The sequence below is a fragment of the Allomuricauda sp. d1 genome, assembly GCF_039592695.1.
Lineage (GTDB): Bacteria > Bacteroidota > Bacteroidia > Flavobacteriales > Flavobacteriaceae > Flagellimonas_A.
This window is the reverse complement of record NZ_JBBUTK010000001.1, coordinates 113,929-229,271: the sequence shown is the minus strand read 5'-3', so window position 1 is coordinate 229,271 and position 115,343 is coordinate 113,929. Positions and strand designations below refer to the sequence as shown.

Here is a 115,343-nt window from a genome sequence, read left to right as displayed (position 1 = left end):
GGTACGGCCGGCGCCTACTATTGCGATAGGCTTTCGCAAAAGGGTTGACAGGGCTTCTTCAAGAACTTGTTGCACTGTAATGGCATTGGGTTGGTTTTGCCAGCCGTGATAGGCCTTGCCCAAGTATGAAAAGCGGATGAAATATCTCAACGAAACGGTTATTTTTGGCCCATCAAAGATACCCTTATTCGGCCTCATCGCAGAAGCCCAATTGTTCATTTAGGATATTTTTAGCTTTACGACACCATGACCAAAATCTTGTTGCTTTCTGATACACACGGCCATCTAGATGATGCCATATTGAAATATGCCCGTCAAGCGGATGAAATTTGGCATGCCGGAGACATTGGCAATCTAGAGGTTGCTGACAAACTGAAGGCCATCAAACCTGTTCGCGGTGTTTATGGAAACATTGATGATCATACCGTTCAGCAAGAATTCCCCGAGCACAATCGTTTTTTTTGTGAAAAAGTCGATGTTTGGATGACCCATATCGGAGGGTATCCGGGAAACTACAATATCAGGGTACGGGAAGAAATTAGAAAGAATCCACCGAAACTCTTTATCTGTGGGCACTCCCACATTCTCAAAGTGATGAATGACAAAAAATTAGACCTGCTACACATGAATCCCGGTGCCTGCGGGCGGCATGGTTTTCACAAAGTGCGCACGATGTTGCGATTTGCCATAAATGAAGGCAAAATAACTGATCTTGAGGTCATTGAGCTTGGCAAAAGATAATACTTTTCCGAGAAGTAAGCTTTGTATTGTTTTCCGTCTAAACACCCGAACATCTAAAACAACACCATGAAATCACAAAGCTTAAAAACAGTACTTTTTCTTTCTTTTATACTGCTACTATCATGCGGGCAACAAAAGAAGTCTGAAACTAAATCTGAAGAGGTGGCTGCTGAAATGCCCGAAGCCAAAGCACCAGTTTACGATACCAATGACCCACAGACCATTCTGGCCGCCATCGAATATGCCCATGGTGGTTGGGGCGACCTTTGGAAAAAAGGTGATGTACAATACACGTACCATTACCATAATCCCACAGCTGAAAAAACCGATTTATCGGTAGAACGCTACATTTTTGACAATGAGGCATCATTTGGCCACTACACCCAGCATGAGATCAATGTAATGCCCAATGTAGAAGGCACGGTCACCCAATGTTTTGATGGTGAAAAAACCGTGGTCATGGTCAACGGAGAAAAAAACGATGACCAACAGGGCAATGCCGTGGGTGACTTTTTGAGAAGGGCCAACTATTTTTGGTTCGTCATGCCCTACAAACTGAATGATAAAGGCACCATCGCGACCTACGAAGGCCAAGAAGAATTTGAAGGTGCCGCTTATGACAAGGTCAGAGTGACCTATGATTCTGAAATCACCGGCAAAGAACAAAATGACACGTACATTTTGTATGTGAATCCGGAAACCAAAATGATCGATCGGTTTTATTTTTCACTACCGTTTTTGGGTGTCAATGAACCGGTCTTGATCGCCGATTACGATTACGAGAATGTTGATGGGCAGAAAATAGCTACCAAAAGAACCTATTACCTGCCCAATGAAAAAGGTGAATATGGTGAGGAGCCAAGTTTGGTGCAGACCTTATCTGATATTTCGTTCAACAATGGATTTACGGTCGACAACCTTATGGCAATGAATTAAGTCTGGCTTTTCATTGGATTTTAAAACAAAACCCCGGCCATCTGGCCGGGGTTTTTCGCACTAATACTACTAAGATGTTAGGTTCAACGCAAACGATCCACAGATTTTACAAGATCTTCATCCTTTTTGATGGCTCTGTTGGCCAGAACCAGAAAAACGATAGAAAATACAGGAATCAGCATCCCAATACCCTTCTCAGAGACCGCCGTCTCTCCGGATAACGTTAGGGACCGGTAAACGAAAAATCCTAGTAAAAAAAGATTCAATATGATGTTCAGTCGGTTCAACACAAACTGATTTTGTCGTTTCTTATATAAAAATATGGCGATGCCCGCCAAAAGTGCTACAACGTAAAAAGCGATACTCACCATCATTTCGTTTTTGGCAAAAATAGCATTGCCATCAACATCGACCCAAAGATTCAAGAAGAAGGGCAAAACCCCCGCGAGAATCATTACAATCACCAAATACAACGTCTGAATTCTCTGAATCATTGTACATTTCAATAATGAAGGGCAAAAATAATCCTCTTTTCGCTAAAGAGCACCAAATGTTGAAAAATTATTTGTATACTTGTACAGTTATTTGAGAGCAAACTTACCTCGGGATACTTTCCCACTGTAATACCCAATAACAACTTACTTCAAAACATCTTATACAAAATAACTTATTCCATTTTTTAATGTTTGAGATTTCAGACCTAAAGGCGAAAAAACTTCCTGAGTTGCAGGAAATTGCAAAAGAATTAAACGTACCCAAGTTCAAGACCATGAAAAAATTGGATTTGGTCTACCAGATTTTGGATGTGCAGGCTTCCAATCCAAAGGTTGCAAAAGAAGCAGTACCAGTAAAAGACAACAAACAACAAGAAAAACCAAAGCGGTCTCGTGTAAGCCGCTCCAAGAGCAATGATGCTCCTGCAAAGGATGCTCCGAAGAAAGAGGAAACTGCCCAAGACGAACATCAAGACAAGCGGCAAAAACGTGACAACCATCACCAAAACGGGCAGCACAAAAACCAAAACAACAATCGCCGCAACCAAAACAATCAGCGCAATACCAACCACGATAAAAAAAGCAGCAACTACGATAAAGATTTGAAGAATCGCTATAAAGAGCCCGAATTTGAGTTTGACAGCATCATTGAAAGTGAGGGTGTTCTAGACATCATGCAAGATGGCTACGGCTTTTTGCGCTCTTCGGACTACAACTACTTGTCTTCACCAGATGACATCTATGTCTCGCAGTCGCAGATTCGTTTGTTCGGACTCAAAACCGGCGATACCGTTCTCGGTAACGTGCGACCCCCAAAAGAAGGTGAAAAGTATTTTCCGCTCATCAAAGTGAACAAAATCAACGGTCTTGACCCTCAAGTAGTTCGTGACCGGGTCTCTTTTGAGCATTTGACCCCTTTATTTCCAAAAGAAAAATTCAATCTTGCCGAAAAGCAAAGCACCATTTCAACCCGTATTATGGACCTTTTTGCACCAATCGGCAAAGGCCAACGGGGCATGATCGTTTCACAGCCCAAAACGGGTAAGACGATGCTGTTGAAAGATATTGCCAATGCCATTGCGGCCAACCATCCAGAGGTGTATCAGATTGTTCTGTTGATCGATGAACGCCCTGAAGAGGTGACCGATATGCAACGCAATGTACGTGGTGAGGTGGTCGCTTCTACCTTTGACAAAGAGGCCAGTGAGCATGTTCGCGTGGCGAACATTGTCATTGACAAAGCAAAGCGCCTCGTGGAATGTGGTCATGATGTCGTGATTTTGCTGGATTCCATCACACGTTTGGCCAGGGCCTACAACACAGTACAACCTGCATCTGGTAAAGTGCTTTCGGGTGGTGTTGATGCCAATGCCCTACACAAACCAAAACGCTTTTTTGGTGCCGCACGAAATATTGAAAACGGAGGTTCACTATCAATCATCGCCACGGCGTTGACCGAAACCGGCTCAAAAATGGATGAGGTCATCTTTGAAGAATTTAAGGGAACAGGCAACATGGAACTACAACTCGACCGTAGGATTTCAAACCGAAGGATATTTCCTGCCATTGACTTGGTCACTTCCTCAACCCGTCGAGATGATCTGTTGTTGGATGACCAAACAATTCAACGTATGTGGATCATGCGCAAGTACCTTGCCGATATGAACCCTGTTGAAGCCATGGAGTTTATGGAACAACGCATCAAGCAGACCAAAAACAATGATGAGTTCTTGATGACCATGAACGAATAATTTCTGACAGTTTATACAGTTTTAAGCCCCGACCATACTTTGGTCGGGGTTTTTTCTTTAATGCATATTCAGAAAAAACATATCTTTAAAAGGAATTTTTACGAACCCCTTAAAACCATCCTAATGAGAACATTCAAGAAAATGACCTATTTGGCCTACGGCCTTTCTTTGCTGTTTTTAGTGTCTTGTGTCGAAAAAGAAAAGAAACAAGACGGTGCCCAAGAAGACCCTCCAAAAATGGAAGAAGAAGAGGTCAAAACCCCTGACGACATTATTTCGCTGAAGGAAGCAAAAGTACTCTGTGAAAATTACGAAGAGCGTAGGGTGGAAGCTATCACAGAATACGAAATGCAACAGAATGGGTCAGAAGAATTTGTGCCCACACAATTCATCGACTTTGATTTTAAGACCATTCGAAAATATGTAAGGTATATAGAAAGAGAGGCCCGAAAAGCAGGTGTCAAGCCTGATAGCCTACGTATTTATTTGGGCAATTATGGGCCTGACGGCCAAGACCCCAATAGAAATACCGTATTTTTATTACCTACTGCAAAAATCAATGGTGAACGGGGTGGCTTTTATATTGATGGTGATGGCAAAGCCCAGCTGATTCGAGGCTACTGGCCCGAAGACCAAAAAGGCAGCCAAGAGGATGAGCCAAAATCCAAGGCAAGTTTTTTACCGAGTCTAAATGTCAGCCTATATCAAGAGAAAAGCTTGATTTTGAATCATGGAAACGGAGGCCCACCGCCGACAGGAGACTTCTAAATTTACTATATCACCAAAGTTTGATTGATTTTTTAAAGCAGGAATATTTTCTCATCATTTATGGGCTGACTTTGATTATTTCATTGGCTACCTACCGCAAATATTTTGATACTGCTTTAAAGTATTTCCCATTGCTCATAGCGTATACCTTTTTTAATGAGCTCTTGGGTTATTTTATAAAGTATGACGACAATTTTGCTTTTTTTTCTGACGAAGAGTACATAATTTCCAACGACGTAATCTACACTATCTATGAATTAGTTTTTTTCTCATTTTTTTATGTCCTGTATTGGAGATTGGTCGCTTCCAAAAAATTCAAAAAATGGATTTATTGGTCTTCCCTACTGGTCGCTTTATCATATATAATAAGCAGCTTTTTTCAAAACCCATTGTTTGTAAGTCTTTATTACTCAACAGCTTTGGCTTCTTGGGTATTGTTGTTTCATATTATTCTTTATCTATATGATTTGAAAGAAAAATTGAGGTGGAAAATGCAAAAGCATAATTTGATGTTTTGGATAACCGTCGGCTTGGGCACTTTTTATTTTTTCTTTCCGATAATTTACTTGATAGGTTTTCGTCATTTTGAATTATATCAACAACTTGAATTGAGAATTATTCTAAGAATATTGATAGTGCTGATGTATACGCTTTTTATTATAGGCTTTATTATCTGTAGAAGAAGGGCCTTTCGTTAAAACCAATAGCTATTGTTTCCGTATTATTTTATTTTCTACTTGATTGCGCTGATGGCATCATTGTTTACCTACAGAAAATTTTATGACACCCCGCTTCGGTTTTTTCCCCTTTTTATCGCCTATACTTTTTTCAATGAATTGTTGGGCTATTTCATACTTGAATTTGAAGAGTTCAGTTTTTTTGAAGATGAAGCCTATCATTGGCACAACATCATTATCTATAACATCTACCAAATCATCTTTTTCTTTTACCTTTTTTGGGTATACAACAAATTATTGCCAAAACATGTTCATCAGCATATTATCAAGATAAGTGCTCTGGTCTATACATTGTCTGTTGTCATATCATTGTGCTTTCAAGATCCCTTTCACTCCAGTTTATTCTACGCCGACAGTCTGGGTTGTTTGGCCATATTGTTGATTATTGGTCTCCACACCGACAAAGTCACAAATGGTTTCAGTACGGCAGCTAATCGGTATAATCTGATGGTTTGGTTCAACTTGGGCATGGTGTTGTTTCATCTTTACTTCCCATTATATATTTTAATGGGATATCTGAATGTGGGTTTCTACCTAAACTATCATTTAAGACCGATTCTTTGGGTCGTCATATCAATAATGTACCTGTTGTTCACTATTGGATTTATCATTTGCAGAAGAAGGGCTTTCAGATAAGGGCACAAAAAAACCTTCTGAAATCAGAAGGTTTTTAATTCTTTGGCCTAGCAAATACTACATCGCTGCGACTTGGCTCATCAACTTGCTTTTCAAATTGGCAGCTTTGTTGGAATGGATGATATTGCGTTTGGCCAATTTATCAATCATACCGACAACAACAGGAAGCTGCTTTTGTGCTTCCTTTTTATTCTCTTCATTGCGCAGCTTTTTGATGGCATTCCGCACTGTTTTGTGCTGGTACCTGTTGCGAAGACGTACTGCTTCGTTTCTTCTGATTCTCTTTAATGCCGACTTGTGATTTGCCATTTCTTTAATTTACGATTTTAGATTTACGAAGTACGAATGAAATAAAAGTAAAATTCTACACTCGTAATTCTAAATTCTACATTCAATTTGTAGCCCGTAGGGGAATCGAACCCCTGTTACCAGGATGAAAACCTGGCGTCCTAACCCCTAGACGAACGGGCCTTTTGTCAGTTATGAGTTATGAGTGAGAAGTTTTGAGTTGAGTCTTTTAAATTGCTTAACTCTGAACTCTACACTCTGAACTCAAAAAGTAGCCCGTAGGGGAATCGAACCCCTGTTACCAGGATGAAAACCTGGCGTCCTAACCCCTAGACGAACGGGCCATTTCAAATAAGAACGTAGGTTGCATTATTTGCGGATGCAAAAATACAACTATTTTTAAGTATTGCAACCCTGATTTTTATTTTTTGGGCACTAGTAGGCCTTTGCAAACAGTACCCGATATGGCGATGGATTGTCGGTGACCATACACTTGCCCTCTTCATTTTCAACATTTAAGGGTATGCAGCGAATGGTGGCCTTGGTCTCTTCTTGAATCTTGCTTTCTGTGGCTGCGGTACCATCCCAGTGTGCTGCAATGAACCCACCTTTTTCTTCCAAAACTTTTTTGAAATCATCATACGAGTCGACCTTGGTAATGTGGGTTTCCCTATGGTTGAGCGCTTTGGCATAGATGTTTTTCTGCATCTCCTCTAACAAAAGCTTGATTTTGTCTAAAACAGCACCTGCCTTGACAGTCTCTTTTTCCAGGGTATCCCTACGTGCAACCTCAAAAGTACCATTGTCCAGATCACGCTGCCCAATGGCCAAACGCACAGGAACACCCTTCAACTCGTATTCGTTGAACTTGAACCCTGGCTTATGGGTATCCCTATCATCATATTTTACTGAAATGCCCTCGGCCTGTAATTCTTTTACAAGTGGATTTACCTTTTCTGAAATGGCATCCAACTGTTCCAAACCTTTGTAGATGGGTACAATAACCACTTGAATGGGTGCTAATTTAGGGGGTAGCACCAATCCGTTATCATCGCTATGGGTCATGATCAGTGCACCCATCAATCGCGTGGAAACACCCCATGATGTGGCCCAGACATAATCTTGTTTTCCTTCTTTGGTTGCAAATTTCACATCAAAAGCCTTGGCAAAATTCTGGCCCAAAAAGTGTGATGTGCCTGCCTGCAATGCTTTACCATCTTGCATCAAAGCTTCAATGCAAAACGTTTCCAAAGCTCCTGCAAAGCGTTCGCTCTCGGTTTTGGTGCCCTTGATGACTGGTACCGCCATGTGGTTTTCAGCAAACTCTGCATAAATGTGCATCATCTGTTCGGCTTCCTGCATGGCTTCTTCCTCTGTGGCATGTGCCGTATGGCCTTCTTGCCAGAGAAACTCTGCGGTACGCAAAAAAAGACGCGTACGCATTTCCCAACGCACCACATTGGCCCATTGGTTGATCAAAAGTGGTAAATCGCGATAGGATTGAATCCATCGTCGAAACGTATCCCAAATAATCGTCTCAGAGGTAGGCCTGACAATCAGTTCTTCTTCCAATCTGGCATCATCATCCACCACAATACCTGTACCATCCTCGTTGCTTTTCAAGCGATAATGGGTCACCACGGCACATTCTTTGGCAAAACCTTCAACATGGCTTGCCTCTTTGCTCAAATATGACTTGGGAATGAATATGGGAAAATAAGCGTTTTGGTGCCCTGTATCCTTGAACATTTTATCCAAAGCGGCCTGCATTTTTTCCCAAATGGCGTAACCATAGGGTTTGATGACCATACAGCCCCTGACCCCTGAATTTTCCGCTAAGTCCGCTTTGATTACAAGTTCATTGTACCATTTGGAATAATCCTCGGCACGGCTCGTCAAATTTTTACCCATCAATAGTAGTTTGGCACAAAACTTGTGACTAGATTAACAAAATAGAACGATAAAACTAACTATTTTTAAAATGAACTCCATTAAACATTTTGAATTGAAGCGAAAATTAGCGGTTTTGTGCCCAGATGAAGACTTTTTTAAGCCACATAGCAGTGCTACGGGGCGAAAAAAAGGCAAAATATTGGTACAAAAGGGCAATTTTTTAGCCAATTTGTAAGAGTTTATGTGAGTTCAAAACATTAACAATAAAATTTGAAAAGGATGCAACGTACTTTACCCCGCCAAAAATTTATAACCATGGCCTTCGGTTTGATGGCCACTTTCCTTGTTGTTTCCTGTGGTTCGTACCAACAGGCCTCCTATTATGAAGATGATGGAATATATGCCAGTGGCAATCGTGTGGCCAGGGTCGAGAAAAAGTCTGCAGCAGCAGTGCAAACCGAACAGACCGAACAGGATTTGTACGGAGAGTATTTCGGACAGAAAGCACAGCAATACGGTGAAATATTGGATAGTGAGGTGTTCACTGATGTCGATGATTACTTTAGTGAAAATGAAATAGACAGTACGGCGATAGGGGCGCAGACCCAATATGATTCTTTTGACAATAACTATGAAGGTTTTGGTGGCTGGGGTGACAATCCTTCAAACCTGACCATCAATGTATATGACAATAGCTGGGGTTGGGGTTCTCCTTGGTTATGGAATGGCGGCTTCGGTTGGGGCTGGAACGACCCTTGGCTCTGGGGCGGTGGCTTCGGTTGGGGCTGGAACAGACCCTGGGGCTGGAATCGTTGGGGTTGGAACGCAGGCTGGGGCTGGGGTGGCGGCTTTGGCTGGGGTTGGAACGCTGGTTTCGGCTGGGGCGGTGGCTTCGGTTGGGGCTGGAACAGACCTTTCTATGGCGGGTATTATAACAATTATGCATACAATAGAGGTCGTCGTGGCTATTCAAGAAACACATTTGGAAACACCCTTGCCAGCAACTCATTGAGGGGCAGGTCAAATGCAAATTATTCGCGTTCGTCAAGAGCGGGCACAGTTTCAAGATCAAATAGCGGTCGTTCGAGCGTGGGCAGAAGCACGGCATCAAGAAGTTCGAGGAGTTATCGGAGCAATTCAGGCGTGAGACGCTCAGTAAGTGCCGATGCCATTGCCCGCAACCGACAATACAGAAGCAGTAGAAGCACAAGGTCTGCACCTAGATATAGTTCAAGTACGCGGTCAAATCAGACCTATAGGAGCACAGCACCGAGAAGCAGTACCTACAATAGAAGGTATTCATCTGGAAACAGCAGCTCTCGCAGCTATCGTTCATCCGGAAATCGAACCTCAGGATATCGTTCATCCGGAAGAAGTACAAGAAGTTACCAATCATCGGGCCGATCAGCACCTAGAAGTAGTGGCTATCGCAGTTCGAGAAGCAGTAGCCCACGAAGCAGTGGATACCGAAGCTCAGGCCGCAGCTCTAGAAGCAGTGGTGGCAGCTACAGAAGTTCAGGAGGAGGCTCAAGAAGCAGTGGCAGCTTTAGGTCTTCTGGCGGTGGTGGCCGATCATCAGGTGGTGGTCGCAGTGGCGGTAGAAGAAGTAGATAAACATATCCCGTTCAGTTTAAACAAAAAATTATCAGCTATGAAAAAATTCACGGTTTTCATCATGGGCTTATTGTGCGCAACCGTTACTGCCCAGAACATTAATGATGTGTTGCGTTTGAGCACTGAAAATATTCAAGGTACGGCAAGATTTCAAGGCATGTCAGGGGCCTTTGGCGCCTTGGGCGGTGATTTGTCGTCGTTGAATGTGAATCCGGCTGGGTCAGCTGTCTTTAATTTTAGCCAGTTCACCATTTCTGGTTCGAACTACAACAGAAATAATGACGCTTTTTTCGGAAACAGCAGAGTGAATACTGAATTGAATGCTGTGGAACTGAACCAAGCTGGTGGGGTGTTTGTCTTTAAATCTCCAGACAGCCCATGGAAAAAATTGTCCCTTGCCTTCAATTATGATTTGGCACAGAACTTTGATAACGAATTTCTGGCATCGGGAAGCACAACCCAAGGTATTGACAACTACTTTTTAAATTTCGCCCAAGGCGTGCCGTTCGGCGATATTCTTCTTGTGGGAAATGAAACCGTTGCAGATGCCTATCTCAATATCGGTGCTGAACAGGGTTTTGGTGACCAGCAAGCTTTTTTGGGCTATTTTGGTGGCATTATCGACCCAACGGATGAGAGCAATCTTGATGGCACTTCGTATGTGCGCAATGCCCAATATACCAATGTAAATCAAGAAGTGATACAAACCACTTCAGGCTATAACAGCAAATTTATGGCCAATTTTGCCGGGCAGTACCAAGAAAATCTATATATCGGAGCGTCGCTGAATTTTCATTCGGTTCTTATCGATAGGCTGACCCTTTTTGAAGAAAGGGGCTATGATGCCGATTCAGAGATACAGACCACTATTTTTGACAACTTTTTACGTACCCAAGGTGATGGTTTTTCATTCAGTTTTGGCGCCATTGCCAAATTGAACGACAACATTAGAATTGGAGGAAGCTATCAGTCCCCAACTTGGTACAGATTGACCGATGATCTATCGCAGCGTATCAGTTCTGATTTGGCTGATGACAGTATTGGGTTGATAGATTTCAATTTGGTCAACCTTTTCCCAGAGTATCGCATCAATACCCCGTCAAAAATAACAGCAAGTGCTGCGGTGGTCTTTGGAAAAGACGGACTCATAAGCTTTGATTACAGCTACCAAGACATGTCTGAGGCGAAGTTACGTCCAACCTCAGACCCAGATTTTGCCAGTGAAAATAGCTTGATTGCCCAATTGGGCGTGGTCAATACGTACAGAATTGGCGGTGAATATAGAATTGAACGGGTAAGTCTGCGAGGGGGGTATCGTTTTGAGGAAAGTCCTTTTAATGACTCTGACGGTATTGGGGATTTGACAGGATACTCTGGTGGTATCGGTTATGATTTCGGTGGCAGCCGATTGGATTTAGCAGTGAACCGAACCGAACAGGATACCAACGAACTTTTCTTTGATTCGGGCATCGATAATTCAGCATTGGTCAACCGCATCAACACCAATGTAACTCTAAGCTATACCCTTAAATTTTAAGTGAGAAACTTTTAAAAAAAATGATGCCGGAAGCTTTTTGCTTCCGGTTTTTTTATCGCATCAAAGAAAAATGCCTTCTTACGCTTCTTGCCACAATGACGCCCTCCCTATCCCTGTCGTAATCCAATCTAAACCAATAGTCAGATGCAGGCAACGGTCTGCCATTAAACGTACCATCCCAACCCAAAGTAGCGGCATCCAATTGTTTTAAGAGTTTGCCAAAACGGTCAAAGATAAAAACCGCCGGATTATCCAGGGTTTCGATGCCCAAGACATTCCAGTTGTCGTGAATGCCGTCACCGTTCGGGGAAAAGAATTTTGGATAACCGACCACCAAAAATTCAATGGGTTCAGTAGTGCCACATCCGTTTTTATCGTTGATAATGACTGTATTGAGCCCGGGAGGCACATCTAAAAAGACCGAATCATCTTGAAATTCGCCGCCGTTAATGGCATATTCATAATCGCCATCGCCATCAACATTGAATTCCACATTATAGGGGTCGGTCTGATCGCTATTGACCAAATCGTCAGTTACTACGATTCCGTCCGGTTGAGGCAATAATTGGGGAATACCAAAGAACGTTATCAAGATGCCGCCATTGTCAACAACAGTGGGCGGCGTACCGGAAGCGGTAGTTATGGTTACAAAATAACGACCTGAATTTGGGCTTGTGACCACCAGTTCAGCACCAAAAAGCCCAGTACCGGGAAGGGTCGCATCAATGGTACCATCATCATCGTAATCAACCGTCCATTCCACATTGGCAATATCAGAACCCGCTGGGGAGTTCAAGGCGCTCAAAACAATATCAGGGTCACCCTCGCAGGCGATAATATCCAATCCCAAGAACTCATCACGCAGTGTACAATCTAAAGCGGTATCTTGATTGGCACTGACCGAGCTTCCTGTAAACGTGAGTGAGAAAGGTTCAGGGTCACCATCAAAATTTGTATTGAAATTATTGATGAACAAGTAATAGATTTCGCCGGCCTGAACATCCAACCATTCATCATAAGTGTTTTGGCTTCCCCTTACAAAAGGGGCTCCTACCTGTCCGTTTTCAGGGTTCACACCAATGCCAGTAAATGATGTTGTATTCACTTCGTAGTTGCAACGAATCGGCTCCGATGTACCATCACCTATAATTCCACAAAAGTTTTGACCAGAGGTTTGGTCATAAGGGCCGTAGAGTGCAAAATCCCACTCGGCGGTGTCAGACAATGCTTCAATGTCAAAACCGATTTGGCCATCGGTACCTGCCCTAAAAACATACCAAGAGGTGTTATTTTCTATATTTGCCGAACTCACGCTACCCTTTTCAAGGCAACCAGTCTGCCTAACAATGTCAGGGTCAAAATCGTTGATATCACCTCCCCCATCAATCAGTGGCATTATCGGAGTGCCGTCGGCACATACAGGAATCGCTGTTCGGCAGTCTCCTGAACTGTTATTTTGCGCGTTTATATGTAATAGGAAGAAAAAGAAGCAACAAGCGATAAATAGTGTTCGCATGATATGGGGCTAAGATGTTTTATTTTCTTATAACAACTATAACTGCCCAAACCCTAATTTTAGTATTCGTTTATCGTAAAAATTGTGCCGTTAATCGATGAAATGCACGCCATAAATTGCAAAAGTAGGGTTATCGCCTTAACGAAAAGTGGTTCTGCAGGTACTTGGCATAGGTGCGAACCCCTTCTTGATTGACGTACGAAAGCTTGAACCAATAGTCTGTTGAGGGCAATGGCAGCCCATTGAAGTTGCCATCCCACCCCACTGAACTTTCGTTTAATTGCGCCAATAACTTGCCATAGCGGTCATAAATGGTGACAACTGCCGAATTCAGGTTTGAGAGTCCATCGACATGCCAATTTTCGTTGATACCATCGCCATTGGGCGAGAAATGGTTCATGAATCCGACCACGACAATTTGTTCGGTCACGACACCACATCCAAACAGGTCACGCATGGTAATTGTGTGTGCCCCGGGAAACACCTCTTCAAAAACATTGCTTGTTTGAAACCCGCCATCGTCGAGACTGTATTCAAAATCACCCTCAACATCGGTGATTACGGTCACGGTATTGCTCAATTGGGGTTCGTCTATCTCAATATCTGTAATTCTTGGTGATGCCGAAGTAGTGACCCTAACCGTCCTCACAGTATTACAGGTGATACCGGAAGCCGTATTGGTCGCGGTCAAGGTATAGTTACCCGGCTGGCCAACGGTAATGGCGGGAGTGGTTTCACCCGTATCCCACATGTAGGTATAGTTTGGGTCGGGCATGGTCTCGCCAATGACTTCCATTGGGGCGTTATCACACATCGGTACGTCCGTTTCAATGTTCAGAACAGGATTTTGTATCGCATTCAATTCAAAAGATTGCGAGGCATCAAAACATCTCGAGTTTTCCATGGAAGTCACGCGGATGAATATGGTCTCACTTCCCACCGGTTTTTGATACTGTTTGTTCAAGGGATTCATTCCATTAATCGCATCGGCTTGGGAAGCATGGTAACTCACATTGAAAAGATTGGGGTCTTGGGCGCCCAATGCTTCCATATCCTTTAATAACAAATCATACGCTGTTCCCCCATCATGGCAATAGACATCATCTGCAACGGGTTGGGTCATTGGTGCTGTTGTGAAGGCTATTTGAACATCACTAATGATGTTCGGCCCAGATTGCAACACCTCAACACGGTATATCGCATCGTTCGCAACGGTATAGGTCGGACCGTTTTCTCCTGTCACTATTTGAAAGCCACTGCCATAGTTTGCATACCAATTATAGCCTACAGCGCCACTGGTTGTGGCATCCAAAGTGATGGTCTCTCCGTCACAGGCGGCAATAGGCGGACCCAAAAGGTTATCTATGATAGAACAATCCAGCGCATCATAAGGATTCGTCACAAAAATCTCCCCAGAGAACTGGATGGAAAATCCTGAATTGGTACTGCTGAAATTATTGATGAACAGATAATAGTCTTCCCCAGCATTGACCTGTAGCCAATCTTCATACAAAACTGAACCCGAATCCCCAGAGGGGTCCTCTCCTACCCCTACATACGATTTTTGGTCACTGTTGTCGAAAAAGTTGCAACGGATAGGGTCTCCCAAACTATTACAGTCAGTAGCGCGGTAGAGGGCAAAATCCCAGTCTTCGCTACTGTCATGACCAATATTGAAGCCCAATTGCCCAGAAGCATTGGTTCGAAAACGGTACCAAGCTGAATTTGATTCGATTGAACCGCTTTGGGTTCTTTCTAAACATCCGCTTTGCGATGCCCCATTGAAATCATCGACCCCATAACCATTGGTGCCCCCATTTACAGGGGTATTGTCACAAATGGGTATTGCGTTGGCACAATCAGCAGCAACCTGTGCGTTCAAGATCATACCACAAAACAGAAAGCCATATAAAAAACCGAAGTGCTTTACCATAAGTGGCTGTCAATTTGGGATTTACAAAAATATATCCCTGTCTCGGTTAACAATAATTTATGTTGTCAAACCCTGTAAATTCGATGTCATTAGGCCATTAATGTCTATCTTTGCCACTTTGTTCCAGCACTATGAAACTAGAGGAAACCTTGGATGAACAATTGGATAACAGAGGAGACGACCATGTCGGTTCTTCACCCGAAACTCCATTGCGCAACGATGCTTTTGTCTTAGAGGATGATGAAAAAATCGAGCGCATCGAAAAAAGTGTACGTGAAATCATGCTGACCTTAGGGCTTGACCTTGATGACGACAGCTTGAACGGTACGCCGAAAAGGGTTGCAAAAATGTATGTGACCGAGATTTTTGCAGGCTTGCATCCAAAGCGTAGGCCAAAATCCTCGACCTTTAAAAACAAGTACAAGTACGGTGAGATGCTGGTCGAAAAGAACATCACGGTATACTCCACCTGCGAGCACCACTTGTTGCCCATCGTCGGCAAGGCCCATATCGCCTACATTTCAAACGGCACGGTCGTCGGTCTTTCAAAAATGAACCGTATCGTCGACTATTACGCCAAACGGCCCCAAGTTCAAGAGCGCATGAACATTCAGATTGTCAAAGAACTTCAAGAGGTCTTGGGAACCAAAGACGTGGCCTGTGTCATCGATGCGAAGCACCTCTGTGTCAACTCAAGGGGCATTCGTGATGTGGATAGCAGCACGGTGACCGCGGAATACGGGGGCAAGTTCAAGGAAGAATCTGTTCGCAGGGAATTTTTGGATTACATCAATCTAGATACTGAATTTTGATGCCTTTGTTTAAAGACCAGACTTTAAAAGTTACCAACTCACTTACCGGAAAAAAGGAAGTTTTCAAACCTATCAAAGAAGGGCACGTGGGCATGTATGTGTGCGGCCCGACCGTATACAGCAACGTGCACTTGGGCAACTGCCGTACCTTTATATCATTTGACATGATGTTTCGGTATTTAAAGCATTTGGGCTTCAAAGTGCGTTATGTGCGCAATATTACTGATGCAGGCCATCTGGAGAACGACGCCGATGAAGGGGAGGATAAAATCGCTAAAAAGGCGAAATTGGAGCAGATTGAGCCCATGGAGGTCGTTCAGCGCTACACCGTTGACTTTCATGAGACCTTGCAAAAATTCAACTTACTGCCACCGAGCATAGAACCAACGGCCACGGGGCACATCATAGAGCAGATTGAAATCATCAAGGAAATTCTTGAAAAGGGTTATGCCTATGAAATCAATTGTTCGGTGTATTTTGATGTTATCAAGTTCAACGAATCGAACGAGTACGGAAAATTGAGCGGTCGCAAACTCGAGGATATGATTGCCAATACCCGAGAACTAACCGCGCAGGACGAGAAGAAAAATCCGCAGGATTTTGCCCTTTGGAAAAAAGCGGAACCCCAGCACATCATGCGGTGGCCCTCACCTTGGGGTGACGGTTTCCCAGGTTGGCATCTGGAATGTACGGCCATGAGCACCAAATACCTGGGAGAGAATTTTGACATCCACGGGGGTGGAATGGATTTGAAATTTCCACATCACGAATGTGAAATTGCGCAAGCGGAAGCCTGTTCTGGCATCTCTCCGGTAAACTATTGGTTACATGCCAACATGCTGACCCTGAACAGTAAAAAAATGTCAAAATCCACTGGAAATAATATCTATCCCTCAGAAATCTTCAGTGGTGACAACGAAATTCTGAGCAAACCCTACAGCCCTTCCGTGGTGCGTTTCTTTATGATGCAGGCACATTACAGCAGTATTTTAGATTTGAGCGATGATGCGCTGTTGGCCTCTGAAAAAGGCTTCAATAAATTGATGGAGGCCATTAAAACGTTGCAAAGTTTAGAGGTAGGCCCAAGCACCAATTTTGATATTGCGTCATGGAAAAAGCAGTGCTATGAAGCCATGAACGATGATTTCAATACGCCGATACTTATCGCCCACCTTTTCGAGGCCGTAAAACAAATTAATTTGATCAAGGAAGGAAAGGCATCAATTGCTGAAGTGGACAAAAAAGAACTTGAAAGCTCCATCAATGCCTTTGTTTTTGATATACTGGGATTACAACCGCAAGAAACTTCAAATTCGCATTCTGAAAAACTGGAAGGCGTTGTGAACCTTTTGATTTCTCTGCGTGAACAAGCGCGGCAAAACCGGGATTTTGAAACCTCTGACAAAATAAGGGATGAACTCGCTGTTCTGGGGGTACAATTGAAAGATGGAAAAGAAGGCACCACATTCAGCATCAACTAGATTGAAAAAAATTCTGGTCGCACCATTTATTTTTTTGGTGAGGGTTTATCAATATGGCATCTCACCCTATACCCCTGCTACTTGCCGTTACCAGCCCACTTGTTCTGCCTACACTGTTGAAGCACTACAAAAACACGGTCTTTTTAAAGGCGGGTGGTTGGCAATCAAGAGAATCTTTAGTTGTCATCCTTGGGGAGGCTCGGGATACGACCCTGTTCCGTAGCAAGTTCAAACTCAAAATTCAAACACAAACTCAAGCGCAATTTGTGGTCATTCGTGAAATTCGTGTCTTTTGAAGTACGAAATACGAATGTAAAATGACGAATTGATTGTGTGGTTTCTCCGTGAAATTTTGCGTATCTCTGCGAAACTCTGCGGAACAGCCCGTAAAGCTCAAGCGCAAGAGTCAAGTTCAAAAGATTCGTGATTATTCGTGAAATTCGTGTCTTTTGAAGTACGAAATACGAATGTAGAATGACGAATGCTTTTACGATTTCTCCGTAAAACTTTTCGCATCTCTGCGAAACTCTGTGTAATAATTTTCAAAGCTCAAGTGCATGGGTCAAATTCAAAAGATTCGTGATTATTCGTGAAATTCGTGTCCTTTAGTTATGATTTTAGAGTTACGAATGACGAATGCAAATTACAACTTTCAATACCCTGTCAACAAAAGAAACCAGAAACTTGAAACCAGAAATACAAACATCGAGTACCCCGCATTTAAACCCCAAAAGTCTAGCATCTAAAATCTAACCTCTAACATCTATTTACCTATCTTAGCCCGAAAATTGAACGCATGTACTTTTTAGGTTTTACGTGGAATCCCGATGATATTCTCTTCAACATTGGGTTCATCCAGATAAAATACTACAACCTATTATGGATTTTGGCCTTTGTTGTCGGTTGGTTCATCATGAAGCGCATTTTCAAGAATGAGAACAAATCGATGGAAAAGCTTGATTCACTCTTTGTGTATGCCGTTGTTTCCATCATGTTGGGGGCGCGACTGGGGCATGTGTTCTTCTACGATTGGGATTATTACAAAAACCATCTTTTAGAGATTTTACTCCCCATTCGAGAAAGTGCCGAAGGTTCACTTTTTGGCATCATCAATGGCTATGAGTTTACCGGTTTTACAGGTTTGGCCAGCCATGGTGCAGCCATTGGTGGCGTCATCGGTCTCTATATGCTGTCGAGAAAATACAAAGATTTGGGCGTGTTATGGTTGCTGGATCGCGTCGTGATGACCTGTTCGATTGGTGGGGCCTTTGTGCGATTGGGCAATTTCTTCAATTCTGAAATCAATGGTAAGGTAGTGGATGAATCATTTGCTTTTGCTACACGCTTTGTAAGAGATTCTGATGACATGCCGGCCTATAAAGCGATGGGGCTGACCAATGAAAAAACAGCCAGTGCCGCCTATAAGGCCATTGAAAACAATCCGCAGTATGCAAACATTCTTGAGGGCATTCCTTTTCGTCACCCCGTTCAATTGTACGAGGCTTTCGGGTATCTCATCGTGTTTCTAATCATGTACTATTGGCTGTATTGGAAAACGGACAAAAAAGACAAACCCGGTTTCCTCTTTGGGTTTTGGTTGGTCATTATGTGGGGGCCAATCCGTTTTGTCATGGAATATTTCAAGAAGAGCCAAGGAGGCTTTGAGGAAGCTTTGGGCACATTTTCCACTGGGCAATGGTTGAGCATTCCGTTTGTACTTCTCGGACTATATTTGATGTTCAGGCCCGATCCTAAAAAACAGAACGCATGAAACTCTTCAAAAGGTCATTTATAGTAGTCGGACTTTTTCTTGCCCTAGTATCTGCCTGTAAAGAAAATGCAAAAAAAGAGGTGAAAACCGAAAACATCAGTTTCACCAAAGAAGGGGAACTTTCAATTTTCAGAGGTGATTCGCTTATCCATTCTCTGGATATTGAAATGGCCGAATCAGATTACGAGACCCAAACCGGATTGATGTACCGAGAATCAATGGAAGAAACCCAAGGGATGCTGTTTTTGTTCGCCAATCCAAGATTGCACTCTTTTTATATGAAGAACACGGAATTTCCGTTGGATATTCTCTACATTGACCAAAACAAGAAATTGGTCACCATCAAAGAAAATGCCCAACCTTTTGATGAAAGCGGTATTTCATCGGAAGTACCCGTACAATATGTGTTGGAAATCAATGCGGGGCTTACCCAGAAATGGGGTTTGCAACTCGGCGATAGTATTGCCTATTCTAGAAATTAATCATTGGATTACTCCGCTATTTGTGCAATCTCATTACTTCTTTAAAAAATATAGTTGTTCAAAAAAACGTTGGTTTACCGGAACCATTAAATATTAACTGTTTTTGAATACGTGTACGGGCGGTCTAAGATCACAATCCTCAGTTCAGATCATTGATTGAAATATCCCTATTTTTAGATGTAGTATTTTCCTCGCCGTTACACCCATGCATCGTCTCACTGGTTCAATTCAAATGTTCCTTTATCCATTCTGCTGCAATTTTCGTCCATTCCCCAGGTAGTTTATGACCACTTTCGAAAAATTTAATATCTTTTTTATCACTTCCAATTAATTGAAAAAGCTGTTCAGCTTCAATTGTACTATAATTTCTATCATCATTTTCACCATTCAACATTAAAAAGGATGTTGAAGTAATATAGGGTGCAAAATTATATACTGCCAAAGCGGAGTGATTTTCTTTTAAGATTGGTGTTACACTTGCTACTGCTGCTCTTATTCTAGTATCTGTTGAACAAAGATGAAATACCATCATTCCGCCCATACTATAGCCTACTGCCCCAAATCGTGATGCATCAATATCTTTGCGAGTTGCTAGATAATCCAGAGCCCTGCGATATTCAGTAACGGTTTGTACAATCATGTCCCTAGCTTGCAACACCCAACCTTTCTGAAAAATAAAAACATCTGCGGACTCGTAATCATTGTTCAGCATTCTTTCACCATGATATTCAGCATCCAAGCTTAAAACTGCAAATCCGGAATCTATCAATTGTTTGGTTAATAGTCCACCGGAATTAAAACTGTTTTCTTTCCACCAACTTTCTTTAGAATCGCCAACCCCATGTAATAATAGAACACACTGATAAGGGGCGTTGCCCTTTTTTGGAATGGCTAAATAACCTGGGACACGGCTATTGCCCACTCCTTGAAAGACTATTTTTTCGCGGATATAACTTGTTTCCTCTATCTTATCAACGGTCTTAACCTCTAACGGAATAGTTTTATCATAATCGAAGAACTGGCTCATGACTTTAAATGCTTCCGATTTAATCGGATTCATAAGAACGGAATCGCTCTCCTGGGCTGCTATTTGGTGAGGAAAGAAAGATAAGGCACTATAAAAAAGGAAAATGACGGTATAGAATGTTTCAGACTTCATAATGTCTTAAATTTTATCTTCTCTGAAAGTCGGGCTGCGATTTACATGCGCTGTTCGCCTCACGCTCAATGTTCTTATCTCCTGCCAATTCTGAGGGCTATCGGAATATGGATAATGCGTTTAAAGTTAGTTGAAAAGCAGTAATGTATTGTGGCCATTTTGCTGCCGATTATTTTTACATTCCCTTTCCCAGAATTACATCACATAGTTCTATCCACCACGACCATTTTCCCATTGGTGCTATGGCGAGCGAGTAAAATGTCACACCCAATAATGTAAATATGTACGATTTATATATTTTTTTCTCTTCCTTATAATCCAAGTATATCATATATGACAATGGAATTATTGTCGTCACAATAAGACATATATAAATAGCATCCAAATAGGACAGAGGTGGATTTCCCTCGTATGACATCAACAACGGAAAATATATTAATCTAGCGGTAGCGGGCAATAAAATCCAAAATACCGTTGAAATAAGCCATCGGGCATGCTTTCCTGTATCTCTGACATTCCAAATCCCAAAGATGACACACAGGCTAAAACCTGTAAGTGCACAGAAATCACCAAAAGAAAAACCGTATTTCAATACATCTGACAGAAATTCATTGACCACCTGATAGGGCATCACTTGAAGTGCTGAACCCACAACACCGCCTGCCAAGAAAATACCGATTATGCCCAGTTTTCTATGAAATTTTGCGGGTTTGTTATGAATGAGCCAGGGCTGAACGATTACAAGGATATACCAGGCTGTAGCCGTCAGACCGTGCACGTGCTGGCGAAACGGGGCTTCATTGAACTTGTTCCAATAGGTAAGATAGAAGCCGGCCCATGTTAAAATGAAAGGTATCAATAACCATAAGTGTGCTTTGGGGAACAGTTTGGTTTTACTTTGTTCAACCATGACTGTTTTATTTGATTGGCCAAAACGTAGGAATATGATTTTTGGTTATATGCCTATGAAAGGAAAATACTAATATAGCCATTTTCAAATTGGATAGTAGGCCTGTAAAGCGGCCGTTTAGCGTAACCGACGAGTCATACTCAAAGAATATTCGATTTCAGTTCCATTTTCGGTTTGTGCTAGACTTGTTTCAGTATTCTTTTTAATAGTTTCGTTATAAGACCTTTTACGAAACTGAAAAGCGAAATCAATACAGAAGTTAACAAATCATCAACCGCATTGCTTGCCTTAAATTCTAATGACCAATTATTTACTTGAAGACGAGAGCACCGAACGCCTTTTGTTCAGAAAATTCACTCCAGAGGATTTTGATTTGTGGCTCCCCTTTTATGATGACCCCCGTTCGACCGAATTTTGGGATGGTCTTCCAGAAAATCCCATCGAAGCTTGCCAACAACAGTTCGACCGTATTTTTGAGCGGTATGAAAAGGGCTTGGGCGGCATGAATGCCCTGATATTAAAAGAAACTGAGGCATTGGTCGGTATGTGCGGACTGCTGGTGCAAACCGTCGATGAAAAAGAAGAACTTGAAATAGGCTATTCCGTTTTACCAAAATATTGGAAAAAAGGTTTTGCCATTGAAGCTGCATCGAAATGCAAACAGTTTGCCTTTGAGAACCATTTTGCCGACTCATTGATTTCCATCATCCATATTGATAATGTTCCATCCCAAAAAGTGGCCCTGAAAAATGGTATGGTGCTCGACAAGATCACGACTTACAAAGACAATCCCGTACATATTTTCAGGGTTCACAAAAAGTGATCGAATGCGTATTTTTGATGCATGCAGCACTGGGGCATTCGCATCGACAACCAATCCGAAACAAGAAACTTTATAGCTGCTCTTTTTCAGAATCCACCAAAGGGATTTGAGGGATTATCAGATAAAAAAGGTGCCTTATTTTCCGATAGTGAAATCGGCCGATATTTAGACGAAGAAGAGCGACACGATTTAAAGTTATTGACGGCCAATACACAACAATCGCTCAAGACGATGAGCAGTGGCGAGCGAAAAAAAGCCTTGCTTGCCTATTTATTGAAACAGCATCCTGATTTTTTGGTATTGGTTAATCCGTATGACAACTTGGATGCTAAATCACAAGAATCCTTCAAGTCGCAGTTGCGAAAACTTTCAAAATCCATTGTCCTCATTCAATTGGTAGGGCGAATGAACGATCTCTTGTTCGAGATCACCACAGATTTTGGGATGCTGAAGCGCGGAGAAATCCAATTTTACAATAATAGAGCAGCCTTTCTGGAAAATTTTAAAAACGAAAAAAGCCCATTTACAACTGCGATTCCCCCGCCACTACATCCCATAAAGACAGACTACAAAGAATTGGTTGTCTTTGATAGTGTTTCCGTGAGTTTTGAGGGTCGTCAGGTGCTCCAAAGCATTCACTGGACCATCAAAAAAAGGGAATTCTGGAACCTCATCGGCCCCAATGGTAGTGGAAAAAGCACACTCCTCAACATGATTACGGGTGACAGCCACAAAGGCTATGGCCAAAATTTAACGCTCTTCGGCCAGAAAAAAGGCAGCGGTGAAAGCGTGTGGGACATCAAACAGCACATTGGCTACTTTACCCCGGCGATGACCGACAAGTTTCGTGGCTATCACACGATTGAAAATATGTTGATTTCAGGTTTGCACGATTCCATCGGTTTGTATGTGACCCCTTCCGATGCTGAAAAACGGTTGGCAGACCACTGGTTGAGGCTACTCAAACTGAATCAAAAAAAAGACCGTTATTTTCATGAGCTACCTGTTGGTGAAAAACGGTTATTGATGACAGCACGGGCGATGGTCAAGCATCCTCCTCTCTTGATTTTGGACGAGCCCACAGCTGGACTGGATGATGACAACGCCCACTTTTTTGTATCACTGGTCAACAAGATTGCTGAAGAAAGTCAGACCACCATCATTTTTGTATCCCATAGAATGGAACCCCGCCTAGAACCCAATAAACTATTTGAGCTACTGCCTACAAAAGAAGGTTCACGGGGCATGATCAAATCCATCTGATATCGTGCTGGTTACCATGTTTTTCGTAACTTAACAAAGAACCAAAAACCCACCCTTACATGCAAAAAATACAGGTGAAGCCAGGTGCTAAAATTGGAGATTACAAAGCGTACGGCGCGCTCTATTCTTCCGTACTCGATTTTTTGGAACAATCAAAACCATTGATCGGTGCTCTAAATGGGAAAACCATCTGGATGATCAATTCTACTGCCATCGGCGGAGGAGTTGCAGAAATGTTGCCCAGCCAAATGCGCATACTACGCGAGCTTGGTGTTTCCATTGAATGGTTGGTGATAGAGGCCAATGAAGATGCCTTTTTTGATTTGACCAAGCGCATCCATAACGCCATTCATGGCAGTGGTGACGGTAAATTCACAGAAGAGGACAGAACAATTTATGAAAGGGTAAACTGTCAAAACCTACCGAAAGCCTTAGAACTGATAAATGAAGGCGATATCGTGGTGGTGCACGACCCACAACCCATGCCCTTGGCCGCCATGATCAAGAAAGAAAAAAACGTTCCCATCATTTGGCGCTGCCACATTGGGCTGGAAGATGATACCGATGTAACGGACGCCGTCTGGAAATTTCTCTCAAAGTATACGGATGATTATGACCATTTCATTTTTAGTCTGCCTTCCTATGTTCCTAAAACTCTTAAGAACAGAACCTCCATCATTCCCCCGGCCATAGACCCCTTGAGCCATAAAAATAGGGCGTTGCAGCTTCATAAATCCATTGGCATCTTATATCAATCGGGCATAACCGATGACCACGAGGCAATTCTGTATCATCGGTACAACCATTTGGTACGAAGAATCATGCCCGATGGCTCTTTTGGTTCGCCGAACCAAACAAGCAAACTGAACCTCATCTATCGCCCTTTTGTTACGGAAATCTCTAGATGGGATAGATTAAAGGGATTTAAAGAATTGATGGAGGCTTTCATCAAGATGAAAAAAGAGAATTTGGAACATGGGGATCCAGAAAGTTTGGAGTACAAACGCATTAAAATGACCCTGTTGGTCATGGGCGGCCCTGACCCTGCCTTTGTCTCAGATGATCCAGAGGGCAAAGCAGTGCTGAAGGAACTTACGGAAGCGTACCAAGAATTGGATGGTGATATGCAAAAAGACATTGCCATTTTACTGCTCCCGTTGGACAATCCCAAGGAAAATGCCCTGATTGTCAATGCACTGCAAAGAGCCTCAAGTATTATCGTTCAGAATTCCATACAAGAAGGTTTTGGATTGACCGCCACCGAAGGTATGTGGAAAAGAAAGCCACTATTGGTTTCCGCAGCGGCAGGATTGAAATTTCAGGTAGCGCATAACAAAACGGGTCTCATTAATGATGATCCCACGAACATTGAAAGCCTTTCCAAGGCACTTACCTATATGCTCAACCATCCTAAAGAGCGTGATAAATGGGGGTTCAACGGGCAGACAAGGGTAATACAAAACTTCACCCTGTTCAGTCAGTTGATTTCTTGGCTGGAGGTTTTTGCAAAACAAACATAGGGCATATCGGGTTGCACAGACAATGATGGGTTAAATCCACAATAGAGCCATCACGGGTTTTATCAGAATTTACGGCTGAAAAAATCCTTACTTTTATTTTGAAGATGAATAACATAGCATCAATGCGTCCATAGAACCAAACGATGTTGTAATCAGCAAACTAAAGATTGAACATGCCAAACGATTCATTGGATTTTTCTGAAGAACAATTCAAAAAACTACTTGACAAGAGCACCGAACTGGTGTTCGAAAAGTTCAAAAAATTAGAAGACCTAAAGGGCTATCACTACTTTTCCCAAAAAGAAGTTGCATCATGGTTTGAGGAAGAACTCCCCAATCTAGGAATGAATACCACCGATCTGTTGGAAGAGGTCGAGAAAAAGGTGATGCAGACCGCTACCGGAAATCTGGGTCCGCACATGTACGCCTATGTCATGTCTGGGGGCAATCAAATTGCCATTGTTGCCGAAAAACTGGCGGCTACCATCAACCAAAACCAGACCAAATGGCATTTGGGGGCCGCCATGAACGAGATTGAGAAAAGGGTCATTGCATGGACAGCAAAATTGCTGGATTTTCCAGAAGCATCAGGCGGAGTATTGGTCAGTGGTGGCTCGGCCGCAAACTTGACAGGTCTTACCGTGGGTAGAAATATCATGTTTGAAAAAGCCGACATTCGAAAAAAGGGGTTGTTCAATCAGCAGCCCTTTGTAGTCTATGCTTCTGAAGAAGTGCACAGCTGCATGGATAAAAGTGTGGAACTTTTGGGCATTGGCACCGATTATCTCCACAAGATTGAAACGGATGATGGCTTCAAAATCAAAACCGATACACTGATTGAGCAGATTGAAGCCGATTTAGCAAATGGTCTACAACCGTTCTGCGTGGTTGGCAATGCAGGTACGGTAAATACCGGGGCAATCGATGATTTGAATGTATTGGCCGACATTGCCAAAAAGTATGGGTTATGGTACCATATTGATGGTGCCTACGGAGCTTTGGCCGGAATTCTAGATAGCTTAAAAGAAGAATACAAAGGAATGGAAAAGGCCGATTCCATAGCACTTGATTTTCACAAATGGCTTTATGTGCCTTTTGAGGGAGGATGTACCCTGGTACGTAGTTGGAATCATCTCAAACGTACCTACTACAAAAAAGCAGCCTATTTGGATACCGAACTGGCGAATGACGGCAACCGATTGGAATTCAATGAGCATTATTTTCAATTGTCACGCAATGCCAAAGCCTTCAAGGTTTGGATGACCATCAAAGCTTACGGCATGGACCGTATCAAAGCGATGATCCAAAAAGATATTGATTTGACCCAGTACCTCAATGAACAGGTAGCAGCGTCACAAGATTTTGAATTGGTTGCCGATTCAAAGTTGGCAGTTTCGTGTTTTCGATATGTTGGTGACATAGAATCCAAAAAAGATGTAGAGGAATTCAACCGAAGACTGATGCCCGAACTGGAAAAAGACGGCAGGGTCTTTATCATGGGCACAACGCTAAAAGGCGAATATGCCATTCGTGCCTGTCTCATCAATCATCGAAAGACCAAGAATTCCATTGATTATCTTTTGGAGGTCATTCGCGACGTAGCCCAGAAGCTTGAAAAAACCACATTAAAAATGGAACAGCATGAACCGTGATGAACTTTTAGAAATTTATGATGCCGTGGTGGTGGCGAATCCAAATTTTCAAAGAAAGGGAAAGACCATGCCCTATACTTCGGCCAATGGTTATATGTTTTCTCTGGTGAACAAGGCGAACGAACTGGGCATACGCCTTTCAAAAGAAGACCAAAAAGAATTTGATGCGTCTTATGGTGCAAAGCCCTTTATTTCTTACGGTGCCACGATGAGAGATTATGTGCTGATTCCTGAACCACTACTTTCTGACCATGAAGTTTTGGGTAAATATCTACAAAAGGGATTTGAGTACGTGATGAGTTTACCACCCAAATAGGTAAGAAAAGTATTTGTAAATTCATATTTTAGTCAGCCCTACAATCTCTTCCTTTGGTCTTGAAACTACGATACGTTATCGTTCTTTATTAACGAAACCCAATTTCTTAAAATGAAGATTTCAGAAATTCTTGACATTGTAAACACTTTTGAAAAAAACAATTTTCTTCGAATTATTGAGCAAATAATAAGCTCTGAACCTAGAAATCTAAAAAAGATTGATAAAATACTAAACAATACTGATGGTCAAATAAAGAATGCAGATAATTTAAGTGTTGAAGAGATTTTTTATTTGGTAGAAAACGAGTTTGAACAACATATTTTGAGAGAATTTTCAAGTGCAACTTCTCAACTCGACATTTTAGTTGACATTTTAATTAGGGATGGAAATTCATTGATGAGTAGAGAATGGTTATTAAAACTCTACGAAAAAGAAATCAGGAAAATAAAATCCAAAAGTAAACAGCTTAAAACTGTTCTAGACTCTGAAGACGAAGAACAACGGGTAAAAGATTATCGTCTTTACTGTGATTGTCTAAAGACTGCATACACAAATGATATAGCCTTAAATCGAGATTGCAAAGTCACCATAGAAGAGCAGTCTATCTTGAATACCATCTCCAATGGATTAGACCTTTCCCATGAAGAAATCAAACTAATAAATTATTCAGTAGTCCCTTTAAATAAACGTGAAGTCGATGATGTGATTAATTATCTGGTTAAGATTGGAATAATTATGTATTCCAAAAAACACCATCAAATTTTTGTTCCTGACGGGATAGTAAAAGTTTTAAGAAAAATACGAGGCAAACAAGTTTCAAACAAAATTTTCCTTCGAGTACTAAAACAGCTCAGAGATGGTCAAATCAATTTAATTTCAAGGAAACACAATATCGACAGAGCACTAAGTAGAGAAGAAAAAATTAAAGAAATTATTAATGAGGGAGTTCCATTTTCCAAAGTCCTACTTTCTTCCGCTCACAAAGATGGTACCACAAAAACTGATAAAAAGAAGTTTTTAACTGACCTTGTCGAGAAAAAACTTGAGATTGACAGCCATATAAAAGGGCTTTCTCTTGAGGATAAATTCCAAAACTTAGTTGATTATCTAAATGAAAAAGAAAGTAGTGATAATATCAGCGTATCGCTCCACGGCTATGATAAGCTGTTATATGATTTGAAAAAGTGTTTGCGCAGTTTTGAAAGAAATATTAGGGTAGAATTTGAATTACAAGATACAACCGAATTAAAAGCAAAATCCCTTTTGAATCATAATCTGAAACCAATAGATATACTCTATGCCTTACCAAACGATGATATTATAGCCTTTTGTGAAAAATCCAACATATCTAAGAGAGGAAATGAAATTTTAAATATTCTCGATGAATATAGAGATACACAAAATCTCTATTTAGAGAATTATATCAATATCTCAAATAGGGATATTAATGAGTTAAAAGCCAACAATATTGAAATAAAAGAATCGGAATTAGGTATACAATATGAAAATCTAACTAAGCTCATTTTTCAAAACATGGGGCTAGATATAGATGAAAAACTTCGAAAAAGAATTAATACTGTCAAAGATAAAATAGACATTATCATAAAATTGGATGATGAAGAAATTATCATAGTTGAGTGCAAAACCAAAAAAGATACCAAGTTCAATAAATATAGTTCTGCTTCAAGACAAATAAAATCTTATAAAGATTTGGCGCTGAAAGCTGGGTTAAAAGTTTCAAAGACTTTTATAATAGCTCCATCTTTTACAGATGAATTCATTAATGAGTGTGGTTTAGACTATGATTTGAATTTATCTCTCATCACTTCTGAAGCTTTAATTGACATCTATCAAGCTTTCGAAGAATCAGGTTTAGATGAGTTCCCATATAAGATTCTTCTGAGGGATGTCCTAATCGATAGCCAAAGAGTCATACGGTCTTTAAAAAAATAAAAGCCACCCGTTTGAGACAGATGGCTTTAGCATTTGAGTTAGTCTGGAATTTTATTCCTCTCCAGAAAGGATTTTCTTTTTCAAGGTATCGAACATCACAGGGGTTGCGATGAACAATGATGAGTACGTACCTACCAAAATACCCACGATCATGGCGAACATAAATCCGCGAAGGCTCTCGCCACCAAAAACAAAAATCGCCAAAAGCACGATCAATGTGGTCAAAGAGGTGTTCAGGGTACGGCTCAAGGTACTGTTCAGGGCTTGGTTGACGTGCTTACCGTTTTTCCAGCCTTTTAGGTTGACCACCTCACGAATACGGTCGAATACGACCACGGTATCGTTCAGCGAGTAACCGATCACTGTCAAAATAGCCGCGATGAATGCTTGATCAATTTCCATATTGAAGGGCATAATGGCACTGGTCAATGAAAAGATGCCCAGTACGATCATGACATCGTGAAATACCGCAGCCACAGCACCCAAAGAGAACTGCCATTTTCTAAATCGCAGCAAAATGTACAAGAATACGACCGCCAAAGAGCCGATAACGGCCCAAACCGCATTCTTTTTGATATCGTCGGCAATGGTCGGCCCCACTTTGACCGATTGTAAGATTCCGATAGATTTTTCAGAAGCACCAACGGTAAAGTCTTCAAAAGAGGTACCGTCAGGCAAATATTTTTGCAATGAGGTATAGAGCTTGTTTTGTATCTCATTATCCACCTCAATACCCTCAACATCCACTTTGTAAGGGGTGGTGACCTTGATTTGATTTGCCTCACCAAAGGTTTTCACATTGGTGCCGCTACCAAATACATCATTCAGTTCAGAGGCAATCTCAGAAGGATTTACCGCTTTTTCAAAACGAATTTGATACGAGCGCCCCCCCACAAAATCAACCCCTTGTTGCAAACCTTTGGTGAACAGTGAAAAAGCACCGACACCAACCAAAATGGCTGAAATCACATAGGCAATTTTGCGCTTGCCCAAGAAATTGATGTTCATGTTCGTGAACAGGTTCTTGGTCATTGCGGTCGAGAAATCGAGGCTTCTACCTTTTTTTGAAATATACCAATCCACCAACAGTCGCGTAATGAAAATTGCCGTGAACAACGAGGTGACGATACCGATCAAAAGTGTCGTCGCAAACCCTTTGATCGGACCCGAACCAAACACAAAAAGAATGATGGCGGTCAAGCCCGTGGTAATGTTGGCATCCAAAATGGAAGAAAGTGCATTGCTGAATCCGTCGGCGACGGCCTGTGCCTTGCCCTTGCCACGTGCCAATTCTTCTTTGATACGCTCAAAGATGAGCACGTTGGCATCCACCGACATACCAATGGTCAACACGATACCCGCAATACCAGGCAATGTCAATACGGCTCCTAAACTGGTCAAAACCCCGAAAATCAGCAGGATATTCAAAATCAAGGCGATATCGGCAAAAATTCCAGCTTTTCCATAATAGAAAATCATCCAAAGCAAGACAAAGGCCATGGCAATCATAAACGACATAAAACCACTGTCAATGGCTTCTTGCCCCAATGACGGACCGACTACTTCTGATTGAATGATTTCTGCGGATGCTGGCAATTTACCCGCTCGCAGCACATTGGCGATATCTTTGGTCTCGTTTACCGTGAATTGGCCCGTGATTTCAGAGCGTCCACCAGAAATAGGCCCTGTGGAAACCCCAGGCGCGGTGTACACTTTGTTGTCAAGAACAATGGCAATACCCGTCTGGTTGTTGAACGCATCGCCTGTCAGACGCTCCCATTCTTTTGCGCCCCGTGTGTTCATGGTCATACTGACCGCTGGCTTGTTGAACTGGTCAAAAGTGGCCTGTGCATCAGAAACCACATCACCACTGATTCGTGGCACGCCATCCCGATTTGATTTCAATGCATATAGTTCCGCGGTTTCCAAGTCTTGTGGCGGACGTTCCCATGCAAATTTTGTAAACTGAATGTCAGCTGGCAGTAGTCTTCTGATCTCTGGCATCCTCAAATAAGAGCCTACTTCCGCAGTATCAGAAATGGCCACCCGCGCGATGGCATGACTGCCCGGACTCGCAGGAATCAACTTGCCCAACAACGGATTCGCCTCTGCGGTCAAATCCAAAGAATCTTGGGCGACATCCGAAAGCAGTGAATCAATTTCAGATTCGGGCTTGGTCAAGGTATCCTGCTCTTGTTCTTGGGGTTCTAAAATGTCTCGAAGACGCTCGTTGGCGTTCACAAAGAAAAGCCCCAAACTTTGGTTGCTTTGCTGGTAGGTTTCCCAAAATTCAAGCTGTGCCGTACTCGACAACAGTTCTTGGGCGCGGGCAATGTCACGTGCTCCCGGCAATTCGACCAAAATACGGCCCGAATTGCCCTCACGCTGAATATTCGGTTGTGTCACCCCAAAACCGTCAATACGCTCTCGGAGCACTTCAAAAGCTGAAACAATGGATTCGTCAATCTTTCTTCGGATAATCGGCTTGACCTCATCATCGGTCATCTGAAAGTTGATTTCATCACTCAAGCCTTTATTGGCAAAAATATCGGGGGAAGCCAATTTGGTATCGCCCTTGATATTGTCAAAAGCATCAAAAAAGAGCTCTAAATACGTTTCATCACTGTTTTTGGAAGCCTCATCGGCATCGGCCAATGCCTTGTTGAAGATGGGGTTCTTAGTGTTGTTGGCAAGGCCTTTCAGAATATCCTTGACGGAAATTTGAAGCGTCACATTGATACCACCTTTAAGGTCAAGGCCCTTGTTCAGTTCCTTTTTCTTGGCATCCTCATAACTGGTGTAGCCCAAAATCGGATTGCTTCCGATAGAATCCAGATATTGTGATTCGAGAGCCTCACGCTTTGCCACATAATTGTCTTCAGCCTCTGAAATCTGGTTGGCCGCATAGACTTCTGCATCATTTTCAACTTTACTGGCAATAAACGTAAAGGATAGCTGGTAAATGCTCACCAACCCGAAGAGTAGCGCGAAAAGCCGTATTAGTCCCTTATTTTGCATTGATTTTTAATTTTTAGAAACAGCGTGCAAATATAGCATTCCGCTAAAGATTTGCCAATGAAATGCCGCGAATTGTGAAGGAGCGTTGGTTTTGTCCAAAAGGGATAACAGCTCCTTTACCTGAACAGGGAAAGGTGGCATTCGCCAAAGGCGGATGACGGAAAGGGTGGAAACATAACGCTATAAATTCAATCCTTTCCGTCCCGCATCGGGATGTGGGACACTTATGCATTCCTCTTGCTTCGCTCGTCGGATGCAATATCCAAGGGAAGGAGCGCCATTATTATGAAGCTTTGTTGGCTAAACGTCGAGCAGCTCATTGGTCTTGCGAACGCCCTCAGCACTCTCTTGCATTTTGTTTTTTTCTGCATCGCCCAACTCAATGGCAACAATTTTTTCGATACCATTTCGCCCCAATATCACGGGCACACCGATACAAATGTCGTTCAATCCATATTCACCCTCTAAAAAGGTAGAACACGGAAACATCTTTTTCTGGTCACAGGCAATGGCCTGCACAAGTCCTGAAACTGCCGCCCCAGGGGCATACCAAGCACTGGTGCCCAGCAATTTTGTCAATGTGGCACCGCCCACTTTGGTTTCTTGCACGACATAATCCATTTGGTCTTCAGATAGAAACTCAGAAACTTTTACACTGTTTCGCGTAGCATGGCTTATAAGTGGCACCATACCCGTATCACTGTGGCCGCCGATGACCATTCCATCCACATCAGAAATGGGCGCCCCAAGGGCCTCTGCCAATCGGTACTTGAATCGGGCACTGTCTAATGCCCCACCCATACCGATGATGCGGTTTTTAGGCAAATCTGTGGTTTTGTGCACCAAATAGGTCATCGTGTCCATCGGATTGCTCACCACAATCATAATGGCATTGGGCGAATGCTTAATCAAACTCGCAGAAACCGACTTTACAATACCTGCGTTGATGCCTATCAATTCTTCACGCGTCATGCCCGGTTTTCTGGGGATGCCTGAGGTAATGACCACAATATTGCTATCCGCAGTTTTCGAGTAATCGCTGGTGCTTCCCGTAATTTTGGTGTCAAAGCCGTTTAAAGATGCCGTTTGCATCAAATCCATGGCCTTGCCTTCGGCATAGCCTTCCTTGATATCCAACAACACGACTTCTGAGGCAAAATTTTTGATGGCGATATATTCGGCACAGCTTGCTCCCACAGCTCCCGCACCTACTACAGTGATTTTCATACGTTGTTCTTTTTGAGATTTATCTTCGGCGCAAAAGTAGCGATTTTTTAAGGGATTTTTTATGACATTTCTCAAGTTCGAAAAGCCTCTTTTTGACCTGAAATATTCACTTTTTTGTTAAAGAAAAGAGCACTTCATCGGTAAGAAAGTGTTAAAAGACGCAGTACATCGAAAAATATATACTACTTGTGCCCTTTTGGCCGTTCTCTTAGTCCCAATCTTAATGATAAACCTGCTTATATGAAAAAGTTCTTTTCATTGCTGTGCATTATATCCCTAATTGCCATTAGCAACTGTTCGCGTGTACCCGAAAACAATGACCCAATTTTGGGCATTTGGGCACGGACAGATATTTCTACTGCGGAAGGAAAGCAGACCACCCAACGTGAAGAGTGGATTTTTAACGATGCCTACTTAGGAAGGTACCACAGCTTCAACGACGAAAAACTTGAATTTTACACTGACTTCAGTTGGACCATCGAAGACGATGTCTATACCATTGAGTACCGAGGAACAGACATTCCCGAAGCTAAGGTAAAACTCATGAATGTAGATTTTCCGGAAACCTTACAATTACAAAGTGGTGGCCACTTTGCCACCCGTGAATAACGAATTTTCAATGCACTCTATGAAAAAAGCCCCTTTCCATTTTTTGGATTGGGGCTTTCAAATTGATTGGTCAGTTGGTAATTCTTATCTAAATCCGAAATTGATTCCTAACGTAGCGGTGCTGAATTCAGCGATGTTGTATTCACCATTGAGCCTAAAGAACCCAAGTTTTAACTTAAAACCAAGGTTGGCACGTGCTCCACTTACAGTATTGGTTATGCTAAAAGGGTCTTCGTAGGTTGCCTGAAAAGGACCTGATTGCACTCTATAGGTTCCTAAAATGTCCGTTTCTGACTTACCAGTGATATAACCCAAGCCCCCATAGAAATTTATTACAGGGAGTTTGGTGGATACCACAGCGTTGAATGCCCATGTATTGATTGAGGCATCAATGCGTTGATTTTCACCCTCAATCACTTCGGTATCCGTAAAATCATATTCACCATTTAGACTCGTATATCCGATAACGGCCGAAATGGCAATAGGAAGCACTTTATCAGCAGGCAACAATTTTGTGAACTCATATTGCAGCCCAGCACCAAAAAGACCGATTTCGGCACTATCTTCAAACTTTAGTTTTGGCAAGAACCTCGCCTTTACTTCAAGGCCTTTGACCAGCCCCACACTTGCCTGCACATAGCCTGAAGGTATAAAATTGAAATCTTCGGAAGCCAGACCCGCAGGCAATTCAAATTCTTCCCTAAAAAGGCCATTTTCATCTTCAACAAAAACGCTTATACCCTCAATATCACCTAAACCCGACGAAACCAATACTTCATCAGTTCTTGCGTCAGAGCCGCCTACAATCTGCAGGTTTTCATAATCGCTTTCCCTGAACACAAATGCCTTTTTGTCGTCTTTGTTCTTGAAGGGAGATATATTTCCCACAATAGAAATTTCAAATCCGCCCAACGGTTTGGCATCCGCTGTGTTATACCAACCATTTGAGATGTTATAGACCGCACCCTCGGTAACCGGGGCGAGATAGGCGTTCGTAAATCGTTCAGCGTCAGATAAACCCGAAGCCAACAGGTCACCTATATTATTTTGTGCAGAAACGGTATAAAAACCAAGCAGTGCGCAAATTGGAAGTATTTTCTTCATGATGTAAAATTTTTCGTCTGTATAAAATTTATAAATCCTTGAGATTTAATGTCATAAAACTAAAAAACCCTGACGCTTTGGTCAGGGTTTTTGTTGTGAAACTATCGTTATTTATACGTCAATGTTCGCATAAACGGCATTTTTCTCTATGAATTCACGTCTTGGCGGTACTTCATCACCCATTAACATGGAGAAAATACGATCGGATTCGGTCGCATTTTCAATGCTCACCTGACGCAATGTCCTGAACTGTGGATTCATGGTAGTGTCCCATAATTGCTCCGCATTCATTTCTCCAAGACCCTTATAGCGTTGAATACTGGCACCACCCTTCATGGATTCAACGATTTCATCACGTTCCTTATCATTCCATGCATAGCGTTTTTTAGAGCCTTTTTTCACCAAATATAGCGGTGGTGTGGCAATGTACACATGCCCGTTCTCTATCAATTCGCGCATATAACGGAAGAAAAACGTTAAAATCAAGGTCTCGATATGGCTACCATCAACATCGGCATCACACATGATGATTACTTTGTGGTATCGCAACTTTTCAAGGTTCAGTGCCTTGCTATCCTCTTCGGTGCCAATGGTGACGCCCAAAGCGGTGTACATGTTACGGATTTCCTCATTTTCGAAAACCTTGTGCTGCATGGCCTTTTCAACATTCAAGATTTTTCCACGAAGTGGAAGGATGGCTTGAAAGTTTCGGTCACGGCCCATTTTTGCCGTACCGCCCGCAGAATCACCCTCAACCAAGAACAATTCACAATTTTCTGGATCTTGGTCAGAACAGTCGGAAAGCTTTCCAGGAAGCCCCCCACCCGTCATCGGATTCTTGCGCTGAACCATCTCTCTGGCCTTTTGTGCCGCGTGACGCGCTTGGGCCGCCAGAATCACCTTTTGCACCACACTTTTGGCATCATCAGGGTGTTCTTCCAAGTAATTGGTCAACATCTCAGAAACTGCTTGGCTCACGGCACTTGAAACTTCTCGGTTACCCAGTTTTGTCTTGGTCTGGCCTTCGAATTGCGGTTCTGCCACCTTGACGGAGACAATGGCGGTCAGTCCCTCACGAAAATCATCCCCCGAAACCTCAAACTTGAGCTTATCGAGCATCCCGGAGCCATCCGCATATTTTTTCAAGGTGGTGGTCAGTCCTCTTCTAAAACCTGAAAGATGCGTACCCCCCTCATGGGTATTGATATTGTTGACATACGAATGCAGGTTTTCAGTGAATCCTGTATTGTAGACCATGGCAACCTCAACGGGAATGCCATTTTTCTCGCCTTCCATAGCGATGACATTCTGAATCAACGATTCACGGTTGCCATCGAGAAAACGTATGAATTCCTTTAGGCCTTCTTCGGAATGGAAGGTTTCAGAGACAAATTCACCCTTTTCATCTTTATTTCGTTTATCGGTAAGCGAAATGGTCACTCCCTTGTTCAGGTAGGCCAACTCGCGCATCCTATTTGAGAGTGTCTCGTAGTTGTACTCTGTTGTCTGGTGGAAAATTTCTTTATCAGGCGAGAAGGTGACCAAAGTGCCCGTGTCATTGCTTTCACCTATACTTTTTACGGGATATAAGGTTTTGCCCCTTTCGTATTCTTGCTCCCAAATTTTTCCTTCACGGTGCACCGTGGCCTTCAGATGCCCAGAAAGCGCGTTTACAACGGAAACCCCAACACCATGCAGACCGCCGGAAACCTTGTAGGAATCTTTATCAAACTTGCCCCCGGCCCCAATCTTGGTCATGACCACCTCAAGTGCTGAAACGCCTTCTTTTTTGTGCAAGCCCACGGGAATGCCCCTACCGTTGTCTTGAACGGTTATTGAATTGTCTTCATTTATGGTTACGTCAATGGTATCACAATGGCCACCCATCGCTTCATCAATGGAATTGTCGACCACTTCATAGACCAAATGATGCAGTCCTCTGACACCGATGTCACCGATGTACATCGAGGGTCGCATGCGAACGTGCTCCATGCCCTCAAGGGCCTGAATACTATCTGCCGAATACTGCTTCTTTGCTGCTTCTTCGCTCATATATTTTTGACTAGGTTACTTTGTAATTTTCAAATCCTACAAATATAAGCAATACCTAGTAAAATTAAGGGTTTGCGGCATCTTAAAGTCTTAAGTTATCAACAAAGAATGTGGAAAATTCAAAGCTGTTGAGAGACCTAATTTTTAGGGTGGGGTCCATGAAATGAGAAAAGCATCAAATGATGCTTTTCCTTTGACTGATCCAGTAAAAAATGATTACAAAATGGGCTGGCAACCCACCCCGTCTATCCGCAAAATCGGGTAGCTACCCCTCCCTACCCTTCGACTGTGCTCAGGGTGACCGATAGGGGAGCTGATTCTGAATCATTTTTCATAGGCATCGGCATGCACTTGTGCCACGGCCCTACCTGATGGGTCATTCATGTTTTTAAAGGCCTCATCCCACTCCAATGCAATTTTGGTACTACAGGCCACTGAGGGCTCTTGTGGCACGCTCAAAGCGGCTGCATCTGAAGGAAAATGCCCTTCAAATATCGAACGGTAATAATATTCTTCCTTCGTGGTCGGGGTCTGCAGTGGATACCTAAAATGGGCATTCTGCATCTGTTCATCTGAAACCTCACGCTCTACCAGCTCTTTCAACGTGTCTATCCAGCTATAGCCTACCCCATCTGAAAACTGCTCTTTTTGGCGCCATGCCACACTTTCGGGTAGATAGGATTCAAAGGCTTTGCGTACCACCCATTTTTCCATACGTTCGCCATTAATCATCTTGTCTTTTGGATTGATGCGCATGGCGACATCCATAAACTCCTTGTCCAAAAATGGTACGCGCCCCTCAATGCCCCATGCCGCCAATGATTTATTGGCCCGAAGGCAGTCGTACATGTGCAGTTTGCTCAATTTTCTGACCGTTTCTTCATGAAAATCTTTTGGGCTGGGGGCTTTGTGGAAATATAAATATCCGCCGAACAACTCATCTGCACCTTCACCAGACAACACCATTTTAATCCCCATGGACTTTATGACCCTGGCCATCAAATACATGGGTGTCGAAGCCCTTATTGTTGTGATGTCATACGTTTCCAAATTGTAAATGACATCACGAATGGCATCCAGGCCTTCTTGAATGGTGAATTTGATTTCGTGGTGAACCGTACCGATATGGTCAGCTACCAATTGCGCGGCGGCCAGATCAGGTGAACCTTCCAAACCTACCGAAAATGAGTGCAACTGCGGCCACCACGCTTCTTTGGTATCATCTGACTCTATTCTTTTTTGGGAATATTTTTTTGCTATGGCGGAGGTGACCGACGAATCCAATCCGCCCGAAAGCAAGACACCATAGGGCACATCAGACATCAATTGCCTGTGCACGGCAGCTTCTAAAGCCTCCCTGATTTCGCGGATGCTGGTCTCATTCTCTTTCACGGCTTCATACTCCATCCAATCCCGTTTGTACCATTGCTTGAACTCGCCATCAGCGCTGTGCAGATAATGCCCTGGGGGGAAAAGCTCGATTTTGGTGCAAACACCTTCCAATGCCTTTAGTTCTGAGGCTACATAAAACGTTCCGTTCTTATCCCACCCGATATACAACGGAATAATGCCCATGTGGTCACGGGCCACAAAATACTCGTTTTTTTCGTTGTCATAAATGGCAAAACCAAAGATGCCATTCATCTCATCAATGAAATCCACTCCCTTATCCTGATACAGTGCCAAAATGACCTCACAATCTGATTGGGTATTGAACTCGTACTTACCCTCAAATTGTTTGCGCAGCTCACGATGGTTGTATATTTCTCCATTGGCTGCCAAAATCAATCTGCCATCGGCACTGAGCAACGGTTGCTTGCCCGATGCCGGATCAACAATGGCCAATCGTTCATGGGCCAAAATGGCCTTATCATTTGCATAGATACCACTCCAATCCGGACCTCGATGCCTTACTTTTTTTGACATTTGCAACAACTGCGGACGCAACACTTCGTTACTTTCCTTCAAATCAAACGCACATACAATTCCACACATAAAATTCTTTCTAACAATTGAACAACAAAGATGATATTAATAACACTATTTATAAATAAAAATGAAGTAATTAACTTCAAATCATAACAATAATCAGAAGTATTTTATCTATTTGAAATTATAATATGGGATATTGAAACAAAAACCGTCAAAATGAAAGCCTAAATTTTAACTGTATTTTAAAGTTTGCCTCAGTATAACTCCATAGCTTTAGTTTTTCAAAAAAACAATAGACATGAAAAAATTATTTTTATTGACATTCTTTAGTGCCACACTACTTCTCACGGGGGAATTGACTGCCCAAAAGTTCAGTGGTTTGGACAAAAGTCCTGCTGACATAGCATCGTACCCCACCAGCTACAAAGAGTCTGATAAAGCTGTACGGGTGATTTACAGCCGCCCACAATTAAAAGGGCGCGCGCTTTCTGAATTGGCCCCTTCGGGCAAGGTTTGGAGAACTGGCGCCAACGAGGCCACTGAAATTACCTTTTACAAAGATGCCAATGTAGGTGGACAAGATGTACAAGCCGGAACGTATTCAATGTTCACCATACCTGGTGAGGAAGAATGGACCATCATCTTGAACGGCAACCTCAACCAATGGGGGGCCTATTCGTACGACAACGCTGCAGACATTACCCGTATCAAGGCAAAGACCAGTACCGATTCTGAAAATCTGGAAGCCTTTTCCGTTGCCTTCAAAGAAGCTGATAATGGAGCTGATATGGTCATGGGGTGGGGCACTACACGGGTTGAAGTACCCATGAGTTTCAGTATGGAGCAATAAAATAATATCCGTTTTTTGGATTTAAAAACCGAGGCGATTGTCTCGGTTTTTTTGTTTTCACCCATCCCGATTCCCTTGCTTTCAGTAGGGAATTTTTCCCTCTTGATCACAAGAGGGGAGACTAATTACATTTTATTTCATCTTTTCCCCACCCAAAAACACCTGTTCGGCTTTTAGGTCTGGAATCTCTTTTTCAGGTATGGTCATCAAATCATCACTGAGAATTACAAAATCGGCCATCTTCCCCACTTCGATGCTTCCTTTTTCATCTTCTTCAAAATTCGAATAGGCAGCCCAGATGGTCATCCCTTTTAGTGCTTCCTCACGGGAGAGGGCATCTTTCATCTGAAATCCTCCTTCAGGATAATTTTCCAAATCTTTTCTAGCCACTGCGGCATAAAATGTCAAAAAAGGATTCACCTGTTCCACAGGAAAATCAGTGCCCAAAGCCACCAATCCCGCTTTATTCAACAATGTTTTGAAGGCATAAGCACCTTTGACCCGTTCTTCACCCAAACGGTCTTCGGCCCAATACATATCGCTGGTCGCATGGGTGGGCTGTACCGAGGGAATGATGTCTTTGCTGAAATAATCAAAATCAGGGGGCGAAACCACTTGGGCATGTTCTACTTTCCAGCGGCGGTCATTTTTGTTCTGAAGTGCTTTTTCATAAGCTTTTAAAACGACCACATTGGCAGAATCACCAATGGCATGGGTGTTCATTTGATAGTCTGAAGCTGCGATGCGTTTCGCCAAGGCTTCCATTTTATCCATGGGGGTGATCATGGCGCCAAAATGCCCTGGCTTGTCAGCGTAGTGCTCTTTCAAGGCCGCACCCCGGGAGCCCAGAGCGCCGTCACCATACACTTTTACCGAGCGAACATTGATTCTATCGGTCTTGATGATTCCCTGGCCCAAAAAATGGTCAAGATTTTCTGCGGTATTGCTGACCATGGCATACACCCGCATCTTTAATAGTTTAGCCCGTTGCAGACTGTCAATCAGCTCAATGGTCGAACGGCTGAGCCCTGCATCGTTCACAGTGGTCAGCCCGTAATCAAAACAGATTTTTTCTGCCTCAAGCAATGCTTTGATTTGTTCATCACGACTCGGTTTTGGCAATACGGCATCGACCATCGCCATTGGAGCATCAACGAGTACCCCTGTGGCATGGCCACTTTCTTCGCGAACAATTTCACCCCCTTCAACTTGGGTGTCACGTGTGATTCCGGCCATCTGTAATGCTTTTTGGTTCACCAAATAGGCATGGCCATCGACCCGCTCCAATACCACAGGAATATTGGCATACAGTTTATCCAACTGCAGACTGGTAGGGAACTCCTTGACCTCCCAATCGTTCTGGTCCCATCCGCGACCGCGAATGACCGATAAATCATTCTCTTTTTGAAAATCAATGACCCGTTGCAGCACCTCATCATAACTTTTGGTACCCACCAAATCGACTACCTGCTGGTTCAATCCCAAACCGTAGAAATGGCAATGGGCATCAATAAGGCCTGGCACCACCGTTTTTCCATCTGCATCAATTTTATTTTCAGCGTCAAAATTCTCTAACACTGATTTATCTCGGGCAATGGCGATAAATTTTCCATCCTTGACCGCAAAAGAGGTTGCTTTTGAAAAGGCAGTGTCAACCGTCACAACATTTGCATTGTGGACAATCAAATCAACTTTTTCCTTTTTTTTACAGCCCAATAGGCATAGACAGCTGATGACAGCGATTATCGGTGTTCTCATTTGATATGGAATTTGGGTGAAGATAGCCGTTATTGGCTAAAAATCACAGTTGCTCGTCCTAAATTGCAGCGTAAAGACGCTTCGCCCAATTTTGGATTTTTGCTGTGGAAAGTGGTTTTTCTTGCAGCACGATATGGTCTTGGTATTTTTCGAACATTTTAATGTCGTCTTCACAAAACTGGATGCTCAACATCACCACCATGGTGTTCTTTCGTGTTTCTTCACCAATCTTCAAGTATTCTTCCAAGAACTGCCACCCAGATATACACGGCATATTGATATCAACCATGATCAATTCGGGAAATGATGTGGCGTTTTGAATGGAATCCTCTAAAAAAGACAACGCATCGGAGGCATTTTCAAAAGCGACCACATGGTCAAAAACTGATGCTTTCTTAAAGAACAAGGTATTCAAATAGTTCGTGACCTCATCATCATCAATTAAGACAGCCAACTTAAAGTTATTGATATTTTGCAAGATGCTCAGTTTTTAAATTGGCGATTGGGAATGTTCTTATTCATCATCGAACTCGGTCATCACAAATTCGACCCGACGGTTTTGTTCACGTGCAGCATCAGAATCTGCCCTTACTTTGGGTTTTGTGTCACCATGGCCTTCCCATGCCAGACGTGTTTTGTTCAGCCCCAGCTTTTCTAAATACTTGGCGACCGACCACGCCCTTCTTGAAGAAAGGTACTTATTGTAAGATACCGCACCCAAATTATCGGTATGGCCATTGATGATCAACTTTAATTTTGGATTCTTCTTTAAATGAGAATACACTTTCCTGATATCTTTTTTGGCTTCTTCACTAAGTTCGAAATCATTGAATTTAAATGACAACTGATCCAAAACGAAAGGTTTGTTCAGCTCGTACTCGGTATCTCGAAGATATGATACCTGAACATCGTCAATATAATAATATGATTTCCGCTGGGTCTCATTTTCTTCAGTCTCCAAACTGATCTTTCTGGTGTTCTTGTTGTTTTTGAAATTACCAAGAAGCATATATTTTTCAAAGCCTTTGGCCACAAACTCCATCTGTACTTTTACCCATTGGTCATTGTCGTAGAGGGGGCCTTGCGGACTCAGTTTCACAAACGTATATTTTTTGACATCGAAGCGTTCAAGCCTCGGTGGAGAAAGGTTTTTATTGACATCGGCATGAACCGGGATGTCTGTAAAAAGAACGTACATTTCTTGCATCGCCACCTCAGAAGACTCTGCCATACTCATGTTCAGGGTCACCTGATATACCCTGCCCCCCTTTAGTGACTGCTTCAATTCCATTTGTACATATTCGCGATAATCATTGGGGGCGTACATGTGCAGACCTGCATAAGCTTCACCCTCAAGTGCTTTTTGTTCGCCCTTGAAGTTTTTCGGTATTGCCACATCTCCAATTCCACAAGTATTGAAATAATCCGTAGTACCTGTCGTCGGAGCTGTCAAATGTTCGCTATCGTCAGCTAGATTGCTCAATGTTTCGGGGCAGGATTTGTACTCCTCAAAACCCCCGTTAATGACCAAATTTTGTGAATGTAGCTGGCCTAAAATGAGCAAAAACAAAATAATAGTAGTAATCTTCCGAACCATCCCGTTTAGTTTAGCAACCAAACACCCGTGTTCTAGAAGTGTAGGTCAGTTATACTGCCCAAACTCAATTTTTATAAGAAAAAGTGTGATTGTAAGTTTTTACTTACTAGAATTTGTTGTAAAAGTTTAAGTAGCTGTGGTTTACTTATTCTGAGCTTTAACAAATTCGAACTCAGCTCTGCGGTTTTTTTGCCTCCCTTCAGGACTATCGTTCGTAGCAATGGGACTTTTGCTGCCGTGCCCCACTGTGGAAACCAATGCCGCAGGAACTCCGGCATCAACTAGAAAATCGGCAATGGCCTTTGCCCTTTGTAATGACAGTTTTTTGTTGTAATCCGCCGTGCCTTGATTGTCAGTATGGCCGTGAATCGTAATCAATACGTTTTGTGCTTTGATGTATTCGACAACCATCGCGATCTTTTCTTCAGCTTGGTCTTGAATTGTAAAGTCATCAAATTCAAAAAGCACATGTTCAAAAACATAGCGCCTTTCAAGCTCAAAATTCTCTGTGTGGTCATCATCTGCTCCGATGCGGGCCAAAGAGACCATATCGATATAGTAATATGCCCCACGCTTTGATTCGCGTCTTTTGGTTTGAATCTTTCTGGTGGCGGCATTGTCACGCAGATTGCCCAATACCAAATATTTTTCAAAGCCCTTGGCTTCGATAACGGTGCTCACCTTTAACCAGTCACTTTTATCCTCATGAAACTCGGGATGATTGATTTCAAGCGAATAATGTTTATTGCCCCTGTTTTTATAGAGCTGCCCTTTTGAAAGGTTCTTTTTTGTTTGAATTTCTATGGATTGGTATGAAAAAAGCACCCCAAAATCCTTGACCGCAAAATCAGAACCCTCGGCCAAACTGATATAAAAAATCAATTCGTATTTGGTTCCCTTCCGCAACATACGTTTCAATTCAATCTGAATGTATTCGCGATAATCCGCAGGCGCATAAAAGTATAGGCCTGCATAAGCTTCCCCAAATTTGGGATGTTGCACCCCATTGAAGTTCTCAGGTGCACCCATGACTTCACTACACGTATTAAAATAATCGGTGGTGCCATCAGTCGGGGTCGACCAATTATCAACATGAAAGTTGAATGTACCCAAAGCGTTGGGGCATTTTGAGTACGACTCAAAACTGGGGTTTTTGACCAAGTTCTGTGAAGAAACCAGACTTGTGCCGATAAGAAAAAATATCACCAATATTCGCACCATCCTGAGTATTGAAATTCTAATTTAGGTAATTTGCCATGAGGATGGGCTTCAGGGGAATTTTATCGATGGTTTATGAATTTCACGGAGCATAAACCCATAACCTATCAAGCCGTTATACTTAGTTGGACACAAATTGGCACGAACTATCGTGTTCGACCTTGATTTTTAAACTTGAGTTTTATGCTGTTTCACAGAGTTGCGCGGAGCCCCAAGAGGTTCACAGAGTTCCCTTTTTAAACTGGAGCCTTTGGAATTTGGTACTTGGAGTTTGGAATTTTTATCTGACACTAATTTTCACGAATTTCCTTTGTACTTGATGCTTGAGTTTGAACTTGGGCTTTGAAGATTTTTTCGCAGAGTTGCTCAGAGATGCGCAAAGTTTCACAGAGAAGGCGTTCAATCATTCGTCATTCTACATTCGTATCTAATACTTCTAGCTTCAAAAGACACGAATTGCACAAATTATCACGGATTGAATTTGAGTTTGTGTTTGATACTTGAGTTTGTATTTGATACTTGAGTATGTGTTTGACTAGAAATCAAATTTGTAAGTAGCCCCTGCCAAAACCTGGAAGCTTTGCACCCTGAAATTGGCCCATCGCTGGTAATTGTTGTTCGCAATGTTGGAAGCCCTTGCAAAAATTGACAACTGTTCATTGAAACGATACCCCACATGAGCATTGGCATCAAAAAAACCATCTAAAGTGACAATCGTTGACGGAAACAGGTTTGGTGGTGTATTGGCCTGTGCGGTAGCATCCAAATCATCACGCTCTCCCACGTAAAACAGATTGGCGCCCATAAACCACTGGTCTCCAATTTGATAATCCATAAAGAGCGAGCCTTTGATACTGGGCAGGTTCCAAGCAGGATTGTCTGTCTCCGTGTCGTAATCATAAAATTCCGCATTGATGCCCAAAGAAAAGTTGCGGTTCACATCAATGTTCAGTTCACCAAAAACACCCAAGGTCTTAAGGTCATCGTAGAAGACTTGAAATGAATTTCCGAAAATGTAGCCTTTCTCATCATTGCGGGTCTCATTCTGTGGATTCAACAAAAACAGTGGTCTTCTATTTTCAGCCGTATAAGATCCTTTGACGTTGTAGCCCACATTTGAAAATAATTGTCCTTTCAGACCTAAATAACCTTCGTATTGCTGATCCGTGGGCTGAATGGTCAATGTCGGTGAAACATAGGGATTCTCATCAACAAAACCGTGATAAGAATTCTGCCGCAACTCACCCTCAACACCTCCGTAGGCAATCACGGTCTCATCAACCAGTCGATAGGAACCAGTCACCGCAGGATAGATAAAAAAGTTGCTGTCGCTATCTTCTATATCTTGACCATAGACCAAATTGGCGCCCAAGTTCAGGGTCAGGTCGTCACGCAATATCAAAAGACTTGGGTTCACCCCTACTTGAAAGTGGCCATAGTCAATTCCTGCGGTATTTTCAGTGTTGTTCAAATCTGCGTTGGAAAAGCTTCCGCCCACGTAATCAAATTTGGCCTTGATGGTGACGAGTTCTTGGGTAACGGGCAGCTCGAATGTGGGTTGCAAAATGGCGCGGTTCTCTCCAGACTCCACAGCATCCCAAAAACGGCGAACCTTAAGTTGCCCTTCCTTAAAAAAGGAATCTTCAAGATTGATATGCGCATTGGCCTCCGCAGTGAAATAATTCTGTGTTTCATCGATTGCGGTTACCACTGCATCGGCAAACTCACCATTTTCGATACCGTACCAATTGTACAGTTGGTGTTGCAGGCCAATGCCAGCGCCCCATTCCATATCGCGTTCTTTCTTGGCATAAGACACATCCAATTTTGAATTGTAAAAATCGGCATCGAGCGGTGTGCTCTCAATATCGCCCCGTGATGAATGGTGGCTCAAACCGATATCCAACAAATTCTCACCGCGCCCAAACTCACGACTCGTATAAAAATCGACCAAGGCGTTATTGAAATTTCCGAGCCCGATAGAGGCCGAAGAATTGTACAGCGTAGGCGGGGGCGTACGTTCTACCCGCTCTGCCTTTGCCTTGGCAGGCGTATAGGTTGAAGCCACAGGGGCCGAAAAGATGCTGTACTCAATTTTTTTCTTCTGCAGTACAATGGAATCGTTCAGGTTTGGTGACCTTTTGACCTTGAAGGCATCTGAAACCGTAGGGGAATACGGTTTCACGACCGTTACCGTTTCAGTGCCAATATCATCGGTCTCTTGGGCCTGTGCCCACCCCAAAAAAAGGCTCAAAATCAAAAATATAGTGATGTGCTTACACATGGTGTTCTCGTTAATTTCCGTTGGTATCGATTGATGAATTACGTTCCGCTTCGCGGGATTTTATGATGGAAAGCTCTCCCCTAGCCTCTGCCACGATTTCAGGATGGTCTGAAAAATTCTCGATGACACTTTCCAAAATATACGTGGCTTGAAAGGCATCGTCCAACATATAAAAGTTCTTGGCCATGATAATGAGTCCTTTACCACCCCATTCTTTATAAGCAGCGTAATCTTTCGCCAGCTTTTGAACTGAGGTGTTCGAAGCCTCAAAATCACCATTTTTGTGCTTGAAGTATGCATCATAATACCATGCTTCGGCAGCAGTAGCACCCGTTGCAATTTTCTTGACTTCGGCAAAAGCGGTCTCTGCCAATTGTTCATTGCCTGTTTCAATGGCAGACCGGGCAATCATGATTTGGGCATCACTTCTGATGCGGTTATCAATCTTTGGTGCCGAAAGCACCTTTTCGGCATAGATAATGGTGTTTTGATAGTCTTTCTGCTCGTAATAGCCCTTCATCAGGTTTGACTGTGCAAAAGTTCGGTTTTGGTCAATATCAGCTATACTTTCCAATCGCTTCAAATAAGGTAAAGCCGTTTGATATTCCTTTTTGCCCACATATATTTCGCAGACCCGTGTTAAAGCCTGCTCTGTATACTCACCAGCACCGCTTTCAGCAACCACTTTGAAATTGGTTAGGGCTTTTTCTTTTGCTCCTTTTGCAAAGTACAGTTGTGCCAAATTGAAATTGGCTTCCAGCGCTTCCAATCCGTTCGGGAATTCCCGTAGGTATTCCTCATAGCCACGAATGGCAGCATCGGTGTTGCCCTCAGCATATTTTTTGTTCGCCGCCTCGTAGGTGGCTTGGTCTAATTCGGTGTCGGTCACCTCAACAAAATCAAGCCCTTTGACCCAATTGGCATATTCGCCGACACGCCCCAAGTCAACATACACCAATTTGGCCGTGGCCACAGCTTGTTTGGCCTCTGGGGTTTTGGGATACTTATCAACCACTTCCTTTAGTTTGCCCAAAGCACGTTCGTTGCGACTGGCATTGTAATGCACCAGCCCTTGCCTCAACATGGCGCGGGGTGCGAATTTGCTTCGACTGTATTCGTTGATCAATTGGTCATAGGTCTGTAGGCCTTGGGTCTCGTTGTCAGCTTTCACATAGGTATTGCCCAATTCAAAGTAGGCATCATCGCGCAAAGTTGATTTTGGATAACGCTGTAGAAATTCGTTCAGTCCGTCAATTTTGGCCGAAGTATTGCCCAAAAAGCCTTGGCTCAATGCCTTTTGAAAAGCTGCATAATCACGTTCTGGACCGTTCATCTTTGATGCCTCGTCATAAGCAGCAATGGCCGGGCTGTATTGACTGGTCACAAAATAACTGTCTGCCAATCGCATATAGCTATCAGTGCGTATGTCATCATCAGAGGTAGCAGCCATACCTTTAAAATAGCCAATGGCATCACCGTAATCCTTCAACTTAAAATGACTGTAACCCAAATTGTAATCTACATCGGCATATTCTTCGGTGTTTTTGGCCGCACTGTTCCGCTTGAATTTTTCAAATCCGGAAAGGGCATCTTGAAAGCGGTTCAGTCTGTAATCTGATTCAGCCTTCCAATACAGGGCCCTGGCTTCAAAATTTAAATTGGAAGCTTTTTTCAGGGATTTAGAAAATCGGTCAGCTGCTTCTTCGTAGTCGCCATCCATAAACAACTCCACCCCACGGTAAAAAGCCACTTTTTGATAGGTTTCTGGGCTGGCATAGCTTTCATTCTTTTCCAAAAGTGCCATGGCGCCCTCAAAGTTCTTTGAGGTGATGTACGAATCGACCAATAATTCTTGAATTTCCGTTTGATGTTCATCCTTGGGATATTTTTCCAAGTATGTGGTCATCACCTGCGGAACAGGCTCATAGGCGTTTCCGATTTCATAGCTCAATCGGGCGTAGTTCAGCAGTGCGTCTTTCTCGATTTCTTCATTGAACTCCATTTGGGAAGCATTCCGGAAGGCGTTCAAAGCTTCCTGCTTTTTATCCAACTTCAAATAGCATTCCGCCAAGTGGTAATAGGCATTTTGGGCCACACTGTTCGTGCCGCCGATGATTTTGTTGAACTGCCCAATGGCACTTTCAAAATCGCCCTGTTTGTAATAGCTGTATCCCAACAGATAATAGTCGGTGTTGCTCCATTTACCACGTTTTCCTTTGTACTTTTTTAGGTACGGAATTGCTTTATCGTACTGCTCCAGTTCAAAATAGCTCTCGCCGATGATCTTGTTCAATTCCGACACTTCGCGCCTATCAGATTTTGGCAACTGCCTTTCAGCCATAGCAATGGCCTTTTCAAAATTGCCCGACTTAAAATTGAGGTCTGCTTCGTAGTAGGACAGTTTCTCGTTACGGACCTTGGCATCAGAAATCTGGTCAAAACGGGCGCTGGCCTCATCGTAATCATCTTGTTCATAAGCAATGTAACCCAAGTAATACTTTGCCTGCGAGCCATATTTTTCAGAGTTGCTCACCCGGCTCAGGTAACGCTCTGCTTCTTTTGGATTGTTGGAGGCATAATAAGAATAACCCGTGTTGAAATCAAAACGCTGTTTGTCTTTTCGCGACATGGAGGTTTGGTCCACCTTTTTATACCATTTCAGCGCATAGGGATATTTACCCGTCTCAAAATAGTAATCGGCCACATCCATAAAGGCAGAATTTCTTTTGGTGGATGTTGGGTAACGCTCCACAAAATTTTCCATTGCCTTATCGGCACCGCGCTGGTTCAAGCGAATGGCGGCATTGGCGGCATAATAGGCGCTATTGGCCTCAGTCTCCCCATCTTTGGTGGTAGATTTGACCTTCTCAAAAAGTGCTTGTGCTGCTTGATATTGCCCATTGTTGTACAATGCCAAGGCGTCTTGAAATACTACGTTATCGTGCGAATAAATCTGGGTTTCTTGTGAAAATGCTGAAGAAATAAGTCCAGAAAAGAGAAGAGAAAATAATACGGTGATTCGATTCATAGTGTTCTACGCTGTTCTCGATTGATATATCGATAACGTCAAAATTCAAGCCAAAGTATATTTCTTTTGGTTTCTGGTTGAAAAAATTAGTAGTGTGCGATTCTATCTGAACTTAGTATTTTTGGTGAGGATTTCATTCATGATAACTTGAAATCCGAAACAAAAAACAAGAAACCTTTTCATGTCTGAAACGATTCTGAAATTGCAAGATGTCGCTGTTTTTCAACGTGAGAACCTTATTCTGAACGATATCACCTTTGAAGTGAAAAAGGGCGAGTTTGTGTATATCATCGGGAAAACGGGTAGCGGAAAAAGCAGTTTTATGAAGACCCTTTATGGGGATTTGCCCCTCAAACAGGGTTATGGCCATGTGGTCGACTTTAACCTCAAAACCCTAAAGGAGAAAGACATTCCCTTTCTGCGGCGAAAATTGGGCATTGTTTTTCAAGACTTTAAACTGCTCTCTGACCGCAATGTGCACAACAATCTCAAATTTGTGCTCAAGGCCACGGGATGGAAAGACGCTTCAAAAATGGATACCAAAATTGAGGAAGTTTTGGGCAAGGTCGGTATGCAGACCAAGGGATTCAAGTTTCCACATGAGCTTTCTGGGGGTGAACAGCAGCGTATCGCCATTGCGCGGTCACTTTTGAACGACCCCGAACTCATTTTGGCCGACGAACCCACAGGAAATCTTGATCCTCAGACCAGTGTTGAAGTGATGAAAGTACTTCAGGAAATCAATGAAAGTGGCCGTACCATCATTATGGCAACACATGACTATGCGCTCATATTGAAGTATCCGCATAAGACCATCAAATGCGATGGCAGCCGCATGTTTGAAGTGATACAGAAAGCCGTCTGATAATCTTAATAGCAATACTTTGCTTTATCAAAACTTTTCGTTTCTTTGAAAACCACTAACCAAAAAATCCAGCTATGGAACTTTTAGGCATCGATGTTGGCGGCTCTGGAATAAAGGGTGCGCTTGTGAGTGCTGAAACAGGTGATATGTTGACCGAACGGTTTCGAATTCCTACCCCTTCAAGTAGAAAACCAGACGAAATGGCCCAGGTCATCAAGCAAATCGTAGAACACTTTGATTATAAAGGCCCTGTTGGCTGTGGTTTTCCGACCATCGTCAAAAACGGTATCTGCAAAGCACAAGGAAACCTTCATAAAAGCTGGATAGGCGTAAATGTCGATGAACTTTTGACCTCTGCCACCAATCATGAATTCACGGTACTCAATGACGCTGACGCCGCAGGTTATGCCTCTATGAACTATGGTGTTGGCAAGGGTAAAGATGGTTTGGTCATTATGATTACCGTAGGTACAGGTCTCGGAAGCGGTGCTTTTTTTAATGGAGAACTACTGCCAAATTTTGAATTGGGCCAAATTCCCTATAAAAAGTATAAGAAGATCGAACTCTGGGCAGCTTCTTCTGCCAAAGAGCGAGAAGGGTTGACCTATGAAAAATGGGTCAAACGGTTCAACAAATTCTTGAAATATGTAGAACTCATCGTATCTCCTGATTTGATTATCGTTGGGGGTGGTATCTCAAAAAAATGGAGTGAATATGGCCATCTCATCAATATTGAGACTGATGTTGTCAAGGCAGAGTTGATGAACCACGCGGGTATCATCGGGGCTGCCATTGCCTGTCTCAAAGAGCAACATCACGGACATTTGAGCTAGTTTTTCTACTACTACTGCCCCCTCCTCCCCGATAGCTATCGGTATTAAGGGAGGGGTGTTTACAACCCTGCCTGCTCGTTATACTCGCTGTCCCCTTCAAGGGCACAATTTTACTTGTTTCGCTTACGGTCGACCTCTTTCAAATGAATCTTGCGCAACCTCAAGTGATTGGGCGTCACCTCGACCAACTCGTCTTTCTGGATGTATTCCAAAGCCTCTTCCAAAGAAAACTTGATAGCGGGCACAATCTTGGCCTTGTCATCGGCACCTGCAGAACGCACATTGGAAAGTTTTTTGGTCTTGGTCACGTTTATCGTCATGTCATCTTGACGTGAGTTCTCACCGATAACCTGACCTTCGTAAATATCCTCACCTGGGTCAATGAAAAATTTACCCCGCTCTTGCAATTTATCAATGGAATACGGAATTGCGGTACCGTTTTCCATAGAAACCAAAGAACCATTGATACGACCTGTAATGTCTCCTTTCAAAGGCTGGTATTCCAAAAATCGGTGCGCCATGATGGCTTCGCCCGCCGTGGCGGTCAACAATTGGTTGCGCAATCCGATAATACCGCGCGAGGGAATGATAAACTCACAAACCATTCGTGAACCTTTGGCCTCCATACTGGTCATTTCACCTTTACGGATAGAAACCATCTCTACAGCCTTGCCCGAAACCTCTTCAGGCAAATCAATGGTCAACTGTTCCACAGGCTCACATTTGACACCGTCAATTTCTTTGATGATGACCTGGGGTTGGCCAATCTGAAGTTCATAGCCTTCACGACGCATGGTCTCAATCAGTACGGAAAGGTGCAATACCCCCCGGCCAAAGACCATAAATTTATCAGCACTGTCAGTTTCTTCTACACGAAGTGCCAAGTTTTTTTCCAATTCTTTTTCAAGACGTTCCTTGATGTGGCGTGAGGTCACGAACTTGCCATCTTTTCCAAAGAACGGACTGTCGTTGATCGTGAACAACATGCTCATCGTCGGCTCGTCAATAGCGATTGTCTTCAATGCCTCGGGATTCTCAAAATCGGCAACGGTATCGCCAATCTCAAAATTTTCCATGCCCACGATGGCACAGATGTCGCCTGTTTGAACCTCATCTACTTTTTTTCGGCCCAAGCCATCAAAAACATAGAGTTCTTTGATACGTGATTTTACTGGCTTGCCATCCCTTTTTACCAAGGTCACCTGTTGCCCATCTTTCAAGCTGCCACGCTGCAACCTACCGATGGCAATCCGCCCGGTGAACGATGAAAAATCCAATGAAGTGATCAACATCTGCGTAGAGCCTTCCTCAGGTTTGAATTCAGGCACGTGCTCCAAAACCATATCTAACAAGGGAGAAATATCTTGAGTAGGCTGTTTCCAATCTTCGCTCATCCAACCTTGTTTGGCAGAACCGTACACGGTGGGGAAATCCAACTGCCATTCCTCAGCACCGAGTTCGAACATCAAATCAAAAACCTTTTCATGTACGCTTTCAGGGTCACAGTTTTCTTTATCGACCTTATTAATCACTACGCATGGCTTAATGCCTAAATCAATGGCCTTTTGCAATACGAACCGTGTCTGCGGCATTGGTCCCTCAAAGGCATCTACAAGTAACAGTACCCCATCGACCATGTTCAAAACACGTTCGACCTCACCACCAAAATCGGCGTGTCCGGGCGTGTCAACGATATTAATCTTGGTGTCTTTGTAAACAACCGAAACATTTTTAGAGACAATCGTAATGCCCCGTTCGCGTTCGAGGTCATTGTTATCCAAAATCAAATCACCCTTGTTCTCATTCTCGCGGAACAATTGGCAGTGGTACATGATTTTATCGACCAAGGTAGTCTTGCCGTGGTCAACGTGGGCAATGATGGCAATGTTCTTTATTTTCTGCATGGCCTGAATTTAAGGTCGCAAAGGTACTCTGTTTTTGTTCAATAAAATCATAAGTGCTGAAAAAGTATCTTTGCAAAAATTTCTTTATGAATCTCGCTCAAATTCCTCAAATAAAACACTCTAATAGCAACAATTTCTTTTTGCTCTCAGGCCCATGTGCCATTGAGGGGGAAGAAATGGCCCTGCGAATCGCAGAGCATATCGTCAAAGTGACCGATAAGCTCAAAATTCCGTATGTGTTCAAGGGGAGTTTTAAAAAAGCGAACCGCAGCCGTGTGGACTCTTTCACCGGAATCGGGGACGAAAAAGCGTTGAAAATCCTTAGAAAAGTATCGGAAACGTTTCAAGTGCCCACCATCACCGACATTCACAAAGAATCAGATGCCGCTATGGCCGCCGAGTATGTGGATGTGTTGCAGATACCCGCTTTTTTGGTACGCCAGACCGATTTGGTGGTTGCTGCTGCTGAAACCGGTAAAGTGGTCAATCTGAAAAAAGGGCAGTTTATGAGTCCTGAAAGCATGAAGCATGCAGTAACCAAAGTGACCGACAGCAACAATCAGCAGGTGATGATCACCGAACGCGGTACGATGTTCGGCTATCAAGATATGGTAGTCGATTTTAGGGGAATCCCTACCATGAAACAATATGCGCCCGTTGTTTTGGATGTCACCCACTCATTGCAACAGCCCAACCAAGCCTCGGGGGTCACGGGTGGCCGACCTGCCTTGATCGGTACCATGGCAAAAGCTGGAATCGCCGCCGGAGTCGACGGACTTTTTATGGAAACCCATTTTGACCCTGCCAACGCCAAAAGCGATGGGGCAAATATGTTGGATTTAAATCTGTTGGAAAAATTATTGACCGATTTGGTGGCATTGCGTAGAGTAGCCATAAGCTTATAGCCTAAAGCTTTAAGCTATCGTTTGTAAAACCCTTTGTCTTTTCGTTCGTGCGATTCTTGAAGTACATCTATCAAGATTTCATCATTGATTTCTTCCAATGATCTGTATCTAAGTGATTTGACAACTTTTCTATCTTCGGTAACCATCAATTCGATGTGTTTGGTCAAATGGGCAGAATTCCAAAAAGCGATATCAACATAGCCTTTCTTCGGAACTGAGTTTACGTAGCAAATGGGTTGTTTGCCCGCATAAAAGCACGGTATGTTCCATTTGTATTTCATATCCACATTTGGAATTACAGATTCAATTATGGCCTTAAGGTGCAATAGGATACTACGATACGGTTCTTTTTGACTAAGCATGTATTCTTCGGCGGGGTTCATATTTCAAAAATCGGAAATCCTAAGCAAATTGTTGTTTCTTAACAATTTAAAAAGATACGATTTTCGATAAAATGGAAACATTCCGATATTTTTGGGCAATCAACCTTTCTTCAATGAAAAAGCTACTGTTCGTATATATCCTGATTTCTTGCTCAAGTCTATCTGCCCAGAGCCACTCTCATAAAAGCTCAAGGGCCCTGTCATTTCCAAACATTCCAGGATTTGTCACCTTAAAAACCGATTTGCATCAACATACCGTATTCTCAGATGGCAATGTATGGCCGACCATTAGGGTACAGGAAGCGCTACGCGACAATCTTGATGTGATCTCACTGACCGAACACATAGAATACCAACCCCATTCAGAAGATATTCCCCATCCCGATAGAAACCGTTCATATCAAATTGCTTTAGAAGAAGCCGAAGACCATGAATTGATCATCGTTCATGGAACAGAGATTACAAGACAGGCACCCGCTGGCCATAGCAACGCCATTTTCATATCAGATGTGAACACGCTCATGCAAACTGATTCTGTGGCACAATTTGAGGCAGCCAAAAAGCAGGGCGCCTTTATCTTCTGGAATCACCCCAATTGGTCGGCGCAGTCACCGACGGGCAACCCTATTTTTAGTGATTTCCAAAATGATAGGGTCAAAAGAGGGGAGCTCAATGGTATTGAGGTCATCAATTCTGGATTTTATGACGAGGAATCCTTGGCATTGGCACTCAAGCATAACCTGACCGTCTTGGGCACCAGCGATATTCATGGCTTGATTGATTGGGATTATATTGAAAAAGGACACACAAGGCCCACTACCTTGGTATTTGCTAAAGAGCGTACCAAAGAAAGTTTGAAGGAAGCGTTGTTTTTAGGAAGAACAACTGCTGTTTTCAACGAACTCTTTGTGGGCAAACCTGAATATTTGGTGCCGCTTCTCAAAGCCTGTCTTTCGGTTGAAAGCACTCGGTATTTGGAAAAAACCGAGATTTTAGAATTGACTTTAAAAAACAACTCAAGCAATACCCTTCTTTTTGAAAATGCTATGGACTATACATTCTATGGACATTCCCCAATAGTGGAAATCAAGGGTGGAGAAACCAAGACACTCAATGTGAAAACCTTGGTGAAGCTTAATGCCCTCACATTAAAGTTAAAAGCCATAGGAAGCTATACGGCACCAAAAGAGCACCCTACCGTTGAATGGGAAATCAAGGTTCAGCCATGATCACCGTCCACATAATCCTGTAGATATGCGAAATCTTCAGTTAATTTTCCATTCTTGGTCATAAGGGCCCGTTTGAGAATGCCATCTCTGTCTCCATTGAAAAAAGCGGGAATCACGTGTTTTGAGAACGCCTCACCAAAACCGTTACTGGCATCGCGTGGTAATTCGGCGGGCAGGTTATCAACAGCCATGACCGCAACCGCTTCAGAGTTTTTGAAATCCACTTCCTTTTCTTTCTTTGGATGGTAGCCATAGATTGGGTCGGCGATGGTTGAGGCTCGTATTGTTGTCGCCACCGGCCCGTCAATATCACAACTGATGTCTGCCACAACCTTGATATTAAAATCAGGATGTTTTACATCTTCCCGCGTGTAGAGATACGGAGCACCATCGCCATAAAAATGACCCGCGATGTAGAAGTCGGTCACTTTGGCAAAACGAAAGAAATCCGACACGTATTCTGTTGGATTGTCAAAAAAATCTTGCTGTGATCGCTTTTGGCCATCTTTTCGCATATTGTAATCCAACACATCTATTTGGCAATAGACGGGTTCATCGAAACTTTTGGTCAGATATTGTGTCACAGAAACTTCGCGTAACTCCATGCCGTCCAACATTTCTTTGGCGCCGTTGCCTACCCTTCCTTTTCCGGTCAGTACTATTTTTATATTGGGCAGCCTGATTTTCTGTAATTCAGCAATTAAGGCAGCTTGGTCTTTGAGGGTCAATGCTTTGGGAAGATCAAACTTTTGAGATTTGAGACCGTAAGCACGAATTCCGTTGTACGCCCCGACGATACCCGCATAACGCCCGAAAGCCACTAAACGTTGTCCCTTTCGGTTGGTTATCACCTCATGGTCATATAGTTCGATGTTCTTATCCAAAATGGCCTGCAGCAAATCACGGTTGTACGGCTGTTTTTTGATGGTATGTGAAAAGAAAAAATACTTTTTGTTGGGGATGAGTGCCTCAATGGGCACTTCTTTGACCCCGAGCAAAACATCGCAAGATTGCATATTGGATATGACTTCAACCCCAAGTTCTTGATATTCGGCATCATTAAAAACCCGAATGGGCGAGGATTCGACCTGAATCTCAGCTTCAGGAAACTCTTGCATGACTTCATGGCAGAGCTTGGGGGTCAAAACGACCCTTCTATCAGGTGGGTTCTTGCGTTCTCTAATGATTCCGAACTTCATATTGGTCTGGTATACTTTTTGCCGAATTTAAGAGGATTGGCAGGGATGCACAAACTTTTTATGCATTGCGGCATAATCGGTATCTTTGCCGCCTCTCGCAATAAGCGGGACAGGCTGCGTTAGGGATAGAGGCAAATACCGTGTATGGCCGAAAGCCCGACCGCTGACGATGGCAAGGCCATGTCAGGGGAACGCCCACACTTCGACAGAGTCTATGCTGAGCGTAGCCGAAGTGCTGAGTGTGACATTTGTTCTTTGAAAAGAAAATGAGAACACGGGTTATGAGGTTCTGAAACAAGTTCAGGACATAATTCGACAACGTGTCTGCCTTTGGCAGATGCTGTCTCATTATGGGGCCGACTGGTTTTGACAGCAAGACCAATGGCGATGTAAGCATGCCGAGCTATGGGAATGATGCTCGTAAATGCAATGTCTCACACTTTTAAATGGCGAGTCTAACTACGCTCTTGCCGCGTAATCTGAATTATAGTAGGATTATGCCTCGTCCCGACTAGGTCGGGAAGCGAGATGTTCCTGAATAGCCCTTGTTGACGGCGATTCGTTTAGGAGCACCATAAAGGTCAACATAAGGCTGTTGCTCGCTTTGGCAACAGCACAAAAATGTTAAGAAGCTAAGCTTGTGATAGGCAGTTTTGGGTCGGTCACAGGTCGAAAAACAAACCAAGACTAAGTATGTAGAAAGCATGGTTATTGCTTGTTTGGACGAGGGTTCGAATCCCTCCGGCTCCACAACCCAAAATAATCCCTAATTTTGAGATTATTACTCAAGGTTAGGGATTATTTGTACACCATCATCGACATAGAGACAACGGGCAATGGCATCAGAGGCAACAAAATCACCGAGATTGCCATTTTCAAATTCGATGGTGAAAAGGTAATTGATGAGTTTACCTCGCTGGTGAATCCACAATGCGCAATACCCTATTTTATTACGGGCCTGACGGGAATTGACAATCAAATGGTGGCCCAAGCGCCAACCTTTAGTGAAATCGCACCCAAAATCTTGGAGACAACCCAAGACTGCGTCTTTGTGGCCCATTCGGTCAACTTTGACTATGGCGTCATCAAAGAAGAGTTTCGACAGATCGGAGTTGATTTTGTACGCAAAAAATTGTGCACGGTTCGGCTTTCACGACGATTGATTCCAGGGTTGCGGTCATACAGCTTGGGTAAGCTTTGCTCATCAGTAGGCATTACGATTACAGACCGGCACAGGGCACGGGGCGATGCGCATGCCACCACCACACTATTTAAAGGCCTATTACAAAAACCTGAAGCTGAAAAAATCATTGAGCTATTTTTAAATGGACGAAGCCAAGAAGCCACTTTGCCGCCATTGCTATCGAAAAATAGCATCGCTTCCCTACCCCAAAAACCGGGTGTTTATTATTTCAAAAATGCAGCTGGGCATATCATTTATGTGGGCAAGGCCATCAACATCAAAAAAAGGGTGTTGGGCCACTTTTATGATAAAAGTTCAAAGGAAATTCGCATGTGTCGTGAAATTGCCGGTATTGATTTTGAGCTTTCTGGTAGTGAATTGTTGGCTTTATTGATGGAATCTGAGGCCATTAAAAAACATTTTCCAGAATACAACAGAGCCCAAAAAAGGGTTTCAAAAAGCTATGCCATTTTTAACTATGAGGATAGAAATGGATATATGCATCTGGCCTACGGGCTGACGAACAAAAGTCCGCAGGCCATCAAAATATTCTACAATCAAACAGATTGCCGCACTTTTTTGAAACAGTTGTGTGATGCGTTCGAATTGTGCGAGAAGTATTGCCATCTCAGACAGGTGGCATGTGAACCCCACCTCACAAAATGTTCCGGGGCTTGCCTTAGGCAAGAAACACCATCGGTCTACAATAAAAAAGTTTCTGTTGCGATTCAAGAATCCTCTAAATATAATGCCTCTTTTTACATCAAAGAACACGGCAGAAATGTTGATGAAGATGCGATTGTTTCCATAGTTGATGGTATTTATCAAGGCTATGCCTTTATCCCAAAAGAAATAGAAATCAGCTCCGCTGAGGACATGGAAACACATATAATCCGCCAAAAAAATACCGTTGAAACAGAGAGTATCATTTCAGGTTATTTACTTCGCAATACTTCGGTACAGATTTCTGAAATGGGTCAGACAGTTGAAATTGTAAAATGACGGTAAGTTTGGCGGTCAATCTTTCTTCTTTATTTTTCCGTACATTTTGATAATAAAGAACACCCACACCATAAAGATTACGGCTACCACAATGGAATAAAGCAAGATGAAATCCATTACTTTTTTTGCTTGAAGTAAATCATAAAACCCAGTATGGTCGGTGCCCAGAACGCCACAAAAATGGCATCCATCTTGTTTCCTTTCAGGAAAAGTGCTTCTGAGACGATGATGATGGATATGACCACCAAGAGCATGATACAGTTCATGACCCCAATTCGCTCAATAAAATTTCGGAGCATTTAGTACAAACCTTGTTCAGTACCTCTAAGGTAAGAATAATAACGTTAATATTTATTAAAAAATTGTGATTTCGTTAACAATTTTTAAGATTGAGGTGAAACTGTCAACCTCACCCTGAAAATTTTGGGTTCATCTGAAAGAAATTCGAAGCCTTCGTGTAATTTGTTCTGGGGAACGGCGTAGGGGTAAAAGGAAATAGGCTCGATACAGACCATGTTTCGCACCTCTGTCCAGCACATAAAATGACCAAAACCTTTGGTCTTTATTGTAATGGATTCTTCATCTGTCAATGTGATTTCTTCACAATTGGCAACCTGAAGCGCACGATTGCCCACGGCAAGCACTTCATCCAAAGAAATTTCTCTCTGGCCTGCTTTTATGATGGGATGCTTGGTATATAGTTTAAAAGCCGGATGGTACCCTATCATAAAAGGCATATCCCTTTCCCCAGAAACAGTAAAATTGATTTCAAGCCCTTCTTCATCCAAAGAATACTGCTTTTCAAATTGAAATGTGTACGGCCATATCAACCATTGCCGATCTGACTTTTCGGGATATTTTGAGTTTTTAATGGGTGTTCCTGCCGCATATTCCTTTTTGAACAAAGCCTCTGAAACGGTTGAAGAAACCAATTTGTAATCAAATTGACGGAGATGCCCATGTTGGTCTTGTATCGCATTGCCTTTTGGCACTTGCACTTGAAACCCAGCCTCATTGACCGGACCAATAATCGGAAACATTTCGGTATCGGCACTACTCCACCCCGGGTCACCCTTTTGATGGATAAACTCATGACCATCCACTTGATAACTCACCAATTCACCAGCGTCAATACGAGCTTTTTGGCTATTAAGTTGAAGCGTCACCATGTTATCGCTGATTGATCAATCTATAAATTAGTACCGCGGTTCTTTTGGTTAGGGCTTCAAAAGTCTTCAGATTCACGGTTTCTTCAGGGGTATGTGCCCCCGAACCCATGGTGCCCAAGCCATCAAGACAATCGACATACTCGGCCACAAAAGAAACGTCGGCAGCACCTCTTTTGCCTGGATCGTAAGGCAGCACATCGCCTTGGCCCAAATCGTTGCTGACCTGGTTCAAAGTGTTCAAAAGAGCCATATTGCCATCAGTGGGTTGCATGGCAGGGTAACTGTCGGTAAATGAAATCGCAGCTGTTGTCTTGGGCAGATTATCGGTCACTATCTCACGCATCTTTTCTCGTGCACGTTCTTTTTGTTCTTCAGATATGAACCGAAGTCCACCTCTTGCCATTGCCTTCTGTGCCACGACATTGCCCTTGCCAAAAACCTCACCCTTGCTGGTCTTGGGGTCAAAATCAACAAAAGTGCCGCCCAATAAAACACCTGGATTGAAGGTCAAGAGTTCCTCGCCTTTAACATCGGTATAAAATTGGTGCAGAATGCGTGATAGCTCAAAAATGGCACCGGCACCCACTCTTTCACTGAAAACCCCTGACGAATGTGCACGTTTGCCTTCGACCTCAACGGCCCAGCCCGAAGCACCACGTCTGGCCACAGTGGCATAATTGAATCCTGTTGAGGTTTCAAAACCCAAGGCAACATCACTTCGCTGTGCGGCTTCGATTAAATCTTTTCGACTGATATCCAATGGTTTTCCCGTACTTTCTTCATCACCTGTAAAGGCTACGGTGATTTGGGCATCATTGAGCAAACCGTTTTCGTGTAGGGCCTTGAGTGCATATAAAACCACTACATTGCCCCCTTTCATATCGTTGCCCCCTGGGGCGTGGGCAATGCTATCGTTGATTCTTTCAAACTTTTGAAAGGGACTGTCTTCTTCAAAAACGGTATCCAAATGACCGATAAGCAACAATTTTTTGCCTTTGTTTCCCGAGGTTTCGGCAAATAAGTGGCCTGCACGGTTCATTTCTTCAGGCATTTCTATCCATCGGGCATCAAACCCAACATCCTCAAAAGCATCTGAAAAAACTTGGCCAACTTCTCGCACACCCTTTGCGTTTAGGGTGCCACTATTAATATTGACCACTTGTTCCAAAAAAGCCAGCGCATCTTGGTTGTTCTGTTCGACCGATGCGATGATTTTCTTTTCTGTTCGAGAAAGTTTTTGGGAAAAAAGCTGTGTTGAGATTAAAAAAGCCAGAAAAAAAGTGAAAATAGTTGCTCTCATGGGTAATTGAATTAGTCGAAGAAAGATACCAAAATCTATTCGATAAACCCTTGGGCCCGCATCCAGTCATCATTGAAAATCTTGCCGACATAGCGGCTGCCATGGTCGTGAAAAAGTACCACCACCACATCATCTTTGGTAAAATGCTCGCCAAGCTGCAAAACCCCTTTGATAGCGGCCCCGGCAGAGTTGCCCAAAAACATACCCTCTTCTTTTGCCAATCGCTGCGTGTAAACGGCAGCATCCTTATCGGTCACTTTTGTGAATCCATCAATGATATCAAAATCCACATTTTTTGGAAGGATATCCTCCCCAATACCCTCGGTGACATACGGATAGATTTCATTCTCATCAAAAATGCCAGTTTCATGATATTTTTTGAAGACCGAACCATAAGTGTCAACACCCCAAACTTTGACATTTGGATTTTGCTCCTTCAGATATTTTCCAACGCCTGAAACCGTGCCCCCGGTACCTACCCCGACCACAAAATGGGTGACCTTGCCATGGGTCTGTTGCCAAATTTCAGGACCGGTGCTTTCATAATGCGCTTTCGTATTGGAGGGATTGTCGTATTGGTTCACATACCAGGCATTGGGTATTTCCTCGCCCAACCTTTTTGCTGTTGAATAATAGCTTTGCGGGTCATCTGGGGCAACATCAGTGGGGCATACATGAACCTCACTGCCCACTGCCTTAAGAATATCTATTTTTTCTTTGGATTGTTTGTCGGTGGTCACACAGATCATTTTGTACCCTTTCACAATGGCGGCCAAAGCCAACCCCATGCCCGTATTGCCCGAAGTGCCTTCAACAATGGTACCACCAGGTTTCAACCGTCCATCTGCCTCGGCATCCTCAATCATTTTGAGTGCCATCCTGTCTTTGACCGAGTTACCGGGGTTAAAGGTCTCGTACTTTGCCAGTACCAAACAGGGTAGATTTTCCGTAAGCTTGCTTATTTTCACCAAAGGTGTATTGCCAATGGTCTCGAGAATGTTTTTTGCGTATTCCATAATCGCCGCAAAGGTAATGGTTTGTTCGATGCTAGAAGTCCGATGCTTGATGAAGAAACTAAAATTAAGTTCGATTTTTAACATCGAGCACCAATCACCCGACTTCAAACATCATTCAAACTTGATTGCCTTGACGGGAGTGATTTTACTAATGGCGTACGAAGGAAGCAGCAACATCAACAGGCACAATACCACAACGCCCACATTTAAGAGAATGATTACGGGTAGATTGATTTCTACGGGAATGTATTCAATGTAATACTCCTCAGGATTTGGAAACTTCAAAAAACGAAATTTTTGTTGCAAATAAATCAGGGCGAGCCCGATACCATTGCCCCAGAGCAGGCCAATACCGATAAGGTAGGTGGCATTATAGAGAAACACTTTTCTGATGCTCCAATTTTCAGAACCCAAAGCCTTTAGAATGCCTATCATTTGGGTGCGTTCTAAAATCAATACCAACAGTGCAGTGACCATGTTGATTCCGCCCACGAGAATCATGATACCGATAATCAGGGCGGCATTGAAATCAAATAGGCCTATCCATTCAAAAATCTTGTAGTATTTTCTTTTTATGCTTTGGGTATCGAGTTCTGATAGGGTTTTTCCATAGATTTCGGCAGCTTTTTCATCTATCGCATCAAAATCATCCAAGAACACTTCAAAATGTCCAATTTGGTTTTCTGTCCATTTGTTCATGCGTTGCACATGGCGGATATCCACAAAAACATATTGTGCATCAAATTCCTCAAAACCACTATCATAGATACCAACAACTTCAAAGCGGCGATTGTTCGGCACCTTTGACGGGTCATTATCCTTTAAAAAAATAGCATTGAACACATCGCCCACATTCAATTGCAAGCGGTTTGCCATAATTCGTGAGAGCAGCACCCCATCATTCAAATCTCCTGAAAAATCGGGCAATCTGCCCTCAACCAAAAATTCATCAAAGGCATTCCAGTTATAATCTTGGCCCACACCTTTGGCAAGCATTCCCTCAAAAGTTTCTTCTGTGCGGATGATGCCCGGTTTTGTCGCCACGGCCTGAATGTGCGATACACCGTCTACGCTCTTGAATTCTGGGTAAAATTCTTGGTCTTTAGAAACCGGTACGGTCGAAACCCCCGAATTGTTAGTATCAAAATTGGTGATTTCAATATGCCCGTTAAAAGCCGCTATTTTTTCCCGAATCTTTTGTTTCAGACCAATCGTGGTGGCAATGGCAATCAACATGGCGACCATACCTATGGCAATGGCTGCGATGGCAATTTTAATTATCGGTGCCGAAATGCTAATTTTATGCGATGCCCCTTTGATGAGGCGTTTGGTAATGAACAGTTCTAAATTCAAGGAATGCCGGTTTTTTCCATTTTCAAAAGTACAGTTTTATGCTTAAGTCTTATGCTTTCTGCTTGTGGACAGCAGAAAAAAACAACCCCTAAATCCGTCACACTGAGCGCAGTCGAAGTGCCAAATTCCAATACTGGAAATGAGCAAATTGTAATTGCAGCGAACCGCACCACAGCATATCTTCCACTGTTAAAAAACAAAAATGTAGGGGTGATTGCCAACCAAACCTCGGTTATATTTAAAAATCGGAAATCGATAAGGAATCAACCTGAAACCTTGAACCAAAAACCAGAACCCTACGTTCATTTGGTCGATTCTTTGTTGACTCTGGATGTCGACATCAAAAAAGTATTTGCCCCAGAACATGGGTTTCGGGGAAAAGCAGATGCAGGCGAACACGTAACAGATGGTGTGGATACCCAAACGGGATTGCCCATTATTTCGCTCTACGGAAAAAACCAGAAACCCTCACCAGAACAATTGAAAGGCTTGGATGTGGTGCTTTTCGATGTTCAGGATGTCGGCGTGCGTTTTTACACCTACATCGCCACCTTGCAATTGGTGATGGAGGTATGCGCAGAAGCTGGAATTCCTGTTGTGGTTTTGGATCGACCCAACCCCAATGCGCATTATGTGGATGGCCCTACTATGGAAACGAAGCATACATCATTTCTGGGAATGAACGAAATTCCCTTGGTATATGGAATGACCATTGGCGAATATGCCCAAATGGTCAATGAAGAAGGATGGTTGGAAAACGGTCTTAAAGTCGATTTGACCGTTGTTGAGCTTGAAAACTATGACCATCAAACAGAGTACAGCCTACCAATTCGCCCTTCACCCAATCTGCCCAACGATCAATCCATCAACTTGTACCCCAGTTTGGGATTGTTTGAGGGTACGAACATCAATGCGGGTCGTGGCACCAAATTTCAATTTCAACGTTACGGTGCTTCTTTTTTAGATAGTACTGCTTACGCTTTTAGTTATGTGCCCAAACCTAATTTTGGGTCAAAATACCCAAAGGAAAAAGGTAAAATCTGCTATGGAAAAGATTTGTCCGATTATCCTAAAATAAACTCGGTTTCATTGCAATGGCTTATGGATGCATATCAGAACTGTACCGATAAATCCAAATTTTTCAACACTTCGGGATTTACCAAACACGCAGGCACCGAGAAATTGCAACAACAGATCGAGGCGGGGCTATCAGAAGCCGAAATAAAAGCAACTTGGCAGGCGGATTTGGAACGGTTTAAAAAGATTCGGGAGAAGTATTTGATGTATGATTGATTCGTTATTAGGCTTTGGCAATTATAAAACAATTGTCCCCTTGGAGGGGACAGTCCCGATTTTTTCGGGACAGGGGTGTCTCCAAAAACATCCCCCCTACTCCCCCTTCAAAGGGGGAATTCCATTAGTAGGCTTCCGGTATTTGTGAAACGGTTGTTTGAGCAACCCCCAAATGCTACCGTTCTCCTTTTCATCAGGGAAGGTGTCGACCCCATATACAATCATATCGACATCCAACTTCATATAGGTGCCAAAAAGTCGGTCCCAAATTGAAAAGATGTTCCCGTAGTTTGAGTCAGTGTAGGGCAGCACATAATGGTGGTGCACTTTGTGCATATCTGGCGAGACAATGACCCAGCTCAAAACGTCATCGACTTTTTTTGGCAGCCGAATATTGGCATGGTTGAACTGTGACAAGACCACCGAAAGGCTTTGATACAGCATAATGATGCCTATGGGCGCCCCCACGATAAAAACACCCAACAGTGTAAAAAAATAGCGAATCAAACTCTCTAGGGGGTGATGCCTGTTCGCAGTGGTCGTATCGACATTATGGTCGGTATGGTGCACCAGATGAATCATCCAAAAGGGTTTGACCTTGTGCTCAACGAGATGGGCGGTGTACGCTCCGATCAAGTCCAACAGCAAGACACCCAACAACACATAGAGCCATAGCGGCATTTCGGGCAACCAATTGATGATACCAAAATCATTGGCAACCGACCAATCTGCCATTTTCAACAGTAAAAATGCCAATGGAAAATTTACGATGATGGTGGTCAGTGTAAAAAAGAAATTCGGGAGTGCATGCCGCCATTTTTTGTAGTGCACATTAAAAAGCGGGACTATTCCTTCCAATACCCAAAAAAACGTGATTCCCCCCACCAAAATCAGACTGCGGTGCAATGGGGGGATGTTTTCGAAATACATTATGAGTTGCTCCATCCAATAAAATTACAAATTCCAAAACCCAAATTCCAAATTCAATCCACCTAGATATAGTCAACTGGTTACTGATTACTGATTACTGATTACTGATTACTGATTACTGATTACTGATTACTGATTACTAAAAATCAATCCTTTTTTTCATATTCTCCACAATATTGAACGCAGCGGGGCACATCGCCACATTTTTCAGGGTCAAATCTGTAATCTGGTAGAATTTCTTTCGGTCGGTATGCGGAAACTCGCGACAGGCCTTCGGCCGTACATTGTAGATGGAGCAATAATTATCAGCTCCTAAAAAAGTACAGGGTACGGATTTCAGCACGTGGTCACCATCTTCATCAACTCTGAGATACGACGATATAAATTGGTTTGGTTTTATTTTGAAATGCTTTGCGATACGTTGAATATCATTCTGGGTGAACAAAGGCCCAGTTGTCTTACAGCAGTTTGCGCACTGAAGGCAATCGGTCTGCGCAAACTCGGCGTCGTGAAGCTCTTGCATCAGATAATCCAGTTGCTTTGGGGGTTTCTTTTTAAGCTTGGTAAAAAACTTCTTGTTCTCCGAATGTTTTTCAGCAGCTTTTTGGGGCAAGTTTTTTAACGTTTCTTCCATACTCTACAAACTTAAAAATACTTGGGCAAGACCGTCCTCATAAAATAAAATCACACATTTGCAGAAGACATCACAACCATGCAGGATATTTTCGGGCAAGCCGTGCTCGATTTTTACAACGGTCATCATACTGAAGACATCAAAACCTTTTCTTCGTTCAATGAGGAAGATGCACTGCCCCTGGCCCATCTTTTTCGTGAATACGACGACATGCCCATTCTTGAACAAAAAGCTCTTCAACGGTGTAAAGGCAGCATATTGGATATCGGTTGCGGTGCTGGGCCACATTCGCATTATCTGCAACATCATGGGTTTGATGTCACTGCACTTGATTCATCAAAAACGGCTATAGAGGTATGCAGGGCAAGGGGCATCGAAAAAACAATCCATTCATCGATTTTAGAGTATCGTGGAACAACATTTGATACACTGTTATTGTTGATGAACGGAATCGGAATTGTTGGAAAGCTGAACCAATTGGAGGCTTATTTGAATCATTTCAAATTGTTGTTGAATGCTGGTGGTCAGATTCTGTTAGATTCAACAGACATCATTTATATGTATGAGCAAGATGATGATGGCGGTTACTGGATTGCAGGTGACAGGGAATATTACGGTGAAATGCAATTTCAGATGCAGTACAAAGGCAAAAAGGGTTCGGTTTTTGATTGGTTGTACTTAGATTTTGAAACACTTTCTAATACAGCAAAAAACTGTGGTTTTGATTGCCACCTTGTAAGTCAAGGCCCACATTACGACTATTTGGCAAGATTGGTGCCAAAACCATAATACCGTGAGCATTTCCACGTTTTACCTAAGAAAAGAAGAAGCTATGAAAAAGAATGTGTTTGTATTGTTGTCAAGTTTGGTGCTATGTTTTGCAATTTCTTGTTCCAGCAGCGACGATGGTGGCAATACTGATGATGACGGCGGCACAGTTACCATTGATAAATCTGCAAATCTGTTGGCTACAGGTGCATCAGCGAATGACATACTGGCGAACACCAATTTTGACCGATTGTTGATTGAGGCTGCTTACGTACAGGGGTTTCGCCCTACAGATGCCGCAATGGACAACTTTGAGCAGTTTCTTAGGGATAGGACATTTAAAACCACAATCGAAATCACGTACCGTGAGCTTTCTTCACCCAATGAAGAGGATTTGACACTTCAGGAAATTGCTGATCTCGAAGAAGAAAATCGTACCGCTTATAACGATGGGAGCACCTTGGCCATCTATATTTATTTTGCCGATGCGCCTTCTGAAGATGATGATTTAGACGAAGGCTTAGTCACCTTGGGGGCAGTGTACCGCAATACTTCGATGATCATTTATGAGAGCACCATACGTGATTTGGCCAGTAGAAGTGCCCTGATTTCCAATGCGGATGTTGAAACCGCCACCCTCAACCATGAATTCGGACATTTATTCGGGTTGGTTGATTTAGGAACAATTCCCGTCAATGACCATGAAGATCCTGACGCTGAAAACCACTGCAACGTAGAGGGTTGTCTCATGCGTGCTGAATTACAGTTCAGCCCAGTCTCAACCGCAGTGCCAGCGAAAGGCAATGTAGATGAACTTCAATCGGCATGTTCACTAACTGGTAAAACGGTTTTGAAAATGCTTGAATCCCAATCTGCAAGAGGACTGGCAGCAGTGCCCAATTTAGATGCCGAGTGCATTCTTGACCTGCAGAACAACGGCGGCAGATAGGCTATCAAGGTATATTCAAATATTTATGGGTCTGCAATGACACCCGCCATTTAGGGTTTTGCATTACATAGTCGACAATCAATGGCATTACCTTATCACGAACACTCCATTCCGGTTGTAGGTACAGTACACAATCTTCACTGACTTTCTTGGCCTGTTCTTCAGCAAATTGAAAATCATGTTTGTTGTAAACGATGACTTTCAATTCATGTGCTTTTTGGTGGATGTCTCCCACAGGCAGTTTGATTTTTTTTGGGGAAAGGCAAATCCAGTCCCAAGTTCCGGTAAGGGGATACGCTCCTGAGGTTTCAATATGAATTTTTAGGCTTTTTTTCTTAAGGGATGTTGTCAGTGGGCCCATATCCCAGGTCAATGGTTCTCCTCCAGTGATGACGATGGTGTCAGAATACTTGGAAGCATTTTTTACAATACTTTCAATGGCCGTTGGCGGATGGATCTCAGCGTTCCAACTCTCTTTGACATCGCACCAGTGACAACCCACATCGCAACCTCCAATACGGATAAAATAAGCGGCCGTGCCTTTATGGTAGCCCTCGCCTTGAATGGTATAAAACTCCTCCATCAACGGAAGCATCAGTCCCTTATCCACCAAATCCATTACCTCTTCTGCAATCATGATGCAAAGATAAGTTTAATGTACTAGTGGGCAGTCTCCAGTAAACAGATTGGAGATTAAAAACTAATACTGTTTACTATTAACTGGCTACTCCTTCACTGCTATCACATCAATCTCAATCTTGGCACCTGCGGCCAAGCCCGCCGCTGCGTAGGTAGTACGAGCTGGTTTTTTTGTAAAATATTTTACGTAGACCTCATTGAATGCCCTGAAATCGTTGATATCACTTAAAATGACGGTGCACTTGACCACGTTGTCAAGGGTCAGCCCGTGGTGTTTCAAGACTCCTTCAATATTTTTGATGGCCTGTTCGGTCTCGCCCTGAACACCGCCTTTGGCCAATTGACCGACCATTCTGTCCATTCCAATCTGGCCTGCCAAAAAGAAAAGGTTGCCCGCCTGCACTGCTTCGCTAAAAGGGGCTGATGCCCTATCGGGATTTTCAGGTTTGTGAAAAATAATTTCTGTATTCGCTTCCTGCGAAAAACAGTTAATAGCGATTGCAAATGTCAATACTATTGAGACGACTGCATATTTATAGACCATTTTCATAATCTTCGGTTTTTGTTGAATACTAATTTCACAAATTATCACAAATACTCCTAATTTTAGCTTTGGCTGTGCGCTGTGCGCTTTACGTCTCGTCAAAACTCATAACCCATAACTGTTAGCACTTCGTACACCATTCTACATTCGTCATTCTAAATTGGTACTTCCAACTTCATATTTCGTATTTCGAAAAATCATTTTCCCTATTTTTATCGCAAAGTCAGTGTAATGAGCGACAAAGAAAAATTCTTTGAACAAATTGAAAAGGGCTATACCACCAAAGGTGACTACATCACTATGGGTGCAGGCATGGTCAATGGCGAAACCATAAAAGAAGCTTTTATCAAAGTTCCTTTAAAAACCCTGAACAGACACGGATTGATTGCTGGGGCCACTGGAACGGGAAAAACCAAAACGCTTCAGGTCATGGCCGAAAACCTTTCTGAAAAAGGCATTCCGGTTTTGTTGATGGACTTAAAAGGAGATTTGAGCGGCATTGCACAGCCCAGCCCAGGACATCCAAAAATTGATGAGCGTCACGAGGCCATCGGCCTGCCTTTTGAACCCACGGGGTTTCCTGTCGAAATTATGTCCTTGTCCGAACAAGATGGGGTTCGCCTGCGGGCCACGGTCTCTGAATTTGGCCCTGTGCTCTTGTCCAGGATATTGGATTTGACCGTCACCCAAGAAGGCATCGTAGCCGTGGTGTTCAAATATTGTGATGACAACAAATTGCCATTGCTTGACTTAAAGGATTTCAAAAAAGTGTTGCAGTACGCCACCGGTACGGGCAAAAAAGAATTCCAATCCACTTATGGGCGTATTTCGACAAGTTCTACGGGCACCATCCTTAGAAAAATCATTGAGCTTGAGCAGCAGGGAGCGGAACTCTTTTTTGGGGAAAAATCGTTCGACGTCGACGATTTGACCCGTATTGATGAAAACGGCCGTGGCTACATCAACATTGTACGCCTCACCGATATTCAAGACCGGCCAAAGCTCTTTTCAACATTTATGTTGAGCCTATTGGCAGAAATCTATGCCACATTCCCAGAGCAGGGCGACAGTGACCGCCCTGAACTGATATTTTTTATTGATGAAGCACACCTCATTTTTAAAGAAGCTTCAAAAGCATTGCTCGACCAGATTGAGAGCATTGTCAAACTGATTCGCTCAAAGGGTATCGGCTTGTATTTTGTGACGCAAAATCCGACCGATGTTCCCGATGATGTGTTGGCACAGTTGGGACTCAAGGTGCAGCATGCACTTCGTGCTTTCACGGCCAAAGACCGAAAGGCCATACGGTTGACGGCACAGAACTACCCGGATTCTGAGTTTTACGATACCGAGGAGGTGTTGACCTCATTGGGCATCGGTGAGGCCTTAATTTCCGCTTTGGATGAAAAAGGTCGTCCTACCCCTTTGGCAGCCACCATGCTACGGGCACCGATGAGCCGTATGGATGTGCTGACGGATAAAGAACTAAAAGAAGCCATAGGCCAATCAAAGCTTGTCAAAAAGTACAACGAGGAAATCGACCGTGAAAGTGCCTATGAGGTATTGAACGAAAAAATCGAGAAGGCCGAAAAGGAAGCGGAAAAAGAAAAAGAGCGTAAAACGACCTCTCGAAGAAGCACATCCAGAAGACGAAGCACCCGTATGAATCCTGTGGTCAAGGTACTGACCAGTGCCACTTTTATCCGTGGAGTGTTGGGTGTGATGAAAAAAGTGATACGTTGATGTTAGATGTTAGATGTTAGATGTTAGATGTTAGATGTTAGATGTTAGATGTTAGATGTTAGATGTTAGATGTTAGATGTTAGATGTTAGATGTTAGAAATGAAAAGATTTTTTTTGGTATTTGGTATTTGGGTTTTGTTACTTTTTACTGCTTGTGGTGAAAAAGACACCACCTTTTTGATTACCAACGAAAGTGTGGGCAAATTGGATAAAATCAGTTTGGTGCGGGATCTCGAATTGATTTATGCCGATGACTCCATTGTAAAAGACACATTTTTTTCGAGAATCGGCTCAAAAACCAAAAAAATAAAGGTCTTTGAAAAGGGTGGCAAACATCTGTTGACGCTCTCCCCCAGTGATGACAGTATTCCTACCGTAGAAAACATTCAAGTGATGGATGCCCGTTTTATGACCGATAGCGGCATTGGCCTAAACAGCACCTTTAAGGACATCAAAGAGAATTACACCATCAAAAAAGTGGTAACGGCACTCAACAATGTCGTGATTTTTGTCAAAGAGACGAATATGTATTTTACCATTGACAAAAATCAGTTGCCGGCAAACCTGCGGTATTCAAAATCGAACATTGAGGCGGTACAGATTCCTGATGAGGCCAAGATCAAGTATTTAATGATCGGTTGGGAATAGCTTCTGTTAATTTATTGCCAAGCAGTACTTCTTCAAAAAGGGATTTTATTATTTTCTGTCAAAATCCAACCAAATGAAAACAAACTACCCTCTTTTTTTACTCATACTTCCCACACTTATTTTTGCCCAATACCAGTATGAGCCTTCTGCCGAACATCCTTTTGGGTTGCCCAATCCCAAAGCCCCGAAAGAAATCATGGATTTTGCACCCATGATCGGGGAATGTGATTGCAAATCACAATCGCAAAACCAAGACCAGACTTGGGCAGGACCTGTCGATATGGTATGGCGTTTCAAATACATCATGAACGGTACTGCCGTTCAAGACGAAACCTTAAAAGCCAATGGGGGGCATTCGGGCAGTATTCGCCAATTCATAGCCGATAGTACACAATGGTACGTGCATTATTATAGCAACAAAGGGCCTACCACAGTGCTGCCCACATGGGAGGGAACCAAAAAAGAGAATGGAAACATCATACTGTATCGGGCACAAAAGGCACCGAACGGCATGGAAGGTTTTTACCGCTTGACCTTTAGTGACATGGATGAAAACGGCTTCAAATGGGCCGGTGAATGGGTCAATCCTGACGAAACCATTGTCTATCCTACTTGGAAAATTGACTGTACTAAAAGAAAACCACAAAATGGAAGTGTCAATGACAGGCAAGAAATCGTAAAGGCTTCCCAGAATTTTTCAAAAGCCTGTATGGATGGAAATCTAGAAGGCATCATGGACAGTTATACTGTGGATGCAAAAATATTTCCAAGTGGTTTGGATATTCTTGAAGGAGAGAAACTTAAAGCCTATTGGACACCGCGGGACAACGGTTCAAAAATCGCACATCACAAAATCACTTCTGAAGAAATCAAATTTTTTGGTGACTATGCCCATGATTATGGCTATTATGAAGGAAAAACAGAGCGTGCCGACGGATCTATCGCAGAATGGCGTGGCAAATACGTGGTCATTTGGAAAAAAGAAGATGGGGATTGGAAAATGTATCTGGATATCTGGAATAACATAAAGGATTAAATCAACCCATACTTCTCACGATTGGCCAAAACCTTGGGGCTGTTTTGCTGCATCCACTCGGTAAGGTCCAACAACCGTTTCACATACGATTTTCCAAAATCCGTTAAGCGATACTCAACCCGAATCGGCACTTCAGGGTACGCTTTTCGCTCAATATAACCGTCCGCTTCCAAGACTTTGAGCCGCTGGCTCAATACCTTGTTTGAAATTCCGTAGACATATTTTTTCAGCTTATTGAAGCGAAGCACGGGGAAGTACCCCAACCACAATAAAATCAAAATACTCCATTGGTCAGAAGCTGTTGACATCACATCGCGAACCGGACACAGCTCAGGCGGATTCTTGTAATCAAGATGCCCAAACATTTTTTCCAGTTTTTTAATCATTGTAACCTCTTGATTTTCAGCAATAGTTTCCATGATTTCACTTGGTTTAAGATGCGTTACTGCTTTTTTCTTCGAAGAGAAATAGGTATTTTTAGTTTCCTTTAAAGAGTAAGTTACAAAAAGTAACCAATATGCAGAAATTTTTGGCAAAGACAATTCCCTTGGCCTATGGCAAGCTTTTCAATCTTATGGTACTCTTCAACAAAAGAGCCGCTGCAATAAAGGCTTTTGATGTATTCTGCACCATCAGAAAGGGAAAGGTGCTGCCAAAGCAAGAACAATTTTTGAACGAGGCCAAGTTTGAAACCATAGATGTGGCTGGCCACCAAGTACAATCCTACCGTTGGCAAGGGAACGGAAAAACCGTGTTGTTGATGCACGGCTGGGAGAGCAATACCCATCGTTGGCGCAACCTCATCAAAAAATTAAAGCAACAAGATTTCAACATACTGGCGTTTGATGCCCCTGCACATGGATATTCCAGCGGAAAACGATTGCACGTACCGCTGTATGCCGAAGTGACCCGCCATGTTTTGGACACCTATCAACCGGATTTTGTGGTTGCCCATTCCGTTGGCGGCATGACCATACATTACACGCATTACCTCAATCCTGATTCATCTGTTGAAAAAATTGTGACTGTCGGTTCGCCCGCAGAATTTGAGCAATTCATGGACCATTATCAAGGATTATTAAAATTCAACAATAAGGTGAGGAACGCCATGAACGAACGGTTGAAAGAGTGGTTTGGCTATTATTTTCATGAATTTACCAGTACTACCTTTGTTCAAAAGAACAGTAAAAAGGGACTGCTCTTTCACGATGATGATGACCTTCAGGTACCTGTTGAGGCCTCAAAAAAAGTACACCAGCACTGGAAGGGAAGCGAGCTTGTCATCACAAAAGGGTTGGGCCATTCGATGCACCAAGACGAGGTCAATGAAAAAATTGTTTCATTCTTGAAAAGTTGAGTATTCCCCTCTCGGGAGGGGTGATTCCGATAGTTATCGGAATCGGGGTGGGTTTTAATGCATTCCACCCCTCCTGTTTTATCCGCTAAGCGGCTAATCCACCATCCCCTAACTAATAAAAGGACCTTTTAGCTATTTTTATCTTAAATTTCGTGCTATGAAGACCATAACTCCTTTCCACGTTGCAATCCCCGTACACAATTTTGAAGAATGCCGTACTTTTTATAGGGAGGTTTTGGGTTGTGAAGAAGGGCGCAGCAGTGACCACTGGGTGGATTTCAACCTTTTTGGGCATCAGGTGGTCATTCACTACAAACCAAAAGCAAAAGAAGATTTGCATACGAATCCTGTGGATGGAAAAAATGTGCCCGTTCCGCATTATGGTGTGGTCTTAAATTGGGATGTTTTTCAACCGTTCGCAAAGGATTTAAAAGCAAAGGGAATCGAATTCATCATCGAACCCTACATTCGTTTTGAAGGGGAGGTTGGTGAACAGGCCACAATGTTCTTTCTGGATCCCGCAGGAAATGCCCTCGAATTCAAGGCGTTTAAAGATATGGGGCAGTTGTTTGCCAAATAATCATGCTTTCAAAACGATTCGATAGCGCGCTTTTCCATCGCGAAGGTGTTGAATCGCTTCATTGACATCTTCCATGGCAAATTCCTCAACAATGGGATAAATCCCGTGCCGAACACAAAATTCGAGCATGGTTCGGGTCAGTGCCGGGCTTCCCAATGGACTGCCCCCTACTGATTTTTCAGCGGAAATCATGCTGAAAGCAGGAATCTCCATCGGTTCCAGTACTGCACCCACGGTGTGAAGTTTCCCCTTGGGTGCCAATGTGCCCAAAAATGCGTTCCAATCCAATGATACATTCGTCGTGTTCAGAACAAAATCGAGTGTGCCTTCAATATTTTTGAGTTCATCGGGTTCGCGGGAGTTGATGACCTTGTGCGCCCCCATCTCGAGAATCTGCTCCTTTTTATCAGGGCTCGAACTAAAAGCGACCACTTCGCACCCCCAATGGTTCAAAAACTTCAGGGCCAAATGCCCAAGCCCACCGATACCGATCACCCCTACTTTGTCCGTTGGTTTTACTCCTGATAGAATTATGGGATTGAAAACCGTGATGCCACCGCAGAACAACGGCCCCGCCTTTGCCATATCAATATCATCGGGTAATGGCGTGGCCCATGACCAGTGGCACCGCACGTGATCCGCAAAACCTCCATGCCTGCCGATAATTGTTCCTTCTGCATCTTTGCAAAGATTATGGTCGCCGTTCATGCATTGGCCACAATGCATGCAAGATTCTGAATACCACCCAAGGCCCACTTTATCGCCCACCTTCAAACTTTTGACTTCGCTCCCAACGGCTGTAATCTCTCCAACCACTTCGTGACCGGGGACAAAAGGAAATTCGGTCATGCCCCATTCGTTGTCGAGCATGCTCAGGTCAGAGTGGCAAAGTCCACAGTAATGTACTTTAATGTCTACATGTTCGTTTTCGAGTTCGGGCAGTTCATAGGAAAAAGGCTCCAGTTTTTTGGAAGCCTCCTGGGCAGCATAGGCATTGATTTTCATAGTATGATATTTTCCTATAAGGTACGGAAGCAATGTTTGAATCGCAAACAACTACAGAGGCTTTACAATGAACTGTTTTAAACAGCCTTTTCGTAAGCTTCCTCAAGCCATTGTATCAATTCATCATTGACCTGATTGGTATCGGTCAGACGAACGCGATGGGTACACATCGTGCCAAAGGGCCCTGAATTCTCCAGACGTTCAGTGGTAGGTTTTTCCTTGATTTTTAGGCCTAAATCTATTCGGGTTTTCGTAGCGGGCTTGATTAGGGCGAACTGTTTTTTTCTGATAAAGCTGACGCTATCTTTTTTGGGGGTCACCGTAATATCATCGCCAAGCTTTAAAATTTCTGCATGCAGTTTATCATAAATAGGTTTCAAGACCTCTTTGCCTTTGTACTGGTTCACCAACAGGTCAGTGTCGTCAATTGAACCTGCATCAGATTTTTTGCTCTTATGGGCCACGAAATTGGCGAATCCGTACGTAAAACCATGTTCAGACTTCAGGAAATTGATAATTTCCTTATGCTTTTCAACACCAGACTTTTGCACAATTTCAATCCAATGATTGAGTGGCTTTCCAGTTTTCTCTAAAAGTCCTTTTTCCATAATCGATTATTAAACTTTGATAGCTATATTTTTTCTGACCAAGAAATGGGCCACCATCAAATTGGGCACCCAACAAAGCCAAGCAACCACTTTATAGGCAGCCAAAAATTCACCGAAAACAACATGGTGCAATATCGGAAGCCACAAACGCAATGTAACCGCCGCAAAACAGGCCGCATAGCTATACATCATCATTTTTTGGTGCATCACAATATCTTTTCTGCGAATGGCAAAATAGGCCGATAGGGTCGTTGAAAGCCAAACCAATCCTAAAAGTATGAAGCCCAAAGAGGTAGCCCAACCCCCCGTGGCGTAGAAGCCAATGTACACAGCACAAATTCCACTGATAAGAACTGTAAAAACATAGGTTTTGCCGAGGTTTCTATGCAGTTGCAACCGTTTGTTTCTTAATTTTTTGCTGAATTGTGACCAACCTGTCATCAGCGCAATACCGCCAAAGGTGATGTGGCCATAAAAACCTAGATTCCACAAATTGTTTGCCAAAAGCTCAGTAGATTTGGCAAACAGCACCCCAAATTTACCTCCGGCCATGAGATACATCAGGGGGTAAAGCCCCACTCCGATGGCCAAAAAAGCAAATACGAACCAAGCCGCTTTATTTTTGATGGTTTTCATGTATTTTATTGATACTGCCAACTGGTCAAATCAGCACCTTTTGGTGCACTCTCAGCGATTCGTTTCATGATTTTTGGAACGTACATGCTGTTATAACGCAATCTGCTAATATGGTTAGGGTTTTCTTGGTCACCATTCCAGCAGTGCTCTGCCCGGTCGCCGTAATCGACCTCCCCTTCATAATAGGGGTCTGAGGTGTTTTCAAGAAAATCCTCCATTAAATAGACGGCATTGTTAAGGTAATAGTTGTCCATATCACCGCAATAAATATGGATTTTCCCTCTGAGTTTCTCTCCAAGTTTATCCCAATCGCGTTCCAGAATGTATCTCAGGTCATAGTTTTCTTTCCAGTACTCAGCTACGCCGTGATCGATGTCTCCCGTCATTTTATCCCACAACCGCTCAGGATAGCCATCTTCACCCTGCGGAGAATAAGTGGCTTCCCAAATATCCCATTGCTGGCCAGACCTTGATTTAGTGCCCAAGACCAATTCCAAATGATTGTAGTCTTTGACGGAGATATCCGTATGGCCCAGATAGTCACGATGCCCAGGCACTTCAAATGGTTTGTGGGCACTTTCATAGTAATACGCATTCTTATCCTCATAAATATTCGCCAAACAATACGCCCGAAAATCTATGGGGTCGGGGCAAGCGGCAAAACAGCCGTTGTATTCTTCGGGGTATTTCACTTGAACCGCCAAGGCTTCCCAGCCGCCTGTCGAACCTCCGTATAAAAATCGTGACCAGCCCTCGCCCATGCCCCGGAATTGTTCCTCGATATAGGGAATCAGTTCATACGTGATCGCATCGCCATACGGACCTTGGTTCGCTGAATTCACGGCATAGGAATCATCGTAATACGGTGTCGGATGTTGGATTTCAATAATCAAAAATCGTGGAAAGTCGGGTTCGTTCCAGCGTTTGTAAAAGTTATAGGCTTCTTGTTGTTGGATGATATTGTATCCTTCCACATCAAAACGGGCGGAATATTCAGGTTCCATATCAGGGTCAGGGGGTGTGGTTCGAAATCCCCCGAAATCATCAGGAAAATGTCCGTGGAAAACCATCAGCGGATATTTTGCTTCAGGATGTTCCTCAAAACCTTTCGGCAACAAGATATGGGCGCCCAAGTACATATCCCTCCCCCAAAATTCAGAGAGTTTTTCAGACTTGATCTTGATGTGCTTGATCCATTTGGTGTCCTCGGGTTCTTCAATCGGCGGAATCACTTGGTTCATGACCACCTCGATATCCTGTATTCCTTTATCTGATACCGTAATCTTGAAGGGCTTGCTGTATAGATTTCCGGGGGATTTGTTCCATTGCTGGCCCTCACCATTGTCCATGGGTAATTTTACGGTATGCCCTGTGGAAAGGTTAAAGGTCTCATACGTGTGCAACAGTGCCTGTACCGAATACGCTCCCGGCGGTACTTCAGAAAGGCTGTTATAAGGAAAACCAAAGACAGAATCGTCAAAAATTTTAGTGTCGCCTGGTTTCATGCCCTCTACATCCATCCCAAAAATCAATTGTCCATCCAACCCGGGATTGATCTGAAACCGCGGTTCTTTTTCATCATTTGTGGATAACATCAATAATAATCTACCATCAAGTGGCTCAGCACTTGCTGTATCTGAAAAAGAAACGGCTATCGAAGTACCCTTATCTTTTTTAGGTGTACAGCTGCATAAAAAAAGAATGGGTATTATTAAAAAGGGTAGAAAATGCTTCATCTTTACAGAATTTGGTTAGAAGATACGGAATTTCAAAAACTGGTAATTGCACGATGAAAAAGAATGCAAGAAAATGGATGCTCTTGCGTTATATATCATGATTGATATCCCTAAATCTATTGACTATGAGACTTTTGCGTTTATCCCTATTGGTACTTTCACTATCGTTATCTTTCTATGGTTGTACCAATGACGAAGGTGATGAAGATATAGACGTCATTACGCCTGCTGATGAAGAAGAAACTGTGCAACTATCTTGATAAAAATATCTGAAGGAAGTCTATCGCATTTGATGGCGCTCTCTTGCTAAAAGTGTATTTTTCAATAACATGGCAATGGTCATGGGGCCTACCCCACCGGGTACAGGGGTGATAAAGGATGCCTTTTTGCTCACATTTTTAAAATCGACATCCCCCGTGATGTAATATCCTTTTTCTTTAGTGTCGTCTGATACACGGGTAATGCCCACATCGATAATGACCACATCATCTTTGACCATCTCCGCCTTTAAAAAACCGGGCTTCCCCAATGCGGAAATAATGATATCTGCCTGGGTCGTTATCTGACTGATATTTTTGGTTCGGCTATGTGTCAATGTTACCGTAGAATTGCCAGGAAAACCCTTTCTGCCCATTAAAATACTCATTGGGCGGCCCACAATATGGCTTCTACCGATGACAACGGTATGCTTGCCTTGGGTTTCAACACCGTAACGCTCTAACAGCTCTAAGATACCGAAGGGTGTCGCAGGTATGAACGTGCTCATATCCAACGCCATTTTGCCGAAGTTGGTGGGGTGAAAGCCATCAACATCTTTGTCGGGATGCACGGCCATCAACACTTCTTGGGTGTCGATTTGTTCAGGTAAGGGCAGTTGAACTATAAATCCATCAATATCATCGTCATTGTTGAGTTCATGTATTTTCTTCAAGAGTTCTTGCTCTGAGGTTGTACTGGGCATTCGCACAAGGGTCGATTCAAAGCCCACCCTTTCACAAGCCCGTACCTTACTGCCGACATAGGTAAGGCTAGCACCGTCATTACCGACAATGATTGCGGCCAAATGCGGTACCTTTTCGCCCTTTTCACGCATTTTTGCCACTTCTGCAGCAATTTCTTCCTTGATTTGGTTGGATATTTTTCGTCCGTCTAAAATTTCCATAGGTTGGTTTTAGGTATAAACTACTGACGACTAAAATCAGCGCATGTTTTGCATCATCTGCATCATTTTTTTGCCCCCGCCCCCTTGCATCATCTTCATCATCTTGCTCATTTGGTTGAACTGTTTCAACAACTGGTTCACATCTTGAACAGACCTGCCACTACCTGCTGCAATTCGTTTTTTGCGGCTTGAATTTAATTTGGATGGATTTGCCCGTTCATCTGGTGTCATCGAATAAATCATGGCCTCAATGTGCATAAAGGCATTATCGTCGACATCAATGTCTTTCAATGCCTTGCCCATACCGGGAATCATGCCCATCAAATCTTTCATATTGCCCATCTTTTTGATTTGATGGATTTGGGAAAGGAAATCATCAAACCCAAAACGGTTCTTGGCAATCTTTTTCTGGATTTTGCGGGCTTGTTCTTCATCAAACTGTTCTTGGGCACGCTCGACCAAAGAGACCACATCGCCCATGCCCAAAATACGATCTGCCATTCGGGAAGGATAGAACACATCAATGGCTTCCATCTTTTCGCCCGTACCGATAAACTTTATGGGCTTGTCAACGACCGATTTGATAGAAATTGCCGCACCGCCCCGAGTGTCACCATCCAACTTGGTCAAAATGACCCCATCAAAGTTGAGTACATCGTTAAAGGCCTTGGCCGTGTTTACGGCATCTTGACCCGTCATGGCATCGACCACGAAAAGCGTTTCTTGCGGATTGATGGCCTTATGGATGTTTGAAATTTCATCCATCATCTGCTGATCAACGGCCAAACGACCGGCGGTATCGATGATGACCACATTGCAGCCCTGCTTCTTAGCATGGTCAATACCCGCTTTGGCGATGGCAACCGGGTCACTGTTGCTCTTATCAGAATATACCTCTACCCCAACTTGTTCGCCGACAATATGCAATTGGTCAATCGCCGCAGGGCGATACACATCACAGGCCACCAACAATGGTTTCTTGGTCTTTTTGTTTTTGAGATAATTGGCCAATTTGCCTGAAAAAGTGGTTTTACCTGAACCCTGAAGACCCGACATCAATATGATTGATGGGTTGCCTGTGAGATCAACATCCTCTTCAGACCCACCCATCAACTCGGTCAGCTCATCTTTGACGATTTTGACCATCAATTGGCCCGGTTGAAGGGTCGTCAATACATTTTGCCCAAGGGCCTTTTCTTTGACCCTGTTGGTGAACTCTTTGGCTATTTTGAAATTGACATCGGCATCAAGCAATGCACGGCGGACTTCCTTGACCGTTTCCGCAACATTGATTTCAGTGATTTTTCCATGGCCCTTTAGATTATGAAGGGCTTTATCGAGCTTTTCACTTAAATTATCAAACATCGGCTTACCTCATTTTTGAAGAAGCACAAAGTTAAGAATTACCTGTGGATTAAGAGTTTGGTAATGGCATAAAAAGGATTCCCACATTCACAGATGAACTTCATGGAACCATAAAAAAAGATTCCCGCCTTTGCGGGAATGACAACAAATCGGTTTTAAAAAAGAAAAGGACGGTTTTGGGGCAAACCGTCCTTTTCATAAAGATGTGGGGCAAAAAAGTTTACACTTTCTTCTCGAATACCAATGTTTTACTGTTGATATTCTCATCCTCATAAATCAATTCTATTCTGTCTGAAGTCACCTCGCCGATATACCATGCTTCAGTCAAGTCACCAAAGGTGTCATCATCGCCAAGATTCAGGTAAAACTTCAGCTCATTGTCTTTATTACGGATTACTCTCCAAAGTCCGGCTGCAATTGGGTCGTCGTTGACGGAAACCTCTACTTGGTGGAACATGGAGAAACCAAAGTCCATTCCAGCATAATCAGCGGTTTCATCCATACCTTCATCCATCAGTGAAGCAACATTCCAAAGTCCGCCCAGCATGATATTCCTGATTTCAGCAACATCTTCATCACCTGCATTATCATCGCAAACACGTTGCAATACCAGCTCATAATCTACTTCTTCGACCTCAAATTTCAATCGTGCATTATCGAGGTCACGCAAGGGCCAGTCAAAGCTTACTGCGCCTTCGGCACCAATGCTGATCAACAACGATGGAATGTTCTCATCGTTAAGACCAACTTCCCAAGTACCCTCAGAAGTAGTGATACCGTCACTTAGCGTAACCACGCCATCAGCCATGAACTTGAATTCAAATCCGAGCAACCTATCGATTTCCTCACCTTGATTTTCGACCTTCTTGATAATCCACTCACACTCTTTTAAAATCTCCCTTAATGTATCTGGATTGGAATCGCCGTCATCATCATCTTCGCAAAGCTGCTTCATGATAATTTTATTGCCTCCTTCAGCAGAAAGCTTGATTTTATGGTCACCTACTTCATAGACCAACCATTCTAAGTTGAAATCGACCAACGTATCAAAGGCCAAGGTCAATAGTGGACCTCTATCAGTGAACCGAACACTCCACTCACCATTCAATACATTACCTTCTCTGTCTTTTACAGTTACAGATCCATCTTCAGAAAAGGTCATCAAGTACTCTAGATACTGATCTGTTTGGTCAACATCGTCGCGAACAACCTCACGTACCAACCATGGACACTCGGTCAAGCAAAAATCAAAACGCTCTTCATCGAAATCATCATCGTTGAAATCATTGTCATCGTCTTCATCACACTCATCTTTAGCTGTCTCAAGGGCCATTGCCAATTCAGCATTACTATCGACCACAATTTCAGAACCGTCATATTTCTTCAAGGTCACCGGATAATCGATACTGATCAGGTCATTTTCGCCCAAACCGGCAAAAAACCGTCGCAACTCTTTGTCACTGTTTACAGTTACTGTGCCTGTTTGCTGCTCGTTTACATCAAAAGTGAACAAGGTGAGCGGGTAGACAAAATCAATGCATTCGATATCGTCGTCATCACCACCTTCACGGCATTCAGCGGCCAACTCTCTAAGCTGTTCCGTACTTTCAATCACAATTTCGGTGAAATCACCAAGGGTAATGGTGATAGGGAAAAGAAAATCTAGAATATCTTCATCGTCATCAAACTCATCAAAAATCTCTTCAATCAAGTGAAGGTCTTCTTTAGAATCGATGGTAATCTGAATTCCCCCCACCTCAACGGTATAAGGAAAATTAACTGCAAAACAGCTGGCCCCATCAACGATATTGTCGAAAGAACCGTCATTGGTAGAGGTGTTTTCAATCAATTTCGCAGTGGTTGAACCCGCCACAAGCGTTTCTTGATCGTCACCGCCAATTTCTTCAAATTCTTCTTGGCACGAGGTAAAACTCAATGCCACGATAAATAGGCTTAGGAATAATAGATTGTTAATCAACTTTTTCATAACGATTTGGACTTTTTCATTGTTAGTACACCCCTAAAACAATTGTTCTGTTAAATACCCTACCCGATTTTTAATTTTTTTTGAAATATCTTTAACAAACCAATCACACAGCAGCCACAAATGGATAATGTTTGCGAAGAGCAGGTCTTTAGCTCGGTGTTCGAAACCAATTCAAAAACGATATTCAACTACATATATTATAAATTCGGCAATGAAGAGAAAGCCCATGATGCTGTGCAGGAGGCATTTGTAAAATTGTGGGAGAACTGTGCAAAGGTCACCCCAGAAAAAGCAAAGTCGTATTTATATACGGTGGCGAACAATCTTTATCTGAATGTCATTAAGGCCGAAAAAGTACGCTTGAAATATGCCGATCGGCATTCAAATACGACCACAAACGAATCACCAGAATTTGTTTTGGAGGAAAAACAGTTTCAACAAAAGTTGGATGATGCCCTGAACAGCCTCCCCGAAAACCAGCGTACCACTTTTTTATTGAATCGTATCGATGGAAAAAAATATGCGGAGATTGCCGAAATGGAAGGAGTCAGTGTGAAAGCGATTGAAAAACGGATGCATTTGGCACTGAAATCATTGCGTGAAAAGATTGATGGAATCTAGAAAATACCAAATTTCAAGCACCAAATTCCAAACAGGTATTGGAATTTTCGAAAAGAAAGTAGGGTTTTTTAAAAGTAAGTTGTTTCAACTGTGTAAAGCATAGAAATCATGCAAGAGAATTATTTGGCAAAATGGCTCAACAACGAACTCTCTGAAGAAGAGTTGGCGGCTTTCAAAAAGTCTGCCGAATACGCATCGTACCAGAGAATTCTTGAGGCTTCCAATAAGTTGGAGGCTCCAGAGTTCAATGCTGAACAGGCATGGGCGAGCCTAAAAGAGCGAACTTCGAAAGAAGAGACAAAAGTCGTTCCTTTGCGACCGTTCAAACAATTCTTGCGTGTGGCCGCTGTCGTTGCCGTCATGCTTGCCGGATCGTATTTTTATTTGAATTCGTTAGATGAATCGTTCAGTACCGATTTGGCAGAACGTACTGAAATCATGCTTCCCGATAATTCTGAGGTGGTTTTGAACGCCGATTCCAAAGTATCTTTCAGTGAAAAGAAATGGAACAAAGAACGAAAAGTATCCCTTGAAGGTGAGGCTTTCTTTAAGGTGGCCAAAGGGAAAAAATTCACGGTATCCACAGAAAATGGCTATGTGACCGTTTTGGGCACCCAGTTTAATGTTGAAAACCGAAACGGATTTTTCGAGGTGACCTGTTACGAAGGTCTGGTCAGTGTTTCCTATCAAAATATTGAGAAAAAGCTACCTGCAGGCACTTCATTTGCCGCCATTGACGGTAAAGTTCAAAACTCTGATAAAGTCGCTACCGTGAAGCCATCTTGGATGGCCAATGAAAGTACCTTTAAAAGTATTCCATTGAAATACGTGCTCGCCGAGTTCGAGAGACAATTTGATGTTGAGGTCAACACCGAAAATGTCGACACTGAACAACTATTTACGGGTACCTTCAGCAACACCGACATCAATTTAGCGTTAGAAAGTATAAGTGCTCCTTCCCAAATTCGTTATACCTTAGGGAATGATAACGTGCTTTTCTATGCTGAGAACGCTCCGTAGTCACTTACTTACAGTTTGGGTGGGACTGATCTTTGTTTTTCTCCCTACCAATCTGTACCCCCAAGATTCAGCCCAAAAATCCCTCAAAACGTACCTCATCGAGCTCGAAAACGAGTTCAATGTCAAGTTTTCGTATGTGGATGAAGACTTGGAAGGAGTCACTATCATCATGCCAGACGATGCCTCTTTAGATGATATTCTAGCGGTGTTGGAAGCCCAGACCCAAATCAAGATTCAAAAACTGAACGAACGATACTACGCGCTTGCCAAAAAAAGTTTGGTCAATGTCTGCGGTAAAGTGTTGGACAATTTTGCCGAAAACAATATTCCCGGTGCCACTGTGGAAATTCTGGACGGCGATGTAGCCCTGGTCACCGATATTTATGGACATTTTCAGCTCAATCAGGTGCCCCGAAACGCTGCGCTGAAAATTCGCTTTTTGGGCTATGTCACCAAATATGTTCCCATAGAAACATTGCTCGAAAAAGGAGGCTGCCCTGAAATTTTGCTTGCACAGAACTATGAACAGCTAGAAGAAGTCGTGGTCTATGAATTTCTTGCCCAGGGCATCATCAAGGAAACCGATGCCAGCATCACCTTAAACACTGGTGAACTGGGTATTTTACCTGGCCTCATTGAACCTGATGTTTTGCAGACCGTACAGGCCCTGCCGGGCATCAAGAGCATCGATGAAACAGTTTCTGACATCAATGTGCGAGGTGGCACCAATGACCAGAACCTTATTTTATGGAACGGCATTAAAATGTATCAGTCCGGGCACTTTTTTGGGTTGATTTCAGCTTTTAATCCCTATTTGACCGATAATGTATCCATCTATAAAAATGGCACCCCCGCTCGATATGGAGACGGGGTGAGCAGTGTTATCAGCATGTGGACGAAAAACGATATCGATGGCGACTTTTTTGGCGGTGGCGGCTTTAATCTTATCAGCGGCGATGTGTATGGGCAGGTGCCCATAAATGACCGTTGGGCCTTTCAATTGTCGGCACGTCGTTCCACGACTGATTTTCTGGACACACCCATTTACGACAGTTTTGAAGATCGGGCATTTCAAGACAGTGAAGTGACCAATCAACAAAATCAATCGGTCGACCGAGAGTTTGACCGTGATATCACGTTTTTTTTCTATGATTTTTCTGGAAAGCTGCTGTATGATATCAACGACGACCATAAAATACGATTGAGTTTTATAGGAATCGATAACGATTTATTGTTCACCGAGAGGAATAGGGAAACCGATGCCATTACCCAAAGTTTGCTTGACCAAACCAATATTTCAGTGGGGCTACAATCACAAAACCAGTGGACCAGCAGGTTTTCATCAAATCTGAACGTCTATTTCTCAAGGTATAACTTGGATGCCGAAAGTGTCTCCACAGACCAGCGCCAAGTGTTGTTTCAGCGCAATACCGTTGATGAGCGTGCTGCGAAACTCCACACTACATTTGATGTGTCGGATACTTTTCAATGGAACAACGGCTTTCAGTATATCGAAACAGGGATAACAAATTTTTCTGATGTAACTAGGCCTCCATTCAACAGTAAAATAATAGAAGTCATTCGAAATTATGCTCCCTATTCAGAAGTTTCATACCGCTCGTTCGAAGATAAATTTATTGCCACGGCAGGGGTTCGGGCCAACTACATCAACAATCTTGGCACCTTCTCAAAACTGCTGTTCGAACCACGATTGAACATCAATTTCAAATTGGCCAATTATGTACGAGCAGAAGCATTGGGCGAGTTCAAAAGTCAGTATACCAATCAGGTCATTGATTTGGAGCAGAATTTTTTGGGGGTTGAAAAACGCCGGTGGACACTCTCAAACGATGCCGAACTACCGATTACGACCAGCAAACAAGGTTCTGTTGGACTCAATTATGCTAAAAACGCCTTGTATATCGGTTTGGAGGGTTTTTACAAAGAAGTCGAGGGCATCAGCACGAGCACCCAAGGCTTTGAAAACGAGAACCAGTTCAATGGTGAGATAGGTAGCTATAGGGTAAAAGGACTGGAATTCCTCATCAACCAAAAAGGGGATAATTACAGCATGTGGCTGAGCTACACCTACAATAAAAATGACTATACCTTTGAGGATATTGACCCCAGCACTTTTCCGAACAATCTGGATGTACGGCATGCCGTCACTTTGGCAAGCACTTATAATATTCGTAACCTGAAACTGGGTATCGGCATCAATTACAGAACGGGCAAACCCTATACCGAACCCGATGATGATAATCCGTTGGACACTTTGGCTTTTCCACTTGAAATCAATTACCAAGAACCCAATAGCAGTCGTTTGCCAGAGTACTTCAGGGCAGATGCCTCGGCCACCTATAGCTTTCAATTCAATCGCCGTATCAAGGCCAACGCAGGGGTGTCATTGTTGAATCTGACCAACCGAAAGAACGTGCTGAACCGTTATTATCGGGTATCTGATGCTGATGAAATCGAACAGGTCGATAATATTTCTTTAGGGCTAACGCCCAATGTGAATTTTCGGGTTAGTTTCTAGGTCAGTAATTTCACACTGAAAAACTAGGCCAAAATACTTTCGTGCCCTGAATCTTTCACAAAAAGGCAGGAACTGTTGGTCTTGTCGATCATTTCTTTGACGAATTCGACCTTAAAATTCTCATCCATCCCAAAAATGTTCAAATCGGCCCGAGGGACAGCCTGAACGATTTCCCTGAAATTACCCACATATACTTCTATAAAGGTCTCGGGCAATCTGGCAAGGCTTATCAAAGATTTCAAAAAATTGTTTGCATTTTCCTCTTCCTCGGCATTAGAGATTACTGTAATGATACGAATACGGGCATCCCAATTCTTTTTTAATTTATAGGCAATTAAAGTAGATAGATCAAGACTGCCTATGTCCCAACCAAGCTCCCAATTGCCTCTTCTATCGCTTACCCAAACATTGATTAAATTCCGTTGCCCCAATAAGGCAGTCGGGTGTGCTGAAAATAAAAGCACTCCTATTTCCAGACGTATGCATTCTTTGATTACCGGTCTAATTTCGGTTTCATAATCATCGTGTTGCTGCAAGTTCAGAAATACGATATTTGGCCTAAAAAAAGCACCGCGCAAGGCCTGATTACCATAATTCACTCCCTTCGCAAAATCATCAGTGTGAATGACGGTCCATGATGAAAACACTCCCTTAAGGCGAAAAGATTCTGAAAGCGAGGTCAGTTCATTCACAAACGCATTGTTCTCGGTAGATGCTATGCCCAATAAATTGATTGAACCCTTGGGCGCAGCAATATTCCGTAGAAACTGAAAATTGCCCTTCGCGCCGTTGATGTCCCTAACGGGTACCATAAGATTGGGTTTCCAGGCCCGTTGTTGCATACTTTTCATACCCCAGGTATGCTTGGCAGCCCACTCGGCGAATGACACGAATAAGCCTGAACGTACATCTTCAAAAGGGGTTTCCAAGTTTTGCCGTGACAGAAACCAATACACGACAAAAACAATGACGATAGAAACCAAACTGATGGTCGGATTGATGATGAACATTGCCAAGACGGAGGAAAACAACCCTATCCAAGGAATCCATTTGTTCACCTTGAAAATAGGACGATAACTGATCAACCCCAATCGCTGTTCAATGATGACCACAATATTGATCATTGCATAGGTTATCAAGAAAAACAGGGTCACCAAAGGGGCCACGGCATTAAGCTCTCGAAGCAACATCGTTGCGAAAATCATAATCCCCGTGACCAACATGGCATTTCTGGGTTGCCCATTGGCACTCTGCCCTGAAAGGAATTTTGAATAGGGCAACACTTTGTGTTCGCCCATCGCAAATAGTATTCGAGACGATCCGACAATGGAAGCCAAGGCCGATGAAAATGTAGCACCTAGAATACCGGCAATCACAAGTGGTCCAAAATATGATTTGTCAATGATGATGTTGTAGTTTGAAATCAGTTCTTCCTCAGAGGCAGAGCGTGCCAACCAATAGGCTAAAAGCATATAAATAACAAAACTTACCCCGATGGCCCATAAAGTTCCTTGCGGGATGCTTTTTTTGGGATTCTTCAATTCACCCGACATATTGGCCCCCGCCATTATGCCCGTCGCTGCTGGAAAAAACACGGCAAATACTATCCAAAAACTGCTGCCGCTAAAATTATTCTCTGGCGACCCTTTAAAAGTACCCCATCTAAGAGCATCTTCTGTTGGAAGGTACATGGATCCGTGGTACGCTGCCAATACAATGGAAATCAACGACAGTATGATGACCACCATAATAAAAAACTGTGTTTTGATGGCCAGATCAGCACTGATATAGGCAATGGTAATCAGTATCGCAAAGGTTATGATATCGACCAAAAAAGGATCATGGCCGGGAAATATGCCCAACCATCCCTCCCTAAAACCAAAAATATACATGGTTACAGCCAACCCCTGCGATATATATCGGGGTATTCCGAGACTTCCGCCAACCTCGAGACCCAGTGCCTGCGATATGATGGCATAGGCTCCCCCTGCCCCGATACGTATGTTTGTGGTGATCGCCGACATTGAAAGCGCCGTACACAAGGTTATCAGAAAAGATATGATGATAATAAGCCATGCCCCCAGCAGACCGGCATTGCCAACGACCCAGCCCATTCGCAAATACATGATGACCCCTAAAATGGTCAGCAAGGTCGGTGTGAACACACCGCCAAAGGTTCCGAATTTCTTGAGTATTGACTCTTGAGCCTGCATCGTTATTGTAGAATGGTTGCTACAATATAGATGATTTGCAGCATTGTACAATGCTGCTATATTATCTTAGGCTACATCCTTTCAGGTACATCAATACCAAACAACCGAAACGCATCGCGAATCACCTCACCCACTTTTTTGGAGAGGAGAACCCGAAAGTTTCGTTTGGTTTTATCTTCCTCACCCAAAATGGACACTTGTTGGTAGAACGAATTGAATTCCTTGACCAAATCATAGACGTAATTGGCAATCAAAGCTGGACTATAATTCTCGGCAGCCAATTGCACCGTTTCAGGAAATAATTGGATTTGTTTTAACAACTCTTTTTCTTTTTGATGCAATCCTATCGAGGTTTCGACTGCGCTCAACCTGACATTATTGGCTTTTCGCAAAATGGATTGAATCCGCGCATAGGTGTATTGTATGAATGGCCCCGTATTGCCCTGAAAATCCACAGACTCTTCGGGATTGAAAAGAATACGTTTTTTGGGGTCTACTTTTAAGATGTAATATTTTAACGCTCCCAGCCCAATGGTTCGGTAGAGTTGTTGTTTTTCTTCTTTGGAATAGCCTTCCAATTTACCCAATTCTTGAGAAATTTCAGCGGCAGTCTCTTCCATGTTACTGATAAGATCATCGGCATCGACCACTGTACCCTCCCTACTTTTCATTTTGCCGGAAGGCAAATCAACCATGCCATAACTCAAATGGTACAATTTTTCAGCCCATGAATACCCTAATTTTTTAAGGATGAGAAACAGCACCTTAAAATGGTAGTCCTGCTCATTGCCCACCGTGTAGACCATACCGTTGATATCGGGAAAATCATTGACCCGTTGTATGGCCGTACCGATATCTTGGGTCATGTACACCGCGGTGCCATCGGCCCGAAGCACAATTTTTTCATCCAATCCTTCATCGGTCAGATCAATCCAAACGCTACCGTCCCCTTTTTTGTAGAACACGCCTTTTTGGAGTCCATCTTCGACCACCTCACGGCCCAGCAAATAGGTGTCACTTTCGTAATACAGTTTGTCAAAATCAACGCCCAAGTTTTTATAGGTGGTGTCGAAACCTTCATACACCCAACCGTTCATGTTTTTCCAAAGGGCAACGGTTTCAGGGTCGCCAGCTTCCCATTTTCGAAGCATTTCTTGGGCTTCCACCAATAATGGAGCTTCCTTCTCAGCAGTTTTTCTGTCGATGCCCTCTGAAACCAGATTTTCTACTTGCGCTTTATAGGCTTTATCAAATTCCACATAATACTTTCCCACCAAATGGTCGCCTTTCAATCCCGATGATTCAGGAGTCTCTCCCTCTCCAAATAGCTGCCAGGCCAACATACTTTTACAGATATGGATGCCACGGTCATTGATGATTTGCGTTTTGTACACTTTATGTCCTGCCGCTTTCAAAATTTCCGCTACGGAATACCCCAACAGATTGTTTCTGATATGCCCCAAATGCAACGGTTTGTTGGTGTTGGGCGAAGAATATTCGACCATGATGGCATCTTTCGAATTCGGTTCTTGATAGCCAAAATTTTGTTTGCCATGGATGGAATTGAAAAAATCGAGATAATAGCTATCTGCCACCACGAGGTTCAAAAAGCCCTTGACCACGTTGAATTTGCCAACCTCAGCCACATTGGTCTGAAGAAAGTCCCCGATTTGGGTACCGATTTCCACGGGGTTGCCCTTCACCACCTTCAGCATCGGAAAAACGACCACGGTGACATCACCCTCAAAATCCTTGCGAGTGGGCTGAAACTCCGCAGTTGGTAAATCTGCGCTATAAATAGATTTTACGGCTTCTTTTACTTTTTCTTCCAGAATCTTTTGCAACTCCATTAAAATGCCATTTTCAAGGGGCAAAACTACGTTTTTATGACAAGATTAAGAACCCGAATACGCCTGTAATCTTATTTTTAAGCAAAAGTATTCGATGGAACATTTACAACGTGCCGTACCTGTTTTGGCATCTCTCGATATCTTTAAAACGGTAGCTTTTTACCAGCAGAAAATGGGATTTGATAAAGTGGGTTGGAAAGATGAAAACTATGCTGTCATTGGCCGTGATAAGGTGGATGTGCATTTTTGGAAATGCAATAACAAAATCTTTCCTGAGAACACAAGCTGCTATATTCATGTAGAAGATGTGGACGGACTCTATGAAGAAATGAAAGCAAGCGGTGTTGTGCACCCAAACGGACCTTTGAAAGACCAACCTTGGGGTATGCGAGAATTTGCCGTTTTGGACAGTGACGGGAACATGATTAAATTCGGACAAAGTCTTTGAAATGCTATTGAACGTCTCTTATAACGACAAAAAAGTCAAAGAAAAGATAGAAACCGAAGTCGGCAAACCCTTCACGCTGAAAGAACGTATCAAAATGGGAGGTATAGGCTCTCCGCGAATGGTCATCACCGAAGCAAGCGTTGAAATACGCAACCTACTGATATTGGACAACAACAGGGATTATTGCAACATTGAAATGCGCCCAAAGGGCATTATCGTGGGCTTTCGCTCACTGTTGGAATCGTACGCATTGATAATCCCCTACTACAAACTCACCATTTATAAAGGTGATATGGCGATCTATTCTGTCTACAGAGACCAGTATTTCATCAAGGTATTGTCAGACACCAAAGCGGTTCAGAAATTCTTTAAAAAATTATTGGGCTATAAAGCGGATAATTCGCCTACTTCCATTGAGGATTTATAGAATTAGATGTTTGAAGTTAGACACAAGATATGAGACAGTTTTTAAGTGGATACAAAGCTTCCTATAAAACATTTAATCATAATGAGTTACAACAAAACTTGATTTTACACTTATCATCTCATGTCTAACATCTCGATTCTTACATCTAAAAAATGAAAATCCTTCTCACGGGCGCCAATGGCTATATAGGTATGCGTTTGCTGCAAAAGTTGCTTGAACTCAAGCACGAGGTAGTCTGTGCAGTTCGTGATGCCAACCGACTTTCCATCGATAAGGAGACCAAGCAAAAGGTAACGATCATCGAAATTGACTTTCTGGAGGAGTTGGATGAAAATCCCATCCCCAAAGACATTGATGCCGCTTACTACCTGATACACTCCATGAGTTCCTCGACTTCAGATTTTGATGAGAAGGAAGCCAAAGCGGCCAAAAAATTTAACCGATACATCAAAAACACGACTGTTGAACAGGTGATTTATTTGAGCGGCATTGTCAACAATGAGGAGCTATCCAAACACCTTTCCTCACGAAAAAAAGTAGAGGAAATTCTTTACGAAGGTGATTTTCATTTGACTGTGCTTCGAGCTGGTATCATTGTAGGTTCGGGAAGTTCCTCTTTTGAAATCATCCGTGACCTCTGTGAAAAATTGCCCGTAATGATCACCCCAAAATGGGTGCTCACCAAAACCCAGCCCATTGCCATTCGTGACGTGATTGCCTTTTTGACCGGGGTTTTGGGCAACGAAGAAACATACGACCAGTCATTTGACATTGGAGGCCCTGATGTGCTCACTTACAAAGATATGCTACACAAATATGCCAAAGTGCGCGGTTTTAAAAACTGGATTTTCACCGTACCCGTGATGACGCCCAAGCTTTCTTCGTACTGGCTCTATTTTGTTACCTCAACTTCCTATAAATTGGCCATGAACTTGGTAGACAGTATGAAAACAGAGGTCATCGCCAAAGACAATCGCCTACAGCAATTGCTGGACATCAAGCCCCATACCTACGAGCAGGCTATTGATATGGCCTTTAAAAAAATCGAGCAGAACTTGGTCGTCAGCAGTTGGAAGGATAGCATTGCCAGCGGTCAAGTCAAAGAAGATTTGGAAAAGTATATACAAGTGCCCAAATATGGCGTACTCAAAGATATGCAGTCTGTCAAGGTCGATGACAAAGAAAAAACGCTGGAAAACATTTGGCGCATTGGTGGTGAAACTGGCTGGTACTATGGCAGTTGGCTTTGGAAAATCCGTGGATTCTTGGACAAGTTAAATGGTGGCCCGGGATTGCGTCGCGGTAGAACACATCCTGATAAAATCTTTCCGGGCGACGCCCTCGATTTTTGGCGCGTGCTGTTGGCCGACCGCAAGGCGAGTCGATTGCTGCTGTTTGCTGAGATGCGGTTGCCCGGCGAAGCTTGGTTAGAGTTTAAAATCGATGATGATAATGTACTTCACCAAATTGCCACTTTTCGACCCAAAGGCTTGAAGGGTCGGCTGTATTGGTACAGCGTATTGCCTTTTCATTATTTTATTTTCAACGGAATGATCAAAAACATCTCCAACACCTAACTTTTGATAATACTTTGAAACAATCTTTAGAAAAATTCGTCTCAACATAAAGCAACCTTCATGTAAGAAAAACAGTCTTTACATAAGAGCCTTCAATTCTAAAAAATGAGACACCATTCATTATTTCAGTTTGTATTTGTTTTGATTTCCTGTAGTTGTCTATCTGCACAGACCTATTCTTCACGTTTAATCGATGCCAAGAGCAAAAAAGGTATCCCTTACGCCACGGTGCAGTATGACGAAAATCAAGGCGTCATCACCAATGAAGAGGGTCGATTCAGTTTTATTTTGGATGGAGAGCAGGTTTTAGACAGTATTTATATCTCAAGCATGGGCTATGAAAAAACAGGTTTTACTTTGACGCAGCTTCAAGACAGCATCGTTCTGCTCAAACCCAAGGCCATCAAATTGAGTGGGGTCTATGTGTTTGACGAAGAACTTGACGTGGATGAAATCATCGAACGTATGAAAGACCGACTTCCGCAAAACGTGAACAACCAACCTATTAAACAACGCTATTTTCTTAGGCAATCCGTCTTTGGGAATGTTGAAAAAGTGGACTTGGGGTTTGAAAAGTCCTCCATCAAAGAATTGAACAAAGCGTTGATTGACAGTATCGGGCGGGCCATTCCCCGTAATTCATACCACTATACGGAAGTTTTGGGCGATTTCTACAAAATCGACAACGCCTACAAGGTAAATGTGCTCAAAGCTGCGGAACTTTACGATAAAAATGATGTCAGCTCCATTGAGGATTTGGGGCAGCGTATGGAAAAAATTTTCAAGGCCAACGTGAAACCGGATTCCTACCTAAAAATCAAATCGGGCATTTTCAGTCAAAAAATACAGGTGGATTCTCTTTTGGATGAAGTGGATGAGGAAGCTGCTGAAACCGTGGAGAAAGAAATACAGAAAGACACCGTTTCTGGGGTCGTCGATGGACAAAAACACATGTTTGACGAGATTTTACAAGAGGTGTTTTATCAAGAGGACAGTAAATTGGACCTCATCAAAAAAACCCGAAAGTATGAATTTGAACTGTTCGGGTACACCGATATAGACGATGCGGGGGTTTATGTGATTGACTTCAAACCCAAAGGCGGGGCTGACTTCAAAGGTCGATTGTACATCAACATTGAAGATTATGCCGTGATGCGGATTGACTTTGAAAACCAAGAAAACTTGCGCAATTTTCGCTTGTTGGGCATTTACTATCGCGAAACCCTCTACAAGGGCACCATGCAATTTGCGAAACTACCCAATGGACGATATGATATCAAATTCATGGATTTCAGTTTTGGCCGTTGGTTTCGAATGGACAGACCTTTGGATGTCATTGAAAAGAACAAAAACGTAAAAGGGCGTAGAAAGCAAAACGAGCTACGATTGAACATTGACTTTCAAATGGCGAACACCAACAAATGGGAACTGGTTGTCTTTGAAAACGAGTTGATCTCACAAAATACCTTTGAAAATTTTAAAGAGGACAAAAGCACTGAAGCCACCTATATGCCCCGTTACAATCCTGAGTTTTGGGCGGGCTACAACATCATGGAGCCCAATCAGGCGATACGTGAGTTCACGGTTGATGAAGAATAAAAAGACAGCAATATCATTCCCTCTTTAGGGCTTTCCACTCCAACCACTTGATGTGTGCAGGGCGTTTGTTTCCTTGCCCATCCAGAAGTCCGTTGTCGCGCCATATTTTGAAGATATCTGGCGGATTTGGGGTGTTGTCATACAGCATATCGTAATCACGGTACACAAACCAAAGTACAAACTCGGCTTCCAGATTGTTGGCATGTTCAAAGAGTTTATCCATGTATCCCGTTTGCCATTCTTCGGTACCCTTGACGTTGATTCCCAGATTCTCGATGACCATATCTTCGGCACAAAAGCCCGTCTCTGAGATGGCCATGGGTTTTGAAACATCCAAATTCCTAAACTCTAAAAGCCAATCATCGGCAAACAAGTCAGGATTGGCATCCCTGGTAACATCCCCATAAAATAAAAAAGGATAGGTGCTGATGGCAATATAATCGGAATACTCAAGCAACATCGAAGTGGTTTCCAACAGCTCTGCCCTTGAGTTGTTGAACGACTGATCCTGTACCGTCAAAAATATCGGCAAATTGGGGTAATCAGCTTTTAATATGGCGTAGACCGTATCGGCCAAGGTTAAAAACTGTGCGAAAGCCGTATCGTCTTTTTGGAATGTGGCATTGGTTTCGATTCCGTAGGCAAAATAATCGGGTTGTACCTCATTGATGATGCGACGGCAATAGTTGACATAGGCCGTGACCACATCTGGGTCGTCGAACGTCTTGTCTTGCCAAGCCACGGGCAAGGGTTGATGGGTGCCATCATTGTTCCAGTACATTGCCAAATTTTCTCGGGTCTGGTCATTGGGGGTGGCTGTCAAAACAATTTTGGTATTTGGATTCAACCCAGTCTTGGTGGCATCCAAGGTGTTCTGTACTTCTTCAGGAAAAGGCAAATCATTGAGCGCTTCATTCCAAGGCACACCATGGTCCAAATGGCTCAAAAAGATGTCACCGTCGGCGATTACGTTCTGATACGTTTCTTGTTGGGCCGCTACACTGTTATCATAAGGAAAAGCTGTAAAACCCATGGAAAAAGTACGGGTCTCAATAGCTGAACTAGGATTGGAAGCGTCATCTTTTGAACAAGACACCAGTGCTATCAGCAATAGCAACAAATACTTGATTCTCATCAAATTGCCCTTTGGGCAATAACGCTGTATCAGGCACTGATATTGTTATGCTTTGGCAAAAACACCCTTCCCTCTGGCTCCCCCACAGGGGAAGAAAAATAAATTAGAGACTTATTCCCCTCCTTTGGTGGGGTTAGGGGAGGCTGGTAAAAACACCTCGGCCATCATACACCGTGCAGAACCACCACCACAGGTTTCAATGGTATCCAACGGACTATGGATGATGTCACAATGCTTCTTTATGGCAGCAATCTGATCCTCTCGAAGGCTCTTGTAGGCTTGTGAGCTCATCACCATAAAGCGTTGGTCGTTGGCTCCGATGACCTGCAACATGTTTCCTGCAAAAGCATGCATTTGCGCCTCTGTGATATCAATGATTTCACGGCCATCCTTTTTGATGTGCTTTACCACATTTTGTCGTTCTTTTTTATCGTCGATAGCGTTCAAACAGATGACCACAAAGGTCTCGGCCATGGCCATCATCACATTCGTATGGTAAATGGGCAAGCGTTCTCCGTTTACGGTTTGGTTCGCGGTGAAGATGACGGGAAAGCAATCAAAATCCTCACAAAACTCGATGAACAAATTCTCATCGGCACGTTCTGAAAGGGCACAATAGGCCTTTTGGTTGACCCGGTCTTTTAAAATACTGCCCGTTGCCTCTAAAAAAACATTGTCTTTTTCAGCAGCCGTATAATCAATCACATTGTCTATGCGAAAACCGTGCTCTTCCAAAATGTCAAAGATATCTTCCCTACGTTCTCTGCGTCGGTTTTCGGCAAACATCGGGTAAACAGCTACCGTGCCACTGGAGTGAAATGAGACCCAATTGTTCGGAAAGATGGAATCAGGGGTATCTTGCTCCTTATTGTCATCGACCACGATCACATTGATTCCGTGGCTTCGTAGCGTTTCCACAAATTGGTCAAACTCCTGCTGTGCCTTGGCATTGATTTCTTGGTTTTGAATGTCAATGTCTTCTTGAAAATAATTGTTTACCGCAGTTTGTTCGTTCATACGAAAAGCCACGGGCCTTATCATCAATATGTTGTTCGTTATTTGCATAGGCCTCTCCCTAGCCCTCTCCAAAGGAGAGGGGACTTTTTATTTTCTTATTAGTGGTAAAGTACTGCAACGAAGAAGTCCCTCTTGCTTGGCAATCTCAGCATAGGGAATTTCTTCAACTATAAAACCTTGGCTTCGTAACCAATCATTTAATCGTGTAAAGCTTTGTTCTGAAACCACCACCTCAGGCGATATGGAAAACACATTGCTGAACATTTGGTACATCTCGTCTTTGGAGATTTCAAAGATGTTTTCCTTGCCAAAGAAATTGACCAGCCACTGGTATTCCTCTTCCACTAAAAATCCGTTTTTATGCAAGATGGCCTTGTCTTTGCCAACCGGTTGAAAACAACAATCTAGATGCAGCGCGTTTTCCTTGGCGTTGGTATTTGATTTTCTGAGTTCAAAGGCCTTGACTTTCTTGTTTGGAAACTGCTCCTGAAGAAATTCAACCGCTTCCCTATTTGTTCTGGCTGTGATGTAATCGGGATAGTCATCACCGGTATAGGTACCCACAAAAATATAATCGTGCCACGGCATGACATCACCCCCTTCGACATGCACTTCTTCAGGTGGCCTGATGATTTTTTCAGGCTCGATTTGCTCGAGGACATGCTGTATGGCTTCATATTCTTTTTCCCTATCGGGAAGGATGTTGGCGTGAAACAGTTTATCTTCTATCACAAAAGCGATATCCCTAGAAAAAATCTGGTTGCAATCTTCCAAAACCAATGGACGAAATACCTCAACATCATGCTTCTTTAATACTTGCGAAAAAGCATCCATTTCTTTGGCCATATCTTTTTCTTTCGGATAGGTGCCCGCCAAAATATGCTCTAACGACTTTGGATCGTAGGCTTCTTCAGGTTTTGGTACGGGGCCACAGCTTTCTGCTGTGCCGAGCACTACGGCCTTTAAAGGTGAGGTCTCATCCTTGACATTAAGTTTCAGCATAATGATGAAGTCAGGTATTAAAAAAGTCCGTCGAAGATAACGGACTTTTCTGTGTTGTACTATATTTTTTTAGCGCTTCTTCAATGGCTTGAACTTACGATGGTTTTCACCGATGTACACTTGTCTTGGTCTGCCGATGGGCTCTTTTCGTAAGCGCATCTCCCGCCATTGGGCAATCCAACCGGGTAGACGGCCCAAAGCAAACATGACCGTGAACATATCAACGGGTATGCCCATTGCGCGATAGATGATGCCCGAATAAAAATCTACATTCGGATATAATTTTCGCTTTACAAAATATTCATCTTCCAACGCCTCTTTCTCCAATCCTTTGGCAATATCCAAAATGGAATCTTCGATGCCAAGATCGCCCAAAACCTCATCTGCAGATTTCTTAATAATCTTGGCCCTTGGGTCAAAGTTTTTATAGACCCTGTGCCCAAAGCCCATCAACCTGAAAGGGTCGTTCTTGTCTTTGGCCTTGGCCATATATTTTTTTGTGTCACCACCATCTTCTTCAATAGCTTGCAACATTTCAAGCACAGCTTGGTTGGCCCCACCATGCAATGGCCCCCAAAGTGCTGAAATACCGGCTGAAAGTGATGCAAATAGCCCCGCATGTGAAGAACCAACAATCCGCACAGTCGATGTGGAACAGTTTTGCTCATGGTCAGCATGCAGAATCAACAATTTATCCAGAGCATCAATAACAATCCTGTTTTTCTCGTATTCTTTGTTCGGTCTTTTGAACATCATCTTGTGGATGTTCTCTACATACCCCAACGAATCATCACCATAATCGAGTGGAAGGCCCATTTTTTTGCGCATCGTCCAAGCGACGAGTACGGGAAATTTTGCTAAAATGCGCACAATCGAATTGTACATGGCCTCTTCAGAGGAGACATCCACAGAAGAAGGGTTGAAGGCCACCAATGCGCTGGTCAATGACGAGAGTACCCCCATGGGGTGTGCTGACTTTGGAAATCCATCCAAAATCTTTTTCATCTCTTCATCTACATGCGACTCTGCCTTGATGTCGTGGTCAAACTTATCAAGTTGCTCTTTAGTGGGCAACTCGCCAAAAATCAACAGATAGGCCACTTCAAGAAAATCTGCTTTTTCGGCCAAATCCTCGATGGCATACCCACGATACCTAAGAATTCCCTTTTCCCCATCCAAAAAAGTGATGGCACTTTCGCAAGAGCCCGTGTTTTTGTAGCCCGGGTCTAACGTGACCAAACCTGAACTTGCCCTCAAGGTTTTGATGTCAATTGCCAATTCGTCTTCAGTGCCCTTCACCACAGGAAATTCATATTTTTTTCCGTCGAATTCAAGTATCGCTTTATCTGTCATATTGTATATAGGATGATGTTAATTTTGGAACGTTAAAATTACGAAAAAGCAAGGGCTTTAACAATTTCAAGAACCCTTTTAGAATATTATTAACGGTAGTGGGGCAATTCGCTAAAATCTTACAAAACGTACAGCTCTTTATAGTAGCTATCCACCGATTTTTGCCATGTGAAACGCTTTCTTTTTGCGCTGGTTTGAATCTTCTTCCACAGCGGTTTATCGTTCAGGTATACCTCTAACGCTTCGTCAAGTGCTGACAGCATGTTCGAAATCTTTTCATCAAAGGTATCGCCATCAAAACTAAACCCCGTTTTTAGGTGCTCAACGGTATCTTTCAACCCTCCGGTATGGTGTACCAAACAAGGATTGCCATTTCGCATGGCCAACATTTGACTGATACCGCAAGGCTCAAAAAGACTGGGCATGAAATACAGGTCTGATTCAAGGTACATCGAATCAATCAAACTTTCAGATTGCCCATTGGTAAAAATGAAGTTTTCATTTTCGTAACTCATTTGACGAAACAAGTCTTCATATTCGGGTGCGCCGGTGCCCAACAACATAAAAATACCTTCGACCTTTTCAAGTCGTTTCAAGATTTCAACAAATGCTTCTGGTGATCTTTTGAAAAAGTAAAACTTTTGTTCTGTCAGTCGGGCGACACTCGATACAATGAACTTTGGTCGATTGCCTACATATTTCATTATTTTTTCGCCTGTGTGGGCCAAAAAATCAGCTTTGTATTTTTTTGTCTCATCTTGCAGCCAACTGAAGAGTGCCTTTACCGTGTTGCGGTAAATCTGGCCCTTGGCCTCAACATTGATGTTTTTATAATTACAACCGTTCAAAATACCGAAAAGCCTTCCCTCATTATCGGCAAGCTGTAAATCTTCTTCCAATCCTTCGCCACCAATGAATTCAGGGGGCGAGCTTGGTTTCATCACATCTTCTTTATAGGATGGGGAAACCGTGTGAACTGCATCTGCCAAACGTATGCCCACAGCCATCAGATTGATACAGTCGGTATATCGATGGTCACGCAATCCTTTCTCATCATAGGCAACTTCGGGAAACCAATTTCTTACTGATGAGTAGTTGTTCTCAAAAGGTCGGATACCCTGAATGGCCAAATTATGGATGCTATAGACAAACCGAATCTTTTTAAGGTTTGCGTAGTCACTGTGATATTCTCTTAAAAACAATAACAGACTTGAGTGCCAATCATGAAGGTGCACCACATCTAAATGGCCAAAACTTCCTTTTTTGATGGCCTCAGCAACCGCAGTACAGAAGATAAAGTACTTGATGGCATCGGTAAAGAAAGGTTCTTCAGGATCATCGTGATAAATATGGGCAATGCCACCGGCTTCAATCTCAGGATGGTGAATCACATAATGGGTGATGTTCGGAAATTCCTTTTTTGGTGATACCTCGTACAACTCTGCGGTATAGACAATGCCACGAAGATCAAAATTCAGTTTGGTCTTGAATATACCGTTTTGGTGCAAACGGCCATACGATGGCACGACCACATGCACCTTGTCGCCACGTTCAGAAATCTGTCTGGGCACATCGCGCACCACATCGCCCATGCCGCCTGCCTTACATTCAGGTATGGCATCATTTTCAGCTGCCGCAAAAAGAAAATTGTTCATATAGTTAGTTTCGATAGAGAATTTAAAAGTTAAGGAATCTTTATCAAGACGCAAAAAAAAGCCTTTTACCTAAATATTTAATGTACGGTATGTTATCAAAAAGTAATGGTATTTTAAATTTAGTTTCAATTATTGAAAGTCGGCAAAATCAAATGATAACCTATTGTATAGCAGTAAAATAGATTACAAAAAGTTTACGAAAACAAAAAATAAACGTACATTTATTAGGTAATGGCCTCTTCAGATACATCCAACCGATTACCGAACGAACTTTTGGTACAGCAATTTAAGTTTGAGAAATTGATATCCCAATTCTCTACTCGGTTCATCAGTCTTTCCCCTGAAAAAATCGATGCTGAAATCAACAGGTCGCTCAGGTTCTTGACAGAATTCATGGGTGTTGACTATAGTAGCTTGAACAGTTATTCGGAAGAAACCGGCTTGGCCACGACCACACATTTTTATGCTATCCCTTCTTTGAAGACATTTATTACCCCTGAAGATTTCCGAGAAATTCCCATGAGCAAATTCCCCTATATCATGAGTGAGCTTCTCAATCATGGCATGATTTGTATTAATGATGTCGATGCGCTCCCGACAGCAGCAAAAAACTTTAAAAAATTCTTGAAAGACTTTGGTGTGCAATCCATATTGTACACTGCGCTGGTCATCGACAAAAAAATCATTGGCTCCCTTGGTTTTGATTCCTACACCAAAAAAATTGATTGGTCGGCCAAATATATCAGTCGGTTGAAATTGATAGGGGAAATTTTTGCCAATGCCCTCATGCGGAAAAAGAACCAAGAAGAACTCAATGCGGCCCACAAGCAACTGGAAATGCTCAAAGACCAGTACAAGAACGAAAGCGAGTACTTACAGGAAGAAATCAAGATAGCGCATAATTTTGATGAAATCATTGGCAAAAGTGGCTCTTTAAAGCATACCCTCAAAAAGGTGGAACAGGTGGCTCAGACCGACAGCACTGTTCTGATACTAGGCGAAACGGGCACCGGCAAGGAACTCATTGCTCGAGCGATACACAAAAACAGTAGAAGAAACCAAAGACCGCTCATCAAGGTCAACTGTGCGGCATTGCCCACTTATCTTATCGAAAGTGAGCTTTTCGGCCATGAAAAAGGGGCTTTTACAGGGGCCATCAACCAACATATCGGCCGTTTTGAAATGGCCCATGAGGGCACCATTTTTTTGGATGAAATCGGCGAAATGCCATTGGAACTGCAGGTAAAATTGCTCAGAGTGCTGCAAGAGGGCGAGTTTGAGCGCATTGGCAACCCAAAGACCATCAACGTAGATGTCAGGGTAATTGCTGCCACCAACCGAGATTTGCTCAAGGAAATCGATGCGGGCAACTTTAGGCAAGACCTGTACTATCGGTTGAATGTCTTTCCCATTGATGTGCCTCCTTTACGGGAGCGTATGGAAGATATCCCGCTTCTGGTGAGGCAATTTGTGAGCAAAACGGGCAAAAAAATCGGCAAATCCATAGACACCATTCCCGATGGCCTTATCTCAAAATTACGGGAACATTTCTGGCCGGGCAATGTCAGGGAGCTGGAAAACATTGTTGAGCGTGCGGTCATCACTTCAGAGAGCCATGTGCTGAGCTTGAAAGACGCCCTTATCAAATCGCAGCCTGCCCCTGAACGGCAAATGAGCGGGTCGCTGCAAGAAGTTGAAAAAAGTTATATTCTTCAAGTACTAGAAAAATGCAATTGGAAAGTCGAGGGGCAAAGCGGGGCCAGCAGTATTTTGGGACTCAACCCAAGCACCCTGCGTTCAAGAATGTTGAAACTCGGCCTTAAAAAAGAACTTCCTGCCTAAGGCCTACATCCAATCTTAACTACTTCTTCTATTTTTTGATTTCTGCTAAATATGGCGGAAACCGTCATATATCGTGGTCTTACTACGCATTCTCACAATTTCTCTATTTGTGTAAATAATTGATTTTAAGATTATTATGAAAATTTTCTGTCGTTGGCATGCCAATTGGTTATAGCCAACCGTCCTAAAACTTTTAATCAAAAATGACGGTATTAATGGCACGTGTACAAGTACGAAAAGGAAAGCAGAACGAATTTATGGAAATCATGTCAGGACTCATTAACCGGGTCAGAAGGGATCAAGGGTGCAAGCGGTTCGAAATTTTCACCCACGATCATGAAGAACATACCTACTCTTTTTATGCCATTTGGGATACCTATCGTGATTTTAAAAAATACTTAAGGTCAGATGAGTTTTCAATGATGCTGCTGGCCTTTAAGCTTTTGAGAAAAAATCCTGAAATACAATATTTCAAAAACCCTTCTGGGGTGGGACTTTATGGCCTGCTCAGGCTCAGGGAAAGAAAAACAAAAATCAATTAATCACACTTCAAACACTAAATCAATTATTATGAAAACAATTACGAGAACACTAGCCGCAACAGTTTTGACTGTTTTTACATTAAATTCCACAAGTTGCCAACATCAGCAAAAGAAAAAGGTGGCTGAAGAAAAAAATGAGGTAAAGGCCGAAGCACCTGATGCCAAGGTAAAAAAACAACAGGGATATGCATTACCTGGCCTTGACCACGGACTTATACAATCTCCAATCAATATTCACACTAATCAGACAGAAGATACCTCGCAACACAGCATCACGTTAAACTACAAAGAGTCGTCCGAAAATGTGGTGAACCTGGGGCATACCATTCAGGTAAATTATGATGCCGGTAATACCATTTCTTTTGATGGAAGAACCTTTGATTTCAAACAATTTCATTTTCATACGCCATCTGAACACTTAATTGATGGCATGACCTTTCCCTTGGAGATGCACATGGTGCACACATTACCTGGGATTAAAAAAGGTGAAGACCCAGTATACTTGGTCGTAGGCATTTTGTTTAAGGAGGGAAAAGAAAATCCGTTTCTTGATGAGTTCATGAACGCCATCCCTACCGAAGAAGAAGGTGAAAATAAGGTAGATGGTGGTACTGTTAACATCAATGACCTGAAGGATCAGTTTACAGATTTGGGCTATTATCACTATCAAGGCTCACTCACTACGCCGCCATATACCGAAACCGTGACTTGGCTGGTGATCAAAGAGATATTGGAAGCCTCACCCGATCAAATCCAGAGGTTTAATAAACTGGAAGGAAACAATGCTAGACACGTACAGGCCATGTATGGCAGAAAAGTGGATGGCAACTAGCCCTATTTCATAACTGAGACAGGCTGCCCAAACAAATCCGAGCAGCCGTTTTGCTTAAAAATATAATCATGAAAACAAGACTATTGAGTTTTGCAGCCATAGCTATGACCTTTTTCGTCTTAAAAGGTCAGGAGCAGAACACCGAAAAGGCTTTTAGGGTATACGGATTCATAAAATTGAATGCCACTTATGATTTCAGGGATTTGGGGGGATCGGATCTCTTTAAGCCCTCATCCATTCCTGTTCCACAAGTAAATCCCAGAAACCCGGATTTTTTTATGAGCGCAAAGCAATCCAGGGTGGGACTCGAATTCAAAAAAGAAACTGGTATAGGCAACGTAAAAGCCGTTTTGGAAGTGGATTTTCACGATACGGCAACCGGAATCGGAGGCTTGGCAAGAATTCGTCATGCTTACCTGCAATGGAAAGGCCTGACCGTGGGGCAAACGTGGTCAACGTTTTACGACATTCAGGCGCGGCCACACATTGTTGACTTTGAAGGTGCCAACAGTTCTACCCTTAACCGGGCACCCCTAATCCGATATGAATTTGAGGCCGGGTCCACAGGCACACTTGCCTTGGCTATCGAAAATCCAGCAGAACAGATTACCCTTACCGGCGATGCCCAAGCAGAGAACTTGAATATGCCTGATATCATAGCAGCTTACAAAGTACGCTGGAATCAGGATAAAGACTTCCTAAAATTCGCTGCTCTGGTGCGACAACTGCGATTTTCGACGGTTGATGAACCCACCAATGATGAAACGGGATGGGGGGTTATGCTATCCGGAAAATTGGCCACTTTCAAAAAAGACAATATAAAGTTCCAGGCCGTCGGAGGCCAAGGAATTGCTCGCTATATCGAAGGAGTACGTGGGCTTGGCTATGACGGAATCTTTGATGAGACAACAAACAACCTTGAAACCCTGGGCATTTATGGTGGGTTTATCTCTTACCAAATCTTTTGGGGCACCAAATGGAACTCCTCACTGGTGTTGGGCACCACAAGACTCGAAGATAATGAGTTACTAGCTGAGAATGACCTTAAAGACAGCAATTACGGTTCATTGAATTTGTTCTATGAGCCTATAAAATCATTGTCATTTGGTCTCGAATATTTACATGGAAAGCGAGAAAATATAGACGGTAACAGCGCCACTGCCAATAGAGTTCAAATGGGCGCCATGTTGAAATTTTGATAACGCCAAAAATCAGAAAACTGAATAAAAATTAATGAACCATTTATTAGAAGAGTACTGGGAAGACCTTAAATGGGAAGCCCTGATAACATGGGAAAGACTGACCCTTTCAGAATTAAATCAAGTCGCTGGCAACACAGCCAAATTGGAAAAACTAATACAAAGAAAATATGGATACAGCCTTTGGGAAAGTAGAAAGCAAATCAGTGATCTCATCCACAGATATGACGACCTCGCCTTTATAGCAGCTTGTGAGCACGTCAAAGAACAATTGCCAAAACATTGGCCAAACCTGAGGGTGAAAGACATCAACCACGTTCACTGTAGCAGAATAAGGTTGCTTCAGTTAATCAAAGAAAAGTACTATTGGTCAAAAGAACAGGCCATGGAAGATGTAAATCAGTTTCTGAGACAGTTCATAGACTGAATGCAAATTCCAAGAATAAAATAAAAAACAAGAACAATCAATTAATCACAATTATTAATCATTAAAAACCACAAGTTATGAGTCAAATTTTAGAAGGTTACTGGAACGAGCTTAAAGGAGAAGCTCAAAAATCATGGGGCAAATTGACCCACAATGAGCTGGATCAAGTTGCTGGCGATACCAAAAAATTGGAAGGGCTGTTACAGCAAAAGTATGGTCACTCTGTCGAGGAGGCCAGAAAAGAAGTGGACAAGCTTCAGGCACGCTATGATAACATGGCCTCTGCCGGGGAGTGGAACCAGCTTAAGGGAAAAATGCAAAAGTATTGGGGAGAGATTACCGAAAACGATGCTGATAAAATCAATGGCAGCAGAACACGGTTGGTCGGTCTTCTACAAGAACGATTGGGTAAATCAAGGTCTGAAGCCTTGGCAGAAGTAGACCACTTTTTAAAACAAATTTCCTGATAAAAACAGACACCTCTGGTGTATGCCAGGGGTGTTTTTAACCACACTTAAAAACAAAGAAAATGAAAAGAGCAATTTATTTAGTAAGCATCATATTGCCAGTTTTTTTGGTCTTGGCGAGTTGCAATTCCATCAAGAATCTAAAAACAGCGGTAGAATACGACAAACAGGCAAATTTTGCCTCGTACAACAGCTATAAGTTCGATAAAGAATTATCGTATTCAGATACACATGACAATTATAGCAGTGAAAATCAGCGCACTTTTGAAAATGCGATACATGACCAATTGCGAAGAAAAGGGCTCGAAGAAACGGAGACCCCGAACCTTTATGTGAATTTCTTCGTGGTCGATACCCAAGAATCAAAAAGCATCACCCACACTTCGTATAGAAGCCAGCGTTATGGTGGCATGTCGCATGTAGACACCTATATCAAAAATTACGAGCTGGGCACTTTGGTAATCGATCTAATCGACGTGTCAAGTAAAAAATTGGTGTGGAGGGGATTGGCCAATGGGGTCATTACCGGCAAACAAAAAGACATGCAGCGGACCATCAATGAAGCAGTCAGGGCCATATTGTCAAAATATCCTCCAAGAAAATAATTGGCCTTGGTGCTGAAGGGCGCAAAGCCTCGGTCAATGGATATTGGCCGATCAGATAGGATGGTAAAAATCCATTTGGTCGGCCATCATGAAACCACAAACAAAAAGAACTGATGAAACCTATTAAAATCATTTTGCCGATACTATTGCTGGCAAGCTTTTCAATGAAGTCGCAGCAAAACACAGCTGATGTAGAGCAGAAAAACCATATCATGCTCAATCCGTTTGCACTGGCCTTTGGCACCATTCAAGTGCAATATGAGCGAGCATTGAACGAAGATATGAGTTTAGGGTTATCGGTCGGTGCAAAGATATCTTCAGGAATATTTGAAACTCCCGGATTCAATACGCTGACCGTTGTCACAAATGATATCACCTTTTCGGGTGTTCAAATTTCGCCTGAGTTCAGATGGTATTTGCAAGAAACCCAAAGAAGCCACACCGGATTTTTTGTGGGGGCTTATTATCGGTACCAAAACTATAAAGATGACCTTTTGGGCACCTATACCTCTTCGATTACGCTTGAAGATACTCCCCTGGATATCAGAACTTCGGTCATCACAAACAGTATTGGGCTTGAGGTCGGTTACAAACTGCCTATAAAGAAGCATTTCTATATCGACTTTCTGATTGCGGGCCCGGGCATTGGTTTCAATAAAGTCAAGATTGAAGAAAGACAGGCCCTACCCATAGAATTCTTCGCAGTAGACGCAGCTTTGGCCATTATTGAAGAATACAGGGTCTTGGATGCTTTGGGCACCGACATCGAATTTAACGATAAAGGCGAGGCCACCTTTACAACCCCGGCATTTCACTATGGAATCCGGATAGGATATTCATTTTAACATAAACAGAAAAACAACTAAAACATACAATCATGAAAAATAGAAGAAAAAATTGGTGGATGTACCTCTTGAGAGGAGCGTTGTTCATCATCGTAGCAGTACTGATCTTTAGAAATCCGTTGGCTTCATTAGTAGGCCTAACAGCTACCATTGGGTTTTTGACCCTCTTTACGGGAACAATTTTCATAATCGGAAGCATTACCGTTAGAAAACTCTACAACAAATGGGGCTGGACCCTCGCCTTGGGCATTCTTGATGTGCTCTTAGGCGGTGCGCTCTTGTTTTACCCCGCCATGACCGCACCTTTGTTGGTCATCTTCATTGGTTTCTGGACGGTCGCCATCGGCATGTTGGAATCGGGTCTATCGTTTGGGCTCAAAAAATTGATGTTCAAAAAATGGTGGGTATTGCTTATCATGGGCATACTATCCATTTTATTTGGTGTGGTCATCATAGCCAAACCTTTGGTGGGGGCACTATCGGTCACCGTTTTTATGGGCATGCAATTTTTGTTCTACGGAAGTTATTTGATTGCCAAAGGCTTCCAGAAAGAGGAAATACCCACCCCGACACCGACCCCTATTCAAGAATAAAACAGTTTAGATAACGATATGTCAAAAACGATGAAGAGAGATATGCTGTGCCTTACGGAAATCATCCGTACCATCGAAAAAATGGAATATAACGGCGATGTGGCCCCCGCCAAGTTCACGGTCAAAGGGTATTCCAAAAAAAAGATTGACTATCACATTCAACTGTTGAAAGATGCGGATTTTATCAAGACGGGCATCAATGAACAAGGTAGGGAATTGCCCACCAGACCGACTTGGAAAGGCCATGAGTACCTTTTCCAAACGTTGAACAGCACGGTCAATGTTGTCAAGGAAGGAATAAATGTTGTTGAAGATTTGATGTAAGATTTCCTTCTTGATTCCCCCGTTTAAGGTATAGTTGGTTGGTCTATATTTAGGGGGAATCCTTTTTTTGTCTACTCTTATGAAGAACTTGAAATTACTTGCGTTGGCCATTTTGATTGGTATTCAGGCCCATGGGCAAATCGTAAATGTGGAATCATTGCGAAAGGTGACTGACACCTCTAAATGGTCGGGCAACATGAGCCTAGATGTGAGTCTTATAAAAAACAGGAATGACATCTTCAAGATTACCAACAGGGCGCATTTGCAGTATCGCAATAAAAAGAACCTGTACTTGATTGTCACCAACCTGAATTTTCAGCAGTTGGATAGCAGCAAGTTTGTAAACAGCGGCACCATACACCTGCGTTACAACTACAAGTTCAGGCCGAAAACCGCTTGGGAGGTCTTTTTTCAGTCACAGTACGATGCAGTTTCAAACATTGAGCTGCGAAGTCTTGTGGGCACCGGCCCCAGATTCAAATTGGGGGCTTCTGAAAAGTATAAATTTTATCTGGGATCCTTGGTGATGTACGAGTATGAAAAATCAACCGAAACTTTTGGAATCAACATCAATAGAGATGTTAGGGGCAGTGCCTACCTGTCGTTCAGTTTGTATCCATCAGACCAGGTTTCGATGGTCAGCACCACCTATTACCAACCAAAAATTTCGATGTTCAGCGATTACCGGATTTCAAACGAAACCTCATTGACCTTTACCATTTACAAAGGGTTGGGATTCAAATCGACATTCAATCTGCTGTTTGATGCCTTCCCGCCAACGGGTGTGCCCAGAACCCAATACACATGGACGAATGGCGTTGTTTACACTTTTGATTAAAAGTCATGAAATCAAGTACCACTTTAAAAAACTATGCAATAGCAATTTCAGCCGCTGTTTCACTGTTTGTTTTTATAGTGGCGTTTTATTCAAACGCAGGGGCCGCCTCAAACGACCCATTTCAGTTCAATGTGGGTAAAGCCATTGAGAGCACGGCTTTTCTATTCGGATGGATTTCAGGCATGCCCAATGCCGTGGCACTCATTCTGGGCTGTTTGCTTTTGTTTTTGCCATCTTATATCATTTTCAAATGGATACTTAAAAAACTGAGAAAAAATGAAAGATCAAGTTAGCTTGTACCTATTGTCTGCAACAGCACTCTTCTTGAGCATGGGCTGCGGCGGCACGAATACTGAAAAGAATCTGCAAGGTGGAAATCTTGAGAATACCTCTTGGAAGCTTACTGAGTTTCCCGACCACGATGCCAAACATATAGAAGTCACCTTAAACTTTGAGCATGATGAATTACACGGAAAAGGGATTTGCAACAATTATTTTTCAAGCTACACCGCATCATCCAACAAATTAGAACTTGGTGCCGTGGGAGCTACAAGAAAAATGTGTGCTTCTGATGCCAAATTGGAGATTGATTACTTTGACCAATTGTCCAACGTCAATCAATACGGAATCGTAGGCGATACATTGCTGTTGAAAACACCCAAAGGGTTTCTAACGTTTACCAAAATGGCCAAAACTCCAAAGCCTTTGGTTTTAAAAGAAAACACCCTTGGCGAATTGCCCTTAAGAAGCAGTATCGATTCGCTTAAAAAAGGACTTAAAATACTTTTTCCAAAAGATACCATCCTAAGAAAAACAGAACCACTTGAGAATGGAACGCATGAGGTTTTGCAGGTGGGGTCTGATGTGCAGAGTCTCAAAGGGGTTCTTGACGATAACGTCAACCAACTAAAATCGTTGGAAATATTGGCTACGGATATTCAAGACCAATATGGGGTACAGGTCGGCATGGCTCTCGAAACGGTCAAATCGCTCAGGCCAAATATCGAAATTGCCACAAGCCCCCATTTTCATACCTATGCGAGTGTTCAAGGTTCTAAGATAGCGTATGAAATATGTTGCAATACCCATGGCCCAGACAAGACCAATTGGTCAATCGAAGAGGTCAAGAATTGGAAAATCAAGTCAATCATCTGGCAGAAAAAATAGGCTGTGAAAAAGATACTGCCCTTTTTGGACATCTTTTCGTTGACAGGATTGCTCATTTACAATCTTGCGCTATTTCTTGGCATGCTCCGGTTTGGACGGGAAATGGGAGACCTTGGCTACTATGCCATTTTGGTGCTGGGCACAATCATTGTCCTGATATTGTTCTTTCTGAAATACAAGGGTGTTTTCAAAAAGGGGACGGTCATTGTTTCACTGCTTGCATTGGGCCTGCTGTTCTTTATTATTTACTACAGTAGTTTTGGAAGAGGTCCCGATTTTCCGTGGAACGGCCAGTTTTTTGGATAGTGGCAGAAAGTTCTCCTATTGTTGACTTTATTTCTTTAATTGGTCAATCAAAACCAATCCCTACCCGAACTCCGAAACTTTCGTGCTTACCATCTCGCCAACTGTTATACAGATCAACACGCCATTTGCCCTTGAACATGTTGTCCATACCAATCCCCAATTCGGCATAATGACCACCCTCTTTGGTGTATAAATAGTGAACCCCTGCCACGGGTCTATAATCCACTTCATCATAGATAAAATGAAAAGGCCTGAAATAATGCTCATAATGCCCCTGCACGTAAAAATCTGCGGTGCTATATCTGTAATAATCCAAAAGGTGAAACTGGTCGATGCCATATTCGCCATAGACCGTTTCCTTTCCTTTAAAATGATTGAAATCTACAAACGTCAAGGCGTCCTGGGACACAAAGTCGCCTGCTTCCAAAAAGAACTTGCCAAAGGCATAATGCCCGATTTCAAACTCATCTTCGATACCAAATGCCAGTTTTTGATAGGACACGTCTCCGCCCAAAAGTTCATCAACAGCATTGGTGTATGAAAGGGTCAATGCAGGATATTTACCCGAAGAAACCATTCGTCCCCGTTGTTTGGAAAATTGATGACCGACCTGCCATCTCAGTTTGGCATCAAAAAGAACCGCGGTATGTTTTGCGAAAGCGGTATCTTCCAATTCTTCATTCTCAGGAGCGTTGGACGTAAAATCTTCGTCATTTTCATATTTCTCTAGATTGGTCAACGGGTTTCTCTCGTTCCAACTTACCGAAGTTGTCAATAGAAAGTCCTTAATTGGTGAAAACGTATGTGCAAGTTCCACATAAGAACGCTCGTAGATTTTCAAAAAGTTTTCACGAAACGCAAAGGTATTCAAGGAATTGTTAAACGCGCTTAATGTACTTTCATCATATAATTGTTCTACGGCTCGCCCTCCAGAGATTTCCAAAAGACCATTTGATTCTGGCCGATATAAATATTGGGTCTTCAATTGCGCCTGAAAACGTTCGCTACCGAATCCGTATCTCAGGTTGGGGTTCAAGCTCAAAAATCGTCCGTCTTCATAATTTTGGGTAAACCGTACTTGTGGACTGAAAACGAAACCTTCCACCGTATTAGCAGGAAACTGTTCAAAAATATTTGGGATGTACCATACCTGTTTCTTTTCAGTATTCTTCAACAAAACACCTGAGAAAAGAATATTGGGCAGCCCTATTTTGGTGTAATAATATTCAGGATAATCTGATGGGTTATAACCTTCTTGCTGCCCCCAAGAGTTTTGTACTGCCAATAGGATAAAAAGTAATGGCAAACCCCATATTCTGCTTCTTTCTACTGCTGTTTTCATCGTAATCTGATTTAAAATTCACAGTGCAAAGAAATCTTCATACGCGCATTTAATAAAGTGGTTTCTGACCAATGGCGATATAATCGTTCGGATTGCAATCAGTCCATTCACACGGTTATATTGCAACTCAAAAGAATTTGGTTTACCGTTCTGAAATTCTTTTAAATATTTGCAGTTCAATTGATTAATAATTGGTTAATTGCAAAAAATGATTTAAAAAATTGAAAAAAGAAATTCTACTTATTGTCCTTTTCTACGCACTTATGGGAGTGTTTTACCAAGCTGTATTGAACATTGATATTGGTCGGTGGCTCAACCCGATGGGTATGATAATAAACTTCGTGCTCAAAGCTATATTAACCATTCCCTTGATTTGGCTGTTCTTTAAGAAACTGGCTTCGCTTTCCATTTGGAAGAAAGGATGGCTACACCTTATCACAATGCCCCTTTTTACATTGATATGGATTTATGTTTACTATCTCCTCTGCGATTATTATGCCCTTTTTAGGCTTCAAGGGCAACGCGTGGTTTGGGATGTGTATCTAACCCTTCTTTTTTATGCGATTCAATTTGGCATTTTTCACGTCTATATCTATTCCAAAGAATTAAGGCAACAAGAATTATTGTCTGCTGAACTGAAACGATTGAATGCCGAAAGCGAACTATCAGCCCTAAAAGCACAATTGAATCCGCACTTTTTGTACAATGTGTTCAACACCATCAACTCTGCTATACCAACGACGGCGAAAAATGCCCGAAATATGGTCAATGAACTGTCGGATTTGTTTCGCTATCAATTAAAAGCTTCCCGTGAAAAACGAATACCGCTGGAAGAAGAACTGGAATTTGTTAGAAAATATCTGGATTTGGAAAAAGAACGATTTGGGAAGAGGCTGACTTATGAGATAAATGCTGACAGAGAATCAACAGAGCTGTTAATACCCCCTATCATTATGCAACCTATTGTGGAAAATAGTGTGAAGCACGGTATCTCACCTCAAATTGAAGGCGGTCATATTGCCATTAATGTGACCCATCGTACTGATGCGCTCGAAATTTCTATATGCGATACAGGTAAGGGGATTCATGGTGAAGCAAAAGATAAATTATTAAGCAAAGGCGTTGGACTAGCGAACACCAACGAAAGACTTTTAAAAATATATGGAATGGGAATACAATTCACCGAAAACAAGCCCAAAGGACTTTGTGTGAGCTTTTCCATTCCGTTAGAAAAAACTGAAACACAATGAAAAAGGTAATTATCGTTGATGACGAGGAGCCAGCAAGAAAACTGATTAAGGAATTTTTACAACCCCATAAAGACTTGGTCATTATTGAAGAATGCAACAATGGTGTTGATGCGGTAAAGGCCATCAATACTTTTAAACCAGATTTGGTATTTCTGGATATACAAATGCCGGGATTAACGGGTTTTGAGGTATTGCAACGCTTGGAAGAAATGCCGCAAATCATCTTCTCTACGGCCTATGACCAATATGCGTTTAAAGCTTTTGAGGTACACGCCGTGGATTACTTGCTTAAACCCTTTAAACAGGAACGTTTTGATGAGGCCATTGAAAAAATAATGACCAATGATAAAAGCTATCTCAATCAAATCCAGACTTTGGTCAATGGACTAAACGAACAGGAAACGCACCTTACCAATATCTTGGTTTCTGTTCGCAATAAGCTTATCAATATACCAGTGGCAGACATCATTTATATTCAGGCAGATGGCAATTATGCGAAACTTATTCTGGAAAAGGGCTCACATTTGACCAGCTACGGCTTGTCAAAACTGGAAGAAAAGCTAAATCCACAGCAGTTTATCAGGGTGCACCGCTCTGCGGTCATCAATATCAATAATGTGAAGGAAGCGTACAGTTATCCTTCGAGTTACGAATTAATTATGACAAATGGCGATATGGTCAAGG

Annotated in this window: 104 protein-coding genes, 2 tRNA genes and 1 other RNA gene (2 of these 107 only partly in view); 58 read left to right on the top strand and 49 right to left on the bottom strand. The window is 42.8% G+C overall.

Going from position 1 to position 115,343, the window contains the following annotated elements; genetic code table 11:
- Positions 1–150 carry the start of a tRNA pseudouridine(38-40) synthase TruA gene (gene truA, locus AAAH86_RS01075; protein ID WP_343486808.1) on the bottom strand. Its footprint begins 594 nt before the window's first position, so only the first 150 of its 744 coding nucleotides appear in the window; the start codon lies at positions 148–150; its stop codon lies off the left edge, out of view.
- A 96-nt stretch (positions 151–246) separates the two neighbouring features.
- Between truA and AAAH86_RS01070 the strand changes: the two genes are divergently transcribed.
- Together AAAH86_RS01070 and AAAH86_RS01065 are read left to right on the top strand one after the other, a co-directional pair.
- Positions 247–741 carry a metallophosphoesterase family protein gene (locus tag AAAH86_RS01070; protein WP_343485641.1) on the top strand — a complete coding sequence of 165 codons (495 nt, stop codon included), beginning with the start codon at positions 247–249 and terminating at the stop codon, positions 739–741.
- Between the two features lie 66 nt (positions 742–807).
- On the top strand, positions 808–1,677 hold the full coding sequence (locus AAAH86_RS01065; protein WP_343485640.1) for a DUF6503 family protein: 870 nt from the start codon (positions 808–810) through the stop codon (positions 1,675–1,677).
- Positions 1,678–1,760: 83 nt separating this feature from the next.
- Here the strand turns inward: AAAH86_RS01065 and AAAH86_RS01060 are convergent, their stop codons facing one another.
- Positions 1,761–2,171, bottom strand: a complete 411-nt coding sequence (locus tag AAAH86_RS01060; protein WP_343485639.1) for a DUF4293 domain-containing protein — start codon at positions 2,169–2,171, stop codon at positions 1,761–1,763.
- 188 nt (positions 2,172–2,359) lie between these two features.
- On the opposite strand from AAAH86_RS01060, the gene rho reads away from it, so the two are divergent.
- The 3 genes from rho to AAAH86_RS01045 all read left to right on the top strand — a co-directional run bounded on the left by rho (position 2,360) and on the right by AAAH86_RS01045 (position 6,063).
- Complete coding sequence (gene rho / locus AAAH86_RS01055; RefSeq protein ID WP_343485638.1) at positions 2,360–3,922, top strand: transcription termination factor Rho; 1,563 nt, start codon at positions 2,360–2,362, stop codon at positions 3,920–3,922.
- Positions 3,923–4,045: 123 nt separating this feature from the next.
- On the top strand, positions 4,046–4,690 hold the full coding sequence (locus tag AAAH86_RS01050) for a hypothetical protein (RefSeq protein WP_343485637.1): 645 nt from the start codon (positions 4,046–4,048) through the stop codon (positions 4,688–4,690).
- Between the two features lie 749 nt (positions 4,691–5,439).
- A complete protein-coding gene (locus AAAH86_RS01045) occupies positions 5,440–6,063 on the top strand; it encodes a hypothetical protein (RefSeq protein ID WP_343485636.1) in 624 nt (207 codons plus the stop codon).
- 57 nt (positions 6,064–6,120) lie between these two features.
- Here AAAH86_RS01045 and rpsT read toward each other — a convergent pair whose 3' ends face one another.
- The 4 genes from rpsT to proS all read right to left on the bottom strand — a co-directional run bounded on the left by rpsT (position 6,121) and on the right by proS (position 8,262).
- The gene (rpsT, locus tag AAAH86_RS01040; protein ID WP_343485635.1) at positions 6,121–6,372 is read right to left on the bottom strand and encodes a 30S ribosomal protein S20; all 252 of its coding nucleotides are present in this window, start codon (positions 6,370–6,372) and stop codon (positions 6,121–6,123) included.
- Between the two features lie 90 nt (positions 6,373–6,462).
- Positions 6,463–6,534 (bottom strand) — tRNA-Glu (locus tag AAAH86_RS01035).
- Between the two features lie 89 nt (positions 6,535–6,623).
- Positions 6,624–6,695 (bottom strand) — tRNA-Glu (locus AAAH86_RS01030).
- Positions 6,696–6,786: 91 nt separating this feature from the next.
- Positions 6,787–8,262 (bottom strand): proline--tRNA ligase, encoded by a 1,476-nt coding sequence (proS, locus tag AAAH86_RS01025; protein ID WP_343485634.1) that lies wholly within the window; start codon positions 8,260–8,262, stop codon positions 6,787–6,789.
- A 297-nt stretch (positions 8,263–8,559) separates the two neighbouring features.
- On the opposite strand from proS, the gene AAAH86_RS01020 reads away from it, so the two are divergent.
- Both AAAH86_RS01020 and AAAH86_RS01015 read left to right on the top strand, forming a co-directional pair.
- Entirely contained in the window at positions 8,560–9,858 is a 1,299-nt protein-coding gene (locus tag AAAH86_RS01020; protein WP_343485633.1) for a hypothetical protein, read from the top strand.
- 37 nt (positions 9,859–9,895) lie between these two features.
- Positions 9,896–11,395 (top strand): aromatic hydrocarbon degradation protein, encoded by a 1,500-nt coding sequence (locus tag AAAH86_RS01015; RefSeq protein WP_343486807.1) that lies wholly within the window; start codon positions 9,896–9,898, stop codon positions 11,393–11,395.
- A 52-nt stretch (positions 11,396–11,447) separates the two neighbouring features.
- Here AAAH86_RS01015 and AAAH86_RS01010 read toward each other — a convergent pair whose 3' ends face one another.
- Both AAAH86_RS01010 and AAAH86_RS01005 read right to left on the bottom strand, forming a co-directional pair.
- Positions 11,448–12,911: a T9SS type B sorting domain-containing protein gene (locus tag AAAH86_RS01010; protein ID WP_343485632.1), complete on the bottom strand. Its 1,464-nt coding sequence runs from the start codon at positions 12,909–12,911 to the stop codon at positions 11,448–11,450.
- Positions 12,912–13,041: 130 nt separating this feature from the next.
- Positions 13,042–14,844, bottom strand: coding sequence for a T9SS type B sorting domain-containing protein (locus AAAH86_RS01005; protein WP_343485631.1), 1,803 nt, complete (start codon positions 14,842–14,844; stop codon positions 13,042–13,044).
- 131 nt (positions 14,845–14,975) lie between these two features.
- On the opposite strand from AAAH86_RS01005, the gene folE reads away from it, so the two are divergent.
- The 5 genes from folE (at position 14,976) to AAAH86_RS00980 (ending at position 19,390) form a co-directional block, all read left to right on the top strand.
- Positions 14,976–15,656: a GTP cyclohydrolase I FolE gene (gene folE / locus AAAH86_RS01000; protein WP_343485630.1), complete on the top strand. Its 681-nt coding sequence runs from the start codon at positions 14,976–14,978 to the stop codon at positions 15,654–15,656.
- On the top strand, positions 15,656–17,137 hold the full coding sequence (gene cysS / locus AAAH86_RS00995) for a cysteine--tRNA ligase (protein WP_343485629.1): 1,482 nt from the start codon (positions 15,656–15,658) through the stop codon (positions 17,135–17,137). The genes folE and cysS overlap by 1 nt, the downstream gene beginning before the upstream one ends.
- Positions 17,103–17,360 (top strand): membrane protein insertion efficiency factor YidD, encoded by a 258-nt coding sequence (yidD, locus tag AAAH86_RS00990; RefSeq protein WP_343485628.1) that lies wholly within the window; start codon positions 17,103–17,105, stop codon positions 17,358–17,360. Before cysS ends, yidD begins: the two co-directional genes overlap by 35 nt.
- A gap of 573 nt (positions 17,361–17,933) precedes the next feature.
- Positions 17,934–18,908 (top strand): prolipoprotein diacylglyceryl transferase, encoded by a 975-nt coding sequence (gene lgt / locus AAAH86_RS00985; protein WP_343485627.1) that lies wholly within the window; start codon positions 17,934–17,936, stop codon positions 18,906–18,908.
- Positions 18,905–19,390: a DUF192 domain-containing protein gene (locus tag AAAH86_RS00980; RefSeq protein WP_343485626.1), complete on the top strand. Its 486-nt coding sequence runs from the start codon at positions 18,905–18,907 to the stop codon at positions 19,388–19,390. The genes lgt and AAAH86_RS00980 overlap by 4 nt, the downstream gene beginning before the upstream one ends.
- Positions 19,391–19,613: 223 nt before the next feature.
- On the opposite strand, the gene AAAH86_RS00975 is transcribed toward AAAH86_RS00980, so the two are convergent.
- Both AAAH86_RS00975 and AAAH86_RS00970 read right to left on the bottom strand, forming a co-directional pair.
- On the bottom strand, positions 19,614–20,549 hold the full coding sequence (locus tag AAAH86_RS00975) for an alpha/beta fold hydrolase (protein ID WP_343485625.1): 936 nt from the start codon (positions 20,547–20,549) through the stop codon (positions 19,614–19,616).
- Between the two features lie 175 nt (positions 20,550–20,724).
- Positions 20,725–21,459 (bottom strand): hypothetical protein, encoded by a 735-nt coding sequence (locus AAAH86_RS00970; RefSeq protein WP_343485624.1) that lies wholly within the window; start codon positions 21,457–21,459, stop codon positions 20,725–20,727.
- Positions 21,460–21,757: 298 nt separating this feature from the next.
- Between AAAH86_RS00970 and AAAH86_RS00965 the strand changes: the two genes are divergently transcribed.
- From AAAH86_RS00965 to AAAH86_RS00940, 6 genes are all read left to right on the top strand, one after another.
- Positions 21,758–22,282 (top strand): GNAT family N-acetyltransferase, encoded by a 525-nt coding sequence (locus AAAH86_RS00965; protein WP_343485623.1) that lies wholly within the window; start codon positions 21,758–21,760, stop codon positions 22,280–22,282.
- Positions 22,283–22,303: 21 nt separating this feature from the next.
- Positions 22,304–23,545, top strand: coding sequence for an ATP-binding cassette domain-containing protein (locus tag AAAH86_RS00960; RefSeq protein WP_343485622.1), 1,242 nt, complete (start codon positions 22,304–22,306; stop codon positions 23,543–23,545).
- A 59-nt stretch (positions 23,546–23,604) separates the two neighbouring features.
- Positions 23,605–25,065 (top strand): glycosyltransferase, encoded by a 1,461-nt coding sequence (locus AAAH86_RS00955; RefSeq protein ID WP_343485621.1) that lies wholly within the window; start codon positions 23,605–23,607, stop codon positions 25,063–25,065.
- Positions 25,066–25,238: 173 nt separating this feature from the next.
- Complete coding sequence (locus AAAH86_RS00950) at positions 25,239–26,717, top strand: pyridoxal-dependent decarboxylase (RefSeq protein WP_343485620.1); 1,479 nt, start codon at positions 25,239–25,241, stop codon at positions 26,715–26,717.
- Positions 26,707–27,033 (top strand): hypothetical protein, encoded by a 327-nt coding sequence (locus AAAH86_RS00945; protein WP_343485619.1) that lies wholly within the window; start codon positions 26,707–26,709, stop codon positions 27,031–27,033. Before AAAH86_RS00950 ends, AAAH86_RS00945 begins: the two co-directional genes overlap by 11 nt.
- A 111-nt stretch (positions 27,034–27,144) precedes the next feature.
- A complete protein-coding gene (locus AAAH86_RS00940; RefSeq protein ID WP_343485618.1) occupies positions 27,145–28,986 on the top strand; it encodes a hypothetical protein in 1,842 nt (613 codons plus the stop codon).
- Between the two features lie 51 nt (positions 28,987–29,037).
- Here AAAH86_RS00940 and secDF read toward each other — a convergent pair whose 3' ends face one another.
- Together secDF and mdh are read right to left on the bottom strand one after the other, a co-directional pair.
- Entirely contained in the window at positions 29,038–32,004 is a 2,967-nt protein-coding gene (gene secDF / locus AAAH86_RS00935) for a protein translocase subunit SecDF (RefSeq protein WP_343485617.1), read from the bottom strand.
- Between the two features lie 300 nt (positions 32,005–32,304).
- Complete coding sequence (mdh, locus tag AAAH86_RS00930; protein WP_343485616.1) at positions 32,305–33,231, bottom strand: malate dehydrogenase; 927 nt, start codon at positions 33,229–33,231, stop codon at positions 32,305–32,307.
- A 240-nt stretch (positions 33,232–33,471) separates the two neighbouring features.
- On the opposite strand from mdh, the gene AAAH86_RS00925 reads away from it, so the two are divergent.
- Entirely contained in the window at positions 33,472–33,840 is a 369-nt protein-coding gene (locus tag AAAH86_RS00925) for a hypothetical protein (RefSeq protein WP_343485615.1), read from the top strand.
- 84 nt (positions 33,841–33,924) lie between these two features.
- On the opposite strand, the gene AAAH86_RS00920 is transcribed toward AAAH86_RS00925, so the two are convergent.
- The 3 genes from AAAH86_RS00920 to asnB all read right to left on the bottom strand — a co-directional run bounded on the left by AAAH86_RS00920 (position 33,925) and on the right by asnB (position 38,991).
- Positions 33,925–34,944, bottom strand: a complete 1,020-nt coding sequence (locus AAAH86_RS00920; protein WP_343485614.1) for a DUF6588 family protein — start codon at positions 34,942–34,944, stop codon at positions 33,925–33,927.
- A 111-nt stretch (positions 34,945–35,055) separates the two neighbouring features.
- The gene (gene gyrB / locus AAAH86_RS00915; protein WP_343485613.1) at positions 35,056–36,996 is read right to left on the bottom strand and encodes a DNA topoisomerase (ATP-hydrolyzing) subunit B; all 1,941 of its coding nucleotides are present in this window, start codon (positions 36,994–36,996) and stop codon (positions 35,056–35,058) included.
- 324 nt (positions 36,997–37,320) lie between these two features.
- Positions 37,321–38,991 carry an asparagine synthase B gene (asnB, locus tag AAAH86_RS00910; protein WP_343485612.1) on the bottom strand — a complete coding sequence of 557 codons (1,671 nt, stop codon included), beginning with the start codon at positions 38,989–38,991 and terminating at the stop codon, positions 37,321–37,323.
- A 235-nt stretch (positions 38,992–39,226) separates the two neighbouring features.
- Between asnB and AAAH86_RS00905 the strand changes: the two genes are divergently transcribed.
- The gene (locus tag AAAH86_RS00905; RefSeq protein ID WP_343485611.1) at positions 39,227–39,778 is read left to right on the top strand and encodes a DUF2911 domain-containing protein; all 552 of its coding nucleotides are present in this window, start codon (positions 39,227–39,229) and stop codon (positions 39,776–39,778) included.
- Positions 39,779–39,910: 132 nt separating this feature from the next.
- Here the strand turns inward: AAAH86_RS00905 and AAAH86_RS00900 are convergent, their stop codons facing one another.
- The 6 genes from AAAH86_RS00900 to AAAH86_RS00875 form a co-directional block, all read right to left on the bottom strand.
- A complete protein-coding gene (locus tag AAAH86_RS00900) occupies positions 39,911–41,536 on the bottom strand; it encodes an amidohydrolase (RefSeq protein WP_343485610.1) in 1,626 nt (541 codons plus the stop codon).
- 58 nt (positions 41,537–41,594) lie between these two features.
- Positions 41,595–42,014 (bottom strand): response regulator, encoded by a 420-nt coding sequence (locus AAAH86_RS00895; protein ID WP_343485609.1) that lies wholly within the window; start codon positions 42,012–42,014, stop codon positions 41,595–41,597.
- A 36-nt stretch (positions 42,015–42,050) separates the two neighbouring features.
- Entirely contained in the window at positions 42,051–43,133 is a 1,083-nt protein-coding gene (locus tag AAAH86_RS00890) for an OmpA family protein (RefSeq protein ID WP_343485608.1), read from the bottom strand.
- A 141-nt stretch (positions 43,134–43,274) separates the two neighbouring features.
- Entirely contained in the window at positions 43,275–44,354 is a 1,080-nt protein-coding gene (locus AAAH86_RS00885) for an OmpA family protein (RefSeq protein ID WP_343485607.1), read from the bottom strand.
- Between the two features lie 532 nt (positions 44,355–44,886).
- Positions 44,887–46,635, bottom strand: coding sequence for a TonB-dependent receptor (locus AAAH86_RS00880; protein WP_343485606.1), 1,749 nt, complete (start codon positions 46,633–46,635; stop codon positions 44,887–44,889).
- Positions 46,636–46,645: 10 nt separating this feature from the next.
- Positions 46,646–49,663 (bottom strand): tetratricopeptide repeat protein, encoded by a 3,018-nt coding sequence (locus AAAH86_RS00875; RefSeq protein WP_343485605.1) that lies wholly within the window; start codon positions 49,661–49,663, stop codon positions 46,646–46,648.
- Between the two features lie 181 nt (positions 49,664–49,844).
- Here AAAH86_RS00875 and AAAH86_RS00870 point away from each other — a divergent pair, with 181 nt between their 5' ends.
- Positions 49,845–50,528: an ATP-binding cassette domain-containing protein gene (locus tag AAAH86_RS00870; protein ID WP_343485604.1), complete on the top strand. Its 684-nt coding sequence runs from the start codon at positions 49,845–49,847 to the stop codon at positions 50,526–50,528.
- Between the two features lie 74 nt (positions 50,529–50,602).
- Complete coding sequence (locus AAAH86_RS00865) at positions 50,603–51,361, top strand: ROK family protein (RefSeq protein ID WP_343485603.1); 759 nt, start codon at positions 50,603–50,605, stop codon at positions 51,359–51,361.
- A 110-nt stretch (positions 51,362–51,471) separates the two neighbouring features.
- Here the strand turns inward: AAAH86_RS00865 and typA are convergent, their stop codons facing one another.
- Positions 51,472–53,265, bottom strand: coding sequence for a translational GTPase TypA (typA, locus tag AAAH86_RS00860; protein WP_343485602.1), 1,794 nt, complete (start codon positions 53,263–53,265; stop codon positions 51,472–51,474).
- 86 nt (positions 53,266–53,351) lie between these two features.
- Here typA and kdsA point away from each other — a divergent pair, with 86 nt between their 5' ends.
- Entirely contained in the window at positions 53,352–54,170 is an 819-nt protein-coding gene (gene kdsA, locus AAAH86_RS00855; RefSeq protein WP_343485601.1) for a 3-deoxy-8-phosphooctulonate synthase, read from the top strand.
- Between the two features lie 14 nt (positions 54,171–54,184).
- On the opposite strand, the gene AAAH86_RS00850 is transcribed toward kdsA, so the two are convergent.
- Complete coding sequence (locus AAAH86_RS00850) at positions 54,185–54,553, bottom strand: DUF1801 domain-containing protein (protein WP_343485600.1); 369 nt, start codon at positions 54,551–54,553, stop codon at positions 54,185–54,187.
- A gap of 113 nt (positions 54,554–54,666) precedes the next feature.
- On the opposite strand from AAAH86_RS00850, the gene AAAH86_RS00845 reads away from it, so the two are divergent.
- Positions 54,667–55,782 (top strand): Sb-PDE family phosphodiesterase, encoded by a 1,116-nt coding sequence (locus tag AAAH86_RS00845; protein ID WP_343485599.1) that lies wholly within the window; start codon positions 54,667–54,669, stop codon positions 55,780–55,782.
- Here the strand turns inward: AAAH86_RS00845 and AAAH86_RS00840 are convergent.
- Positions 55,773–56,981 carry an NAD(P)-dependent oxidoreductase gene (locus AAAH86_RS00840; RefSeq protein ID WP_343485598.1) on the bottom strand — a complete coding sequence of 403 codons (1,209 nt, stop codon included), beginning with the start codon at positions 56,979–56,981 and terminating at the stop codon, positions 55,773–55,775. The genes AAAH86_RS00845 and AAAH86_RS00840 overlap by 10 nt on opposite strands.
- Positions 56,982–57,333: 352 nt before the next feature.
- Here AAAH86_RS00840 and ssrA point away from each other — a divergent pair.
- Both ssrA and AAAH86_RS00830 read left to right on the top strand, forming a co-directional pair.
- Positions 57,334–57,734: a transfer-messenger RNA gene (gene ssrA / locus AAAH86_RS00835) on the top strand.
- Positions 57,735–57,753: 19 nt separating this feature from the next.
- Complete coding sequence (locus tag AAAH86_RS00830) at positions 57,754–59,166, top strand: exonuclease domain-containing protein (protein WP_343485597.1); 1,413 nt, start codon at positions 57,754–57,756, stop codon at positions 59,164–59,166.
- Between the two features lie 116 nt (positions 59,167–59,282).
- Here the strand turns inward: AAAH86_RS00830 and AAAH86_RS00825 are convergent, their stop codons facing one another.
- The 5 genes from AAAH86_RS00825 to AAAH86_RS00805 form a co-directional block, all read right to left on the bottom strand.
- On the bottom strand, positions 59,283–59,465 hold the full coding sequence (locus tag AAAH86_RS00825) for a hypothetical protein (protein WP_343485596.1): 183 nt from the start codon (positions 59,463–59,465) through the stop codon (positions 59,283–59,285).
- 84 nt (positions 59,466–59,549) lie between these two features.
- Complete coding sequence (locus AAAH86_RS00820; RefSeq protein ID WP_343485595.1) at positions 59,550–60,335, bottom strand: aldose 1-epimerase; 786 nt, start codon at positions 60,333–60,335, stop codon at positions 59,550–59,552.
- A gap of 1 nt (position 60,336) precedes the next feature.
- On the bottom strand, positions 60,337–61,635 hold the full coding sequence (locus AAAH86_RS00815; protein WP_343485594.1) for a M20/M25/M40 family metallo-hydrolase: 1,299 nt from the start codon (positions 61,633–61,635) through the stop codon (positions 60,337–60,339).
- Positions 61,636–61,670: 35 nt separating this feature from the next.
- On the bottom strand, positions 61,671–62,651 hold the full coding sequence (locus AAAH86_RS00810; RefSeq protein ID WP_343485593.1) for a pyridoxal-phosphate dependent enzyme: 981 nt from the start codon (positions 62,649–62,651) through the stop codon (positions 61,671–61,673).
- Positions 62,652–62,762: 111 nt separating this feature from the next.
- Positions 62,763–64,004 (bottom strand): FtsX-like permease family protein, encoded by a 1,242-nt coding sequence (locus AAAH86_RS00805; protein ID WP_343485592.1) that lies wholly within the window; start codon positions 64,002–64,004, stop codon positions 62,763–62,765.
- 3 nt (positions 64,005–64,007) lie between these two features.
- Between AAAH86_RS00805 and AAAH86_RS00800 the strand changes: the two genes are divergently transcribed.
- Positions 64,008–65,297 (top strand): DUF1343 domain-containing protein, encoded by a 1,290-nt coding sequence (locus AAAH86_RS00800; protein WP_343485591.1) that lies wholly within the window; start codon positions 64,008–64,010, stop codon positions 65,295–65,297.
- A 96-nt stretch (positions 65,298–65,393) separates the two neighbouring features.
- On the opposite strand, the gene AAAH86_RS00795 is transcribed toward AAAH86_RS00800, so the two are convergent.
- Both AAAH86_RS00795 and AAAH86_RS00790 read right to left on the bottom strand, forming a co-directional pair.
- The gene (locus AAAH86_RS00795) at positions 65,394–66,242 is read right to left on the bottom strand and encodes a sterol desaturase family protein (RefSeq protein WP_343485590.1); all 849 of its coding nucleotides are present in this window, start codon (positions 66,240–66,242) and stop codon (positions 65,394–65,396) included.
- Between the two features lie 124 nt (positions 66,243–66,366).
- Positions 66,367–66,861, bottom strand: a complete 495-nt coding sequence (locus AAAH86_RS00790) for a YkgJ family cysteine cluster protein (RefSeq protein ID WP_343485589.1) — start codon at positions 66,859–66,861, stop codon at positions 66,367–66,369.
- 78 nt (positions 66,862–66,939) lie between these two features.
- Between AAAH86_RS00790 and AAAH86_RS00785 the strand changes: the two genes are divergently transcribed.
- Together AAAH86_RS00785 and AAAH86_RS00780 are read left to right on the top strand one after the other, a co-directional pair.
- Complete coding sequence (locus AAAH86_RS00785) at positions 66,940–67,650, top strand: class I SAM-dependent methyltransferase (RefSeq protein ID WP_343485588.1); 711 nt, start codon at positions 66,940–66,942, stop codon at positions 67,648–67,650.
- 4 nt (positions 67,651–67,654) lie between these two features.
- Entirely contained in the window at positions 67,655–68,578 is a 924-nt protein-coding gene (locus tag AAAH86_RS00780; RefSeq protein ID WP_343485587.1) for a hypothetical protein, read from the top strand.
- Between the two features lie 4 nt (positions 68,579–68,582).
- On the opposite strand, the gene AAAH86_RS00775 is transcribed toward AAAH86_RS00780, so the two are convergent.
- Both AAAH86_RS00775 and AAAH86_RS00770 read right to left on the bottom strand, forming a co-directional pair.
- Positions 68,583–69,215, bottom strand: a complete 633-nt coding sequence (locus AAAH86_RS00775; RefSeq protein WP_343485586.1) for a 7-carboxy-7-deazaguanine synthase QueE — start codon at positions 69,213–69,215, stop codon at positions 68,583–68,585.
- A gap of 87 nt (positions 69,216–69,302) precedes the next feature.
- Positions 69,303–69,767 (bottom strand): Rid family detoxifying hydrolase, encoded by a 465-nt coding sequence (locus tag AAAH86_RS00770; RefSeq protein WP_343485585.1) that lies wholly within the window; start codon positions 69,765–69,767, stop codon positions 69,303–69,305.
- 225 nt (positions 69,768–69,992) lie between these two features.
- Between AAAH86_RS00770 and AAAH86_RS00765 the strand changes: the two genes are divergently transcribed.
- The 3 genes from AAAH86_RS00765 to AAAH86_RS00755 all read left to right on the top strand — a co-directional run bounded on the left by AAAH86_RS00765 (position 69,993) and on the right by AAAH86_RS00755 (position 73,188).
- Complete coding sequence (locus AAAH86_RS00765) at positions 69,993–71,504, top strand: helicase HerA-like domain-containing protein (protein WP_343485584.1); 1,512 nt, start codon at positions 69,993–69,995, stop codon at positions 71,502–71,504.
- 99 nt (positions 71,505–71,603) lie between these two features.
- Positions 71,604–72,152 carry a hypothetical protein gene (locus AAAH86_RS00760; protein ID WP_343485582.1) on the top strand — a complete coding sequence of 183 codons (549 nt, stop codon included), beginning with the start codon at positions 71,604–71,606 and terminating at the stop codon, positions 72,150–72,152.
- Positions 72,153–72,225: 73 nt separating this feature from the next.
- Positions 72,226–73,188: a nuclear transport factor 2 family protein gene (locus AAAH86_RS00755; protein ID WP_343485581.1), complete on the top strand. Its 963-nt coding sequence runs from the start codon at positions 72,226–72,228 to the stop codon at positions 73,186–73,188.
- Here the strand turns inward: AAAH86_RS00755 and AAAH86_RS00750 are convergent.
- On the bottom strand, positions 73,185–73,607 hold the full coding sequence (locus tag AAAH86_RS00750; protein WP_343485580.1) for a helix-turn-helix domain-containing protein: 423 nt from the start codon (positions 73,605–73,607) through the stop codon (positions 73,185–73,187). The genes AAAH86_RS00755 and AAAH86_RS00750 overlap by 4 nt on opposite strands.
- Positions 73,608–73,705: 98 nt before the next feature.
- On the opposite strand from AAAH86_RS00750, the gene AAAH86_RS00745 reads away from it, so the two are divergent.
- Both AAAH86_RS00745 and AAAH86_RS00740 read left to right on the top strand, forming a co-directional pair.
- Positions 73,706–74,545 carry an alpha/beta hydrolase gene (locus AAAH86_RS00745; protein WP_343485579.1) on the top strand — a complete coding sequence of 280 codons (840 nt, stop codon included), beginning with the start codon at positions 73,706–73,708 and terminating at the stop codon, positions 74,543–74,545.
- Between the two features lie 157 nt (positions 74,546–74,702).
- Positions 74,703–75,125, top strand: a complete 423-nt coding sequence (locus AAAH86_RS00740) for a VOC family protein (RefSeq protein WP_343485578.1) — start codon at positions 74,703–74,705, stop codon at positions 75,123–75,125.
- Here the strand turns inward: AAAH86_RS00740 and AAAH86_RS00735 are convergent, their stop codons facing one another.
- The 4 genes from AAAH86_RS00735 to AAAH86_RS00720 form a co-directional block, all read right to left on the bottom strand.
- The gene (locus AAAH86_RS00735; protein WP_343485577.1) at positions 75,126–76,130 is read right to left on the bottom strand and encodes an NAD(P)-dependent alcohol dehydrogenase; all 1,005 of its coding nucleotides are present in this window, start codon (positions 76,128–76,130) and stop codon (positions 75,126–75,128) included.
- Positions 76,131–76,207: 77 nt separating this feature from the next.
- Positions 76,208–76,738 (bottom strand): DUF5655 domain-containing protein, encoded by a 531-nt coding sequence (locus AAAH86_RS00730; protein WP_343485576.1) that lies wholly within the window; start codon positions 76,736–76,738, stop codon positions 76,208–76,210.
- A gap of 9 nt (positions 76,739–76,747) precedes the next feature.
- Entirely contained in the window at positions 76,748–77,374 is a 627-nt protein-coding gene (locus tag AAAH86_RS00725) for a DUF2306 domain-containing protein (protein ID WP_343485575.1), read from the bottom strand.
- 5 nt (positions 77,375–77,379) lie between these two features.
- Positions 77,380–79,110 (bottom strand): alpha/beta hydrolase-fold protein, encoded by a 1,731-nt coding sequence (locus AAAH86_RS00720; RefSeq protein WP_343485574.1) that lies wholly within the window; start codon positions 79,108–79,110, stop codon positions 77,380–77,382.
- 125 nt (positions 79,111–79,235) lie between these two features.
- Between AAAH86_RS00720 and AAAH86_RS00715 the strand changes: the two genes are divergently transcribed.
- Positions 79,236–79,370, top strand: coding sequence for a hypothetical protein (locus AAAH86_RS00715; protein WP_343485573.1), 135 nt, complete (start codon positions 79,236–79,238; stop codon positions 79,368–79,370).
- Positions 79,371–79,390: 20 nt separating this feature from the next.
- Here AAAH86_RS00715 and AAAH86_RS00710 read toward each other — a convergent pair whose 3' ends face one another.
- From AAAH86_RS00710 to AAAH86_RS00700, 3 genes are all read right to left on the bottom strand, one after another.
- Entirely contained in the window at positions 79,391–80,272 is an 882-nt protein-coding gene (locus AAAH86_RS00710) for a tetrahydrofolate dehydrogenase/cyclohydrolase catalytic domain-containing protein (RefSeq protein ID WP_343485572.1), read from the bottom strand.
- Positions 80,273–80,308: 36 nt separating this feature from the next.
- The gene (gene ffh, locus AAAH86_RS00705; protein WP_343485571.1) at positions 80,309–81,637 is read right to left on the bottom strand and encodes a signal recognition particle protein; all 1,329 of its coding nucleotides are present in this window, start codon (positions 81,635–81,637) and stop codon (positions 80,309–80,311) included.
- A 220-nt stretch (positions 81,638–81,857) separates the two neighbouring features.
- Entirely contained in the window at positions 81,858–83,624 is a 1,767-nt protein-coding gene (locus AAAH86_RS00700; RefSeq protein WP_343485570.1) for a hypothetical protein, read from the bottom strand.
- Positions 83,625–83,744: 120 nt separating this feature from the next.
- Between AAAH86_RS00700 and AAAH86_RS00695 the strand changes: the two genes are divergently transcribed.
- From AAAH86_RS00695 to AAAH86_RS00685, 3 genes are all read left to right on the top strand, one after another.
- Entirely contained in the window at positions 83,745–84,245 is a 501-nt protein-coding gene (locus AAAH86_RS00695; protein ID WP_343485569.1) for an RNA polymerase sigma factor, read from the top strand.
- A 108-nt stretch (positions 84,246–84,353) separates the two neighbouring features.
- Positions 84,354–85,265: a FecR family protein gene (locus tag AAAH86_RS00690; RefSeq protein ID WP_343485568.1), complete on the top strand. Its 912-nt coding sequence runs from the start codon at positions 84,354–84,356 to the stop codon at positions 85,263–85,265.
- 19 nt (positions 85,266–85,284) lie between these two features.
- Positions 85,285–87,804: a carboxypeptidase-like regulatory domain-containing protein gene (locus tag AAAH86_RS00685; RefSeq protein ID WP_343485567.1), complete on the top strand. Its 2,520-nt coding sequence runs from the start codon at positions 85,285–85,287 to the stop codon at positions 87,802–87,804.
- A gap of 23 nt (positions 87,805–87,827) precedes the next feature.
- On the opposite strand, the gene AAAH86_RS00680 is transcribed toward AAAH86_RS00685, so the two are convergent.
- Positions 87,828–90,017 (bottom strand): amino acid permease, encoded by a 2,190-nt coding sequence (locus AAAH86_RS00680; RefSeq protein WP_343485566.1) that lies wholly within the window; start codon positions 90,015–90,017, stop codon positions 87,828–87,830.
- A 71-nt stretch (positions 90,018–90,088) separates the two neighbouring features.
- On the bottom strand, positions 90,089–91,867 hold the full coding sequence (argS, locus tag AAAH86_RS00675) for an arginine--tRNA ligase (protein ID WP_343485565.1): 1,779 nt from the start codon (positions 91,865–91,867) through the stop codon (positions 90,089–90,091).
- Positions 91,868–91,961: 94 nt separating this feature from the next.
- On the opposite strand from argS, the gene AAAH86_RS00670 reads away from it, so the two are divergent.
- The 4 genes from AAAH86_RS00670 to AAAH86_RS00655 all read left to right on the top strand — a co-directional run bounded on the left by AAAH86_RS00670 (position 91,962) and on the right by AAAH86_RS00655 (position 95,918).
- Positions 91,962–92,315, top strand: a complete 354-nt coding sequence (locus tag AAAH86_RS00670) for a VOC family protein (protein ID WP_343485564.1) — start codon at positions 91,962–91,964, stop codon at positions 92,313–92,315.
- A gap of 1 nt (position 92,316) precedes the next feature.
- Complete coding sequence (locus AAAH86_RS00665) at positions 92,317–92,742, top strand: hypothetical protein (RefSeq protein WP_343485563.1); 426 nt, start codon at positions 92,317–92,319, stop codon at positions 92,740–92,742.
- Between the two features lie 152 nt (positions 92,743–92,894).
- Complete coding sequence (locus AAAH86_RS00660; RefSeq protein ID WP_343485562.1) at positions 92,895–94,319, top strand: SDR family oxidoreductase; 1,425 nt, start codon at positions 92,895–92,897, stop codon at positions 94,317–94,319.
- Positions 94,320–94,424: 105 nt separating this feature from the next.
- A complete protein-coding gene (locus AAAH86_RS00655) occupies positions 94,425–95,918 on the top strand; it encodes a carboxypeptidase-like regulatory domain-containing protein (protein ID WP_343485561.1) in 1,494 nt (497 codons plus the stop codon).
- 13 nt (positions 95,919–95,931) lie between these two features.
- Here AAAH86_RS00655 and AAAH86_RS00650 read toward each other — a convergent pair whose 3' ends face one another.
- The 5 genes from AAAH86_RS00650 to AAAH86_RS00630 all read right to left on the bottom strand — a co-directional run bounded on the left by AAAH86_RS00650 (position 95,932) and on the right by AAAH86_RS00630 (position 102,080).
- A complete protein-coding gene (locus AAAH86_RS00650; RefSeq protein ID WP_343485560.1) occupies positions 95,932–97,053 on the bottom strand; it encodes a hypothetical protein in 1,122 nt (373 codons plus the stop codon).
- A gap of 111 nt (positions 97,054–97,164) precedes the next feature.
- Positions 97,165–98,118: an arginine deiminase-related protein gene (locus AAAH86_RS00645; protein WP_343485559.1), complete on the bottom strand. Its 954-nt coding sequence runs from the start codon at positions 98,116–98,118 to the stop codon at positions 97,165–97,167.
- Between the two features lie 39 nt (positions 98,119–98,157).
- Positions 98,158–99,072: an arginine deiminase family protein gene (locus tag AAAH86_RS00640; RefSeq protein WP_343485558.1), complete on the bottom strand. Its 915-nt coding sequence runs from the start codon at positions 99,070–99,072 to the stop codon at positions 98,158–98,160.
- 69 nt (positions 99,073–99,141) lie between these two features.
- Positions 99,142–100,425, bottom strand: a complete 1,284-nt coding sequence (locus AAAH86_RS00635; RefSeq protein ID WP_343485557.1) for a citrate synthase — start codon at positions 100,423–100,425, stop codon at positions 99,142–99,144.
- A gap of 119 nt (positions 100,426–100,544) precedes the next feature.
- Positions 100,545–102,080, bottom strand: coding sequence for a glycogen/starch synthase (locus AAAH86_RS00630; protein ID WP_343485556.1), 1,536 nt, complete (start codon positions 102,078–102,080; stop codon positions 100,545–100,547).
- Between the two features lie 231 nt (positions 102,081–102,311).
- Between AAAH86_RS00630 and AAAH86_RS00625 the strand changes: the two genes are divergently transcribed.
- The 14 genes from AAAH86_RS00625 to AAAH86_RS00560 all read left to right on the top strand — a co-directional run bounded on the left by AAAH86_RS00625 (position 102,312) and on the right by AAAH86_RS00560 (position 112,067).
- Complete coding sequence (locus tag AAAH86_RS00625) at positions 102,312–103,922, top strand: sigma 54-interacting transcriptional regulator (protein WP_343485555.1); 1,611 nt, start codon at positions 102,312–102,314, stop codon at positions 103,920–103,922.
- A gap of 215 nt (positions 103,923–104,137) precedes the next feature.
- The gene (locus AAAH86_RS00620) at positions 104,138–104,464 is read left to right on the top strand and encodes an antibiotic biosynthesis monooxygenase family protein (protein ID WP_343485554.1); all 327 of its coding nucleotides are present in this window, start codon (positions 104,138–104,140) and stop codon (positions 104,462–104,464) included.
- Between the two features lie 28 nt (positions 104,465–104,492).
- Positions 104,493–105,296, top strand: a complete 804-nt coding sequence (locus AAAH86_RS00615) for a carbonic anhydrase family protein (RefSeq protein WP_343485553.1) — start codon at positions 104,493–104,495, stop codon at positions 105,294–105,296.
- Between the two features lie 68 nt (positions 105,297–105,364).
- Complete coding sequence (locus AAAH86_RS00610) at positions 105,365–106,495, top strand: DcaP family trimeric outer membrane transporter (protein ID WP_343485552.1); 1,131 nt, start codon at positions 105,365–105,367, stop codon at positions 106,493–106,495.
- Positions 106,496–106,529: 34 nt separating this feature from the next.
- Positions 106,530–106,922 carry a hypothetical protein gene (locus AAAH86_RS00605; RefSeq protein WP_343485551.1) on the top strand — a complete coding sequence of 131 codons (393 nt, stop codon included), beginning with the start codon at positions 106,530–106,532 and terminating at the stop codon, positions 106,920–106,922.
- A 77-nt stretch (positions 106,923–106,999) separates the two neighbouring features.
- Positions 107,000–107,389 carry a CsbD family protein gene (locus tag AAAH86_RS00600; RefSeq protein ID WP_343485550.1) on the top strand — a complete coding sequence of 130 codons (390 nt, stop codon included), beginning with the start codon at positions 107,000–107,002 and terminating at the stop codon, positions 107,387–107,389.
- A gap of 62 nt (positions 107,390–107,451) precedes the next feature.
- The gene (locus AAAH86_RS00595; protein WP_343485549.1) at positions 107,452–107,994 is read left to right on the top strand and encodes a DUF4136 domain-containing protein; all 543 of its coding nucleotides are present in this window, start codon (positions 107,452–107,454) and stop codon (positions 107,992–107,994) included.
- A 113-nt stretch (positions 107,995–108,107) separates the two neighbouring features.
- Positions 108,108–108,839, top strand: a complete 732-nt coding sequence (locus AAAH86_RS00590; RefSeq protein WP_343485548.1) for a DUF3575 domain-containing protein — start codon at positions 108,108–108,110, stop codon at positions 108,837–108,839.
- Between the two features lie 32 nt (positions 108,840–108,871).
- Entirely contained in the window at positions 108,872–109,432 is a 561-nt protein-coding gene (locus AAAH86_RS00585) for an HdeD family acid-resistance protein (RefSeq protein WP_343485546.1), read from the top strand.
- A gap of 30 nt (positions 109,433–109,462) precedes the next feature.
- The gene (locus AAAH86_RS00580) at positions 109,463–109,756 is read left to right on the top strand and encodes a DUF2513 domain-containing protein (RefSeq protein WP_343485545.1); all 294 of its coding nucleotides are present in this window, start codon (positions 109,463–109,465) and stop codon (positions 109,754–109,756) included.
- 79 nt (positions 109,757–109,835) lie between these two features.
- Positions 109,836–110,594, top strand: coding sequence for a DUF481 domain-containing protein (locus AAAH86_RS00575; RefSeq protein ID WP_343485544.1), 759 nt, complete (start codon positions 109,836–109,838; stop codon positions 110,592–110,594).
- 5 nt (positions 110,595–110,599) lie between these two features.
- Positions 110,600–110,887: a hypothetical protein gene (locus AAAH86_RS00570; protein WP_343485543.1), complete on the top strand. Its 288-nt coding sequence runs from the start codon at positions 110,600–110,602 to the stop codon at positions 110,885–110,887.
- The gene (locus AAAH86_RS00565; protein ID WP_343485542.1) at positions 110,871–111,761 is read left to right on the top strand and encodes an META domain-containing protein; all 891 of its coding nucleotides are present in this window, start codon (positions 110,871–110,873) and stop codon (positions 111,759–111,761) included. The genes AAAH86_RS00570 and AAAH86_RS00565 overlap by 17 nt, the downstream gene beginning before the upstream one ends.
- 3 nt (positions 111,762–111,764) lie before the next feature.
- On the top strand, positions 111,765–112,067 hold the full coding sequence (locus AAAH86_RS00560) for a hypothetical protein (protein WP_343485541.1): 303 nt from the start codon (positions 111,765–111,767) through the stop codon (positions 112,065–112,067).
- Between the two features lie 43 nt (positions 112,068–112,110).
- Here AAAH86_RS00560 and AAAH86_RS00555 read toward each other — a convergent pair whose 3' ends face one another.
- Positions 112,111–113,409 carry a DUF5686 family protein gene (locus AAAH86_RS00555; RefSeq protein WP_343485540.1) on the bottom strand — a complete coding sequence of 433 codons (1,299 nt, stop codon included), beginning with the start codon at positions 113,407–113,409 and terminating at the stop codon, positions 112,111–112,113.
- A gap of 221 nt (positions 113,410–113,630) precedes the next feature.
- Here AAAH86_RS00555 and AAAH86_RS00550 point away from each other — a divergent pair, with 221 nt between their 5' ends.
- Positions 113,631–114,659 (top strand): histidine kinase, encoded by a 1,029-nt coding sequence (locus tag AAAH86_RS00550; protein WP_343485539.1) that lies wholly within the window; start codon positions 113,631–113,633, stop codon positions 114,657–114,659.
- Positions 114,656–115,343, top strand: the 5' portion of a protein-coding gene (locus AAAH86_RS00545; protein ID WP_343485538.1) for a LytTR family DNA-binding domain-containing protein. It continues 44 nt past the right edge of the window; 688 of the gene's 732 nt are visible here — the first part of the coding sequence; the start codon lies at positions 114,656–114,658; the stop codon falls past the right edge of the window. The genes AAAH86_RS00550 and AAAH86_RS00545 overlap by 4 nt, the downstream gene beginning before the upstream one ends.

Coding starts and splice junctions, on each gene's coding strand:
- AAAH86_RS00605 (WP_343485551.1), top strand. CDS start 106,530: ATGAACCATTTATTAGAAGAGTACTGGGAAGACCTTAAATGGGAAGCC.
- AAAH86_RS00890 (WP_343485608.1), bottom strand. CDS start 43,133: ATGGTTCGGAAGATTACTACTATTATTTTGTTTTTGCTCATTTTAGGC.
- AAAH86_RS00700 (WP_343485570.1), bottom strand. CDS start 83,624: ATGAAAAAGTTGATTAACAATCTATTATTCCTAAGCCTATTTATCGTG.
- AAAH86_RS00795 (WP_343485590.1), bottom strand. CDS start 66,242: ATGGAGCAACTCATAATGTATTTCGAAAACATCCCCCCATTGCACCGC.
- kdsA (WP_343485601.1), top strand. CDS start 53,352: ATGAATCTCGCTCAAATTCCTCAAATAAAACACTCTAATAGCAACAAT.
- AAAH86_RS00750 (WP_343485580.1), bottom strand. CDS start 73,607: ATGGAAACTATTGCTGAAAATCAAGAGGTTACAATGATTAAAAAACTG.
- AAAH86_RS00785 (WP_343485588.1), top strand. CDS start 66,940: ATGCAGGATATTTTCGGGCAAGCCGTGCTCGATTTTTACAACGGTCAT.
- AAAH86_RS00970 (WP_343485624.1), bottom strand. CDS start 21,459: ATGGTTGAACAAAGTAAAACCAAACTGTTCCCCAAAGCACACTTATGG.
- AAAH86_RS00925 (WP_343485615.1), top strand. CDS start 33,472: ATGAAAAAGTTCTTTTCATTGCTGTGCATTATATCCCTAATTGCCATT.
- AAAH86_RS00965 (WP_343485623.1), top strand. CDS start 21,758: ATGACCAATTATTTACTTGAAGACGAGAGCACCGAACGCCTTTTGTTC.
- AAAH86_RS00815 (WP_343485594.1), bottom strand. CDS start 61,635: ATGAGAGCAACTATTTTCACTTTTTTTCTGGCTTTTTTAATCTCAACA.
- AAAH86_RS01070 (WP_343485641.1), top strand. CDS start 247: ATGACCAAAATCTTGTTGCTTTCTGATACACACGGCCATCTAGATGAT.
- AAAH86_RS00730 (WP_343485576.1), bottom strand. CDS start 76,738: ATGGAAAAAGGACTTTTAGAGAAAACTGGAAAGCCACTCAATCATTGG.
- AAAH86_RS01050 (WP_343485637.1), top strand. CDS start 4,046: ATGAGAACATTCAAGAAAATGACCTATTTGGCCTACGGCCTTTCTTTG.
- AAAH86_RS00940 (WP_343485618.1), top strand. CDS start 27,145: ATGAAGATTTCAGAAATTCTTGACATTGTAAACACTTTTGAAAAAAAC.
- typA (WP_343485602.1), bottom strand. CDS start 53,265: ATGCAGAAAATAAAGAACATTGCCATCATTGCCCACGTTGACCACGGC.
- AAAH86_RS00765 (WP_343485584.1), top strand. CDS start 69,993: ATGAGCGACAAAGAAAAATTCTTTGAACAAATTGAAAAGGGCTATACC.
- AAAH86_RS00695 (WP_343485569.1), top strand. CDS start 83,745: ATGGATAATGTTTGCGAAGAGCAGGTCTTTAGCTCGGTGTTCGAAACC.
- AAAH86_RS01020 (WP_343485633.1), top strand. CDS start 8,560: ATGGCCTTCGGTTTGATGGCCACTTTCCTTGTTGTTTCCTGTGGTTCG.
- AAAH86_RS00565 (WP_343485542.1), top strand. CDS start 110,871: ATGAAAGATCAAGTTAGCTTGTACCTATTGTCTGCAACAGCACTCTTC.
- mdh (WP_343485616.1), bottom strand. CDS start 33,231: ATGAAAATCACTGTAGTAGGTGCGGGAGCTGTGGGAGCAAGCTGTGCC.
- AAAH86_RS00760 (WP_343485582.1), top strand. CDS start 71,604: ATGAAAAGATTTTTTTTGGTATTTGGTATTTGGGTTTTGTTACTTTTT.
- AAAH86_RS01015 (WP_343486807.1), top strand. CDS start 9,896: ATGAAAAAATTCACGGTTTTCATCATGGGCTTATTGTGCGCAACCGTT.
- AAAH86_RS00900 (WP_343485610.1), bottom strand. CDS start 41,536: ATGAGAACACCGATAATCGCTGTCATCAGCTGTCTATGCCTATTGGGC.
- AAAH86_RS00660 (WP_343485562.1), top strand. CDS start 92,895: ATGAAAATCCTTCTCACGGGCGCCAATGGCTATATAGGTATGCGTTTG.
- AAAH86_RS00825 (WP_343485596.1), bottom strand. CDS start 59,465: ATGCTCCGAAATTTTATTGAGCGAATTGGGGTCATGAACTGTATCATG.
- AAAH86_RS00845 (WP_343485599.1), top strand. CDS start 54,667: ATGAAAAAGCTACTGTTCGTATATATCCTGATTTCTTGCTCAAGTCTA.
- AAAH86_RS00680 (WP_343485566.1), bottom strand. CDS start 90,017: ATGCAGGCTCAAGAGTCAATACTCAAGAAATTCGGAACCTTTGGCGGT.
- AAAH86_RS00655 (WP_343485561.1), top strand. CDS start 94,425: ATGAGACACCATTCATTATTTCAGTTTGTATTTGTTTTGATTTCCTGT.
- AAAH86_RS00955 (WP_343485621.1), top strand. CDS start 23,605: ATGCAAAAAATACAGGTGAAGCCAGGTGCTAAAATTGGAGATTACAAA.
- AAAH86_RS00625 (WP_343485555.1), top strand. CDS start 102,312: ATGGCCTCTTCAGATACATCCAACCGATTACCGAACGAACTTTTGGTA.
- AAAH86_RS00610 (WP_343485552.1), top strand. CDS start 105,365: ATGAAAACAAGACTATTGAGTTTTGCAGCCATAGCTATGACCTTTTTC.
- argS (WP_343485565.1), bottom strand. CDS start 91,867: ATGGAGTTGCAAAAGATTCTGGAAGAAAAAGTAAAAGAAGCCGTAAAA.
- AAAH86_RS00840 (WP_343485598.1), bottom strand. CDS start 56,981: ATGAAGTTCGGAATCATTAGAGAACGCAAGAACCCACCTGATAGAAGG.
- ffh (WP_343485571.1), bottom strand. CDS start 81,637: ATGTTTGATAATTTAAGTGAAAAGCTCGATAAAGCCCTTCATAATCTA.
- AAAH86_RS00555 (WP_343485540.1), bottom strand. CDS start 113,409: ATGAAAACAGCAGTAGAAAGAAGCAGAATATGGGGTTTGCCATTACTT.
- AAAH86_RS01005 (WP_343485631.1), bottom strand. CDS start 14,844: ATGGTAAAGCACTTCGGTTTTTTATATGGCTTTCTGTTTTGTGGTATG.
- AAAH86_RS00960 (WP_343485622.1), top strand. CDS start 22,304: ATGCAGCACTGGGGCATTCGCATCGACAACCAATCCGAAACAAGAAAC.
- AAAH86_RS00850 (WP_343485600.1), bottom strand. CDS start 54,553: ATGAACCCCGCCGAAGAATACATGCTTAGTCAAAAAGAACCGTATCGT.
- AAAH86_RS00740 (WP_343485578.1), top strand. CDS start 74,703: ATGAAGACCATAACTCCTTTCCACGTTGCAATCCCCGTACACAATTTT.
- AAAH86_RS00875 (WP_343485605.1), bottom strand. CDS start 49,663: ATGAATCGAATCACCGTATTATTTTCTCTTCTCTTTTCTGGACTTATT.
- AAAH86_RS00570 (WP_343485543.1), top strand. CDS start 110,600: ATGAAATCAAGTACCACTTTAAAAAACTATGCAATAGCAATTTCAGCC.
- AAAH86_RS00870 (WP_343485604.1), top strand. CDS start 49,845: ATGTCTGAAACGATTCTGAAATTGCAAGATGTCGCTGTTTTTCAACGT.
- AAAH86_RS00735 (WP_343485577.1), bottom strand. CDS start 76,130: ATGAAAATCAATGCCTATGCTGCCCAGGAGGCTTCCAAAAAACTGGAG.
- AAAH86_RS01045 (WP_343485636.1), top strand. CDS start 5,440: ATGGCATCATTGTTTACCTACAGAAAATTTTATGACACCCCGCTTCGG.
- AAAH86_RS00810 (WP_343485593.1), bottom strand. CDS start 62,651: ATGGAATACGCAAAAAACATTCTCGAGACCATTGGCAATACACCTTTG.
- AAAH86_RS00720 (WP_343485574.1), bottom strand. CDS start 79,110: ATGAAGCATTTTCTACCCTTTTTAATAATACCCATTCTTTTTTTATGC.
- AAAH86_RS00665 (WP_343485563.1), top strand. CDS start 92,317: ATGCTATTGAACGTCTCTTATAACGACAAAAAAGTCAAAGAAAAGATA.
- AAAH86_RS00820 (WP_343485595.1), bottom strand. CDS start 60,335: ATGGTGACGCTTCAACTTAATAGCCAAAAAGCTCGTATTGACGCTGGT.
- secDF (WP_343485617.1), bottom strand. CDS start 32,004: ATGCAAAATAAGGGACTAATACGGCTTTTCGCGCTACTCTTCGGGTTG.
- AAAH86_RS00885 (WP_343485607.1), bottom strand. CDS start 44,354: ATGGTGCGAATATTGGTGATATTTTTTCTTATCGGCACAAGTCTGGTT.
- asnB (WP_343485612.1), bottom strand. CDS start 38,991: ATGTGTGGAATTGTATGTGCGTTTGATTTGAAGGAAAGTAACGAAGTG.
- AAAH86_RS00905 (WP_343485611.1), top strand. CDS start 39,227: ATGAAAAAATTATTTTTATTGACATTCTTTAGTGCCACACTACTTCTC.
- lgt (WP_343485627.1), top strand. CDS start 17,934: ATGTACTTTTTAGGTTTTACGTGGAATCCCGATGATATTCTCTTCAAC.
- AAAH86_RS00770 (WP_343485585.1), bottom strand. CDS start 69,767: ATGAAAATGGTCTATAAATATGCAGTCGTCTCAATAGTATTGACATTT.
- rho (WP_343485638.1), top strand. CDS start 2,360: ATGTTTGAGATTTCAGACCTAAAGGCGAAAAAACTTCCTGAGTTGCAG.
- AAAH86_RS00670 (WP_343485564.1), top strand. CDS start 91,962: ATGGAACATTTACAACGTGCCGTACCTGTTTTGGCATCTCTCGATATC.
- AAAH86_RS00715 (WP_343485573.1), top strand. CDS start 79,236: ATGAGACTTTTGCGTTTATCCCTATTGGTACTTTCACTATCGTTATCT.
- AAAH86_RS00980 (WP_343485626.1), top strand. CDS start 18,905: ATGAAACTCTTCAAAAGGTCATTTATAGTAGTCGGACTTTTTCTTGCC.
- AAAH86_RS00880 (WP_343485606.1), bottom strand. CDS start 46,635: ATGTGTAAGCACATCACTATATTTTTGATTTTGAGCCTTTTTTTGGGG.
- AAAH86_RS00710 (WP_343485572.1), bottom strand. CDS start 80,272: ATGGAAATTTTAGACGGACGAAAAATATCCAACCAAATCAAGGAAGAA.
- AAAH86_RS00650 (WP_343485560.1), bottom strand. CDS start 97,053: ATGAGAATCAAGTATTTGTTGCTATTGCTGATAGCACTGGTGTCTTGT.
- AAAH86_RS01065 (WP_343485640.1), top strand. CDS start 808: ATGAAATCACAAAGCTTAAAAACAGTACTTTTTCTTTCTTTTATACTG.
- AAAH86_RS00920 (WP_343485614.1), bottom strand. CDS start 34,944: ATGAAGAAAATACTTCCAATTTGCGCACTGCTTGGTTTTTATACCGTT.
- cysS (WP_343485629.1), top strand. CDS start 15,656: ATGCCTTTGTTTAAAGACCAGACTTTAAAAGTTACCAACTCACTTACC.
- AAAH86_RS00865 (WP_343485603.1), top strand. CDS start 50,603: ATGGAACTTTTAGGCATCGATGTTGGCGGCTCTGGAATAAAGGGTGCG.
- AAAH86_RS00745 (WP_343485579.1), top strand. CDS start 73,706: ATGCAGAAATTTTTGGCAAAGACAATTCCCTTGGCCTATGGCAAGCTT.
- AAAH86_RS01010 (WP_343485632.1), bottom strand. CDS start 12,911: ATGCGAACACTATTTATCGCTTGTTGCTTCTTTTTCTTCCTATTACAT.
- AAAH86_RS00725 (WP_343485575.1), bottom strand. CDS start 77,374: ATGAAAACCATCAAAAATAAAGCGGCTTGGTTCGTATTTGCTTTTTTG.
- gyrB (WP_343485613.1), bottom strand. CDS start 36,996: ATGAGCGAAGAAGCAGCAAAGAAGCAGTATTCGGCAGATAGTATTCAG.
- AAAH86_RS00620 (WP_343485554.1), top strand. CDS start 104,138: ATGGCACGTGTACAAGTACGAAAAGGAAAGCAGAACGAATTTATGGAA.
- rpsT (WP_343485635.1), bottom strand. CDS start 6,372: ATGGCAAATCACAAGTCGGCATTAAAGAGAATCAGAAGAAACGAAGCA.
- AAAH86_RS00755 (WP_343485581.1), top strand. CDS start 72,226: ATGAAAACAAACTACCCTCTTTTTTTACTCATACTTCCCACACTTATT.
- AAAH86_RS00775 (WP_343485586.1), bottom strand. CDS start 69,215: ATGATTGCAGAAGAGGTAATGGATTTGGTGGATAAGGGACTGATGCTT.
- AAAH86_RS00580 (WP_343485545.1), top strand. CDS start 109,463: ATGAAGAGAGATATGCTGTGCCTTACGGAAATCATCCGTACCATCGAA.
- AAAH86_RS00635 (WP_343485557.1), bottom strand. CDS start 100,425: ATGACAGATAAAGCGATACTTGAATTCGACGGAAAAAAATATGAATTT.
- AAAH86_RS00630 (WP_343485556.1), bottom strand. CDS start 102,080: ATGAACAATTTTCTTTTTGCGGCAGCTGAAAATGATGCCATACCTGAA.
- AAAH86_RS00645 (WP_343485559.1), bottom strand. CDS start 98,118: ATGCAAATAACGAACAACATATTGATGATAAGGCCCGTGGCTTTTCGT.
- AAAH86_RS00790 (WP_343485589.1), bottom strand. CDS start 66,861: ATGGAAGAAACGTTAAAAAACTTGCCCCAAAAAGCTGCTGAAAAACAT.
- yidD (WP_343485628.1), top strand. CDS start 17,103: ATGGAAAAGAAGGCACCACATTCAGCATCAACTAGATTGAAAAAAATT.
- folE (WP_343485630.1), top strand. CDS start 14,976: ATGAAACTAGAGGAAACCTTGGATGAACAATTGGATAACAGAGGAGAC.
- AAAH86_RS00690 (WP_343485568.1), top strand. CDS start 84,354: ATGCAAGAGAATTATTTGGCAAAATGGCTCAACAACGAACTCTCTGAA.
- AAAH86_RS00945 (WP_343485619.1), top strand. CDS start 26,707: ATGAACCGTGATGAACTTTTAGAAATTTATGATGCCGTGGTGGTGGCG.
- AAAH86_RS00595 (WP_343485549.1), top strand. CDS start 107,452: ATGAAAAGAGCAATTTATTTAGTAAGCATCATATTGCCAGTTTTTTTG.
- AAAH86_RS00575 (WP_343485544.1), top strand. CDS start 109,836: ATGAAGAACTTGAAATTACTTGCGTTGGCCATTTTGATTGGTATTCAG.
- AAAH86_RS00975 (WP_343485625.1), bottom strand. CDS start 20,549: ATGAAGTCTGAAACATTCTATACCGTCATTTTCCTTTTTTATAGTGCC.
- AAAH86_RS00950 (WP_343485620.1), top strand. CDS start 25,239: ATGCCAAACGATTCATTGGATTTTTCTGAAGAACAATTCAAAAAACTA.
- AAAH86_RS00640 (WP_343485558.1), bottom strand. CDS start 99,072: ATGCTGAAACTTAATGTCAAGGATGAGACCTCACCTTTAAAGGCCGTA.
- AAAH86_RS00585 (WP_343485546.1), top strand. CDS start 108,872: ATGAAAAATAGAAGAAAAAATTGGTGGATGTACCTCTTGAGAGGAGCG.
- AAAH86_RS01060 (WP_343485639.1), bottom strand. CDS start 2,171: ATGATTCAGAGAATTCAGACGTTGTATTTGGTGATTGTAATGATTCTC.
- AAAH86_RS00800 (WP_343485591.1), top strand. CDS start 64,008: ATGCCGGTTTTTTCCATTTTCAAAAGTACAGTTTTATGCTTAAGTCTT.
- AAAH86_RS00615 (WP_343485553.1), top strand. CDS start 104,493: ATGAAAACAATTACGAGAACACTAGCCGCAACAGTTTTGACTGTTTTT.
- AAAH86_RS00600 (WP_343485550.1), top strand. CDS start 107,000: ATGAGTCAAATTTTAGAAGGTTACTGGAACGAGCTTAAAGGAGAAGCT.
- proS (WP_343485634.1), bottom strand. CDS start 8,262: ATGGGTAAAAATTTGACGAGCCGTGCCGAGGATTATTCCAAATGGTAC.
- AAAH86_RS00590 (WP_343485548.1), top strand. CDS start 108,108: ATGAAACCTATTAAAATCATTTTGCCGATACTATTGCTGGCAAGCTTT.